Genomic DNA, 115,343 nt, shown 5'->3' with positions numbered 1-115,343 from the left:
GTCCGGAGCCGTACCGCCCTTGGAGTTACGCGACGGACGCACGGCCTTGTAGCCCACGTTCCGCACCGTTCCGATCAGCGACTCGTACTCGGTGCCGAGCTTGGCGCGGAGGCGTCGAACATGGACGTCGACGGTGCGAGTGCCACCGAAGAAGTCGTAGCCCCACACTTCCTGCAGCAACTGGGCGCGGGTGAAGACGCGGCCCGCATGTTGAGCCAGGTACTTCAGCAGCTCGAATTCCTTGTAGGTCAGATCGAGTGGGCGACCGCGCAACCGGGCGGTGTACGTGCCCTCGTCGATGACCAACTCACCGAGCGTGATCTTGCCCGACGTCTCGGGACTCGCAACCCCGCCGCTCCGCCCGACCAACAGACGTAGCCGAGCGTCCAGTTCCGCGGGACCCGTGCCGGGCAGCAGGATGTCGTCGAGCCCCCAGTCGGAATTGACTGCGACCAGGCCGCCTTCGGTCAGGACCGCGACCACGGGGATGGCCGAGCCGGTACTACCGAGCAGCCGACACAGACCGCGAGCAGCAGCCAGATCGGTACGTGCATCCACCAGCGCGATGTCGGCAGAACCTGCTTCGAGGAGAGAAGACACCTCGGTCGGTACCGGCCGGATGTGGTGAGCCAGCAACGCGAGAGACGGGAGTACGCCCTCCGGATTGGGATCGGAGGTCAGTAACAGGAGCTCCACTGCGTCTCCGTTCTTACCGCTGGCCGGTCCAGCCGACGCTGGAATCGAGTGATCGTCAAGGACACAGACTAGCTTGTCCGTACAACCGGTCGAAGCGGGCAGTACGCGATGCTTCGGTCACAATGGACCGGTGCGCACACTTCTCATCGGACTCGTCAGCCTGTTGGCCCTCGCGCTCGTCGTCGATTTCGGGGCCGCGGCCTACTCCGAATATCGCGTCTCGCGCGCCATCCGCGACGGCGGCGAACTCACCTCGGACCCCCAGGTGATCGTGCACGGTTTTCCGTTCCTCACCCAGGCCGCCGACGGCCGCTATCAGAACATCGAGATCCGAGCCCAGGACGTCCCGACCGAATACGTCGGCTCGACGACCATCGAAGCCAATCTGCGCGGCGTCCACATAGCCCTGTCCGACCTGATCGACAACAACGTCCGCGACATCCCGGTGGACGAGCTCGACGGCCGCGTCCGCATCGAGGCAACCGATCTCGGACGGTTCCTCGGCATCGTCGACCTGCAGGTTTCCGCACCTCCGGCCGACAAGTCCGACGGCACGGGCGGCTCCGGCGGGTCGGGCAAGACCACCGCCGGTGGCGTCGTACTGACGGGAACGGTTCCGGTGGGACCGCTGCAGACCACCGTCAGCGTGCAGGCCGACCTTCTGCTCGAAGGTGACAGTGTCGCCATCGTGGCATCGGACTTCTACTTCGGACCGGAGGGGCAGGCCGACTTCACGATTCCCGATTTCGCCAAGCCCACCGTTCTCGGTCTGTTCACCAAGACCATCGAACGCCAGAGCCTGCCGTTCGGACTGCTGCCGACGGACGTATACGCGGAGGGTTCGCAGATCGTCGTGGAAGGGTCGGGAGAGAACGTGAATATCGACCTCAACGAGATCGAAAAGCCGTGACAGGGATCATAGTTCTGGTTGTCGTGGCGGTCCTTGTCGTTGCTGTCGGTCTGATTCTGCGTCGTCGTTCCGGTGCCGTACGCACCATCGCGTCCACCGATTCCGACGACCTTCTCCCGCTGCTCGTCGATGCGGGCGTCACCTCGGGAACTCCGACGATTTTGCACTTCTCGGCGGACTGGTGTGGTCCGTGCGCTGCCGTGCGTCGTGTGGTGCATCAGGTTCTCGCCGACCGCACCGACGCACGCGAAGTCGAACTCGACATCGATGCTCAGCCTGTTCTCGCCCGTGAACTCGGAGTGCTCTCGCTGCCGACGACCTTCGTCCTCGACGGAGAACTGCGTCGGCGTTCGAGAATTGCCGGCGTGCCGTCGGCCGCAGCCCTGCGCGAGGCTCTCGACGCGCTGTAGGGCAAGAGCTACTCAGGTGGGCGGTACGACGCGCCCCTGGTAACGGGTAGGATGCACTTCGTGTTCTCCCGCCGCGAGCTCATGCTCACCAGTCGACGCACGGTTGATCTGTGCCGACTGGGCGGTTGTTGCTGTCGCTGCTGCTGATTTCCGTCTGCCGCCACGCCCATGCGTGATGCCGGCCCGATGATCGAAATCCACATCCGAGCACCGGCGACAAGCCGTGCCCCGGCCTCGCACAGGAGTACCTCTCGATGTCGACATCCGACACCCACACCACCACGATCGACCAGGTCGACGTCCGTGGTCCGCGCTTCGCCGCGTGGATCACCACCGCAGTTCTGGTCGTCGTCCTCCTCGCGAGCACGGTCTCGGTTCCCGCAGCGGCAATCCTGCTGGGGCTCCAGGCGATCGTGTTCGGAATCGGAGCCGTCCGCGGACCCAAGCACAGTCCGTACGGCACGATCTACGCGACATTCGTCGCGCCGCGGCGCTCACCGACCACAGAACGTGAGCCGGTGGCCCCGTTGAAGTTCGCCCAACTGGTGGGCTTCGTGTTCGCCGCCGTCGGAGTCCTCGGATTCGCTCTCGGCGCTCCCGTCGTCGGCACCGTAGCGACAGGCTTCGCGCTCTTCGCGGCGTTTCTCAACGCAGCGTTCGCAGTGTGCCTGGGCTGCATGATCTACCCCCTCGCAGCTCGATTGCGCGGCAACTCGCGCACCGCAGCGTGACAACTACCCCCTGATCCGACAAGAAAGACCGAAAGGAACACCATGGCTCGCTCCGACGTCCTGGTCTCTGCCGACTGGGCCGAGCAGAACCTGAACGCACCGAAGATCGTCTTCGTCGAGGTCGACGAAGACGCCAGCGCCTACGACGGCGGACACATCGAAGGTGCGGTCAAGCTCGACTGGCGCAAGGACCTGCAGGACCCGGTTCGCCGCGACTTCCTCGATCAGGAGCAGTTCTCCGGCTTGCTCTCGGCCAAGGGCATCAGCAACGACGACACCGTCGTGCTCTACGGCGGAAACAACAACTGGTTCGCCGCCTACGCCTACTGGTACTTCAAGCTGTACGGCCACAAGGACGTCAAGCTGATCGACGGCGGCCGCAAGAAGTGGGAACTCGACGGCCGCCCGCTGTCGAAGGACGTCGTCAGCCGGGAGAACACCCAGTACCGCGCCGAGGCACCGGATCTGTCGATCCGCGCGTTCCGCGACGAGGTCATCGACGCCATCGGCAACAAGAACCTGATCGACGTGCGCTCCCCCGACGAGTTCTCCGGCAAGATCCTTGCGCCGGCACACCTCCCGCAGGAGCAGGCTCAGCAGCGTGGCCACGTCCCGTCCGCGATCAACATCCCGTGGAGCACCACCGCCAACGAGGACGGCACGTTCAAGTCCGACGAGGCACTCGAAGAGCTGTACAAGACCAAGGGCTACGACGACAGCAAGGCCACCATCGCCTACTGCCGCATCGGTGAGCGCTCGAGCCACACCTGGTTCGTGCTGAAGGAGCTCCTCGGCAAGGAAGACGTCAAGAACTACGACGGCAGCTGGGTCGAATACGGCTCCCTCGTCGGAGCACCCATCGAATTGGAGGTTCACTGATATGTGTGGAGCACCCGTGCAGGGTCAGACCATCCCCGCAGGCGTCGACGTCGAGAAGGAAACGGTCATCACCGGCCGTGTCCTCGCCGGCGACGGTGAGCCGGTAGCGGGCGCATTCGTCCGTCTCCTCGACGGCACCGGCGAATTCACCGCCGAGGTCGTCGCGTCGGGAACCGGCGATTTCCGCTTCTTCGCTGCCCCCGGACAGTGGACGCTGCGGGCGTTGTCCGCATCGGGCAACGGCGACACCGTCATCACGCCCGAGGGCGCGGGCGTGCACTCGGCCGACGTCACCGTCGGAGTCTGAGTCACCGAACCGATCACATAGAAGAACCCCGCACCTGGCAACCAGGTGCGGGGTTCTTTTCGTTGCTCTAGCCGACCGCTCGCGCCGGCTCGGGGACCGTGGAGTACTGCGGCGGGAACATGCCGGGAGGTACCGGGATGCCCTGGGATTCGAGGAAGGCTCCGAGGTCGCTGACGCGAGTCTGCGTCCCCGGCTCCGGCAGCACCCGGGATTCCTGGGCGGGCGTCTCGGGTGCCTGGGTCTGGGGTGCCTGGGTCTGGGGTGCCTGGGTCTCGGGGGTGGCCGGGTCGACCGCGGGAGGCGCGTTCTTCTTCTCACGTTCGGTTCGCGCGAGATCGGTCACCCACGCGACCATCTTTTCGCTTTCCCACTCGACCCCGTCGTTGGGGTCGTTGTACCAGTAGGACAGGTGCTGCAGAAAGCCGATCGCCAGGTAGGGGCCGAGCACGACGTCGACGATGCCCTTGTTGTTCTCCACCAGGCCCTCGCCCTCGGCGCGCAACTTCGCCTTCACCGTTTCGGCACCCGGACCGAGAGCCCAGTTGAGATCGGCGAGTAGTCGGTCGGGCGACAGCGCTGCTGCAGCCTTCGCGTCGTCCACCTGATACTGCCGGTCGGAGACTTTGACGAGAACCTGCAGGAGCGTCTCGTCCGACTCGAGCCACGACTTGTTCGTGGCGATATCGATGATCGCGCGGGTGGCAATGGAGGCAACCGTCCGACCGAAGTCGGAGACGGTCTGCACCGGGTTGAGCAGCGTCAACCGCATCTGGCCGAGCACACCGAGCGCCAGCTGCAGCAGTTCGATCTTGTCCGGCGAGTCGCAGGCGAGATCGTAGGGACGACACGACCAGGTGACCTTGTCCGTCATCGACCCGTAGTCCCGCGGAGACTGGTCCATGAAGCCGCCGAGCGACTGGCCCACCTCGTCACCGAAATTAGGCACTCCGGCCGGGCGGTAGGGCGACCCCACCATGACGACACCGACGACGTCGTCGGACGTGACGAGAGCGTTGGGGTCGCGGTGGCCGAGTTCCATCGTCACGCGATCGAGAATTTCGCCGCCGACGCTGTACCCGAGCAGCGCGAACTTGGTCTTCTCACCGCACTTGGTCTTGTACTCGTCCATCAACCGATTGGTCGACGCGATGCCGTCGGCGATCGACTCCTGGTAGGTCGGCACGTTGTCGAGTACGTCGAAGCCGTAGGTGGAGGAATACGGGACGTAGAGCCAGCCGACGGTGCCGGGGCTGTCCGCGTTCGCCTCACCGACCGGAACGGTGACGTTGCCGACCCAGTTCGACGCGATCGTCTGCGCTTCTTCGTTGAGCGGATTGCGATCGGAGTCCGAGTCGGTGGCTCCGGACACCGCCAACAGCAGTACGTCCGGGCAGTCCTGCGCGTAGTTGTTCGGATCGATATTCGGGCCCTGAGACGAACCGAAGTCGGCCGAACCCGACTCTGCCGAACCCGAATCGGACGATCCCGAGTCGGGCGATCCCGAGTCGGGCGCGGCCAGCGCAGCAGCGGGAGCTGCAAGGGCCAACGCCACTGTGACAACCGCCGATCGAACCAATACGGAACCGAACGACGATGTCAGAACACGCTTACGACGCAGCATTTCTGCAGAGACCTCCCCAGCCTTACAAGACAACAGCCTTGACGACACACATAGTGAATTCGTCGGCGCTCTCGAAGTCGAGAGCCCGACGCCCCCGGGAAGAAGGTACCTGCTCGCGTCGGTTTCGCCATCACTACGAGTGATCCAGGGCACTGTAGTCCGCAAAAATGATGGTGTGTCACCAATGCCACAGCGCGGAAACGGACCGTTGTCATCGACCGGTCTCGCCGCGGGTTAAACTCGGTTCCGTGGTCATCTTCTTCGAGGTATTGCTGGCGCTTGCGGCAGTAGCCATCATCGCGTTCTCGCTCTATGTCGTCTACCGACTGGTCAACGACGAGTCGTGACGGAACCGGGCGCGGGCAACCCCGACAGCATCGACGACGGACTGGGCACCCCTATCACCAGCGGTGACCAAGCCATTTCGGCTGCCGAGCAGAAGTTCGCCGAGGCGTCGGCGCGCAACATCCCGGTGCTGCCCGACATCCCTCACCCGGACGACACCGCAAACCTGCGGCTCGGCCCCGATCTGCACCCGTCGATGCTGGCGCTGCTGCCACTCGTCGGCGTGTGGCGCGGTCAGGGCGAGGGGCACGATCCCGAAACGGACACCGACTATCCCTTCGGTCAGCAGATCGTCGTCTCCCATGACGGCGGCAGCTACCTCAGCTGGGAATCGCGCTCCTGGAGACTCGATTCCGACGGCAATTACGCGCACCCCGACCTTCGGGAGACCGGGTTCTGGCGCATCAGCGGCGGCGACGGAGTCAAGGGGTCCAAGGACGAAGAAGTCGTCGAGCTGCTGCTGACGCACAGCACCGGCGTCGTCGAACTGTATTACGGTCACGCCCTGACCCAGTCGTCCTGGGAACTTGCCACCGACGTCGTCATCCGCAGCACGTCGGGTGCACTGGTGGGCGGAGCTCGCCGCCTGTACGGAATCGTCGAGGGCGGGGATCTGGCATACGTCGAGGAACGTGTCGTCGCCGACGGCCCGCTCGCACCGCGTCTGTCGGCCCGCCTCACCCGCTACATCGGCTGACGCAGAATCTTTTTCGGATCTCGGGGGCCGTTCGCATGCGAACGGCCCCCGAGCCATACCTGGTGTCAGGTCCCGACCGGACAGGTCGGGGGCTCGGGGGCCGGGTAGCTGCCTGGGATTCGCCTGCCGCTCGCGCGGTCTTCGCAGTGAATCCGTCAGCGATTGCGGCTAGCTGACAGCCACCTCACGCGTCCTAGAGTTCATCAACTTCAGACCACCTCCTCTCTCGTGTACTCCCAACGTACGCCCGCGATCGGGAGTCGGCAAAGGGTTTTTTCGCAGTCCGGTCTCCGAGGTCGATCACCTGGTCGGCGTCGGTGTTCTCGGGCAATTGGTGAGTGACGACGACCACCGTTCGCTCGGCACCGAACAGCCCGTCGTCGGTGGTGAGCAGCTCGCGCAGAATCCGTTCGCCGGAGATTCTGTCGAGATGTTCGGTCGGCTCGTCCAACAGCACGACGGGCGCGGTGCTCAGCAGGGCGCGTGCGAGAAGGAGTCGACGACGCTCACCACCCGAGACCGCCTGCGCCCCACCGATCAGTGTCGTGTGAACGCCCTGGGGCAACGCGTCGAGCCACGGTCCGAGACCCACTCGTCGCAATGCCTGAGTTGCCTGGTCTTCGTCCACGTCGCCGCGCACCACTCGCAGGTTCTCCAGAATCGAGGTGTCGAACAGGTGCGCGTTTTCGGCGAACAGCGCTGCATCCGAGCCGAATTCGACGGCGAGTGCCCGAAGCATCGTCGTCTTTCCCGATCCACTGGGCCCGATGATTGCGCTCCGCGCATGTGCGCGGAAGTTCGTAGCAGGGGTCGGGCAGGAGTGGAGCCCGCGGAACGACGCGTTCAGGCTGCCACTCACATGGGTCGGAGCCGCATCGAGCATAGTCATGATTCGGGTGGCCGCGATTCGGCCGCGCATCAGTGCGATTGCCGCTGCGGGCAGAGCTGCGGTCGCCTCGAATGCGGCCAGTGGAACCAACACGATGATCGCCAACGCCATCGGCGTCATGCCGCCCGCCGTGCCTCCGTCCGGGCCGTACAGCCCGATGCCGATCAGCAACGACCCGATCACCGACGCTCCGATCGCCAGTGGCTGTGCGGCATCGGCGAGTGCCGACGGACGCGCCGCGCGATCTCGCGCAACCACCGAGTCGTGTGCTGCGACCTCGGCTTCGGCGAGTGTCGCGTCCAGACGACGGGCGACTCGCAGTTCCGCCGCATGGTCGAGTGCGCGGACGGCTGTCTCGGCGAAGCGCACGTCGGCTTCGACACCGGCTTCCTCGGCGATCCTCGCCGACCGGGCCGCGAGTATCGGTGCACCCACGCCGGCGATCAGCAATGCCACCGCCAGAATCGATGCGGCGGCAGGTGCGATTCCCGCGAGCAGGCCCACGGCCGCGAGCATCATCAGCACGCTCACACAGATGGGAACGACGGCCCGGATGACGACGTCACCGAGAACGTCCACGTCCGCACCGGTGCGCGCCAGAACGTCACCCCGTCGCAGTGCGACCGCGCCGTTCCCGTTCGCCAATCTCTCGTAGATCCTCGTGCGGGCCGTCGTCGTTCCACGTAGCGCCACATCATGGGTGGTCAAGCGTTCGAGATACCGAAACACCCCGCGCGAGATACCCAGTGCCCGAACGGCTACGACGGCAACCGACAGGTCCAGCACCGGTGGCATCTGCCACGCCCGGGTGATCAACCACGCCGACAGTGCCGCCAGGGCGAGTGCACTGCCCAGCGTCGCTACTCCCGCCAACACGGGCAGTACGACTCTGCGCGGAGACAGCTCGAACAGCGCCAGCGCTCGTCGCAGATCAGACATGCTCGAACTCCCGCTTCGTGGTCGAGTCGCTGCGCACCTCGACGATGCGGTCGGCGGCATGCAGCACCGAACGCCGATGACCGACCATCACCACAGTGACGCCGCGGTCGGCGGCATCTCGAACCGCCTGCAGCACAGTCGCTTCACTCACCGGATCCAGGTGTGCCGTCGGCTCGTCCAACAGCATCACCGGAGCATCGGACACGAAGGTACGCGTCAGTGCGAGGCGCTGTAGCTCGCCGAGCGAGAGCCCCACCCCACCCTGCCCGACGCGGGTGTCCCAGCCCTCGGGGTGTTCTCGAAGCACCTCGTCGAATCCGGCTGCGCGGCAGGCGAGTTCCAGTGCAGCCGAGTCGGGGATTCCGTGCAGGGTCACGTTGTCGTAGAGCGTGCCCGGCACCAACACCGGCCGCTGCGGGAGCCAGGCCACCTGCGCCCACCACTGTTCGAGATCGAGTTCGGCGATCGGCACTCCCCCGACGCTCACCGCGCCGGTCGACGGCGGAGTCAGGCCCAGGATCGCGTGCAGCGCAGTCGTTTTACCTGCGCCGTTCGGTCCGGTCAGGACCGTGACGGTGCCTGCCCGGCACAGCGCACTCAGCTCCGCTGGTGCCGCTCCGTCCCGACTCGCAACGCCGAGCCCGTCCAGCTCGATGTCGACCGCTGTCGCGTCGACGGTGCGGCCACCGGTCGGCCGCGCTGTTCGCCGGTCCAACACCCGGAATGCACGATCGGCTGCCTCGACGCCGTCCTCGGCCGCATGAAATTGGGTGCCGACCGCGCGCAGTGGAAAGTACACCTCGGGCGCGAGGACGAGCGCGATGATGCCGGCTTCGAGTGTCATCTCGCCGAACACCAGACGCAGCCCGATGCCGACGGCAACCAGCGCTACACACAGCGTCGCGAGCAACTCGAGCACCATCGACGACAGGAACGCAATCTTCAGTGCGCGCATGGTCGTTCGACGGTGGGCGTCGCCCAGTGCACGAACGCGAGCGGCCGGTCCGTGCTCGCGCCCGAGCGCGCGCAGAGTCGGCAAGCCTGCCAACAGATCGAGCAGTTGCGCAGACAACCTGGTCATCGTGGTGAGCGTGGCGGCCGCCCGGCCCTTGGTCAGCAAGCCGATCAAGATCATGAAGACGGGGATGAGCGGCAGGGTCACGGCGATGATGGCGGCCGACGTCAGATCCTGTGTGAGGATGACGATCAGGACCAACGGGGTGACGATGACGGCCAGCACCAGCGCCGGCAGATAGCCGGTGAGGTACGCCCGTAGTCCGCCGATGGCGCGGGTCACGACGACGGCCAGTTCTTCGCGCTCGGCGTCGAGCTCGCGAGGCTCGAAACGCGTTGCCGTCGTGAGTACTTCGATCTCCAGCTCGGCGACGACCCGCGACGCCGACCGGTGTGCGTAACGAGACTGGGCTCCGGTCGCGAGCACCCGAACCACTGTTGCACCGGCCAGGACGACCAGTTCCGTCGTCCATGCGGACAACGATCTGGCCGTCGGGTCGGTGATGACGCCGGCCAGCACGCGTCCGATCGCCAGTGCACTCACGATGATGCACAGGGTGACCACGGTCGACAGCGCGACCGTGACGAGCACGTAGCCACGGGCGGAGCGTGAGTACTTCCACAGTCGCGGATCGACCGGTCCCTTCGGCCGTGTCCGCGAAGTGGTGGGTGCGGTCACGACTTCACCGACAGCCCGATCGAGTCGGGGATCTGGGCGCTCGAAATACGTTGCCGGAAAACCCAGTACGTCCACGCCTGGTAGCCGAGGACGACGGGTGCCGCGAAGGCTGCAGCCCACGTCATCACCGTCAACGTGTACGGGCTGGACGACGCGTTGGCGATAGTGAGATCGAAGCCGGCGTCGGTGCTGGACGGCATCACGTTGGGGAACAGGGACGCGAACAGCAGCACGACGACGGCGACGATGGCAATGCAGGTGAAGACGAAGGCCCAGCCTTCACGTACTTTCGCCGTCAGCGCGACGACGAGTAGCAGGGCCACTGCTGCCACCGCGACCAGTACCCACGTCCAGGTTTTCCCGTACGCGAGTTGGGTCCACAGCGCGAAGGCACCACCGACGAGCACTGCCGGAACCGACAGCCACGCTGCCATTTTCACCGAGTCCTCGTGGACGTCGCCGGAGGTCTTGAGCGCGATGAACACGGCACCGTGCAGGGCGAACACCACGGCCATCGTTACTCCGCCGAGTAGTGCGTACGGGTTGAGGAGGTCGAAGAACCCTGCGGTGACCTTCTTGTTCTCGTCGATCGCGACTCCGCGGACGATGTTGGCGAACGCGACGCCCCACAGCACCGCCGGAACCCACGAGCCGATGCCGATGCCGATGTCGCAGCGTCGGCGCCACACCGGGTCGTCGATCTTGCCGCGCCATTCGATGGCGCAGATGCGCAGGATGAGCGCCACCAGGATCAACAGCAACGGTAGGTAGAAGCCCGAGAACAATGTGGCGTACCACTCGGGAAACGCCGCGAAGAGGGCACCGCCTGCCGTGATGAGCCAGACTTCGTTGCCGTCCCAGACCGGGCCGATGGTGTTGAGAACTGCGCGACGACGCTTCTCTCCCGTCACGGAGTCGGGGTGCCTACCCAGAATGGGCATGAGCATGCCGACGCCGAAGTCGAAGCCTTCGAGCACGAAGTAGCCGACGAAGAAGAAAGCGATGATGAGAAACCAGAATTCGGGCAGTGACATTGCTATCCCCTAGTACGCGAACGAGAGCTGCTTGGGCTCATCGTCTTCCGATTCCGGTGGGTCGACGTGCGGGTGCGCGTCGTGGTCGAGAGGTCCTTCGATGACGTAGCGCCGAAGCAGGTAGAACCAGACACCTCCGAGAGCGGCGTACAGCAGTGTGAACGTCACCAGCGAGGCGACGACGAGGCCGACGGGATGGTCGGAGACGCCCTGGTCGACGGTGAGCCGGATCTGATCGACTCCCGAGAGGTTGGGCGCGACAACCCATGGCTGACGCCCCATTTCGGTGAAGATCCAGCCGGCACTGTTAGCCAGGAACGGCGTCGGAATGGCCAGCAGCGACAGCCACGAGAACCACTTCTGGTCGGGAATCCGGCCACCTCGGGTGACCCACAGTCCCGCGACAGCGAGCAGGGCGGAGCCTGCGGCCAGACCGATCATCATCCGGAACGCCCAGTAGGTGACGAACAGGTTGGGCTTGTAGTTGCCCGGTCCGAACTGCTGCTCGTACTGATCCTGTAGTTGGTTGACGCCCTGCACGGTGGCACCGAAGTCGTTCTCCGCCAGGAACGACGTGAGGCCGGGGATCGCGATGAGGTGCACCACGGATTCGCAGTTGTTGTGGGTACCCACGGTCAGGAGCGAGAAGCTGGCTCCGGTTTCGGTGTCGCACAACGATTCTGCGGAGGCCATCTTCATCGGCTGCTGCTCGAACATGAGCTTGCCCTGAATGTCTCCGGTGATGGCAAGCGCCCCACCCGCAACGATCATGACGATGAAGGACATGCGCGCTGCCGATCGGAACATCTGGCGCGAGTCGGTGGCTGGGACCGCAGCTATCTCGTTCTCGGCCTTTTTCTTGCGAGCCTCGCGGACCATCCACCATCCGGAGATGCCTGCGACGAATGTGGCGGCGGTGAGGAATGCGCCTGCGACCGCGTGTGGAAATGCTGCCAGCGCAGTGTTGTTGGTGAGCAGCGCCCAGATGTCGGTCAGCTCGGCGCGGCCGGTTTCTTCGTTGTAGATCGCGCCGACGGGATGCTGCATCCAGGAGTTGGCTGCGATGATGAAGAAGGCCGAGGCGTTGACGCCGATGGCGACGAGCCAAATGGTCGCCAGGTGAACGAGTTTGGGTAGTCTGCTCCATCCGAAGATCCACAGACCGAGGAACGTGGACTCGAGGAAGAACGCGACCAGCCCTTCGAGTGCGAGGGGTGCACCGAACACGTCACCGACGAATCGTGAGTATTCGCTCCAGTTCATTCCGAACTGGAACTCCTGCACGATTCCCGTTGCGACGCCGAGTGCGAAGTTGATGAGGAACAGCTTGCCGAAGAACTTGGTCAGTCGATACCAGGAATCCTTGCCGGTGATCACCCACATGGTCTGCATGGCCGCCACCATCGGCGCGAGGCCGATGGTGAGGGGTACGAGAATGAAGTGATAAACGGTGGTGATACCGAACTGCCACCGCGAGACATCCAACGCGTCCATCGATACTCCGAACTCTTCTACCCGAGCTGTGACGGGCAACACCGCAGGTCAGGGCATTGGCCCGCGACTGATTCGAATGTACTACTACGAGTAGTAGTAGGGAAGAGTCTTTCGACAGGGCCATTGGCCCTCAGAGCATCCGGACGGTCTCCACCGCGAGATCGACCATCTCGGGCACCTCGTCCGCGCGGCTGGGCCGCCCCAGAACGACGCCGTTCATCGATGTCACCCGCGCCGCGAGCGTGACGCTCGAAACGAGCCAAACACCGTCCGCTGCAATGAGATCCGCTGGATACAGATGCCCGTGCTCGCACGTCCAGCCGGCCGCCTCGGCCACCGAGAACAGGGCGGCAACAGTGGTGCCCGCCAGGATGCCCTGCTCGACCGACGGTGTGACGAGAGTCTTACCGCGCGCCACCACCACCGTCGACCGGGGTCCCTCGAGCACTCTGCCCTCGCTGCTGAGGTAGATCACGTCGTCCACGCCCTGGCGGGCAGCGTGGCGCAGCGCGGCCATGTTGGTCGCGTACGACAACGTCTTCGCGCCTGCCAGCTGCCACGGCGCACCGGCGGAGAAGTCGACCGAGTAGCCCCGATCGAGCGTCATCACCGACACCCCGTTCTCCCGGGCGTTGCGCACTCGACCCGGCAGTGGCCCCAGCGTCACGAACGCCGTCGGATCGCCGCCGCCCTCACGACCACGGCTCAGCACCAACCGCAGAACGCCCTCGTCCGTGGACTTCTCCGTCCACAGGCCGACCGACTGCTCGATCACTGCGCGCCAGGCATCCGGATCGGGGACGGGAAGATCCAGGGCCGCCGCCGACACGGCCAGACGCGCCAGGTGCAGCTCGACGCCGCAGGCCGAGCCGTCACGCACCAGCAGCGTCTCGAACGCGCCGTCACCACGCACGGCAGCCAGATCGTCGGCGAACAGCAACGGCCGATCCGCGTCGTGCACTCGGCCGTCCAACGTCACCACTACCGACTCCGACATGCCGCCACCCTAAAGGCTGTGGCCGGGTGCTCCTACTATGGAGTGGTGTCCGATCCTGTGACGATCACCCCGAGTCCTCTTCTCACTCTCCCCGGCGCAGTGCCCTCTCCCGACGACAGCGTCGATGCCGGCGTCGCCTGGCACTACGGCAATCCGTTCGGCGAACAACGCAGTGCCGTCAGCGCAGCCGCCGTCATCGATCGATCCCACCGATTCGTGCTTGCCATCAGCGGCGACGAGCGCTCGAGCTGGCTGAACACGATCTCGAGCCAACTCGTATCGGATCTGCCCGACGGCAGTTCGGCCGAAAACCTCAGCCTGGACGTCAACGGCCGGATCGAGCATCACTTCGTTCAGACCGATCTGGGCGGGGTCACCTACATCGACACCGAACATGCACGGGGACCGGATCTGCTGTCGTTCCTGAAGAAGATGGTCTTCTGGGCCAAGGCCGAACCCAGAGAGGCCGACGAACTCGTCGTTCTCTCCGTCCTCGGATCCGACGCGGCGTCGATCCTCGACAAGGCGGGCCTCCCGGTTCCGAGCGAGATCTACGGCGCGTCGGCAGTGGACGGCGGCGGCTTCGTCCGGCGGATGCCCTGGCCGGGTCCGAACTCGTACGACGTCGTCGTCCCCCGAGCAGGCCTGAGCGACTGGTTCCTTCGCCTCCGCGACGCCGGTGCTGCCCCGGCCGGAACGTGGGCGTACGAGGCGTTGCGGGTGGAATCGGTGCGACCGCGGGTGGGCGTGGACACCGACGAGAAGACCATTCCGCACGAGGTCCGATGGATCGGCAGCGCAGCCGAGTTCGGCGCGGTTCATCTGGAGAAGGGCTGCTATCGCGGGCAGGAGACCGTCTCGCGGGTGCACAACCTCGGTCGACCGCCGCGTCACCTGGTACTCCTGCATCTCGACGGTTCCGCCGACGGACGGCCCGTGACCGGCGACCCCGTCACCGCCGGTGGCCGCGCGGTGGGGCGTCTGGGGACCGTTGTCGACCACTTCGAGCTCGGGCCCGTTGCCCTCGCGCTGGTCAAGAGAACGATTCCGGTGGACACCGCCCTGGAGGCGGGTCCGTGCGCAGCGTCGATCGACCCCGATTCCATCCCCTCGTACGACGACGTTCAGGCCGGCCGCGCGGCCGTCGATCGCCTTCGCGGCCGGTGACCGGGACAGTCTCGGCGGTCTGCGTGGTGCATGCCGACGTCCCGTTCGGGCGGCGCGGCGTCGTCGACAGCGGCATCGACAAGCGCCCCGTGCACGGCCCGGTGGATGTGCACGAGCTCGGCATCGGCGGGGACCACTGTTCCGACACCAAGTTCCACGGTGGTCTCGATCAAGCCGTGTACGCCTACGACGAGGCAGAAGCCCGGTACTGGGCCGATCAGCTGGGTGCGCCCGTCGAGCCAGGACGGTTCGGCGAGAATCTGCGGACCAGCGGCGTCCCGGTGACCGACGTGGTGATCGGCACGCGGTGGCGCATCGGCACGGTGACGCTGGAGGCAACCATCGCACGCAAGCCCTGCGGCACGTTCGCGCGGTGGATGGGCGAGCCGGGGTGGGTTCGCCGATTCACGGCCCAGGGAGATGTGGGTGCTTACTTCCGAGTGCTCGAGCCCGGGGTCTTCGCCGCCGGTGATTCGGTGACGGTCGAATCGGTTCCTCGGCACGCGGTGACGGTGCGGATGCTCTTCGAGGGGCGGGACGCCGCGGCGATGCAGACTCTTCTGGACGAGCCCGGATTGGCACCGAAGGTGTACCGCGACGCGGCGGCGGCGCTGAAATCGTCGCGGAGGCCATGACGCGCAGCACTACTGTTTTCGTGTCGTAGCGCGAAGATAGTTCGCCTGAGCACGGATATGCGCAGGTACAGGCAGCGCGGACCCCTGCCCCGGGCGTGTCGCGCCGCGGGGCCCGGCATCGACACGTGGTGCCGTATGCGCATCGCGGCGATTCGCGCGCTAGAGTGTGTGCCAGGAAGAAATACCAACTCTAACGGGGCCGCCAAATTTCCCCAGGCCGCCCCGCAAGTCCGCGAGGGGGCACCGCCATGGGCCGAGGCAGGGCTAAGGCAAAGCAGACAAAGGTCGCTCGTGAGCTCAAGTACAGCTCGCCGACAACGGACTTGGAGAGTCTGCAAAGAGAGCTCTCCGGTGGTTCGTCCAACTCCCATCGTGGCGGCATCCACTCTGACTCGGATGTGCATTCCCGAGTCGAGGAAGACGAGTACGAGGACTGGCGACGCTAGAAACTGTGCACTGAACGACTGAGGGGGAGCCGCACCGCGGCTCCCCCTCACTTGTTCGTCGTGTGACCGGTCGGTCAGAACCTCGGGTGGTTACCCAGCAGCAGCGCTCGCTCGTCGGCGACGTCCTTGCCCGCAGCCTTCTTGACCGTGCCGAGAGTCCAGCAGTCGATGTGGCGTGCGGTCAGTACCGCCAGAGCACGATCGACGTCCTCGGGGGCGACGATCGCGACCATGCCGACACCCATGTTGAACGTCTGCTCCATCTCTGCGCGCTCGACGCGTCCGCGTTGCGCGATGAGGGAGAAGATCGGGGCCGGGCTCCACGTGGTCCGATCGAGTTCGGCCACGAGGCCCTCGGGCATGACGCGCGAGAGGTTGTTGGCGAGTCCGCCGCCCGTCACGTGGCAGAACGTGCGCACGTCGGTCTCGGCCGCGAGTGCGAGGCAGTCCTTGGCGTAGATCTTCGTCGGCTCGAGCAGTTCTTCGCCGAGTGTGCGGCCGAACTCCTCGACGTGTCCGCCGAGATCCATGTGGTTGATCTCGAGCAGCACCTTGCGAGCGAGCGAGTAGCCGTTGGAATGCAGACCGGACGATCCCATGCCGATGACGACGTCGCCGGGACGCACGCGCTCGGGTCCGAGGATCGAGTCCGCCTCCACGACGCCGATGCCGGTGGCAGAAAGATCGTAGTCACCGTCGGCCATCAGCCCCGGGTGTTCGGCCGTCTCGCCGCCGAGCAGCGCACAACCGGCGATGATGCAGCCTTCGGCGATGCCCTTGACCAGTTCCGCGACCTGCTCGGGTACGACACGGCCGACGGCGATGTAGTCCTGCAGGAACAGCGGCTCGGCTCCGCACACGACCAGATCGTCGACGACCATGGCCACGAGGTCGAGACCCAGGGTGTCGTGCTTGCCGAGGGCCTGGGCGACGGCGACCTTGGTGCCGACTCCGTCGGTCGAGGCAGCCAGGACCGGCTCGCGGTAGTCGCCCTTGAGCGCGAACAGACCGGCGAAACCACCGAGACCGCCCATGACCTCGGGCCTGCTGGCCTTCTTGGCGAGTGGCGCGAACAGTTGAACTGCTCGGTCTCCTGCGGCGATATCGACCCCGGCCGCCGCGTAGGAGGCACCGCCCGAGTGAGTTGCGCTCGTGGGTTGGGATTCCTCGGTCATTCGGCTCCAGCCTGTGTACTCGTTCATGTCAGCGCCCCCAAGCACGCGAACCGTGCGTAGCGGCGCAGATAGCGCCCTAACGGTACCGGAGTGCCCGCTGGCGGGAAGAATTCACGTGTGCAGCCGCTTGCCCGGGATGGCGGCCAACAGCTTCTTCGTGTACTCCTCCTCCGGCGAGCGCAGAATCTTCCACGGCGTGCCCTGCTCGACGACCTGGCCGCCCCGCAGCACCACCACTCGATGTGCGACGCGATCGACCACTGCCAGATCGTGGCTGATGAACAGGCAGGCGAACCCGAACTCCTGCTGCAGCGCCTCGAACAGGTCGAGCACGGCCGCCTGGACCGAGACGTCGAGTGCACTGGTCGGCTCGTCCGCGACCACCAGATCCGGTCCCAGCACCAGTGCCCGCGCCAGGCTGACGCGTTGCCGTTGCCCACCGGACAGCTCGTGCGGGTAACGCTTGTCGGTGCCGGACGGTAGCTGCACGGCGTCGAGCAGCTCGGTGGTCCTGGCCGCGATCGCATCCTTGGAGCCGTACTTGTGCACGATCATCGGCTCGGCGATGCACTGTCCGACGGTGAGCCGCGGGTTCAGCGACGCCGACGGGTCCTGGAAGACGAAGCCGAATCGCTTGCGCAAGGGCTTGAGCTTGCGCTCGCTCACGCCGGCGATGTTCTGTCCCATCACCGTCACGCTGCCGCTGGTCGGCTTCTGGAGCGCTGCAACGCACCTGCCGATCGTCGACTTACCGGAGCCCGATTCGCCCACCAGACCGAGGGTTTCGCCGCGGTGGATGGTCAGCGAGACGTCGTCGACCGCTCGGAATGCCGAGGAGCCGACCCCACCGGAGAACTGCACCACCAGCTGCGAGACCTCGAGTACCGGCTCGCCCGACGTGTCGATGGTCTTGTCCGACTCCACTGCAGCAAGGGTCGGCACCGCGGCCAGCAGCTTTTTGGTGTACTCGTCTTCGGGGGCGTCGAACAGCTGTGCCACCGGCGCTTCCTCGACGACTCGGCCGTTCTGCATGACGACGACGCGGTCCGCCAGATCGGACACGACGCCCATGCTGTGGGTGATCAGCACGATGGCGCACCCGAGCCGGTCTTTCAGATCGCGCAGCAGCTCGAGGATCTCGGCCTGCACCGTGACGTCGAGGGCGGTGGTCGGCTCGTCGGCGATGATGACTTTCGCCTCACACGAGATGGCGATCGCGATCATGACGCGTTGCTTCTGGCCACCGGAGAGCTCGTGTGGGTAGTACGAGAAGCGCTGCTCGGGGTTCGGCAACCCCACCATCGTCAACAACTCGATGGCCCGCGCCTTGGCATCCTTACTGCCCATCCGTTTACCGTCTGCGCGGGTGTGCGCGCGCAACGCCTCGACGATCTGATACCCGATGGTGAACAGCGGATCGAGAGCACTGCCCGGCTCCTGGAACACCATCGAGATCTTGTTGCCCCGCAGCCTCGCCCACGCCTTGTCGTTCAGCGTGGTGACGTCCTGCCCGCCGAGAACCACGTGCCCGTCGACCCGCGCGGTGTCGGGCAGCAGCCCGATGGCGGAGCGGACACTGACGGACTTACCCGACCCCGACTCCCCCACCACAGCGAGAACTTCACCGGGATAGACCTCGAACGAGACCTCGGTGACGGCATCGACTTCGCCGGCATCGGTGACGAACGAAACGGACAACGACTGCACCGACAATGCGGACTCGCGTGGAGTCACGACACTCGATGTCATACCTTCACCGCCTTCTTGAACTTCTTGCGGGTGCGCAGCAGCGGATTGAGTGTCTCGCTTGCACTTTCACCGACCATGGTCAGACCGAGGACCACCAGCACGATGCCCAGGCCCGGGAACACCGACGTCCACCAGATGCCGTTGGAGATGTCCGGTAGGGCCTTGTTGATGTCGTATCCCCACTCCGAGGCGGAGGTGGGCTCGATCCCGAACCCGAGGAAGCCGAGCCCGGCGAGGGTGAGGATGGCCTCGGCTCCGTTGAGCGTGATGATGACCGGCAGTGTCTGCACCACGTTGGCGAGTATGTGCCGGAACAGAATTCGCGGCGTGCCGGCTCCGGTCACCCGCGCGGCGTCGACGTACGGTTCGGTCTTGACGGCGACCGTCGCGTTGCGGACCACCCGGAAGTACTGAGGCACGAAGATCGCCGTGATGGCGATGGCCGCGGAGGCGATACCGCCGAAACTCGACGACTGACCGCCTGCCACGACGATCGAGATGACCACCGCGAGAAGCAGAGACGGGAATGCGTACATCGCGTCCATGAACAGCACGAGCACCCGGTCGAACCAGCGGCCGATGTAACCCGAGGCCAGACCGAGGGGAACGCCGATGATCAGGGACAGCACCAGCGACGAGGCGATGACCATCAATGCGGTTCTGGCACCGTAGATCACCCGCGAGAACACGTCCTCACCGCGAACCGAGGTACCGAACCAGTGATCCGCGGACGGCGCGGCTTGGCGGGCGAAATCCGCACCGGCGTCACTGGTCTGCGAGAAACCGTACGGCGCGAGAATCGGCGCGAACAGCGCCGCGATCACGAACCCCACCATCAGCGCCAACCCGACGATGAGCGTGACCCGCTGCAATCCCGAGGTGGACTTCACGAACGCGACGCCGGGGAACCCTCTGCGGTGCGGACGGGTGGGAGGAACGTCGGACAGCACGACTTCGGTGCTCATCAGAACCTCACTCTCGGGTCGATGAGGGCGACGATCGCGTCGGTGACGAAGCTGACGACGGCGACCACCACGGCCAGGAACGTCACGATGCCTTGCACGGCAACGAAATCGCGGGCCTGCAGATAACGGGCGAGTTCGTAGCCCAGTCCTTGCCACTCGAAGGTCGTCTCGGTGAGTACGGCACCGCCGAGGAGGACGGCGATCTGCAGTCCGATGACGGTGACGATGGGAATCATGGCGTTGCGGAACGCATGTCGCCTCGTCACCGTGCCCTCGCTCAACCCGCGCGCGCGGGCGGCGTCGACGAACGGCGCCTGCAACGTCTGAATCAGGTTGACTCGCACCAATCGCAGGAACACACCGGCCGTCAGCAGGCCGAGCGCAAGAGCGGGCAGAACCGCGTGCTCGAGCACGTCGACGGTGTAACCGGTGTCGCCGTACAGGAACGAGTCGATGATCAGAATGTTCGTCTTCGGGGAGACGTTCTGCAGTGCCAGTTCCACATTGGTACTGGCCCGCCCGGCGACCGGCAGCCAGCCGAGCTTGACGGCGAACAGCAGCTTGAGCAGCATGCCGACGAAGAATACCGGGGCCGCGTACGCCAGGATCGCGAAGATTCGCAGCGACGCGTCACCGAACCGGTCGCGATGGGTGGCGGCGTAGAACCCGAGCGGGATGCCGACCGCGAACGCGACGAGCAGCGCCCAGAACGCCAATTCCAGTGTGGCAGCACCGTTGACGAGCAGGACGTCACTGATCGCGCGATTGTCGGTGGCGGAGCGGCCGAAGTCGCCGCGCAACAATCCGGTCAGGTACTCCCAGTACTGCGTCAGGATCGGCCGGTCGTATCCGGCCTCGGCCTTGCGCTGGGCGATCTGTTCGGCGGGTAGTCGACCGCCGAGGGCGGCGGTGATCGGGTCACCGATCACACGCATGAGAAAGAAGACGACGGTGACGAGAATCCAGGCAGTCGGGATGATCAGCAGAAACCTGATCCCGAGATAGCGGGCGAGCGCGCCGTATCGTGACGGCGCGCTCGCCTGCTGCGCTTTCTTCTCCCCTACCGGCGTCTGGGCGGTAGCGGGCACCGGTCAGCTCTTGGCGAGAGTGACGAAGCGGAACTTGAACGAGGCGTCGAGGGTCTCGTCCACACCGCTGATCTCGTCGGTGGCGACGGCGATCTGCTTGCCCTCCAACAGCGGAAGGGTCGGCAGGTAGTTGGTCGCGAGCTCGGTCTGAATCTGTCCGATGATCTGCATCCGTGCGTTCTCGTCGGCCGTCGTGCGCTCGAGGTCGAGCAGTGACGTGATCTCCGGGTTCTCGAAATGCGACTGGAGGAAGTTGTCCGGCCCGAAGAACGGCGTCAGGTAGTTGTCTGCATCGGGGTAGTCCGGGAACCAGCCGAGCTGGTACACCGGGTACGCGTCGGCGACGCGTTCCTTGGTGTACGTGCTCCACTCGGTGGACTGCAGGTTCACATTGAACAAGCCCGTCGCGTCGAGCTGACTCTTGATCGCGGCGTACTCCTCGCTCGAGCTCGAGCCGTAGTGATCCGGGTTGTACTGCAGGTTGAGTTGGATCGGAGTGGCGACGCCTGCAGCGGAAAGGAATCCGGCAGCCTCGTCTTTGTTCGGTGTCTCACCGTAGACGTCGGAGAAGGCCTTGTTGGAACCTTCCAGACCGGTCGGCACCACGGAGTATAGCGGGGTGTAGGTGCCCTTGTAGACGCCGTCGGAGAGCGCCTGGCGATCGACCGAGGCAGCAATCGCCTTGCGCACGGCCAACTTCTGCTCGGGGGTGTTGCCGGGCATCGTGTTCATGTTGAAGACCATGTAGCGGGACTCGCCGCCGGGGCCCTCGTGCACCGTCAGGCCGTCGACGGCTCCCAGCGATTCGACGTCGGTCGGGGTGAGGGAACGCCATGCCACATCGATGGCCTTGTTCTGCACATCGAGCTTGAGGTTGTCGGAGCTGGTGTAGTACTTCACGTTGACCGACGACGTCTTCGGGGTGCCGAGAATGCCGTTGTAGTCCCCGTTGGCCACGAAGCTGACGAGTGAGTTCTTGCCATAGCTGGAGATGGAGTACGGGCCGGCGAACGGCTTTCCCGCAACCACTGCGTCGTCGTCGAGCACCTTGTCGGCCGGGAACACCGTCTGGTCGACGATCGGGCCCGCGGGTGTCGCGAGGATCTGCGGGAACGTCTGATCGTTGGCCGCTTTGAGGGTGAACTCGACGGTCTTCTCGTCCGGTGTCGCGATGCTGTCGAGATTGGTCAGCAGCGACGCCGGCCCGTTCGGATCGTTGATCGCGACGATGCGGTCGAACGAGAACTTGACGCTCTCGCTCGTCAGCGGATTGCCGTTGGCGAACTTCAGGTCGTCCTTGAGCGTGCACTTGTAGACGGTCGGCTCCGCGAAATCGCAGCTCTCGGCCGCATCGGGCTCGAGCTCGGAGCTACCGGGAGCGAAGTTCATCAAGAAGGGATACGTCTGGTTCATCACCATGAACGATCCGTTGTCGTACGAGCCGGCCGGGTCGAGCGAGGTGACCTGGTCCGTGGTGCCGACCGTGATGGTCTCACCGCCGCCGCCGCCGCCGGATCCTCCGGCGTCGGTGCGTCCCGAGCCGCACGCTGCGGCGGTCAGTGCGAGTACCGACAGTGCGGCCACTGCGGCGGTCTTCTTGCCATGCTTACGCACAGCCGTTCGTGATGCGGCGCTGTAGCGCTGCATGCGTCCGTCGTCGGGCGACAGGGTCATCTGAGCCTCTATCCAATCGGTGTGTCCTATGTAACTCGGGACAGTACCGATGGACTGTTTCCAATATGTGGCATTGAGAAAACCCTGCTGTTCCCTAACGGAAAAGACCAGGTCAAGGACGGCTGAGAGCGCTCACATTCGCGTCGTTGTCCACCGGTTGCCCAGCGGCCGACGCCAACAGACCCTCGAGCACGTGCTTGCCTAGTGCATTGTCCGCGGGCAGATCGATGGGGTACTTCCCGGTGAAACATGCTGCACACAAGCGCGATTCGGGCTGCTCCGACGCCGCGATCATGCCGTCGATGGAGATGTAGCCCAGCGAGTCGGCACCGATGGCCTGCCGGACGCCTTCGAGGATTCCGTCCTCGGAATCGACGCCGTTGGCGATCAGCTCTGCGGGAGAAGCGAAGTCGATGCCGTAGAAGCAGGGCCACCGCACCGGCGGGGACGCGATACGGACGTGGATCTCGAGGGCACCGGCCTCGCGCAGCATCCTGATCAGCGCCCGCTGCGTGTTGCCGCGAACGATCGAATCATCCACCACCACGAGCCTTTTGCCGCGAATGACCTCTTTGAGAGGGTTGAGCTTGAGCCGGATACCGAGCTGCCGAATGGTCTGCGACGGTTGAATGAACGTGCGGCCCACGTACGCGTTCTTCATGAGCCCCTGGCCGTACGGGATTCCAGAGCCCTGGGCGAAGCCCACGGCTGCCGGAGTTCCGCTCTCGGGCACCGGGATGACCAGATCACCCTCGGCCGGGTGCTCCTTGGCGAGACGACGTCCGATTTCCACCCGAGTCGAGTGCACCGAGCGACCGCCGATGACGCTGTCGGGCCGTGCGAGATAGACGTACTCGAACACGCAGCCCTTGGGCTCGGGGGCAGCGAAACGCGAGGACCGAACGCCGTCGGCGTCGATCGCCAACAGTTCGCCGGGCTCGATGTCGCGGACGAACGCCGCACCGACGATGTCGAGTGCTGCGGTCTCGCTGGCGACGACCCAGCCGCGATCGAGGCGTCCGAGGCACAGCGGCCGAACGCCGTGCGGATCACGCGCGGCGTAGAGGGTGTGCTCGTCCATGAAGGTCAGGCAGAACGCGCCTTTGAGCAGCGGCAGCAATTCCATGGCCGCCTGCTCGATGGTGCAGTCGGCCGCCTTGTGCGCCAGCAGTGCCGTCACGACATCGGAATCCGACGTCCCGTTGCCCTGCAATCGATCGCTGATCAGGCCCGCATCGCGAGCCTTGGTGGCGAGTTCGGCGAAGTTCACCAGATTGCCGTTGTGCCCGAGTGCGATACCGGTACCGGCAGTGGTGGTTCGGAAGATCGGCTGCGCGTTCTCCCACGTCACCGACCCACTGGTGGAGTACCGGCAATGGCCGATGGCGACGTGCCCGGGCATCGCGCCGAGCGTCTGCTCGTCGAACACCTGACTGACCAGGCCGAGATCCTTGAACACGAGCACCTGGGAGCCGTCGGACACCGCGATGCCTGCGGCTTCCTGACCACGGTGCTGCAGTGCGTAGAGGCCGTAGTACGAGAGCTTGGCCACGTCCTCGCCCGGTGCCCACACACCGAACACTCCACACTCTTCGCGCGGCTCGTTCTCCGGCTCGTCGATGGGTTTGCCTACCAGAAGATTCGGACTGTCGACCGACAAATCGGCGTTCGTCACGGGCATTGCTCCCTAGGGGGTCCGGGGCGGGGGGCCGTGCCCAGTCTACGGGCACACGGGCTGACTCAACGCATCGTGTGTCCAGGAGATTCCCGCCGATCGAACGGCCACTGAATTCCGGCGGTCAGGTGATGGTCAGCAACGGCAACCACCGACCCACCTCGACGGCCCGGCTGCCGGACGCGTCGATCGAGCCGTCGCCAAGCGCCTCGGCGAAATCCCGGGTCCCGGTAGCCACCTGAAGCCATGTCAGAGCATCGGTTTCGACGACGTTCGGCGGGGTTCCTCTGGTGTGCCGGGGCCCGACGATGCACTGCACCGCGACGAACGGCGGCACCCGCACCTCCACCGACGACCCCGGCGCGTTCTGACCGAGAGTTCTGGCGGTGGTGCGCACGGCGGCGGCGATCTGTGCCCGCGGCGGCTTCTCGGCCTCGCCTCTGATCCAGCCCGCGACGGCCAGAACGGCCTCGCGCACCTCGGCGGGACCGACCTCCTTGTGCGGTGGCATCTCCGGTCAGCTCCTCTCACGTTCGGTAGCCGCGAGATGCGCCAACACGGCACCGCTCGCGTTGAGTGCGTAGTGCAGCGCAGCAGGGGCGAGCACACTGCCGCTGCGCGCCCGCAGCCACGAGAACACCACCCCGGCGACGGTCGTCGCGGCAACGGTCCCGGCCACCGAATCCCCGGCGGCGCGGGCGGGACGAATGTGCCACAGTCCGAAGAAGACCGGCGACAGGGCAGGCGATGCCGCATCGAGCACACCGCGGAAGAGCAACTCCTCGGTCAGCACCGTCCCCACCGGAATCCGAAACAGCACCCACTCCGCGAGATCGTCCTCGGACGGACGGACGCGTCGACGCAGTGCGGGTACGGCGGCCACCACCGCAGACCCCAGGACGGGTATCGCTGCCGCAGCCGCACCCCATTTCAGCCCGGATGCGGCGTTACGCAGGCCCAGCCGTTCGGCATTCGATCCCGACACCGCAGCCACAGCGACGGCGAACGACGCGTTGGCCACTGCCCGCCCGCGGGCTCCGAGCCCGGCCGCAGGCAGCACGTACGTGCTCCACGCCGTTGTCACGAGTCCGGTCAGAATGGGTCGTTCCGCAGGCTCCACTCCGGTTGCCAGAGCGGTTCTCACTTCTCGGGACCGTCACGTCCGGCGAATTGCTCCATGACGCCGCGCACTCGTTCGGTGTCGCGGTCGGTCCAGCCTTCGGGGGCGGCGACGGCCACCCAGCCGTCGAGCACGAGGGTTCCGTAGTTGTGACCGTGGCCGTCGGGGACGCCCGCGGCATTGGTCAGGTCCGCTGCCACCTGCCAGAACGTCACCACCGGGAACCAACGCATGCTCGGCAGTCGGTCCGGCCCCGGCGGCTCGGACAGCCAGTCCGGACGCTCGAACAGCAGGTCCGGTGACCACCAGACCACCGGATCCGACGCATGCTGGACGTACAGGATGCGCGGGGCGTACCAGGGCTGATCCTCCGGCGGGATGCCCGACGAATTGTCGGCGAAGCGAACCGTCAGGCCCTCGGAGTACACCGGCCGAACCTCGGGGCTGCCCGGATCACGCCTGCTGACGAACTGACTCCAGATGCGGTTGTCGTTCGGCGGACCCACCCACAGGACGCCGTCGGTGGTGGCGCGGATGTCCGCCAACCCGTCGAACGCGCCTTCACCGGACTTCGTCCCCAGACTTTCGCCGTAGACGTAGAACTTGGGGCGGGTGGCCTCGGGCTCCTGCAGCCAGCGGTCGTGCACTTTGTCGATCAGCGCCTTGCCTGCCTGGGCGGCTTTGTCGCCCTCGGCGATGAACGAGATCCAACTCGGCAGATACGAGTACTGAGAGGCGACGGTGGCGACATCGCCGTCGAACATCAGCTCCTCGGCCTCGACGGCGGTGGGGTTGACCCAGCCGGTGCCGGTGGTCGGCACGACGATGAGCGCTTTGCGCTGGAACGCGCCGGTGCGTTCGAGTTCGGCGACGACGATGTCGAGTCGTTCGTCCTGAGTCTCCGCGGTTTCCAGTCCGGCGTAGGCCCGAATGGGTTCGAGGCTCGGACGTCCGGTGGCCCGTTCCATCTCGTCGGCTCGCAGGCCGCTGGAGACGAAGTTGCGGCCCTCGAATCCGAGTGTGTCCCACGGTGCCAACGAGTTCGGGCTACCCGACCTCTCGTCGGCGACGGGTTGTTCTGTGCCCTCTCGCGTTTCGTTGTTCTGCAGACTGAACACCGAGTTGGTCACCTCGGAGACCGCACGCAGCAGCACACCCTGAACCAGGGCGACGACCAGAACCACCAGGACGATCACGCCGAGTGCGTTGGCCACTTCGCGTGGCATCTTGACGATGCGATTGATCTGACGGGCGAGCAATCGGACGACGTCGCGTAGCACCCGCGAGATCGAGATGAGCAGTGCGGCAATGGCAATGCTCAACGCTCCGGTGCGGAGGTACCCCGTCGTGGTGGTCCCCTCCGCGTCCATGAGCGCGGCGAGTTCACGCTGCCACTGCGCCGAGACCGCCAGCATGATCATCGACGCAGCGACGGCGACGACGAGTACGACCACCTTGACTGCGAGTTCGACCTTGCGCGGCAACGGCCACCACGAGCGCGAGGACAGCCACCATCGCGTCACCGCCCATCCCACGGCCACCCCGAAGGCGTACCCGATAGCCGAGTTGATGCCGCCGATGATGCCTTGGAACAGCCATCCACGAGGCAGCAGCGACGGCGTCAGTGACCAGCAGAAGAACAACGCGCTGAACGCGATTCCGGTGAAGTCCAGACGCAGCAGGCCCCACGACCACATGACGAACGGATGCTTCTCCGGCGACGGAGCCGAGAACTCCACCGTCGGAAAGTGATACCGATGATGCTGATCCTGCTCGAGTGTGGGCTCGGTCCCCCTTCGACGCTCCGATACCTGTCCCCCCACCTCGGTCAGCCGAAGAGTCTGGGAAGAGTGCTCTCGAACGTCTCCCGCAGTTCCGTCATCGGCACGGAGAACTGCCCTTGGACCTCGATCGAATCCGAGCCCTCGTCGACGACGCCGACGCGCGCCCACGGAAGTCCGCGTGCGGTGCACATGCCGGTGAACCGGGTCTCCTCGGTGCGCGGCACGGCGACCAGCACCCGGCCGGAGGATTCGGAGAACAAGGTCACGAACGGGTCTGCGCCTTCGGGAACGATGATGCGGCAACCGGTTTCGCCGGCCAAGGCTGCCTCGACGACGGCCTGAGCGAGACCACCCTCGGACAGGTCGTGTGCAGCCGAGACCAGGCCGTCGCGGGAGGATGCGAGCAGGATGTCTGCCAACAACTGCTCCCGAGCGAGATCGACCTTCGGCGGAACGCCGCCGAGGTGATCGTGCTCGACCTGCGCCCAGATGGACCCGTCGAACTCGTCGTGGGTCTCCCCCAGCAGGATGAGTGTCTCGCCGGGCTCGAGGCCGAGCCCGGTCGGGATGCGGCGATGGACGTCGTCGATGACGCCCAGCACTCCGACCACGGGGGTCGGCAGGATCGGCTCCGCGCCGGTCTGGTTGTAGAAGCTGACGTTGCCGCCGGTGACCGGGATGCCGAGGGTGACACACCCGTCCGCCAAACCGCGTACGGCCTGCTGGAACTGCCACATGACACCCGGGTCCTCCGGAGAACCGAAGTTCAGGCAGTTGGTGACGGCCTTGGGAGTGGCGCCGGTGACCGCGACGTTGCGGAACGCCTCGGCCAGAGCCAGCTGCGCGCCCTGGTACGGGTCGAGTGCGGTGTAGCGGCCCGACGCGTCGGTGGCCAAAGCGATTCCGCGACCGGTCTTCTCGTCGATGCGGATGACGCCTGCATCGGCGTTCTCGGCCAGCACGGTGTTGCCGCGAACGTAGCGGTCGTACTGCTCGGTGATGAATCGGCGGCTGCACAGCTGCGGCGAGCCGATCATCTTCAGCAGAGTTGCCTTCAGCTCGTCCGCGGTTTCCGGACGCTTCAGCGACGCCGTGCTGTTCGCGATCAACGCGTCCTGGGTATCCGGACGCTGCACCGGACGGTTGTACACCGGGCCTTCGTGCGCAACGGTTTTCGGCGGTACATCGACGACGGTATCGCCGTGCCAGGTGATCTGGAGGTGCTCGCCGTCGGTGACCTCACCGATGACCGTGGCCAGGACGTCCCACTTCTTGCAGACGGCCATGAATGCGTCGACGTTCTCGGGGGTCACCACGGCGCACATGCGCTCCTGGGATTCGCTCGAGAGCACCTCGGCCGGAGTCATGCCGGTGGCGCGCATCGGCACCTTGTCGAGCTCGATGTGCATGCCACCACTGCCGGCGGACGCGAGTTCCGATGTGGCGCAGGACAACCCGGCACCACCGAGGTCCTGGATGCCGACGACGAGCTTGTTCGAGTACAGCTCGAGGCAGGCTTCGATGAGCACCTTCTCGGTGAACGGATCGCCCACCTGAACCGCGGGAAGCTTCTTGCGGCCCCCACCGGTCTCGTCACCGTCGAAGGTCTCCGACGCGAGCACGGACACGCCACCGATGCCGTCGAGACCCGTTCGTGCACCGAACAGAATGATCTTGTTACCCAGGCCCGACGCGAACGCCAGGTGCATGTCCTCGACCCGCATGACGCCGGCACACAGGGCGTTGAGCAGAGGGTTACCGGCGTAGGAGGCGTCGAACACCGTCTCGCCGCCGATGTTCGGTAGGCCGAGGGAGTTTCCGTACCCACCGACGCCTGCGACGATGCCGCTCAGGACACGGCGCGTATCGGGTGCATCGGCAGCACCGAATCGCAGCTGGTCCATGACGGCGATCGGGCGAGCGCCCATGGCCATGATGTCGCGGACGATACCGCCGACGCCCGTCGCCGCACCCTGGTAGGGCTCGACGTACGACGGGTGATTGTGACTCTCGACCTTGAACGTGACGGCCCAGCCGTCGCCGACGTCGACGACGCCCGCGTTCTCGCCGATACCGGCGAGCATCGGCTTGCGCATCTCGTCGGTGGTGGTCTCGCCGAAGTACTTCAGGTGCACCTTCGAGGACTTGTACGAGCAGTGCTCGCTCCACATGACGGAGTACATCGCCAATTCGGCGTCCGTGGGCCGGCGGCCGAGGATTTCCTTGATGCGGACGTATTCGTCGTCCTTGAGTCCGAGTTCCTTGTACGGCTGCGCAACGTCGGGGGTGGCGACGGCGTTCGAGACAGTGTCTGTGGGTACAGAGCTAGCGGACACGAGGAATAGGTCCCTTCGATGGAGCGAAATGCCAGGGAGAGTCTATAAGGTGCCGCCGACATGTACGGCATCGGACGTATCGGCCTCGTGCGAACATCACCTGATGGACATTGCACTGACCGAGGACGATCTGGACGAAACGGGCGTCATCGACCCGTCGATGGTGGCCAAGGGAGTCGACGTACCGCCGAAAGCCGTCGTCTGTTTCTTCGCCGAGGTGATCGAGAGCATCTGCGCGAAAGGCGACGCCCGAGTGGTGTCGATCATGCGCTCCGAGCACGGCGAACACCCCGTCTACGAGATCGAACGAGGCGGACAGAAACTTGCCGTCTTCCATCCCGGCGTCGGCGCGCCACTGGCCGCACTGTTCCTCGAAGAAGCCATCGCCATGGGCTGCACACAGTTCGTTGCTGTCGGCGGTGCCGGCGCGCTGTCCGACGACCTGGGCATGGGACACGTCATGGTGGTCGACAGCGCCCTGCGCGACGAGGGCACCTCGTTCCACTACCTGCCACCCGGTCGAGTGGTCGACGCCGATCCCGCAGGCGTCGCCGTACTCCAGTCGGTACTCACCGACGCCGGAATCGACTTCGTCACCGGCCGCTCCTGGACCACCGATGCGCTCTACCGCGAAACCCGCGGCCGAGTCTCGCGCCGCGTCGAGGAAGGCTGCCGAACGGTCGACATGGAAGCGTCGGCCTTCTGCGCAGTCGCCCGATTCCGTGGAGTCCGATTCGCGCAACTGCTGTACGCGGGAGACTCCCTGGCCGCCGACTGGGATCACCGCGGCTGGACCAAGGCAACAACGGTGCGCGAACAGTTGTTCTGGCTCGCTGCCGACGCCTGCCTGCAACTCGATCCGATCTAGGTCTTCGGCCCACCCCCCCCTGATCTCGCAAACGCGCTCGCGTTTGCCAGACGCGAGCCGAATTGCCCCGGAATCGGGCACGAAACTCCGCGCACCTGACGAATGCGCGCGCGTTTGCGACGCCGATCTGGCTCAGGCAGGGGCGAGGAAAGCCGCCAACGCGTCGGCGTATGCCTTCACGTCGCCGGCTCCCATCAACTCTCGGGACGAGTGCATGGCGAGTTGCGCTGCGCCGACGTCGACCGTCGACAACCCGGTGCGCGACGCGGTGATCGGTCCGATGGTCGATCCGCACGGTAGATCCGCGCGATGAACGTAGCGCTGCAACGGTACGTCGGCTTGCTCGCAGGCCAGTGCGAATGCACCGGCACCGGCGGAATCGGTTGCGTAGCGCAGGTTTTGGTTGACCTTGAGTACCGGTCCGCCGCCGAGTTCGATGCGATGTGCAGGCTCGTGACGATCCGGGTAGTTCGGATGCGTCGCGTGCGCCATATCGCCCGAGGCACAGATGGATCCGGCCATCGTGCGCAAAAATTCCTCACGACCGCCGCCGCGCCCGAGCACGATGCGTTCGAGCACGGTGTTGAGCAGGTCCGAGAACGCGCCACGGTCGGACATACTGCCGACTTCCTCGTGGTCGAACAAAGCCAACACGGGAGTGACGTCGGTCGGATTCTCCACTGCCGCAAGCAAAGCCTGCGTTCCGGCGTAACAGGTGCCCTGATTGTCCAGACGCGGCGCACTGACCAACTCGGATTCGACTCCTACCACCGCGCTGGGTGCCAGGTCGTGTGTCATCAGTTCCCAGCCCAGTACCGAACCGGGATCGACGCCTTCTCGCTCGGCGACGTAGGAGACGAAGGACCGTGGCGAATTACCCACTCCCCAAATGGCATTGACGTGTCGCTGCGGATCGAGCGTGACACCTTTGCGGTCCTCGGACAGGTGAATCGCGAGCTGCGGAACTCGGAGGATCGGCTCGTCCACCTTGACGAGTACCTCGCGGGCGGTGTTGCCGTCACGCACGCTGAGCCGGCCGGAGATACCCAGGTCGCGATCGAGCCAGGAGTTGAGCCAGGCACCGCCGTACGGCTCCAGCCCGACCATCTGCCAACCCGCCGACTCCAGATCAGGATGCTGTTTCACCCGGAGATTGGGGCTGTCGGTGTGTCCGCCGACGATGCGGAAGGGGCCCTCACGCTCGGTGCTCCAGGCAACGAGTGAGCCGCCGCGGATCAGGTAGTAGCGGCCCGCTTCCGTCGGCCAGGCATCGGTCTCGTCCAGACGCACGAATCCGGCGTCCTCGAGCTGCACCGACACCGTCCGACACACATGGAACGGGGACGGCGAGACGTCGACGAAGTTGCAGAGACCGGCAGCAGAGGCAGAGGACGACATGGGAACCATTGTGTCAGCCGCCGCGTCGAACACCCCGAGAGCACACACCGACCGGGGGAGAAACATGAAGATCGAGCCGACACCGAACCAACACGTCGCTCACGCAACCACACTCGCCATCGTTCGAATGAAAACGATCGAAGCATTTCGTACCCGCGGAATGGTGGTGCACCGTGAGGATGCGACCACGCTCGGCGCGGAGTCGGGTGCACGCTTCCCGCTCGACAACGTGTTCGCCCGCTGCTCGGGTGCGCCCCGGTCGGCGTGGGACAGCATCATCGGCGGCCATGTCCAGGTCATGATCGAGGCGATGCGCGAGTCCGCTCCGGCGTTCATCGCAGGCCTGTCCGACGACGAGTTCCATTCGAAACTCCGTGAACGCGTCGTCGCGCCGTGCGTGTTGGAATCGATGGGTTCGTACAGTTATTCGGTTCCCCTGCTCGCGGCACCCGATGCGCCGAGGCGGGTGTTGAATCTGTCGTCTCCGAATCGAGCTCTGACGTTGTCCGACAGTCACTTCGAGGGGCGCGACATCGACGCTGCGTGGGCTGCGGGTCGCAAGAACACTGCGGCGATCGAGTTCGAGGGAGCGCAGTTGCTCGAACGCGAGGGGGTCTGCATCGAGGTGCTCGACGGCGATTCGATCTATCTCGCGTCGAAGATCGCCGATATGACCACGTTGATTTCGTCGCATCTGGGCGAATGCCTGTACGGCGTACTCTTCGCCGTCCCCAACGCGTACGAATTCGCCTTTCATCGGCCCCGCGACGCCGACGACGCAGTCGCGGCAGCCACCGCACTCGCCGAGCTGGCCGACGTGTTCTCTCGCGATACACCGAGCCCACTGTCGCGCTCGGTGTTCTTCTGGCGAGACGGCGAGTATTGCGACGTGACGCACGGGCCTACGGGTATCTTCACCTCAGCGTTGACCGAACTACGCGCACGCGCGGCCTGACTGCGAACACGTGCCGACAGACCCGCTATTCAGGCGGCGGAGTGGTCGGTCGTCCCGCTGCAGCGTCGCGAATCCAGTCGGGTACGGGTTGATAATCGCGTTCGGCCATGGTGATGTACGCGCGGGCAGCGGCAGCGGCGACCGTTGGCCGTGGTGCTTTGATGTTGCGTTCGTCGGTGGTGGTCATCGCGGGTCCTCTTGCTCGCTCTCGCCGTGAGTGTCCTCGGTTTCGCGCGGTTGCGCCAGTGCGCGACGTGCAGACCGGCCCGAAACGGCCAGCAGCACCTTGCGTTCGGTGCTGGCGATGAGAGCGACCCCGACGACGGCCAGAACGCCGACGACGAGGGTGACCCACGATTGGGCGGGCATCTGCAGCTCAGTGCGCCCCGGATACGCAGAACACGTTGCCGTCGGGATCGCTCAGCGTCACCCAGCGAAAGTCACCCATGGTGTGCTGCTCGACCTCGCTCGCACCCGACTCGACCAGCCGAGAGACCTCGTCGTCGAGGTTCTCGGTCGTCACGTCGAGGTGGACGCGATTTTTACCCGGCGACGGGTCGTCGACCTTCTGGAAGGCCAGTCGATACGGGGCCGAAGCGAGGGCGACGACGTAGAACCAGCCGTCGTTCTCCTCGACGATCGATCCGTCGACCTGTGAGGCCCACCAGCGAGCGAGCGGGCCCGGGTCGGTGGAATCGAACGTGATCATGCCCAGGGTCAGTGTCATGGCGGAAGATTAGACCCACCCACCGACACGAAAATCAGGCGTTGACGATCGCGTCCAGTGCCGAGTAGAAGATGCCGAGCCCGTCGTCGCTCGGGCCGGTCAACGGCTCGGTGGCGTGCTCGGGGTGGGGCATCAGGCCGACGATCCGACCGTTTGCCGACGAGATTCCGGCAATACCGCGCTGCGAGCCGTTGGGGTTGCTCCCGCTGTAGCGGAACACGACCCGCCCTTCACCTTCGAGCTCGTCGAGCACGCTCTGCGATGCCTGGAATCGGCCCTCGGCGTTCTTGACCGGAATCAGGATCTCGGCATCCTGCTCGTATCGCGACGACCATGCCGTGCCGGCATTCTCGACCTTCAACCACTGGTCGCGGCACACGAAATGCAGGCCCTCGTTGCGCGTCAACGCTCCGGGAAGCAGTCCGACCTCGCACAACACCTGAAAACCGTTGCAGATACCCAGGATCGGCATCCCGCCCTCTGCCGCCTTGACGACGGACTCCATCACGGGAGCGAAGCGGGCGATCGCACCGGCTCGCAGATAGTCGCCGTACGAGAATCCGCCGGGGACGACGATGGCGTCGACGTTCTTCAGATCGGCGTCGGCGTGCCACAGGCTGACGGCTTCGCCGCCGGCGAGAGTCACGGCGCGGGATGCGTCGACGTCGTCGAGAGTTCCGGGGAACGTGATGACTCCTACGCGGGCGCTCATGAGATGCGGGTCACTTTCCAGTCCTCGATCACCGTGTTGGCGAGCAGCGATTCGGCAATCTTCTCGAGTTCGGCGTCGTCGACGGAATCGTCGATCTCCAGCTCGAAGCGCTTGCCCTGACGCACATCGGACACACCGGAGATTCCCAGCCGGCCCAGCGCACCTGCGATGGCCTGACCCTGCGGATCGAGAATCTCGGCCTTGGGCATGACATCGACTACGACTCGGGCCACGAAAGCGCTCCTTGAAATACGTACAGCAAGACAGTTACCGGCAGGTGGGAGTCTACGCAGCCCTGGCCAGCGGAGTGAAACCGCGCTTACTGTGGGGTGCATGCGGCTGACACACTTCGGACATTCCTGCGTTCTGGTCGAACTCAACGGCACCACGGTGCTGTTCGATCCCGGCACGTTCTCTCACGGATTCGAGGGCATCACCGGGCTCGACGCCATCCTGGTCACTCACCAGCACCCGGATCATGTTGATCTGCAGCGACTTCCCGCGCTTCTCGACGCCAATCCCCGCGCCGAGCTGCACGCCGATCCCATGACGGCAGGCCAGCTCGGAGGGAAATGGATCGCGGCCCCGGCGGGCAAGGACTTCTCCGTGGGCGGCATCACCGTCACCGGAGTCGGCGGCACGCACGCCGTCATCCATCCGGAATTGCCGGAGATCGACAACACCGGTTATCTGCTCGGTACTCCGGAGAACCCGGGGCAACTGTTCCATCCGGGTGACTCGTTGTTCGTTCCCGAGCAACAGGTCGAGGTACTGGCATTGCCCGCGGCAGCGCCGTGGTCGAAGCTGTCCGAGACGGTCGAATTCCTCCGTGCGGTGGCACCGAGGATGGCGTTCCCCATTCACCAGGCCGTCGTCGCGGAACAGGCGAGGGGCATCTACTACGGACGCTTCAAGGAGATGTCCGACGCCGAAATCCGCGAACTCCCCGAGGAATCGTCCGTCTCGATCTAGCCGGTGACCTCGGGCGGGAGGGTGCCGATCATGGTCACTTGCGTTCCGTCCCACTGGTAGTCGATCGTCGCCGGTCCGCCGGTCGGGTTCGCATTGGCGTCATCGGCGAGTGGCCAGCGGTAGTTCACTGTGATCGTGTCGGCGGACTGTGCCGCCACCGACGTGAACCCGTACGGCTCCAGCGTCGCGGTGCCGAGGTACTCGGCGTCGTGGAAGAAGAGCAGATGCGTCGGCGAGCTGACCGTCGCGCCGTACGGGAGGGCTTCGACCCAGGTGAACGACGCACAGGGATCGCCCATGTCGGTGGCGACCCACGGTGAATCTGCGAACACGAGCGGCAGCGAGTCCACCGCCTGCGGTACCGGCCCCCACGTCAGATCCAGGCACAGCGGCTCGGCTTCCGACGGACCCATGGGAACCAGGTCGCTGGCCTCCTCGGGTGGCGTTCGCTGCGGCTGCGCTCCCTCGGTCACGGTGGCCGGGTCGGGTGTCACCGTCACCGAGCTCGTCGCCGTGGTCGTCGGAACGGCCGAGGACGGTGCTGCCGACGGCGTTCCTTGCTCCGATCCGCTGCACGCGACGAGAGCTGTTGCACCTACTGCGAGGAGCAGAAGTCGTTTCATGAAGACCGCCTGGTTCGATTTGCCCGACGCCAGGTATGTCCCCTCGCAAACATGTTCCGTTACATCTCATTTCGATCAAGGGGCCTGAACCCTGCCAGCGCAGGCGATTCTTGCTCCACTCCCCGCCCGGTCCGCGGTATTTCAGGCGGAAGCTGCCACAGAGTGGAGCGCCAGTTGCACTCGTCAGTCGAGCCGAACCAATTCCTGCAGTGCCGACTCGTCCACCGCGTCGAGTCCGTCCAAGAATGCAGCAGCGAAGGTACCCGGACGCGACGTCGAGCGAGCCGCAATCTCCGACGCGACCGCCACGTGCGCGTGCGCGGCGACGGCACCGATCAACGCAGACGGAGAAACGGAACAGTACGCAGCCGTCAGCGCACCCAACGCGCATCCGGTGGCCGTAACTCGTTGCAGCAGTGCGCTTCCGCCGCCGATCTTCACCGTCGAGCCTTGCGCGAAGATGTGGTCGACCTCGCCCGAGGCCGCTACGACCTCGGCGCGGTCGAGGAGAGAACGCGCCGCGTCGACGGAATCCGCCACGTGCGCAGACGAATCCACGCCCCGCGATCCACCCTCAGCGCCCGCGAGTCCCATCACCTCGGAAGCATTCGCGCGAATCACGCTGGGCCGATTGGCAAGTAGCTCGACGGCCACCTGAGTCCGCCAGGGAAGACCGCCCGCGCCCACCGGATCGAGTACCCACGGCTTCCCCGCTGCTCGCGCGGCAGCGGACGCCAGACGAGAACTTTCCACCTGCGCGGCCGTCGGAGTTCCGAGATTGACCAGCACCGCGTCGGCGATCTCGGCGAAGCCGGCCGCTTCCTCCGGATTGTCGACCATCGCCGGAGCCGCACCTGCCGCGAGCAGGGCATTTGCGACGAATTGCACCGACACCGTATTGGTCAGACACTGCACCAGCGGATTGCGATCACGCAGCAGTCGATGCGCGGCAACGATGTCGTCCAGGGTCACACTCAAGGCATTCATCGCTGTCGAGTCTACGACCGCTCCCACCCCGTTCGCGTCAATGGACCACCCCACCCCTTCGGATCAATGCGCCTTTCTTGCAATCTGAGTGACTGAAAGCCACATTGATCCCAATTGGAGGTACAGAGCAAGCCGGGGGCGGGGCGGGGGTTGGGGCGGGGCGGGGTGAGGCAGCGAGGAGTCAGGCCACGCGAGTTTTGGTGCGCGGGATCCATTCGTAGACTCCGGCTGCGGCGTTGTGGTGCAGGGAGAGGTCGATGGCATCGAGGATTGCCTGTCGGGGCGCGGGGCGTCCGAGTTGTTTGGCGCTGATGGCCAGGCGCACCACTCCCCCGCGTCGGGCGGTGCGGCCGGCCCCAAGTACGAGTGCTTTGAACCACCAGGGTTCGGCTTTGAAGCCTTCGCCGATTCCCCAGACCCGGGCGCGGATGGTGCCGTCGCGGTCGAGGTCGTGAATACCGTTGAGCGAGGCGATCATTCGGAATCCTGCATCCGGGAGCGCCTCGATGGCTCCGGGTGAGGCGATCCAGCGCGGAGCGGCGAACACTCGGGTACGCAGGCCGGTCTGTTCCATGACGCGGTCGGCGGCCATCAAGCGCAGTCGAGCTTCGTGACGCGGCAGTGCAGAGAATTCGGAGCGTCGACGCTTCGTCGCGGCCTGGTCGTAGCCGTGCAGAACGATGGCGTCGCCGCCGTCGCGTCGGGCCCGCAACCACTCCTGGGTGGGCACGTCGGCTGCGAGACGGTATTTGTCTTTCAGGCGCGGTGCGACGAGCAGCGACAGCGGGACGCCCCGTCCGTCGAGTTCTCGCGCGAACTCGGCGGCATGCTCGTAGGTGTCGTTCTTGATTCCGCTCACCGACACGATCAGGCGTCCAGACATGACTCGAGCCTCGCACACCAGCGTGAACGAGGCTCGACGTCGATGCAGACAGAAGCTAAACGGCGATCGTTTCCTTCGGCAGGATCTTGTCGATCGCGGCGAGGACCTCGGGTGCGTCCGGCTCGGTGCGCGGGCGGAACCGGTTGGTGACGACGCCATCCGGGGAGATCAGGAACTTCTCGAAGTTCCACTGAACGTCTCCGGCGGTGCCGTCGGCGTCCTCGGTCTTGGTCAGTTCGGCGTAGAGGGGGTGCCGGTTGTCACCGTTGACGTCGACCTTCTCGGTCATCGCGAACGTGACGCCGTACGTGGTGGAGCAGAAAGTTTCGATTTCTTCGGCGGTGCCGGGCTCTTGGCCACCGAACTGGTTACACGGCACCCCGACGACCGACAGGCCACTGGCGGAGTACTCGTTGGCGAGCTTCTCCAGCTTTTCGTACTGCGGGGTCAGTCCGCACTTGGATGCGACATTGACCACGAGGACGGCCCGTCCGGCGTACTCGTCGAGCGAGGTGGGCGCACCACCCAGCGTGTTGATGCCGATGTTCTGAACTTCAGTCATCATCCGAACTTACCTGTGAGTACCGACAGAATGGAACCGACGCACAAAAGCAAGTACGACCCCGCTGGTGGCAGGGCCGTACTTGCGTTCTTCCGAACCGGGCGACGGGGGGATGCGCGTCGCCCGGCAGGTTCTTATGCCTTGGCGGCGTTCTTCTCGATGATGACCTGCTTGTCGGCAGGCCGGTCGTCCTCGGGGAGGTGGTCGTCGACCATGGTCTCCTCGTCGAACGGGTGCTTGCCGTCGAGCACCTCGGTGACTCGGGCTGCGTCGATCGTCTTGGTCCACGTACCGACCAACAGAGTGGCAACGGCGTTACCGGAGAAGTTGGTGACGGCGCGAGCCTCGGACATGAACCGGTCGATTCCGACGATGAGCTGAACACCGTCGAGCAGTTCCGGGCGGTGGCTCGACAGGCCGCCGGCGAGAGTCGCCAGGCCTGCTCCGGACACTCCGGCTGCGCCCTTGGAGGCGATGATCATGAACAGCAGCAGCGAGAACTGCTCCCCGATGGAGAGCGGCATGTTCATGGCGTCGGCGATGAAGATCGAGGCCATGGTCAGGTAGATCGCGGTGCCGTCGAGGTTGAACGAGTAACCGGTGGGGACGACGATGCCGACGGTGGTGCGCTCGACTCCGACGTGCTCCATCTTGGCGATCAGACGCGGCAGGGCCGATTCGGAGGACGACGTGGCAACGATGAGCAGGTACTCCCGGGCCAGGTACTTGACCAGCTTGAAGATCGAGAAGCCGGAGACGAACTTGAGAATCAGGCCGAGGAAGAAGAATACGAAGATGAAGCAGGTGATGTAGAAGGCCAGCATCAGAGTGCCGAGCTGAATCACTGCGTCGAAGCCGGTCTTGCCGACGACACCGGCGATGGCACCGAAGGCACCGATCGGGGCGAGCCACAGGATCATCGTCAGGATGCGGAAGACGAGCTTCTGTACTGCGCCGATGCCCTTGAGGATGCCTTCACCCTGCTTGCCCATGGCCTGCAGTGCGAAACCGACGAGGATGGCGACGAACAGCGTCTGCAGAACAGAACCGGCCGTCAGCGACGAAAGCAGCGATGTCGGAATGATCCCGGCGATGAAGTCCATCGTCCCGCCCGCCTCGTGGGCGGTGTCGGCGAGCTTGAGTCCGGCGTCGTTCGGCGTGATGTTCAGGCCGTCACCGGGCTTGATGAGGTTGCCGACAACCATGCCGATACCGAGGGCGATGGTCGACATGCCGATGAAGTAAGCGAGCGCCAGGCCGCCGACTCGGCCGACGCTGGCTGCGGCGCGTACCGATCCGATGCCGAGGACGATGGTGCAGAAGATGACCGGGCTGATCATCATCTTGATCAGGCTGACGAAGAGCGTGCCGAGGATCGACAGGTCGGACGCGAAATCCTTGGCCACCAGCCCGACGATGATGCCGGCGATGACGGCGATGATCACCGCGATGTAGAGCCAGTGCGTTCTGTCGCGCTTCTTCTTCGGCTCGGACGACGGATTGTCGTTCCGCTCAGCGTCGGTGCTGATAGTCATGGACGTTCCTTAGTGTTCCGGTGGTGCGTGAATGTGGCTGGTGGCTTCGTGATCGCCGGAGTGGAGTGAGGTGGGTCACCCCTGCTGAGAGATGATGTTGCTGCACCCAGTGACTGGAGTCACCTATACGTTCATTCTGTTCACATCGATGTTTCTTGTCCGAAAGGAATGTGTTGTCCTCGAAGCGGCCGCTGAGTGTGGCGGGCCAGGTATTGGTCCTGCAACTGGTCGTCATGGCCGTCGTCGTTCTCGCCGGCGGGATCCTGACGATCCTCAACGAGAGGTCCAACAGCGACGACGCCACCCGACGTGAGGTGACGGCGATCGCGGTGAGTATCGCCAACGAACCGTCGACGCCGCTGGCCATCGAATCCGAAGACCCGACGTCTCGTCTGCAGCCGGAAACGGAGAAGATCAGGCAGGTCACCGGGGTCGATTTCATCGTCGTCATGGCTCCCGATCGCACCCGCTTCACGCACACCACCGTCGACCTGATCGGTAAACCGTTCAGCGGCAACATCGATCGCGCACTGCTCGGCGAGACGTTCACCGAGACGTACGTGGGCTCTCTCGGCCCGTCGATCAGAGCGGTCACACCCGTCACCGATACCGACGGCGAGATCGTCGGTCTCGTGTCCGCTGGAGTCACTCGACAGAAGATCAGCGATCAGTTCCTGCAAGGCCTGCCGTTGATCCTCGCAGTCGTGCTCGCGGCCTTCGTCGTGGCCGCGGCCGGTTCGACGCTGCTCAGCCGCCGGCTACGGCGTCAGACATTGGGAATGGCTCCGGCCGAATTGCGGACGATGTACGAGCATCACGACGCCGTTCTGCATTCCATCGGCGAGGGCCTGTTGGTGTTCGGACGCAGCGACGAGGCGGAGTTGGTCAACGACGAGGCCCGACGCCTTCTCGACCTACCGGACGGGCCGGTATCGCTGACGTCGTTGCCGGAGTCGATGCAACAGATGGACACCGGGATCGTCCGCGGTGAGCTGCATCTGACGAAAGATCGTGTACTCGTCGTCAACCAGGATCCGGTCATGTGGGAGGGCAAACGCCTGGGTAACGTCCTGACGATTCGCGATCAGACCGAGTTGCGTTCGTTGATGGGCGAATTGGATTCGGTGCGCAGTTTCGCGGAGTCACTGCGCTCGCAGGCGCACGAGGCGGCGAATCGGTTGCACACGGTCATCACGATGGTCGAACTCGGTCGGCCCGAAGAAGCCGTCGAATTCGCGACGGCCGACCTCGAACTCTCGCAGACGCTCATCGACCGGTTGATGAACGCGGTCGGCGAGCCTGCGCTCGCGGCGCTGTTGCTCGGCAAGGTCAGCCAGGCTGCCGAACAGGGCGTCGAGCTGACGATCACCGACGACACGGCGATGGAACACGAAGGGGTTCTGACTGCTCGCGAATTGGTGACGCTGGTAGGCAATCTGATAGACAATGCGATCGATGCCTCGAAAGAATCCGACCAGCCGTGGGTCGAAGTGACGGTCCGCGACGCCGACGGCGAACTCGTCGTCCGGGTGGCCGACAGCGGTCCCGGCATGCCACCGGAAACCCTGAAAGCTGCTCTCCGGCGCGGATATTCGACCAAATCCGGATCTCGCGGACTCGGCCTCGCGCTCGTGACGCAGGTGATCACGCGGCACGGTGGCACGTTGACCTCGGAAGTGACGTACGGGTCGGTGTTGGTTGCGACCATCCCGGGAGCGACGTCGTGATCCGCGTACTGATCGTCGACGACGAACCGCTCATCGCCGAGGCACACAAGACGTACGTCGAGCGGACGCCCGGTTTCGACGTTGCCGGCGTCGCACACACCGGCGCTGCGGCCATGCGATTCGCCAGCACCGAACCCGTCGATCTGGTGTTGCTGGACATCGGCCTGCCCGACGCCAGTGGCATCGACGTCGCTGCGGCGCTCGGCGGTCTACGTCCGAGCCCCGACGTCATTGCGATCACCTCCGAACGTGATCTGTCGGTAGTTCGTTCCGCAGTGGCGCACGGCATCGTGCTGTATCTGCTCAAACCGTTCACGTTCGCTGCGTTCCGCGACAAGCTCGAGCGCTATCGCGAATTCCACGATGCATTACCCGCCGGCGAGAACGCGTCGAGTCAACGAGACATCGACCGTGCGATGGCGCATCTACGCACGGCCGACGAACGCGTCTCCACCCCCAAAGGCATTGCCCCACAGACGATGGACGGCATCACCGCCAGCGTCAAGCAATCCGTCGACGGCCTCAACGCCTCCGAGGCGGCCAAGGTTGTCGGCGTATCCCGGGTGACGGCCTGGCGCTACCTCGAACGACTGGCCGACGACGGCCTGGTCACCCGGCACACCGAATACGGCAAAGCCGGGCGACCGCAGGTCCGCTATGTGTGGCGCTGACGCGCCAGTGGTGTGGTTGAGTGCCCCCTGGGGCGCTTGATCACTCCACTGCGGCGCCAGCCGCACTCACGATCCACGCGTACTCGAAAGCCGCTTCTTTCCATTTCTCGTAGCGTCCGCTGACTCCGCCGTGTCCGGCGCTCATTTCGGTCTTGAGGAGCAGGTCCGAGTCACCCGTCTTCGTGGCACGCAGGGCCGCAACCCATTTGGCCGGTTCGACGTACAGGACGCGGGTGTCGTTGATGGACGTGATCGCGAGGATCGACGGGTAGTCCTTGGCCTCGACGTTCTCGTAGGGGCTGTACGACTTCATGTAGTCGTACACCTCCTTGTCCGCCAACGGGTTACCCCACTCGTCCCATTCGATCACCGTCAACGGCAGCGACGGGTCGAGGATGGAGGTGAGTGGGTCGACGAACGGAACGTTGGCCAGGATGCCGTTGAACAGCTCGGGTGCGAGGTTGGCCACCGCGCCCATCAGCAGACCACCTGCGCTTCCGCCGTCGGCGACCAGATGCTTCGGTGAGGTACGGCCGGTGTCGATCAGATGCTGTGCGGCAGCGATGAAGTCGGTGAAGGTGTTCTTCTTCTGCAGCGTCTTGCCCTGGTCGTACCAGTGCCTACCCATCTCACCGCCGCCGCGCACGTGTGCGACGACGAAGACGATGCCGCGGTCGAGCAGAGACAGACGCGCCACCGAGAACGACGGGTCCATCGATGCCTCGTACGATCCGTAGCCGTACAGCAGCGTGGGAGCAGGCCCCTCGGGGACGTCCTTGCGAGCGATGACCGACAGCGGAATCTGTGTTCCGTCCGGCGCGGTCGCCCACTCTCGGTGCTGCACATAGTCGCCGGCATCGAACTCACCGAGAACCGGCTGCGATTTGCGGAGCAGCAGTTCGCCACTGGCGATGTCGAGGTCGTACACCTGACCGGGCGTGATGAAGGAGGTGTAGACCATCCGCAGCAGCGGCTGATCCCACTCCGGGTTCGAACCCGCACCGACGGAGTAGAGCTCCTCGTCGAATTCGAGCTCGCGATACTCACCGTATCCCTCGTCGGTCAGCGGCCAGATCGCCATGCGGGTCAACGCTTCTCGGCGGTAGGTGAAGATCAGGTGGCTGGCGAAGGCGTCGATGTCCTCGACTCGGACGTCGCTCTGATGCGGAACCAGAATGCGCTGATCGAGTGGATCGCTGACCGGGGCCTCGGCGAGCAGGAAGTTCTCGGCCTTCTCCCCCTCGGTGCCCCAGCCGTTGACCGAGCCGTTGTGGGTGATCAGGAAGCGATCCTCACCGGCCACGACGGCGTGTTCGATGCTGTACTCGATGCCGTCCGTGCGCGGCAGCACGACGCGGAATTCGCCCTCGGGATCGGTGGATTCGAGGACGAGGCACTCGGAGGTGATCTTCGAGCCGACCCAGATCATCAGGTACTTCTCGCTACGGGTGGAACCGAATCCGACCCAGTAGCTCTCGTCGGGCTCGTGGAAGACCTTGACGTCCTCGGCCTTACCGAGGGTGTGCCGCCAGACGGTGTCGGGACGCCAGGACTCGTCGACCGTCAGGTAGAAGACATGCGTGGCGTCGGCGGTCCAGGTGGCACCCGGCGCGACGTTCTCGATGGTGTCGGCGAGCAGTTCACCGGTCTCGAGGTTCTTGAAACGCAGCGTGTACCGCTCGTCGCCCTCGGTGTCGGTGGAATACGCCAGCAACGTGCCGTCGAGGCTGATCGAGAATGCCCCGAGCGAGAAGAAGTCGTGACCCTCCGCCTCGACGTTGGCGTCGAGCAGGATCTGCTCCCCCGGCACGTCCACGTCGGAAGACAGCGTCGGCGGTGTCCAGTCGTCGGGAGAGTCGACGGGGCAACGGCATTGGAGGCCGTACGACTTACCCTCGACGGTGCGCGAGTAATACCACCACTGGCCCATGCGCGTCGGCACGGACAGGTCGGTCTCCTGGGTGCGCGATTTGATCTCGTCGAAGATCTTGCCGCGGAGTGCTTCCAGTCCGGCCGTCTGCTGCTCGGTGTACGCGTTCTCGGCTTCGAGGTAGGCGATCACCTCGGGGTCTTCCTTGGCGCGCAACCACTCGTAGTTGTCGATGAACGTGTCGCCGTGATGGGTGCGCCCCTGCGGCACCTTCTTGGCAATGGGAGGGGTGATCGTCATGGCGTGACCCAATCGTCGAAGTTCAGGCCCGAGATGCGCTCGTAGGCCTCGATGTAGCGGCTGCGCGTTGCGGCGACGACGTCGTCGGGCAACGGTGGCGGTGGGGTGTCGGACGCTCGGTCCCAGCCGGATTCGCCGGTCAGCCAGTCGCGAACGAACTGCTTGTCGAAACTGGGCTGAACGCGACCCTCTTCGTACGAATCGGCAGGCCAGTAGCGCGAGGAATCGGGGGTGAGCACCTCGTCGGCGAGAACGAGGTTGCCGTCGGCATCGGTCCCGAACTCGAACTTGGTGTCCGCGAGAATGATTCTGCGTTCCAGAGCGAAGTTGGCTGCACGCGAATAGATCTCGATGGTGTCTTCGCGGAGTTTGAAGGCCAGCTCGGCACCAACCAGTTCGACGGCCTGGTCGAACGTGATGTTCTCGTCGTGCTCGCCCAGTTCGGCCTTGGCGGCAGGAGTGAAGATGACCTCGTCGAGTTTGCTCGATTCGATCAGGCCGGGCGGCAGTTCGACGCCGCACACGGCACCGGTCGCGTTGTAATCCGCCAACCCGGATCCGGTGAGATAGCCGCGAGCAACGCACTCGATCGGCACCATGTTCAGCTTCTTCACCACCAGGGCGCGGCCGATCAGTTCGGCGGGGATGCGTTCGTCGAGCGGATCACCGGCCAGGTGATTGACGCCGCCGAGCTCCTCGAAGAAGAACACGCTCATCGCCGTCAACACACGTCCCTTGTCCGGGATCGGGGTGTCGAGGATGTGGTCGTAGGCCGAGATTCGATCGCTCGCGACGAGCAGCAGATGCGCGTCGTCGATCGTGTACAGATCGCGGACCTTGCCGCCGGCCAGATGCTCGTAGCTACTCAGTGATGGTCGCACGAGGCTCAACACTATCTGGGCCGGTGCCGCCACGTCGGCGGGCAGGGATCACAATGAGTAGCAATGGCAACGACCGAATCGACCCCGGACATCGGATTCCGCTCCGAACGCGGTCCCATCCTGATCGCGCTGATGCTCAGCTCGTCGCTGGTTGCGCTGGACGCGACGATCATCGCCACTGCGGTGCTCACCATCGTCGGCGACCTCGGCGGGTTTGCGCAGTTCCCGTGGTTGTTCTCGATCTACCTGCTGGCACAGGCTGTCTCGGTGCCGCTCTACGGCAAATTGTCCGATCTGTTCGGGCGCAAGAAGATCATGGTGTTCGGCATCGCGGTGTTCTGCCTGGGCTCGATTCTGTGCGGCCTGGCGTGGAGCATGCCTGCTCTGATTGCTTTCCGCGCGATTCAGGGACTCGGCGCGGGTGCCGTCCAGCCGATGTCCATCACCATCGCGGGCGACATCTACACGCTGCCCGAGCGCGCCAAGGTGCAGGGCTACCTGGCCAGCGTGTGGGCGATCTCTTCGGTGCTCGGCCCCGCCCTCGGTGGCGTCTTCTCCGAGTACCTGTCGTGGCGGTGGATCTTTTTCATCAACATTCCGCTGTGCGCGGTGGCGGCGTTCATGTTGCTGCGCAAGTTCGAGGAAGGCGCTGTCGAACGCGCCAAGCCGAAGATCGATTACCTCGGTGCCGCTCTGCTCACCGTCGGCGCGACGATGGTGCTCCTCGGCCTGCTCGAAGGCGGCCAGTCCTGGGCCTGGGGTTCGCCGATCAGCATCGCGATCTTCGTCGTGGGCTTCCTACTGCTGGCGGTGTTCGCATGGGTCGAGTCCCGCGCCGAGGAGCCGATCCTGCCGCTGTGGGTGTTCACCCGGCGGGTGCTTGTGGTCAGCAGCTTCATCTCGTTGCTCGTCGGCGCATTGATCCTGGGACTGACGTCCTACGTCCCGACCTTCGTACAGGGCGTGTTCGGCACCGGAGCCATCATCGCCGGCTTCTCGCTGTCCACGCTGACCCTCGGCTGGCCGATCGCGGCATCCCAGTCCGGGCGGGTGTACCTGCGCTTCGGCTTCCGCACGACGGCAGTGGTCGGCGGTTCGATCGGGATCGTGGGTACGGCACTGACGACTCTGCTCGACGCCGATTCGCAGATCTGGCACGTCGCGGCGATGTGCTTCGTCATCGGCCTCGGCATGGGGTTGATCGCGAGCCCCACCTTGATCGCCGCACAGTCGAGCGTCGAGTGGGCCGAACGCGGCGTCGTCACCTCCACCAACATGTTCGCCCGTTCACTCGGTAGCGCCGTCGGCGTCGCGGTGTTCGGTGCCATCGTCAACGCCCGTGTGTCCGGAGATCCAGAACCCGAACAACTGTCCGACGCCATCCATCTGGTCTTCATCGGAGTGCTGGTCGCCGCCGTCCTGATGACTGTCGCTGCGGTGTTCATGCCCAGGCGCACGGCCCGATAACTCGCCCACTGGTCCCGCCGCGTACCGCGACCGGAACCCTGCGTCACGGCATCAACGCACCGAACGCGGAAACCAGTGCACCGGTGAGGTCACCGAGACCTTCACGGCTGTACCGGGAGCGAATCGGTCGCAGGCCCGAGCGACGACGCGCAGCCGGAGCCCGGTATCGCGGTGTCGCACAGTGACCGAGCATTCGGGGCCGGTGAACACTTCGTGTTCGACGAGAAATTCGCCGTCCTCGCGCTCCGAGACCACCAACTGTTCGGGCCGGAGCAAGACCTGCCCCATACCCGTTGCCCTGGTGGTGGATTCGAGACGACCGAGAACGGTGTCGACCCAACCGTCGCGCGCGGCAGCGTCGACGTAATAGGCGTCGCCGACGAAGCTCGCCACAGCCGGCGTGGTGGGCCGCTCGTACAGTGCACGCGGCGTATCGACCTGCGCACAGCGCCCGCCCAGCAGAACCGCAACCCGATCCGCGGTGCCCAGAGCCTCGGCCCGATCGTGGGTGACGAGAATCGACGCGGTCTTGCTGGTGAGCAACAACTCTCGCACGTCCTGCCGAATCGAGGTCCGCAGACCTGCATCGAGAGCAGCGAACGGCTCGTCCATCAACACCACCGACGGAGCCGGGGCCAACGCGCGCGCCAACGCGATCCGCTGCTGCTGCCCGCCCGAGAGTTCGCTGGGTCGAACCGCACCGGCGTCGGGCAGTCCGACGAGCTCGAGCATCTCGTCGACGCGTCGGGCCCGTTCGGCTCGGCCGGACAGGTACGGCCGCACGAACCCTGTGCGCAAACCGAATTCGATGTTTCGGCGCACCGTCAGATGTGGAAACAGTCCACCTTCCTGCGGCATCAGGCCTACTCCCCGCTTCTCCGGTGGCACCTGAACACGCCCGGCGACGGAGAGGTCGCGCCCGTCGGCGGTGATGCGGCCCGCGTCGATACGGTGCAGGCCTGCGATCGATCGCAGCAGAGTCGTCTTGCCGCAGCCTGAGGGTCCGAGAACGGCGAGCATCTCACCGTCGCCGAGGTCGAGATCGATTCCGTGCAGCACCGTCGTACTGCCGTACGAGGCAACGAGATCGGACATCACCATGCTCATGACAGTGTCACTCGCTTTCGCGTCGTACGCCGCAGCGCCCGAGTCAGGACGATCGTCGGGACCACAGAGATCAGGATCAACGCGAGGGCGTAAGGGGCTGCCTCGCCGTAGCGGAATGCCTCGGTGGTGGACCACAGCGTGGTCGCGAGCGTGTCCACACCGCGGGGACGCAGCATCAACGTCGCCGGTAATTCCTTGGCGACGGTCAGGAACACCAGGGCGGCTCCGGCCGCGATGCCGGGCGCGGCGACAGGAATCGTCACCCGCAGGTCGGTGCGCACTCGCCCGGCACCGAGGGTCCGTGAAACATCCTCGAGCACAACCGGAGTGGCGTCGACGACCGATCGGGTGCTGCCGACGGCCAACGGCAGGAACAGCACCACGTACGCCAGCACCAGCAGCACCGCGGTCTGATAGAACGACGGCAGAAATCTGATTCCGAGAAACACCGTCGCCAGTCCCACGGTGATACCCGGGAGACCGTGCGCAATGTACGTGGACAACTCGGCGGTGCGCGCACTGCGGGACGTGGACCGGGCCGCGAACAACGCCACCGGCAACGCAAGCACGGCTACCACCAGAGCAGCAGTCGCCGAGTACTGAACTGTCTTGGCGCTGACAGCCAGCACGTCCGCCCAGTCGACGGTGAAGCGCAGCGATCGACTGAGCCATCGCGCCAGGGCCAGAATCGGTACCAGCACCGAAACACCGAGGGCTGCAACGATAACGGCCAGAGCAGGCACGCGCCACCGGCCAAGAACCACAGGCTCGGCCATCCGGTCGGTACCCGATCCCACGCGCGCCGTGGCCCCGCGTCGAGCACGCCGTTCGAGGAGGGTCAACACCAACGCGCCCACCACGAGGACCAACCCGAGAACAGCGGCCGCGGTGCGATCGAGCCCGCCGCGGTAGGCGCTGTAGATGCCCAGAGTGAAGGCGTCGTACCGCATCAGTGCCACCGCCCCGAAGTCACTGATAGTGTACAGCGCCACCAGCAGCGCGCCTGCTGCCGCAGCCGGAACGACGCGACGGCACTCGACGGTCAGTGCGGTGCGTACCGCCCCGCGGCCGAGGGTGCGGGACACTTCGGCCAACGACGGGTCCGCGGTGGCGAACGCCGCGGACACCGGCAACATCACCAGCGGGAAGCACGACAACGTGAGCACCAGCGCAGCACCGGAAAATCCTGCAAGGGAGGGAAATTCAGCGATCCACAGATAACCGGACACGTACGACGGGATGGCCAGCGGTGCCGCGAGGATCATCGAGAAGATGCGTCGACCCGGTAGATCGGTTCGGACGGTCAACCAGGCGAGCAGCGTGCCCACCACGACGGAGGCGACCACCACGGTGAGCGCGAGCGTGGCCGTCCGGACAACGAGGTCGAGGGTGCGTTGCCGCAGGAGCAGCCGCAGTACCTTCTCGGTTCCGCCGTCGAACGCTCGAACGAACAGGTACACCAAGGGTGTCAGCGTCAGCGCTCCCACGCACAACGCGGTCGTCCCGAGAACGGGACGACCGCCGAAGTGGCGCCGCAGAAGCGGCTGGAGTGCGGACACGAACACCGACTAGATGATGCCGACGTCGGTGAGCAGGGTCTGGGTCTCCTCGAGGGACGAGAGTCGGCCCAGGTCGAGGTCGGTCGAACCCAGGTCCGACAGCGGCGGCAGGTCGTAGTCGGACGTGACGCCGTCGATGACGGGGTATTCGGCGGTCTCGTTGGCGAAGTACGTCTGCGATTCGGTCGAGAGCAGCTCGCGCACGAAATCGAATGCCGCTTCCTGGTTGTCCGACGCCGCCAGCACACCGGCACCGGCGACGTTGATCAATGCGCCGGGGTCGCCGGGCTCGAAGTAGTGCAGCTCGACGGGAGCGTCGGCACCGTTCTCGTCCTTGAACGGGTACCAGTAGTAGTGGTTGAGCAGTCCCGTGGAGACCTGCCCGTCGTTGACGGCGGTCAGCAGCGGACCGTTGCCCTCGAACGCGACCGGCTCGTTGGCGACGAATCCTTCGAGCCAGGTGCGCGCACCCTCCTCGCCGCGCTGCACGCGCAATGCGGTGACGAACGCCTGGAACGACGCGTTGGTGGGTGCGTAGCCGATCTGTCCGCGCCAGCGTGGGTCGAGCAGTCCGTCGATACCGGTGGGCAGGTCTGCTGCCTGCACCGAATCGGAGTTGTAGGCCAGCACGCGGGCCCGTGCGGACGTGGCGACCCAGGTGCCGTCGGTGCCGCGGTACTGCTCGGGGACGAGCGCGAGGATGTCCTCGGGCAGCGGGGCGAGCGCCCCTGCTTCGTCGAGGGCCCCCAGTGCACCTGCATCCTGGCCGTAGAAGACGTCGGCCGGCGTCGCGTCGCCCTCTTCGAGGATCTTGGCGGCCTGGGCGTTGGTGTTGCCCGAGTAGTCGACCTCGACGCCGCCGCCGATGCGTTCGATCAGGGGGTCGACGAGTTCTTCGCCGCGGCCGGAGTACACCACCAGGGCGGACTCTGCGGTGGCGGACTCGGAGGTGGAGGTGGAGGTGGTGTCACCGGAGTCCGAAGAGCTGCAGGCGACCAAACCGAGGGCAAGGGTTGCACTGCACGAGAGCAGCGCCAGACGGCGAACGGTGAACACGGTTCTCCTGACGAAAACGGGTCAAACGGACAATTCGAGAAAGTACACCACCAAGGTGAGGCTCAGCTACTTTCCCCCCCGGATTGAACGACCGGCCGCCCGGGCATTCCCGCCCGATGACCGAACGTGTGCTCGTCACCGGTGCCAGCATCGCAGGCCCCACCGTCGCCTACTGGCTCGACAGAGCGGGATACGACGTCGTCGTCGTCGAGCGCAGTCCGCAGTTGCGTCTGGGCGGCCAGAACATCGACGTCCGCGGTAGTGGACGCGAGGTGCTGCGACGCATGGGCCTGGAGCAGACCCTGCTGGCCAACGGCACCACCGAGAAGGGCACCAGATTCGTCGACGATTCCGACGCCACCATCGCGGCCTTTCCGGCCGGAGACGGATCACACGACGGACCGACGGCGGAGATGGAGATTCTGCGCGGCGAGTTCGCGCGGATTCTCGTCGAATCAGCCGGTCCGCGAACCGAGTACCGGTACGGCGATCGCGTCGTCGACGTGGCTCAGGATGCCGACGGCGTCGATGTCACGTTCGCGTCGAACGCAGCGGAGAGGTTCGACCTCGTCCTGTTCGCCGACGGGATCCGTTCCAGTAGCAGAGAACTGGCGTTTCCTGCCGAGGCGGAGACCACGCCCATCGGCCTGTACACCGCCTACGGGGTCTTGCCGAAGGGACCGAGTGACGACGGCTGGTGGCGGTGGTACAACGCCCCCGGATCCAGGGTCGCCAATCTGCGCCCGGACAACCTCGGCACGACGCGTTTCAGCCTGTCCTGGATGTCCGACGACGGCGGGTACGAAACCGCGTCCACCGAAGAAGTCGTTGCCGCCCTGCGTGCGACGTTCGCCGACGTCGGCTGGGAAGTGCCCAGAATCTTGAATTCGCTCGGACCGGATTCGGAGCTCTACGTCGACTATCTGGCCCAGGTGCAGGCCCCACGTTGGTCGAACGGCAGAATCGGCATGCTGGGCGACGCTGCTTGGTGCGCAACACCATTGAGCGGGATGGGCACCACGTTGTCGGTCACCGGGGCCTACGTGCTCGCCGGGGAACTCGCCCGAGCGCGCGATCATCGCGCCGGGTTCGAGGCCTTCGAGGCGCGCATGCGGCCGTTCGTGAATCAGGCTCAGAAGCTGCCGCCCGGCGTGCCTCGCGTCGCGCATCCGAAAACGACTGTGGGAGTAGCTGCTTTTCGCACCGTGCTGCGTCTGGCCGGATCGAAGCCGGTCCAGGCGGTCACGAGCAAATTCCTCGGTCCCGACGCGGCGACGCTGGAATTGCCCGACTACGAATTTCGGCGTTAGAGCCCGACCCGCTCGAGCAGCGCGTCGAACGCCTCGCTGGCTTCCTGCTCGGTGCGGCCGGATTCGATGACGCCGTTGTACACGGCCAGCGCCTCCTCCTGGTACTGCTTGTACTTTTCGAGCCACTTCTCCGAGTCAGCGCGCCAGTAGCCGATGATGTCGAAATACTTGTTGTCGTAGCCCAAGTCCTTGCGGAAGTACTTGCGTACCCGACGCGAGGACGACGCCTCTGCGGCGAACCACACGTAGCCGCGCCCCTCGGGTAGCGGGTAGGCGAGCACCGCGTCGTCGAGCACGCTGGCGCTGTCTCCGTTTCCGGATCCGATACGCCAATCGAACGTCACGTCGGCGGCTGTCTCGAACGTCTGGATGTCACCGCGTTCGAGTACCTCGACAATCGCGTGTGCGCGGGTGCCTGCGGGCAACTGTTCGACCAGTCGACCCAGTGCTGGAACTCCGGTCATATCGGCCACCAGCAGCAGCCAATCGACGTCGGCGGGCGGTGAGTACCACGACCGCGGACGGGTGAAGAGCACCGTCTGACCGGGGGCGGCCTGCTGGGCCCAGGTGGCCGCGACGCCACCCTCGTGTGCGAAGAAGTCGATGGTCAACTGGCCGCGGTCGGGATCGACGCGTCGGATCGTGTAGTTCCGGCCCTCCGGCGCGTTCTCGAGGCCGTGGAACCACCACAGGCCGTCGACCTCGGTCATCGGCGGCGGTGCCGACTCGCCTTCACGCGGAAAGTAGACCCCGACGCACTCGTCGGGTGCCCCGAGCGTGCGGTAACCGGCGACGTGCTCGCCGCCGAAGGTGACGCGCACCATGTGCACGGTGAGCTGCTCCACCGCAACGACGTCGGCGTAGTGGAAACCACGCTGCTGATCGGTCATCTTCGTCCTCGATACATCTCTCGTCCGACTGTGCGAGAACCCTCAGGCTAACTCGGCGGCAATTCTGTTCGATTCTAAACTAAGCCTTGCCTAGCCTGCCAGCGGCCACCTTGGGTATCACCAACGGAGTGTGCGATTCGGGATCGTCGATGATGCGGCACTGCAGTCCGAACACCGCCTCCACCAAGTCGGCGGTGACGATCTCCGCCGGTGGGCCCTCGGTGACCACCGCGCCGTCCTTCATCGCGATGATGTGGTCGGCGTATCGACATGCGTGGTTGAGATCGTGCAACACCGCGACGAGGGTGTTGCCGTTGTCCCGATTCAACGTGGCCAGCAGGTCGAGAAGTTCGATCTGGTGCGCGATGTCGAGAAAGGTCGTCGGCTCGTCCAAGAGCAACAGCGGTGTCTGTTGCGCGAGAACCATTGCCACCCACACTCTTTGCCGCTGTCCACCGGACAGCTCGTCGACCGGACGGGCCGACAGCGACGTCACTCCGGTCGCAGTCATGGCCTCCACCACCGCGGCCTCGTCCGCGACGGACCATTGCCGAATCAACTTCTGATGCGGATAGCGGCCTCGCGCAACCAGATCGGCCACCGAGATGCCGTCCGGCGCGATGGAGGTTTGCGGCAGGAGCCCGAGTCGGCGGGCGACCTCCTTCGCCGGGTACGACGAGATGGACTTGCCGTCGAGCAATACCGTGCCGCCGGTCGGCTTCAGCAGCCGCGACAACGCGCGCAACAGTGTCGATTTACCGCAGGCGTTCGGCCCGACGATCACGGTGAACTTGCCGTCGGGAATGTCGACGGTCAACTTCTCGCTGATGATTCGTTTGTCGTATCCGACGGTGATGCCGTCCGCGTACAGGCGTGGCCTCGTCGTCATTGCTTCCGCCCTTCTCGTGCCAACAACCAGACGAAGTACGCGCCGCCCACACAGACCGTCACCACGCCGACCGGAAGTTGAGTGGGCGCGAACACTCGTTGCGCTGCAACGTCACTGACGATCAGGAGCAGAGCACCCATGCATGCTGCCGGCACCATCGCCACCGACGAGGTACCGGTGAGCCGCCGAGCCAACTGCGGCGCGGCGAGCGCAACGAACGAAATGGGCCCCGCTGCGGCCGTGACCAGTGCCGTGAGGGCGACCCCGAGAATCACCAGCATCAGACGCGTCGGCTCGACGCGGATTCCGAGCGCTCTCGCCGCGTCGTCACCCATCTCGAGTACCGGTAGCCGTGTCGACAGCGCCGCCGCCACGGGGGTGACGACAGCCAGGGCCACGAGAACGGGAACCACCTGCGGCCACCCCAACCCGTTGAGTGTGCCCGCGCCCCAGACGGCGGCTGCGATTGCCTCGGAGACATCGGCTTTCACCACGAGCCAGGTATTGACGGACGCCAGGACGGCACTGACCGCGATACCGACGATGATCAATCGAAAGCCCTGCACGCCGCGCTTGTAGGCGAGCACGTACACCACGGCGGCGGCCACCAGTCCGCCGACGAGCGCGCCCGCTCCGGTCCGGTAGTAACCGCCGCCGAGCGTCAGGATAACGACGAGAGCGCCGGTGTACGCGCCGGTCGAGAAGCCGATGATGTCCGGGCTGCCCAACGGATTTCGCGTCAACGACTGAAAGATCGCACCCGACACCCCCAGGGCAGCTCCGAACAGGAATGCCAGCGCAACCCGGGGGAACCGCGACTGCATCACGACGATCTCGGTGATGCGCGGGGCGTCGCCGAACACCGCTGCGAGCACCTGGCCCGGTGGAACGTGGTAATCGCCGGTGCCGATCGCGAGGACGGCGACAACCGCTGTCAGCAACAGCAGGGCCGCGCAGACGAGGACCGTACGAACGTCGATTCGTGCGCCCAGCACTGTGCGAACGATCCACACCCTTCTGCCGAAGTCGATGTTCCCGGCGCGCGGTGCCCGGATCACAGCCCGCTCGCCTTCTTTCGGCGGACCAACAGGATCAGAACGGGAGCCCCGACGAAGGCGGTGACGATACCGACCTGCAACTCCCCCGGCTCGATGACGATTCGGCCGACGACGTCGGCGAACAACAGCAGTGCCGGTGCCGCGAACACGGTGTGGATCAGAATCCAACGCTGGTCCGGCCCGACGAACCAGCGCACCATGTGCGGCACCATCAGCCCCACGAACCCGACCGGTCCCGCCGCCGCAGTCGCTGCTCCGGCCAACAGGGTCACCGCAACGACCCCGACGGTCCGCGTCCGAAGCGCATTGGCTCCCAACGACCGGGCCAGCTCGTCGCCCAGTGCGATCGCATTGAGCGGACGCGCGACGAGCGCCGCAAGACACAGTCCGAGTACGACGAACGGGCCGGTCGCCGCCGCGATGTCGAGGCCTCGACCCGCCAACGAGCCTGCGCCCCAGAACCGCATCCTGGCGAAGGCGTCCGGGTCCAGCAGCAGCATCCCGGAGGTGACGCCGCCGAGCACCGCACCGAGGGCAATACCGGAGAGCGTCAAGCGAATCGGAGTGGCACCCGCTCGTCCCACCGAACCCAGCGCGTACACCGCGACGGTGGCGAGAACGGCACCGACGAACGCGAACCACACATAGAACCGAACGTCGGTCACGCCCAACACCCCGACTGCGAAGGCGACGAAGAGTGCCGCTCCGGCATTGACGCCCAGAATGCCCGGGTCGGCCAACGGGTTGCGCGTCATCGCCTGGATCAGCGCGCCCGCGACGCCGAGCGCGGTACCGACGAGCACACCGAGCACGGTCCGTGGAACTCGGAGCTCGCGGACGATCACCGCGTCGGTGGAACCGTTCGAAGACCACAGTGCGTGCCACACGTCACCGACAGCGATGTTCTCGGCTCCCACAGCGATACTCACCAGGCACAGAATCGCGAGGACGACGACGACGAGAATCAGACCGGCGGTCCTGCCGGCATCGGTTCGGGCCAGACCACCGACGAGAGCCGGAACATCGCTCTGTTCCGGCTCGTCGCCCGCAGTGATACCCCGCCGTTTCACACCACCGAACGCACCCTCGCACCCACCGCGGACTTGACGATCTCACCGCTGCGCACAGCGATGTTGGACAGCAGAGAGGACGTCAGACCGTGGGTGTGCTCGGTGCCGCCCTGCAGGTAGATCGAACCCGCTGTCGATCCACGCGTGACGAGCCGGTAGTCCCGCGTCACGCGAGGACCGTGCGCATCGAATTCGACGGCGTCGAACAACGGCCCGAGGATGTCGGGCAGATCGAGGGACGTGAAGCCGGTGGCATAGACGACAGCGTCGCACAGCACGTCCTCGGCCAGTCCTGTCGGCCCGTGTTCCACCGATGCCCGCACGCCCGACGCCTCCTCCGTGACATCGGCCAGTCGGGAGGCTCCGTGCACGAACAACCGGCGCTGTCCGCTGACCCGCTCGGCATACTCGCGCGCGTACAGCTCCTCGATCAGGGGCAAGTCGACGGCGGAGTAGTTGGTTCCGCGGTGATAGTGCAGCAGCTGATCGCGCAGAGAATGCGAGGACGAGTAGAAGTCGTCGACGGCGGTCGGATCGAAGATGCGGTTGGCGTAGGGGCTGTCGTCGGCCGGACTGTACCCGTACTTGCGCAGTACCGCATGCACGGACGCGTCCGGATAGGTCGAATGCAGGTAGTCGACCACTTCGGCTGCGCTCTGCCCGGCACCGACGACGACGAACGTGCGGTGAGTGCGCGACGGCAGCCGGTCGAGGTGGCCGAGCAGGTCGTGATTGTGGAATTGCCGCGCCGACGCGCTGACTCCGTCCGGCAGGGCCGCGGTCAGGCCGCCTGCGAGCACGATGTTGCGGCCGCGGACGGTCCCGGTGCGTCGCCCCTCGGTGCGGACGCCGTAACCGTCACCGGTGTCGACGACCGCGGACGCCCGCGTGCCGTAGTGCACCGCGGCGTCGACTTTGCCTGCGGCCCAGGACAGGTAGTCGTGGAACTCGAGCCGGCTGGGGAAGAACGTCTGCAGATTGATGAAGTGGTTGAGCCGGCCCCGCTCGGCGAGATACGACAGAAACGTGTACTCGCTGCTCGCATTGCGCTGGGTGGCAAGGTCTTTGAGGAAGGAGATCTGCATCGTGGTTCCCGGCAGCAACATTCCGGGGTGCCAGGCGAACTCGTCCTTCGACTCGACGAAGCACGAGGTCAGGCGCTCGGCCGGAGCGCACTGTCGATTGTGTTCCTCGATCGCGATGGCCAAGCCGAGGTTGGAGGGCCCGAAGCCGACCCCGACGATGTCGTATTCGCCGTCGAGTTCGCTGCTGTAGTCGTCGCTCGGGCTCATCGGATGCTCGCCCCCGACATCTGATCGAGCGCACCGGGGACCGGTTCGGCAGGGTCCACTCCGAGGGCAACGATGCTGTTGTCCGAGTCGACGTGCACCACGGAGGGACTGTGTGTGGGCAGCTCGGCGTTCTCGACCTGACGGAACGACATGATGATCACCAGATCACCCGGAGACACCAGATGGGCCGCAGCACCGTTGATTCCGATCACGCCGGATCCCGGATGGCCTTCGATCACGTAGGTGACCAAGCGAGCGCCGTTGGTGATGTCGACGACGTGGACCTGTTCGCCCTCGATCAGATCGGCCGCCTGCATCAGAGTCGAATCGATCGTGATGGACCCGACGTAGTGCAGATCGGCGTGAGTGACAGTGGCACGGTGGATCTTTCCACCCAGCATGGTGCGGTGCATCAGGCGTCGTTCTCCTTCTTACGGACGAGATATGGGGCAACGCTGGCGAGCTTCTCGCAGGTCTCGTCGAATTCACGTTCGGGCTTGGACTGGCCGACGATGCCGGCTCCGGCACGCAGCCATGCGGAACCCTGCTGCTCGTAGACGGCGCGCAGCACGAGTGCTGCTTCGAATTCTCCCGTCGATGATGCCTTCACGACGGCACCGGAGTACAGGCCGCGCGGTGAGTCGTCGAGCCGACCGATGGCGTCGATGGCCTCCTTCTTCGGGATCCCCGACGCCGTGACGGCCGGAAACAGGGCACCGAAGGCATCCCAGCAGGACAGGTCCTCGCGCAGGCGTGCGCGCACGGTGGACGCGAGATGTTGGACACTTCCCCGTTCGCGCACGCTCATGAAGTCCGAGACGGCCGTCGACCCCGGGCTGGCGATCGATTCGAGTTCCTCGAACGAGGTACGCACGGACACAGCGTGTTCGGTGATCTCTTTCGGATCCTGTTCGAGATCGGACTTCGCTGCCGAGTCGGCATCGGAACCGAGTCCGAACGCCCTCGTTCCCGCGAGCGGCTCGGTGGTGACGATCCCGTGTGCGTCGACGGAGGCGACCAATTCCGGGCTGAAGCCTGCGGCACGCAGATCGCCGAGATGCAGCAGAAAAGAGCGGGCCGGAGTGTTCGCCGTACGCCCGGCGCGGTAGGTGCCCGGCATGTCGAGATCGAATGGGATACGCACGCTCCGGGACAGAATGACCTTGGCGTAGTCGCCCCGTCGGATTTCCGTTACGGCCTGTTCGACGCGGCCGCGGTAGTCGTCGAGATCTCCGCCGACGTCGAGAGCGTGCACGGTCGGCAGCTCGTCGCCGACGATCGCGTCGAGCGCGGCCAGTACCGAGGCGCGGTCCTCGTCGCTGCCGGTCACCTCGACGGCATCGTGTTCGCGGCCGAAGCGGACCTCGACGCGGGGCACCACCAGGTGCGCGAGGATGTCGTCGGCGTCGCGCCCGGCGGCAGTGGACCGATCGACGTCGTGCAGGTGCTCTGCGAACCCGAAACCGACGAATCCGTAAGCGTTCCACTGTTCTCGGGTCAGGCCCGTGCACGCCTCGCTCAGGGCCGCTGCCGGGTTACCGGACCAGCTCCGCTCGGTCGGTTCTCCGGCCCCCCAGGTGGTGGTCACGAGGTGGGGCCGAAGCACGATGCGAGCGACCACGCCGCCCGCGAACACCCAGCGTCCCCGGTCCTCGTACACGACATACTCGTCGAACAATCCGGACTCCGCCAACGCGACGACCGTACGCAGTCCCCGCTGCAGTTCGGTCCCCTCGGCCGTGTCCATCGTCGTTTCTTCGACAACGGTCATTGTGTGTGCACTCCTGACGGTGAATCGGTCCGTGACCGCGCATTGCGCGCAACGTCTGCGGTCGGCATCGGCGCGCGCCTTCGATAGGGAACGCTAACCTAACCGACTCGGCAGCACAACGGCTTCCTCGGTGTCAGCGAACACGGCGTAGATCGAGCACCGAGATACCCCAGCCGACCAGCGTCGACGCCGCGACCTCGAGGCCGGCATCGGCTGCTACGCAGGCAAATTCGGCTTTCGTTCGTACACCGCTGCCGTGCATGCAGAGCATCAGCAGATCGAATTCCGACTGGTCCTCGTTGAACGACCCGTCGTTGGACAGTCGCTCGACGACCACCAATTTTCCGTTGTCGGCCAATCCTGTTGCCGCGTTGCGCAACAGCAGTGCGAGATCGTCGTCTCGATAGTGTCCGGTGACCTCGAGCAACAGATACGCGTCGAATCCGTTCCCGTGCTCCACATGCGGCTCGGACATCACGCTCTGCGGGTGATTCACCACTCGCCCTTCGAGTTCGGGCCATTTCCCGAGGTCGCGTCGAATCAGGTCGAGTTCGCTGGGCAACCCGAGCACACCCGCCGATACTCCGTCGTACCGGGAGAGAACGGAACCGAGCACCACTCCGGATCCTGCCCCCGCCACCAACAGGGTCGAGACCCCGTCGAACGAATAGTCTTGCACCAGAGCAGGACCCAGGAACGCGGCCTCGTCGGCGATGTGGTTGTGATGCAGTTCGGCGAGCCGCGGGGACGCCTCGAGGTCTTCGGTCAACGTGTTGCCGGTCAGCAGGCTCGCGCTGGCGGTACCGGTCCGCAGGCTGTCCACCAGACCTGTGATCGACAGTTCCACCCGTGCCTCGATCCCGTCCAGGTCCAGCCAGTGCGAGATCCAGTCGTCGCCGAGCATCGCCTCACCGATATCGCCGAGAATCAGATCACCGGTGGAGTTCTCGGCGAGGACGTCGACGGCACGCAGATAGCGCACGAATTTCGCGAGGGCGCGCGCGTCCGTCTCGGTGGCTTCCGCCAGCGATTCGACGGAGCACGCCCCTCGGGACACGTGCAACGGGATACGTAACGTGTTGGCCGCCCTGAAAGCGAAGGGCGACAGTATTTCCGCACGTTCGGCGAGCCTGTCGAACGGCTCGGACTCACCGCCGCTGAGGTCGGGCACCTCGGGATCGTCGGCGCGGGTCAGAACCTCGGCGCGACGCCAGTACCCGGTGACGTCGACCATCTCCGGCGGCAGGCCGCGGTCCTCGCGCAGATACCGACGGATTCCCTTGAGAGCGGTCGCTTCCCCTGCCACCCAGGCGAACACCGTTCCGTCCCACCAGGGTGCCGCCCGCACCGCACTGTCGAGCAAGTCGCCGGTGCCGGCGGTGACGCCGTCACGATGGACCCACGTGATCTCGGCGTCGGCGGCCGTCGGCAACGGCAACTCTCGCTCGACGTCGGCGACCTCGACGAACACCCGAATTCGCCGGCCCGGCAATGCCTCTTCGAGATACCGAGCGATGGCAGGTAACGCGGTCTCGTCGCCGACGAGCAACACCCAGTCGACATCGGCCGGAGCATGGCCCGACCGCACCGGTCCGAGCAGGGTGATGGAATCGCCGACGCGGCAACGCCGACCCCACGTCGACGCGATGCCGGTGTCGTGGGTGACGAAGTCGAGAGTCACCTGCGCGGTCTCGGGATCGACGCTGCGCACGGTGTAGTTGCGGGTCACCGGACGCGGATCACGCGGCCATTCGACGGTGCGCTCGTGCTGGGTCGGAAGCACCACCGTGCCGTCGGTCTCCGCCGGGAAGAACAACCGAACGAAGTCGTCGAATCCTTCGCTGCGCAACGCCGGGAACCGGTAGTCGCCGCGCGAGAACTCGCGCAGCTGCGGCCCACCCAACACGATTCGGCGCATACCCGAACCCAGCTGACGTGTTTCGATCACCGTTGCCGTGCGCAGGACTTCGGGAAAGACGACCTGAAGTCGATGGGACCTTGCCACGGTGGAACACGCTCCTGTCGTCGAAAGTGAATACGCCTGTGCTCGCGTCGAGTGGGCCGCCCGAGTGTTGTCAGCCCTGAACGTTCTCGGCGGCAGTGTTCAGCGCCGAGGCCACGTCGTCGAGGATGTACGGGATCGTCAGCACCGTCAGGCCACCGAACGCGAAGTTCTTGTCGGCGCTGAGGGCCTCGGTGGAGGCGGTACGCCCCTGCGAAAGTACGGGCTGCGAGGCCACGGCGGGTTCGGCAAGGAACCCGGCGAGAGATTCCTTGTCGTACGCCACGACGAACAGCACGTCGGACTTCAGCAACGACGCCTGTTCGAGGCTGAGCTCGAAGTACACGGCGTCGGGGTCCTTGGCCGGGTCGGCCTGTTGGATGGTGGGCTCGTTGACGAGACCGAGCTGCTCGAGGAACTCGACTCGTACGTCGTTGTCCTTGCTGACGGCGAAAGTGCCGGGTGCGTTGGGCAGCGCGACGGTGACCGTCTTGCCTTGCAGCGCAGAGTACTTCGTCGCCGCATCGGCAATCGAGCCCTCGACTCCGGAAACCAGGTCGGCGGCCTCCTTCTCCTTGCCCAGCGCCTTGCCCGCGATGGTCAGCTGGTCCTCCCACGACGTGGTCCACTGCTTGTCCGGGTACGCGACGACGGGCGCGATGTCGGAGAGCTTGTCGAACTCCTCCTGGCTCAACCCCGAGTACGGCGCGAAGATCAGATCCGGTGCGGCGGCAGCGAACTGCTCGACCGGAACCGCTCCGGTGCCGTCACCGGAGAGCAGTGTCGGCGCGTCGCCGCCCAGGTCGGCGAGAGCCTTCGCATCCCACGGCAGAACGCCGCGTTCGTCCGCACCGTACTGGGCACCGTCGAATGTAGGCATCGCAACGGGTACGACTCCGAGGGCGAGAATCGCGTCCTGGTTCGACCATCCCCAGGTCGCGATCCGCTTCGGTGCCTCGGGGATCGTCGCGGATCCGAGTGCCGAGTCGATCGTGACCGGAAATGCGGACTCCTGCGCAGACGTCGTGGAGTCGGCGGCAGGCGTCTCCTCGGTGTCGCTGCTGCATCCGGCGGCGAGGGCGATGGTCAGCCCTCCGGCGAGCGCGATCGACGCGGCGCTCCTCATCCACTTCGTACGAACCTTCATCGTTCCTCGGAACCTCTCGACTCGACCACGCACTGACTGCGTCCACACCCGACCGGGCGAGGCGACTGACAAGGTAGCACTAATGAGGTTACCCTTGCCTCATTAGGCCGTCCTCGGACTCCCTGTCCTCCACAATTCGACACGCGGCCGACAGGGCCTCCCGCCAGAGCCCGGCCAGTTCCTCCACACCGTCGAGCACTCCTGCCGGCCACGTGTACGTCACACCGAGTACCGACGACCCGTCCTGTTCGTGCACGTAGCTGTCGACGACCAACGCATAGCCGCAGGGCGTCTCGGTGCCGGGCGTGGTGTCGAGACTGCTACGCAATCGGCTGGCCCCGAACGGACCGCCTGTCGCGGTGTCGAAACGGCCCAGATAATTGAATTCGATGTCGGCCGTGGGCATGTGCCGCAGCACCGCACCCGCCTCACCGCTGCACCACCGCAGCATGCCGTACGTCGACCCGTCTCCCGGCACCGAATCCCTCGACCGAGCCGCGTCCGTCGCGATCGTACGCAGAACCGATTCTGCGGCAACAGGATCGGACCGGTGCGACATCAGGGCGCGATGGTCGGTCGCGTCAGCGGTCAGGCGGAGCGGGAACACAGCCGTGAGCCATCCGACCACGGAAGAGCCGTCCACCCGATCGGACGCGATTCCCGACCGCCCGTGCCCCTCCACGTCGACGACGAACGACTGCGGACCCGCCGCACCGCTGTCCATCCACTCGACTGTCGCGGCCGCGAACGTTCCCAACAACAGATGTTCGACGGACACCCCGAGCCGCGGGCGGGCTGCGGCGAGAATCCGCGCGCTTTCCTGAGGGGAGAGCGCGAACGTGGTGGTGCGTACGCCTGCACCGGTATCGATCGACGGATCGACCGGACGCACCATCGGAACCCGTTCCGCCCCGTCGCCGACGCGTGTCCAGTACTCCAGATCAGCGAGCACCTCGGCAGAGCCGGCGAGGCGGTGGATCTCGTGCGCCCACTGCCGCATGGAGGGCCCGATCGGGCCGCGATCCGCCGACAACCGCTGCTGCCACGCAGTCGTGATGTCCGGCAGCAGTATTCGCCAGCTGACCCCGTCGACCACGAGGTGATGCAGCGTGATCAGGAGCTCACCCGAGGAGTCGGTGTCACCGTGGTGGCGCAGCCACACCACATCGACCATCCGGCCGATCCGGGGATCGAGCCGACCACGTGCCGCGCGTGACTGGGCGGCAACACGTTCTGCGAGCAGCGATTCGGTGAGCCCGTCCACATACTCGGTACGGACCCACTCGGCCACGTCGGCAGTACCGTCCGGCAACACGGTGAACACGGGCTCGGAGCCGGGACGACGCTCGAAACTCGAATGCAGGATGGGGTGCCTGGCCACCACGAGATCGAGAAGCTCGATCAGCGAGTTCTCGGTCAGATCGGCGGGAGCCTCCAGCAACACCGCCTGCGAGATCTCGTCGACGGACCCATCGAGACTGTCCATCCAGCGGAGGATCGGTGTCAACGGGACTTCTCCGTACGGCGACAGTTCCTCGACGCCGGAGGCCATCGGTTGCGCCGACTCCGCTTGCTGAGCAAGTGCTTCCGGCGTGCGCCGAGCGACGATGTGACGGGGCGAGACCGCCATGCCCACCGTCCGCAGCCGCGCCGACAACTCCATGGCCATGATGCTGTCGCCCCCGAGATCGAAGAAGTCGTCGTCCGCGGAGACCTCCGGCACATGCAGCACAGCGGCTACTGCGCGGCATATCTCCCGCTCGACGTCGGTGCGCGGCGCGCGCCCGGAACCGAGGGTCGGGACGGGGTCGGGTAACGCGGCCGCATCGAGCTTTCCGTTCGGCAGCACAGGGAACGCATCGAGCACGGTCACCGACGATGGAACCATGTACGACGGAAGGAGTTCGCCCAGACCCGCGCGCACGGCGCTCACGTCGATCGTCCGTCCCGGCGCAGCAACGACGTACCCAGCGAGGGTCGCCTGCCCGGTAGCGATACCCGACGTATGCACCAGCACCCGCGCGTCTGCGACGGCATCGATCTCTCGCAATCGACTTTCGACTTCCCCCACTTCGACGCGGTGCCCGCGGATCTTGACCTGGTCGTCCGCGCGACCGGCATACCTCAATGTGCCGGATTCGGTCCACGACACGAGATCCCCGGTCCGATAGAGCCGAGTACCGTCCGCGGCGAAGGGATCGGCAACGAAGCGGTGCGCGGTGCGCCCCGGCGCGTTGCGATACCCGCGCACCACGCCCGGCCCGGCCAAATAGAGCTCGCCGAGCGCCCCGGGAGGCGCAAGCCGAAGACAGGCGTCCAACACGTATGCCTTCAGGTTGGTCACCGGCCTACCGATCACGGGCTCGGGCAACAGATCCGTCGATGTGAACACCGCATCGACGGTGGCCTCGGTGGGTCCGTAGAAGTTGTACGCGACAACAAACTCATTCGCGCGCAACCTGTTCCACAACTCGACCGATACCGCCTCGCCGCCGACCCCGACTGACGTCAGTGTGTCGATCGATCCCGACCGCATCATCTGTTCGAGCAACGACGGCACGACCTCGATGAAATGCACCGACAGCGTTCGCAGTCGCTCGGTGAGTTCTCTCGGATCGAGAACGACCTCGGGATCGATGAGATGTACTGTGTGCCCGCCGAACATCCACAACTGCGGTTGCCAGGATGCGTCGAAGGCCATCGACCAGGCATGCGCCACGTTCAGAGTGTCCGTGCCCGCGCGCGCCGCCGTCGGCAGATGCACGCTCTCGCGATGGGAGTGATAGAGATTCGCCAGTCCTCGGTGCGGTACCGAGACCCCCTTGGGCACACCGGTCGTACCGGAGGTGTAGATGAAGTACACCGGGTGGTCGGGATGCAATGCGGACCGACGCTCGGAATCGGTGACGGCAATCCTGTCCGTCGACGACGGCGTCAGGGCCTCGACCGCCGATGCCTTCACCGTGATCACCGGCTGCGCATCGTCGAGAATCTGCCGCGCGCGTTCGGTGGGCCAGTTCGGGTCGATCGGTAGGTAGGCGGCCCCGGACTTCATGACCCCGAGGATCGTCGCCATCGTCGTCACGGTTCGTGGGGCCTCGACGGCCACGATATCTTCCGCGCCGACACCGAAACCGAGGAGCCATCGCGCAATTCGATTGGAGACGCGATCGAGCTCGGCGAACGTCAGAGCCGTGGCGGCGTCTGCAACAGCAACGGTGTCCGGTTGCAACGCGACGCGGTCGGCGAACAGGTCCACCATCGTCCCGTCCGGATACCGACGCTGCGAGCCGGCGTACTCGGTGCGGAGAATCCGAGTCGTCGTCTCGTCGACGAGAGACAGTGCGGCGATCGGCGGGTCGCCTTCGTCGGCGAACGCACCCAACACCGAGGTCAGTGCGGACGCCACTGCGCGGGCGCGAGCCACGGGCACCGAGTCGCTGCGGTATTCGACCACCAGCCGCATCCGTTCGCCCGGATGGACCGTCAACACGAGCGGGTAGTGCGTCACTGTGTGGAATCCGGCGACCGACACCGAGAAGTTCTCGGCATCGACACCCGAAGTGTCTGCAGCAGCGAAGTTCTCGAACACCACGAGTGTGTCGAACAGCGTTCCCCGTCCGACGGCCTTCTGAATGTCTGCCAGGCCCACGTGATGATGCGGAGCCACGGCGATCGAGAAGTCCCGCAGACCAGCGAGCACGGTCGACAGACGTGCATCGGGTCCGACGTCGACACGGACGGGAACGGTGTTGATGAACAGTCCGACCATGTCTGCGACACGATCGAGGTCGGTGGGACGCCCCGAAACCGTCGAGCCGAACACGACCGACGGAGAATCCGTGAATGCCGAGAGCACCACGGCCCATGCTGCATCGACCAGTTCGCTCAGCGTCGACGATCGACGACGCGCCGACTCGATGAGCCGAGCGGTGTCCTGCGCACTCCACTCGAGGTCGATCTCGTGCGCCTCGGAACGTACCGACGACGATGCCGATGCCGACGCTGCCACCATCGTCGGTGCCACGTCCGCGCCGAGCGCGCGACGCCACGCGTCGACGGACGAGTCGTCGCGGCCCGCGAGCCACCGCAGGTAGTCGTCGAACCGCGCAGGTTCCGGCAGTGCCAGGCCTCGGTAGAGCTTGAACAGCTCGGTACCCACAGTGCCCATGGACCACCCGTCCACGAGAAGATGGTGGACGGTCAGCACCACCCGGTGACGATCGTTCCCGCAGTCCAGCAGCAGAATTCGGACGAGCGAGTCCTGCTCTATGTCGAACGCACGCCTGTCCTGGTCGATCAGGTCACGGGCGGTAGGCGATGTCGGATCGTCGACGACATGACGGCGGAGTACGACTCGACCCGTATCGCGGATCGCGACGGTCGTCCCGGTGCTCAACGTCAGAAAGCGCGAGCGCAGCGCTGGATGACGGTCGAGGAGCGCGTCGAGTGCGCCCCCGAGACGTCGCGGATCCAGCAGCCCGTGCACCTCGAATTCGGTGGCGATGACGTAGATTTCCTCCACTCCGTCGCCCGAGGCTACGGACTGGAATGCCAAGCCCCGCTGCAGCGGAGTGGCCGGGCGAGCTGCCTCTGGATCGATTCCATGAGAGCGCAATTCGGCTACATCGGCATCGGTCAGCAGCGCTGCCGAACTGTCGGGCCGGTCGACGATCGCAACGGCCCGGGCGCTTCGGCCCCGCTCCACCAGCCCTGCGACCGTTCGACACTCGAAGACGTCTGCGGTGGTGATCGGAAGTCCGGCGGTGCGCGCGTGATGGACGAGGGTGATGGCGGTGATGCTGTCGCCGCCGAGCGAGAAGAAGTCGTCGTCGACGCCGATGGACTGGGCGCTCTCCGCACGGGTGGTGTCTGCGAACAGCGCCGCGAGTGCTCGCTCGTCCTCGGATGCAGCCGGTCGCGATCGGCTGGGACCACCGTCGGGTATTCCGCGCTCCTGCAGAACTTTTCGATCGGCCTTGCCATTGGGGGTTCTGGGAATACTGTCGACGGCCACCCAGAATGCGGGCACCAGATAGTCGGGAACCCGGCGACGAAGCGCCTCCCGCACCGACGCGGTGTCGACCGAGTCGGGAGTCACGTAGGCCACCAGCACACCGACGCCGTCACCGTCGGACACAGCGACCACGGCGCACTCGTCGACCGAAGGGTCACTGGCCGTCCAACTTTCGACCTCCCCCAGTTCGACGCGATGGCCTCTGATCTTGACCTGACGATCGTCTCGACCCAGAAATACCAGGACGCCGTCGACGAGACGGGCACGGTCCCCGGTGCGGTACATTCGCGCGCCATCGCCGCCGGGATCTGCGACGAAGCGAGTCGCGGTCTCGGCCGGTTTCCCGGAGTATCCGCGGGCGAGCTGCACGCCCGACACGTACAGGTCGCCAGGAACGGCGTTCCGAACCGGGCGTAGCCGAGAGTCGAGCAGCCGCAGTGTGGTGTTGTCCACCGAGGTTCCGATGACCGCAGGGTCGCCGTCGACCCGCTGGACGGCGACGTCGCCTGCGACTTCGGAGGATCCGTAGGAATTGTCGATCGTGGCGTCCGGCGTCACCGCTCGGATCACGTCGATCATGTGGTCGGTCAACGGTTCTCCGCTGAGTATCCAACCGGTCACCGAAGCGCAGTCCGACGGTGCCGTAGCGGCCAACGCGGCAGCCAGAGAACCGATGGCGGTGACCTGTTCGGCACCGGACCGTCCGATGAGCGAGGCCACGGCACCCGAATCGCCGTACTGGTGATCCTGTGCGAGTACCACACGTTGGCCCGCGAGAATGCCGGTGAGCAACTCCGTCGCGCCGTCGATGAACGCCAGCGAACTCTTGGCAACTCGGCTGCCCGGTCTGCCCCACCGCGTCACCGCCCACTGCAGCCGGTTGGCCAACGCGTTCCTGGTGCCGACCACACCCTTGGGCGTTCCGGTCGAACCCGACGTGTACACGAGATAGGCCGCGCACTCACCCGGGACGCTGCGACCGAACGGCGGCGTCCAGTCCTGTTGTCGTACAGCGGTATCGACACGGACCGCAGTCTCCATATCCGTCAGTGCCGCGGGGGTCGCATCGTCGATCAACAGCAGGTCGTGCCCGGAATCGGACAGGATCAGTTCGATCCGCTCACGCGGGTAGCGAATGTCGACGGGTACGAACGCTGCGCCGACGTCGATGGTCGCCAACAGCGCCGCCACCATGTCGAGACCTCTGCTCACCGCAACAGCGACGCGGCTTTCGACACCGATGTGGTGCACACGCAGCAGCGCGGACACCTGTCCGACCCGCGTGGACAACTGCCCGAACGTGATGTGCTCGCCGCCGATCAGCAGTGCCACGTCGTCGCGGGACTGCTCGAAGCGCGCTGCCAGAGCGGTCTCGATCGGCACCACGGTTCGGTCCGGTCCGACGCTGCGCCCCTGGCCATGTGGGGCGGCCACCAGTCGAGTGACGTCGATGTCCGACACTGTCGTCATCCGATCGAGCATCTCGACGAACGTCTCGGCGTACATGGCGGCCTGCCGCCGGCCGACAGCGGCCTCGTCGTGCAGTACGAACGCCCACAGAGCAGGATCGGGGCCCACGATCAACGCCATCGGGAAGCTCATGTGCGCACCCAGCACCGTGATCTCGTCGACGGTCCCGCTCGTCTCGGGTATCGGTGCGGGATAGTTCTGGTACACGACTATGGTGTCGAACAGCTCTCCGCCGCCGACTGTTCCGGCGATGTCGGACAGCCCGAGGAACCGATACTCGTCCAGGTCGAGGTGGTCTGCCTGCACGCGTGCGAGCATCTCGGTCGCCGTTGCAGCCGAGTTCCACCGCAGGCGGACCGGCACGGTGTTGAGCAGCAAACCCACCATCGCCTCGGCACCATCGAGATCGAACGGCCGCAGCGACGTCGCCATCCCGAAGGCCACATCGTCGGAACCGGTTCTCGCCGAAAGCATCGCCGCCCAGGCTGTCTGCACGACGACGTTCGTGGTCACGCCGGTACGACGCGCGTATTCGGACACCCGCTGGGCCAACGCATCGTCGATATCGACGTCCAGGCGCGAGCGCGTGCCCGCGCTGGACCCATTCGCTCGGTCCCCGGCAACGAGAGTCGCGGACTCGAACCCGTCGAGGTAGTCGGCCCACCGCTGACGCGCAGTGACGTTGTCCTGCAACGCTGTCCACGCGAGATAATCGCCGAAGTCGGGTGCAGGCGGCAACCGCGCCCCCTCGCCCGATTCGTAGAGAGCGATCAGCTCCCTGACGAAGATGGCCTCGGACCACCCGTCCATCAGCGCGTGATGGTAGGTGATCAGAACTCGCGGGGCGCGCGCAGAAGTGGAGTAGGAGAAGCGAATCAGCGGCTGCTCGAAGAACGCGAACCCGGCCGAGCGGTCTCGTCGGAGATGATCATCCCACTCGTCGTCGACGGCCGTCACGACCGGCGTCGACGCGCGCGGTACCACCCAGACCAGATCACCGTTACGGCGTTGCCGCAGCAGCGCTCTGATGTTCGGGTAGCGATCCAACAGCAGTTCGAGGGCACGATCGAGCCGGCCGCGATCCACCGCGGCGGACAGGTCGAGCACCGTCTGTGACAGGTACGGATCCTGCGCTCGCTCGGCGAGCGTCGATTGCAGGTACATCCCGACCTGCAGTGCGGTGAGTGGGAGTACGGCGGCGATCTTGGACTGCGACGTGGCCGCGGTATCGGTCGTCATGTCTGCTCACATACTGCTTTCGAATTCGTCGAGCTCGTCCTGGGACAGTTCCACCGTGGCGGCGGCGTGGACAGCGGGGCGTGCGTCGGCGTCCGGTGTGAGCTCCGCCCCGAACATTCGCACCGTCCGCTTGCGCATCACCTCACGCGGTGCCAGCGGAATCGAGGCCTTTCGCGCCCGCGATGCCACGGCCAGGCAGGTGATGCTGTCGCCGCCGAGCGCGAAGAAGTCGTCGTCGATCCCCACGCGTCCGACACCCAGAACCGCCGCGACGATCTCGCACAACATCGTTTCCACCGGCGTTCGGGCCGGTACGAACGTGCCTCCGCCCACGGCGTCGACGGTCGGAAGAGCCCGCACATCGAGCTTGCCGTTGATCGTCATCGGAATGCGTTCCAGGGCAGCGAACAACGTCGGCACCATGTACTCGGGCAACGTCGCTGCCAGCCGGTCTCGAATGGAACCGAACAGCACGGACGTGTCGGTCGTACCGCCGTCGCGAGGAACGATGTATGCGGCCAGGGCGCGAGTACCACTCCCGATCTGCACCGTACGCACCACCGCGCCCACCACACCCTCGCATGCGGCCACGGCGCGTTCGACCTCTGCGGTCTCCACTCGATAGCCGCGAATCTTCACCTGGTCGTCCGCGCGACCGAGGTAGTCGAACAGACCGTCGGCTCGAATGCGAACCAGATCACCGGTGCGGTACATCCGTGCGCCCGGAGTCAAGGGGTCGGCCACGAATCTCGTTGCCGTGTCGCCGAATCGGTTCACATAGCCCCGCGCAAGACCGACACCGGAGAGGTACAACTCCCCCACCGAACCGATCGGGACCGGCCGTAGCCACTGGTCCAGGACGGACGCACGTGTGCCCAGGATCGGCGAACCGATGGACGGCCCGACGCTGTCCCTTGTTCCGGTACCGAGCGCGTTGATCGTGTACTCGGTAGGCCCGTACAGGTTGTAGCCGATGCCGTCGAGCCGACTCCACAGTGCATCCGGTACCGCCTCACCACCCAGCAAGACCAGGGGAATTCGATGTCCGTCGCGTTCGTCCAACAGTCCGAGATCGAGCAGATGTCCGGCATACGTGGGCGTCACGTTGACCACGTCGATTCTGTTCTGCTCGCAGTAGTGAGCCAATGCCTCACCGTCGCGGCGTAATTCCTCGTCGCAGATGTGTACCTCGTGACCTTCGACGAGCCACAGCAACTCCTCCCACGACATGTCGAAGGAGAACGACACCGTGTGTGCGATCCGCAGGGTGCGGTCTCCTGCCACGGCGACGGTGGGAGCGAAGATCTCGTTCCGGTGATTGATCTGCATGTTCGTCAGACCGCGATACGGAGTGACGACGCCCTTCGGTGTTCCGGTCGAGCCGGAGGTGTAGATGACGTAGGCGGGGTGCTCGAGTCGGCCGACGGTGCCGGACGCAAAACCGACCGACGCTGTGGCCGCCTCGACTTCCGACGCGTCGATGTCGTACGCCAACTCTGTTACGACCTCAGGGGAGTCGACGACCATCCGTGTGGCGGTGGTGGCCAATCCCCGGCTCTCCGTGTCCACCGTCGTCACCAGAACGGCCGGTTGCGCGTCGGCCAACATGACGTCGAGACGCTCTGTCGGATAGTCGAGTTCGAGGGGCAGGTACGCGGCACCGGTACGCAGCACCGCGAACAGGGCCACCACCATCTCCACCGATCTCGGCAGAGCGAGGGCCACGATGCGTTCGGGAGCGGCACCCCGGCGAAGCAGCGCCAGTGCGCAGGCGTTCACCCGCCGGTCGAGGTCGCCGAAGGTCAGCCGCCGGTCTCCGAACACCAACGCGATGTCGTCGGGAACGGCCGCGGCGCGTGCGGCGAGCAATTCGGCGATCGTGTTGTCCTGCAGTCGTTCCGATCGGCCGTCGAACTCGTTCTCGACGACACTCGGCATGTCGCCCGGGGCAGACGGCCAGCGCGAGATCGGCAGATCGGGCTGCGCTGCAACGGTATCGAGTGCCGATGCGAACGAGTCGAGCAGCGATCGGGCACGCTCGTCGTCCACAGAATCGGGTAGATACGTCACCGACAGGTTCAGTTCATCGCCGGGATCCACTGCGATGGACACCGGGAACTCGGACCCATCGACGGTCGAGATGTGTCGCACGCGGCGCTCGTTCCCCGCCGACGTCGATTCTTGTCGTCCCGCAGGCCCGGCAGCGTTACGCAGGACGAGCAGGGTGTCGAACAGAGCCCCCGCACCGATGGCCTGCTGAATTCCACCGAGACCGAGGGTGTCGTGCGGCATCAGGTCGAGACGCTGATCCTGCACGCGCGCAGCCACATCGGTGACCGAATCGAATCCACCTGCCGTCACCCGGATCGGCACCGTGCTGATGAACGCGCCGATCGCGGTGTCGGAACCGGCCACATCCATGGGCCGACCGGCGACGGCGGTACCGAACACCACATCGGACCGCCCCACCACACGCATCAACACACTCGCCCAGGCCGCTGCGAGAACCGTGAACAGAGTCGAACCGGATCGACGTGCGTGCAGATCCAGCGCGCCGGACACCGCTGCCGTCACTCTGCGTTCGATCCTGCGGGGTGAACCGTCCCCACGGGTGGCCTCCGCGGCCACCGAGGTCGGGCTGTCGATATCGCCGAAGTACCGCTGCCACGCCTGCTCGGACTCGGCACGGTCGCGAGAAGCCAGCCAACGCAGATACTCACGGTAGCCGTGGTCCGGCGGAACGGGCGTGCCGTTCTCGTCGTGCTGCTCCAGGACTCGAGCCACGAGCAGTGCCGAGGATCCGCCGTCGAAGCACCCGAACCAGTAGGTGGTCAACAGTCGGTCGACCCCTCCGGGAAGGTGCACCAGGGTGACCCGAAACAGTGGCGGCGCAGCGATGTCGAACGAGAGCGCCCGGTCGTCCGCGAGAATCCGGCTCCATCGATCGTCCACCTCGCTCGCCGGGCACGCACGGAGATCCACCACCGTCAACGGTGCCTGCACCGCAGAGAGCACGACCTGGGCCGGCGCGGTGTCGTCCGGCGTCACGAAGGCCGTCCGCATCGCCGCGGTGGTATCGACGACCGATTGCAGAGCTCGCCTGATCCTGTCGTCGTCGAGGACGCGGTCGACCTCGACGACGGTGCGGACGGTGTACAGCTCGGTGGCATCGGCGTCGACACCTACCTGGAAGACGAGCCCGAGCTGCAGTGGTGACAGTGGCCAGACGTCGTCGATGGATCCGAATTGCTCCCTCAACGAATCGAATTCGGTGGACTCGACGTCTGCGAGTGGGCCGCGGCTCGCCTCGGGTGCGGCCTCGTCGCCTCGGGCACGCCGCAACCGCTCCTGCACCAACCTACGTCTGACGTCGTCGAGATCCATGGGTTCCTTCATCGAGTCGGCTGCTGTTGCGTGCACTGTGTGACGAGCAAGGACTTGTCCACTTTGCCGATGGCGGTGACGGGCAGCGATGTTCGTGTCACCACGCGATCGGGCAGTTTGAATCCGGCGCAGCCGGCCGCCGTCAGGAAGGCCCGCACGTCGGCGACGGTCAGACCACTTCCGTTCGGCACCACGACTGCGCAGACACTTTCGCCCACAGCGGCATCGGGCACCCCGATCACCGCGACCCGCGCTACTGCAGGATGGGTGAGCAGCAGGTCTTCGAGCTCGTCGGCCGCGACGTTCTCGCCGTTTCGGGTGATCACGTCCTTGATGCGACCGGTGACGACGAGATGGCCGGACTCGAGCTCGCGCACCTGATCCCCACTGCGATAGAACCCATCAGGGGCGATGGCAGTCGTATTATGTTCTGCCGCAGAATAATAGCCATTGATGGTGTAGGGGCCCCGCGTCAGCAATTCACCGACTTCCCCGGGCGATACATCGTTTCCGTCCGCACCGACGACGCGCACCTCGTCCAGATGGGACAACGGCCTGCCTTGCGTTCCGATCACCAGTTCCGCGCTGTCCTCGGCTCGGGTGTAGTTCAGTAGCCCTTCGGCCATGCCGAACACCTGCTGCAGCCGGCATCCGAGCGCGGGCTCGACCAGCTTGGCGACCTCAGGTGCCAGCTTCGCTCCCCCGACCTGCAGCAACCGCAAGCTGGACAGGTCTGCATCCTCCCATTCCGTTGCCTCGCACCACAGATGAGTCAACGTCGGAACCAGCGCCGTGATCGTCACGCGATACCTCTCGATCAGCGCGAACGCGTGGTCTGGGCTGGCACTGCCGGAGAACACCACCGTTGCCCCTACCCCGAGGGCACCGAGCAGCCCGGGGCATGCGAGCGGAAAGTTGTGTGCGGCAGGGAGAACGGCGAGATACACGTCCTCGGGCCCGAGATCGCAGACCTCCGCACTGGCCCTGGCGTTGTATTCGTAATCGTTGTGCGTACGGGCAATCAGCTTGGGCAATCCCGTCGTGCCACCGGAGACCAGCAGTAAGGCAGGATCGGTCGGCCGGGCGCGCGGAAACTGTCGGGGCACCCCGGCCACCGCGGACAGAGAGGTATGGGACCCGCCGCCGTTCGATTCGGGTCCGGAACTGTCGACGAAGACGTGCCGAACACTCGTCACCGACGCGAGAACCTCATCGGCGAGTTCGCAATAGTCGAAGTCGCCGTCCCGATCGGAGATCACGTACGCCACCGCCGATGCGGTGGCGGCGAGATGGGTGATCTCACGTCGGCGATGTGCAGGCAGCGTCAGCACCGGGATCGCTCCGCATTCGAGCAAAGCGAACAGCACGACCGCAAAGTTCACGGAGTTCGGCAATTGCACGACCACCCGGTCGCCCGGTTCGATGCCGCGATCGGCGAATCCGGCTGCGACGCTCCGCACTCGTCGAAGCAGCTCGTCGTACCTCAGCTCCGTGCGATCGTCGACGACCGCCCTCGAAGGGCCGAACTGCGTCGCCCACGTTGCGAACACCTCCGGAAGGGTTTCACCTCGCCACAACCCGGCGTCGAGGTACCTGCGGGCACGCTCGTCGCCGAACGGTACGAAAGCGTCGACGTCGGCGTCCGGCTCGGCAAGTTCGGTCATGTTCTGCACCATGGATTCTCGTCCTCCGGGAATGCGAAGCGGGTCAGGAATGGTGTTCGAGCGCGGCCGACAGTTCGTCCTCCGACATCGCTTCGACCGACAGGAAGATCTCGGCGGTGGCCTCGAGGAATTCTGCGTCACCTTCTGCGCCGATCATCCGGTCCGCGAGCCCGGCCACGGTGGGTGCCGCGAACATCATGCGCACGGTGACCGACGTGATGTCGAAGGACTCGCGAATGCGGGCGACGATGGTCGTCGCCAGGACGGAATCGCCGCCGAGCGCGAAGAGCGTGTCCGTCACACCGATGCCGTCGACGCCGAGTACCTTCTGCCAGATCAGGGCGAGGGCGCTTTCGAGGTGAGTTCTGGGCGCAATCCGGGCATCGACCCGTTCGCTTTCTCCCGCTGCGCGACACAGCCGGACGACGGCAGCGGAGTCGATCTTGCCGTTGACGGTCAGCGGCAGCGCGGAGACCGTCACGATCTGCTCCGGCACCATGTGCGCTGGGAGACGCTCGGCGGCCCTGGCCCTCACGGCCGCTACCGTCTCACGGGGATCCGCGTCTCGATCGGTCGGCACCACGGCGGCCAGCAGGATCGGAGCTGCGGTGCGGTCGACAACGGCTGCGGCACTGGCCACCTCGTGATCCGCGGTGAGTGCCGCTTCGATCTCTCCGAGTTCGATCCGAAATCCGTTGATCTTGATCTGGTTGTCCACACGGCCCACGAATTCGACCATGGAGCCGGTCTCGGCCATCGAGCCGGGGCAGTACCGAACCAGGTCTCCGGTGCGGTACCAGCGGTAGCGGTCGGCCTCGACGAAGCGCTCGTTCGTACGCTCGGGATCGCCCAGATAGCCGTCGGCGAGACCGACGCCCGCGACCCACAACTCACCGGGCACCCAGTCCGGCACCTGGTTCCCACGCGCATCGACCACCCGAAGCGCCATCGACGCGAGCGGCACCCCGAACGGGACCGTGCGCCAGTTCGGATCGACGTCCACGACCTCACAGATGCTGTTGTGGATCGCGGTTTCCGTAGCGCCACCGAGTCCGGCGAACCGACATCCGGGAACCGCCGCCGTCAGCCGCCGGTAAAGGTCGATACTCACCTTGTCGCCGCCGAGCATGACGACCTCGAGCGAACCGCCCACATCGTCACCGGTGGACAGGATCATGTCCAGCAGCGGGGGCACGCAGCTGATCACCGTGACGCGATGCGCACGAATCAGCGCGGCCCAGCGCTGCGGATCCTTGCGCTCGTGTTCCTCGATGAGCACGGCCGTACCGCCGGCCGCGAACACCGAGAACAGGTCGAACGTGCACAGGTCGAAGTCCAACTCGGACAGGCACAATGGACGGTAGCCCTCGTTCAGGTCGAAACGTTCGACCAGATCCATGATCGTGTTCATCGCGGCTCGATGCGAGACCACAACACCTTTCGGTTCACCCGTGGAGCCGGAGGTGAAGATCATGTACGCGGGCGCGGTGTCGGGGCCGAGGTGCGGGGCGGGCCGAGGCTCACTCAGGATCGCGTGGGACACCGCGAGACCGTCGTCGCCCGACCCGCCGATCGTCACCGTGAACCCCGCTTTTCGGGCGATCAGCGCAGCACGGCTCGACGGTTGGTCGACGCCGATCGGTACGTACACCCCGCCCGCGGCGAGCACACCGAGAACTGCGACCACTTGATCGGGCCCCTTCGGCAGCGTCACCCCCACCGTGTCGCCCACCCCCACGCCGCGATCGGTCAGCGCAGCAGCTACTTTCAGAGCACGATCTCGTAGGTCTCCGTACGTCATCGACCCGTTCTCGCCCCACTCGAGCGCCAGCGCGTCGGGATGCTGCGACGCGCGATCGAAGAAGGCGCGGTGCAGAGTCTCGTTCCCGGCCGACTGCGATGCGTCCGTTCGGGGTACATCGGCTGCCGGAGTTCGCGACATCAGCTGACGCGGTGGAACCAGCTGACCCACAGGCTCCGCCCACACGGAGTCACCGTCGACCACGAGTGCGCGAACCAGCGTCTCGAACGCGTCGAACATCGCGTCGGGAACTCCTGGGAGGAACTCGTTCTCGCGTATGTCCCAGTTGACCAACACGCCACCGTCGAGTTCGGTGATCTGCGCGTCGAGAACCACCTGCGGCCCCTGCGACATGATCCACACCGGATCACCGAAGACCTGCCGCGCGCGAGCGTCGAACAACTCGCCCAAACCGAGCGCGCTCGTGAAGACGACGGGAGCCAGCACCGGCTCTCCTCGACGGCGGCCGAGGTCGCGCAGCACCTCGACCCCGGAATAGTCGGCGTGCGAGGCGTCTTCGTGCAGTCGGGACCGGATCCGACGGGAACGTTCGACGAACGAGAGCGGCTCGCTCAGATCGACTTCCAGCATGACCGACGACGAGAAGTCACCGATGAGATTCTCGACGTCGGGATGCGTCGGAGCGCGATCGAACATGGGCACGTTGAGCAGAAACCGTTGTTCGCGGGACCAGGCACCGATTACCTCGGCGAACGCCGTGGCCACTGCCACCGCCGGGGTGACTCCGTGGGCTCTGGCGTGCGTCTGGAGATCGCCGTATGCCGCGGAGTCGAGATGAAATGCCCGACGCAACGCTACCGGAGCACCCGAATCATGTTCCAGCAACGGAAGAGTCGGCGCACCGGGCAGTGAGTCGACGCGCTCGGACCAGTAGCGTTCGGCCTGAGCACGGGCGCTGCGTCGATCGAGCGGCCGATCGGCGAGGTACCGCGAATAGCTGTACTCGATTGCCCGGAGGGGATCGCCGTCGTAGGCCCGCGCCAGGTCTGCAACCAGAATACGGAAACTCACTGCGTCGCCGGCGATCATGTCGATGTCCAGGTGCAGACGCGTGCGACCGTTCGGCAGGAGCGACAGATCGGCCGAGAACATCTCGCCCGCTTCGATATCGAGCATCTGGTGGGTCAGACGGAGCCGCGTTTCTTCGAGGCGGTCGGTCGGGTCGGACTCGGATCGTAGGTCGTGGACCGTCAACCCGCGCCACCCCGAGGTCGGTTCGATGCGCTGCTGTCCGTTGTCCGAAATCCGGGCCCGCAACATCTCGTGCCGTTGCGCGACGGCATCGAGCGCCGCACGTAGTCGATCGGGATCCACTGCCTCGCCGTCGAATTCGGTGTAGAGATGCGGTGCGACCCCGCCGAACCGCTGCTCGGCACTGCGCCCGATCCAGTAGGCGTGCTGCAACAGTGCGAGATCGAACTCCGACGTGTCCGGTTCGACCAGAGTCGATTGCCGCTCGGGGTTTCGGGAACTCGATTCGGCCGAACCACCGATCAGTTCGGACCAGGCAGAAATGTTCGGCTGCGCAGCGAGCTCGGCAAACGTCACCGTCGACCCCTGCTTGCGGAATCTCCCGACCAACCGCATCAGAACGATCGATTCGAGACCGAGCTCGAACAGATCCGCGTCCATCGACACAGCCCCGGGTTCCGCACCGATCAGTTCTGCAACCACCGCCCGCAGTTCGTCCCGTCCGATTCCCCGCTGATCCATCCGGTGAGTCCCCTTCGATCGACTGTGTTGCGTATGCGCGCGACCAGGCGATATCCAGAGCCCGTCCATAAGGAAAGGCTACCCTCGCTTAGTCGACCCTGAGGAGGCTAGCATCTGTGGGCCACCGCGAGGAGGGTGCCCTCGGCCCCTACCTCGACACCAGGAAGAACGGCGCTCCACTCGACATCGGCCATCTCGGCCTCGACGAAAGCAGACACGTGACACCGACTTCGGGCAGATTCGGCTCCGCACCCCGCGCCCTCACCGGAGGCATCGCGGTTCTCGTGCTTCTCGCCGCTGCCGCGTGCAGCAGTGACACCACCGGCAGCGACGACGCCGGCACCCAGGCCGTCGACCTGAACGCGAACCCCGCCGCGTGCAGTGCGAACGACCGCGTCGATTCGGTCGACCGAGCGTCCGGACCGTTCACATATACCGACGGCCGCGGACGGACCGTGTCCCTCGATGCACAACCGACCAGAATCATCGCCGACGAGGAATCCGCCGCTGCGCTGATGTCGTACGGAATCAAGCCGATCGCCATCTGGTCGACGACGCCGATGGGGACCAGCCCGATTCTGAGTTGCTCCGATCTGACGGGCATCGAATCGGTCGGCGAGACCTGGGGCACCTTCGATTTCGAGAAAGCCGCCAGCCTGGACCCGGATCTCGTCATCGGTGAGTTCAACCCGAGATTCGGCCAGTTCGGCAAGTTGACCACGACGGCCGATTCGTCCAAGGCCGACACGATCGATCGGATCGCTCCCACCCTGGGGGTCACCTTGGACACGACGTCGACCGCGAAGACCATCGAGAACTACGCCGGGTTGGCGTCGTCGCTCGGCGTCGACCTCGACACCCCACAGCTGGCAGACATCAAGTCCGACTACGACGCTGCTGTCACCAACTTCAAGAAGGTTGCGTCCGAACGTCAGGACCTCACCGGAGTCGGAGTCTGGCCCCTCGACGTCGCCTACGTACTCGACCCGTCGGCGGATCCCGACTTCAGCGACTACGAAAGCTGGGGCCTGAAGATGTACACCTCCGACGGCACCGACGACGGTTACTGGAAGAAGGTGTCCTGGGAGAACGTGTCGAGTGTCGATGCCGATGTCGCGTTCGTCTACCACGACGTTGCCAACGCATCCGACGTGAAGCTTGCCGACATCCCGAGCCGTTACCCCGGCTTCGACACCATCTCCGCCGTCGAGAAGCAACAGATGGTGCTGTGGGACTACGGCGCCAACAAGAGCTACAGCCGCTACACCAACACCATCAACGTCTACGCCGATGCACTGTCCAAGGCGCAGAAGGTCACTGCCGAGTAAGCGCGGCCGCGATCTCCGCCGCCAGTCGGTCGAGTTCGGATCGATGCGGCGACGACGGCCGAGCCCGCAGGCCGAATCCGTCGCCGATCATGCGCGGGATGACGTGCAGATGCACGTGGAAGATCTCCTGACCTGCCACCGTGCCGTCGGCGAGGAACAGGTTCACCCCGGCGACGCGCGGATTGCTCGCTCGCACAGCGGCAGCCACCTTCTGCCCGATAACGAACAGATGCGCACCGATCTCGGGCGGCAACTCGGCCAGCGTCCGATACTGCTGCTTGGGCACCACGAGCACGTGCCCGGTGGTGAGAGGCCTGATGTCCATGAACGCGATCGCGGTGTCGTCCTCGTGGACGCGCGACGCCTCGGCGGTCCCAGCAATGATCTCGGAGAAAATCGTGTAGGGGTTCACGGCATCGAGCCTAGGCGTGAGCGCAGACTGCACGAACGACACCGCGACTGCTGAAACTGCACGACTGACTCGACCCGACTACTGTTTGCCGATGAGCATCGGCGGGGTTCTCTTCGACATCGACGGCGTACTCGTCACGTCGTGGCAGGCGGTACCCGGAGCAGCCGCGACGCTGAAGTACCTGGACAACAACGACATTGCACGCGCGTTCCTGACCAACACGACCTCGAAGACGCGCGAGCAGATAGCGGCGGCATTGCGCGACGTCGGACTCGACGTCCATTCCGACGAGATCGTCACCGCCGCGTCGCTCACCGCGGATCATCTACGCGAGAACTACCCGGATGCTCGGGTGGTCATGATCAACAACGGCGAGATCGCGGCCGATATGCCGGGCATCGAATTCGTCGACGAGTCGTCCGGGGATCCGGATGTCGTGGTCGTCGGCGGTGCCGGCCCGGAATTCACGCACGAGCGTCTCAGTCGCGTCTACGACTGGCTGTGTCGCGGCATTCCCGTCGTCGCGATGCATCGATCGTTGATGTGGAGTACCGGTGGCGGGTTGCGCATCGACACCGGCATGTACCTCGCCGGGATGGAGCAAGCGTCCGGACACGCCGCGAAAGCCATCGGCAAGCCCGCTCCCCTGGGCTTCCGCACGGCGTCCGAGCGGATGGGCGTCGACCCGGACGACGTCGTCATGGTCGGCGACGACCTCGACAACGACGTCCTCGCCGCCCAGGTCGTCGGCATGACCGGTGTCCTGGTGCGCACCGGAAAGTTCCGTCAGGACGTGCTCGATCGACGCATCACCGACGAATTCGCGATGGAACCCGATCACGTGATCGATTCCGTCGCAGACCTGCCGGACGTCCTGATGTGACTGGAAACTCGCAGCCCACTACGAGTTTCCACTCACAACAGAGAACTCAGAGAATCGGCGACGGGCTGTAGGCCGCACCGGCCGGGAACTTCGCGATCAGCCGCTCCACGGCCGAGACGACCGCACTGACCTGAGCGTCCGCAGCGCCGACAAAGGCCGTCTTGTCGGCCAGTGCCGCATCGAGTGCAGCGCGGTCGAGCGGCAGGCGGTCGTCGGCTGCCAGCCGATCCAACAGGTCGGGCTCGAGTCCCTGCTCACGCATGGCCAACGCGACGGCGACGGCGTGTTCCTTGATCGCCTCGTGTGCGGTCTCGCGGCCGACGCCTGCACGTACGGCCGCCATCAGCACCTTCGTCGTCGCGAGGAACGGCAGGTAGCGATCCAGTTCCTTGGCGATGACGGCGGGGTACGCGCCGAACTCGTCGAGCACGGTCAGGAAGGTCTCGATGAGACCGTCGATGGCGAAGAACGCGTCGGGCAGCGCGACGCGACGCACGACGGAACAGAAGACGTCGCCCTCGTTCCACTGAGCTCCGGCGAGCTCGGCGGCCATCGATCCGTAGCCGCGAAGCACCACCTGCAGGCCGTTGACGCGTTCACACGAGCGCGTGTTCATCTTGTGCGGCATCGCCGACGACCCGACCTGGCCGGGCTGGAAGCCCTCGGTGACCAGCTCGTGGCCCGCCATCAGACGGACGGTGTGCGCGAACGACGACGGCCCGGCACCCACCTGGACCAGCGCGGACACGACCTCGTGATCGAGCGAGCGGGGATACACCTGGCCGACGCTCGTGAGCGTGTGCCGGAAGCCGAGATGATCGGCGACGATGCGTTCGAGTGCGACGAGCTTCGCGGAGTCTCCGCCGAACAGATCGAGCATGTCCTGCGAGGTGCCCATCGGGCCCTTGATTCCGCGCAGTGGGTAACGCGCGATCAGTTCCTGCAGCCGGGACAGCGCCAGCAGAAGCTCGTCGGCGGCCGATGCGAAACGCTTGCCCAGCGTGGTGGCCTGGGCGGCGACGTTGTGGCTTCGACCGGCCATGACGAGGGCAGAGTATTCGGCGGCGCGTTCGGCCAACCGCTTCGCCACGGCGACACCGTGCGTGTGGACGTGTTCGAGCGAACGCAGAATCTGCAGCTGCTCGACGTTCTCGGTCAGGTCGCGGCTGGTGAGTCCCTTGTGGATGTGCTCGTGACCGGCGAGGGCGTTGAACTCCTCGATGCGAGCCTTCACGTCGTGCCTGGTGACGCGTTCCCGCTCGGCGATCGATGCCAGGTCGACCTGGTCAGCGACAGCTTCGTAATCGGCGACCGCCGCGTTGGGCACGTCGACTCCGAGCGAGGACTGTGCGCGCAGCACGGCAATCCACAGTTGCCGTTCGAGCGTGATCTTGTATTCCGGAGACCACAGCTCCACCAGTTCGGGGCTTGCGTAACGGGTGGCCAGGACATTCGGGATGCTCACGAGCGTCCAGCTTACGTGGCGCAGTTGTCGGTCTCGGAAGACGACTGCACTGTTTCGAAAGTGGACTGCCGCCACCGACCTCCCGCGATCATCGCCGCATGGAATAACCGCACCGCATTCCGATGTTGCAGCCGCCGTGAGCCGAACAGTGAAGGTCGACATCTGGTCCGACATCGCGTGCCCGTGGTGCTTCGTCGGTAAGCGCCGTTTCGAGGCAGGTGCTGCGGAGTTCATCGCCGATGGCGGGACGCTCGAGGTGGAGTTCCACTCGTTCGAGCTGGCACCCGACACACCGGTCGACTTCGACGGCACCGAAGTCGACTTCCTCGTCTCCCACAAAGGCATGCCGGCCGCCCAGGTCACGCAGATGTTGGGGCAGATGACCGAGCTGGCCGCAGGCGAGGGGCTCGCGTACGACTTCGACGCCGTGCAGCACACCAACACCGTCAAGGCGCACGAGCTCCTGCACTTCGCCAAGTCGAAGGGCAAGCAGGTCGAGATGAAGGAACGGCTGCTGGCGGCCTACTTCGAGGAGGGCCGCCACGTCGGACGCGTCGACGACCTCGCCGACCTGGCCGCGGAGATCGGTCTCGATCGTGACGAGGTGGTCGAGGCGCTGAAGTCCGAGGAGTTCCTGCCCGCCGTGCGCGCGGACAAGGAGCAGGCCATCGCCTACGGAATCAGTGGTGTGCCGTTCTTCGTGATCGACGGTCGCCTCGGTGTGTCGGGCGCGCAGGAACCGTCGGTGTTCGCCGACATCCTGCAGAAGGCCGCGGCCGGCGCATGAGTGGCCCTTTGGAGATGGTCGGCGACTTGGAGATGGTCGGCGACGACCACGGCCCCGTCTGCGAGGACGGTGTGTGCGAGGTGCCGCCGATCCGAGACGCAGACTCGGGCGAGAACGACTTCGGGCTGAACACGCCCGCCTGAGGGGGCCTGAGTCAATCGGCAGACACCTGTTCCGCCGGTGCCACGATGTCGATGACGGCCAAGAGCATGCTGCGCGCCATTTCGCGCGGATCAGGATCCACCTCGCTGAGCGCGCCCACCACTGCACCGTCGACCACTGCCACGAGTCGTCGTAGCTGCTCTTCCTGCACCGTGCGCCCCGATCGACGCAGCACATCGGTCAGCAGGTCGTCGATCTGGGCACGCAGCCTCAGCTGCACCTCGCGCAGTTCCGGATGCCGAGCCGACGCGATGAACCGCTCGTATCTCGCGACCAGTTGCTCATGGCCGCCCTGCGGCCCGATCAGCAGGTCGACGATGAGGTCGACGGTCGACTCCATCTTCTGCGAGCACTTGCCCTCGTCGTCGATACGTCCGCGCATGACGTCGATCTCGCGGGTCCCGACGACGTCGACCGCGGCGGCCACCAAGTCGCCGAGCGACTCGAAATAGTAGGTGGTCGACGCCAACGGCAGTCCGGCGCGAGCGGCCACCGACCGGTGCCGAACCGCGTCGAATCCACCCTCGACCAGCAGGTCTGCAGCCGCCGACGCCAGAGCGTGGCGGCGGCGCACTCCCTTCGGAGTCGCACCCGACACCTTGTGCTGCGACTCGGTCGGACCTGCGGACATTCCAGTCATCGTGCCAGCTCGCAGCCGTTCGTCGGACTGCTTTCGCGCTATGGAATTGTCAGTGTTCGTGGCTCATCGACCTATCGACCTTCGCTCCGACACCATCACCCGACCAGATTCGATCATGCGACAAGCAATGGCCGACGCCGAAGTGGGTGACGACGTCCTCGACCACGATCCGACGATGGCGGCGCTCGAGGAAAGAGTGGCGGATCTGCTCGGCTTCGAGGCGGCGCTGTGGGTGCCGTCCGGTTCGATGGGCAACATCATCGCGCTGATGCTCCATCTGCAGCGCGGCGATCGATTCCTGGCCCCGGAGCACGCGCACGTCCTGGGCTCCGAGCTCGGCACCGCAGCCTGGTTGGCGGGCGGAATGCCCGAGGCACTTCCCCACGACGGTGGCCCCGGACGCCCCCTTGCGTCGACGGTGCGTGCGGCAGCCGGCGGCGTCGGGCCGTACTTCGCCCTGCGGACCACATTGCTCTCGCTCGAGAACACACATAATTTCGCCGGCGGTGCCGTGCTAGGACCGGACGAGTGGGCGGAACTCGTTGCTGCCGGACGTGACTCGGGGTTGAGAATTCACCTCGACGGGGCTCGGCTGTGGAATGCCGCTGTGGCACTGTATGTTCCGATCGCGTCGTTGACCGCCGGCGCAGACACGGTGCAGGTCTGCCTGAGCAAGGGGCTCGGCGCACCCGTCGGCTCGATGCTCGTCTCCGATGCGGCGCGGATCCACGAGGCCCGGCGTGTGCGAAAGATGTTGGGCGGCGGCGTGCGTCAGGGTGGCGTGCTCGCTGCGGCAGGGCTCGTCGCCCTGGATCGAATCGGCGATCTCGCCGAGGATCACGCAAATGCCTCGACGCTGGCACGCGGCCTTCGTGAACGGGGCTGGGAGGTCGCGGAACCCCAGACGAATATCGTGCTCGCCGCCGTCGCCGATCCTGTTCGGACGGTGACCGAGCTGACAGATCTGGGCATCGCCGCCGTCACCGTCGCCGGCAAGGTGCGCTTCGTGACGCATCGCGACGTGTCCGCCGCCGACATCGACGAGGTGCTGGAGCGGCTGCGCCGCATGTGAGCGCAGCGCTTTCCTGTCGTTCCGCAGGCTCCACTCCTGCCTCGTAGCCTGCTACGAGTTTCCATTCACATGCGACGTAGTCGCTCCAACGCTTCTTCGACGTCGGACGTGGTGCCCGCGAACGAGAATCGCACCGTGTGGTTCCCGCGGACGGTGTCGAAGTCGACGCCGGGTGCCAACGCGACACCGGTCTCGGCCAGCACGCGGGCGCACCAACTACGAGAGTCGTCGGTGAGATGCGCGATATCGGCGTAGACGTAGAAGGCACCGTCGGCCGGAGCCAGATCGGTGATACCCAACGCAGGCAAACCGTCGAGCAGGATCCTGCGGTTGACGGCGTACCGCTCGACATGCGAATCCAGCTCGCGGCGCGACTCTTCGGTGAACGCCGCAATGGCTGCCACCTGCGAGATCGCCGGCGGGCAGACCGTCATGTTCGACGCCAAACGTTCGACGGCCCTGCGCAATCGGGCCGGCAGCAGCATCCAGCCCATGCGCCACCCCGTCATCGAGAAGTACTTGGACACCGATCCGATGGCCACGGATTCCTTCGACGTCTCCCAGGCGCTGGACGTGCGCGAGTCGCCGTAGGAGATGCCGTGATAGATCTCGTCGGAGATCAACAGCGTTCCATGCTCGTCGCACCAGCGTGCGATGGCGGCCAGCTCGTCGGGGTCGATGATCGTGCCGGTGGGATTGGCCGGACTGGCGACGATGAGCCCGGCAGGCGGCTCCGGTAGTTCGTCGAGCATCGCGACGGTGGGCTGGAACCGTGTCTCCTCCACACAATCCAGTTCGACGACGCGACAGCCAAACGCCGCCAACGTGTTTCGATACGCCGGGTACCCGGGCCTGGCCATGACGACGGTATCCCCCGCGTCGAACGCAGCGAGGAACAGCAACGTGAATGCACCCGACGACCCAGTGGTGATCACCACGTCGTCGGCCTCGACGGTGATGCCGTACCGCGTGCTGTGATACTCCGCGATCGCTTGCCGTAGCGGCAGAATACCCAGCGTTTCGGTGTACCCGAGCAGATGCGAATCCAAAGCGTCTCGGGTGGCGCGCAACACCGGCTCGGGTGCCCTGGTCGACGGCTGACCTGCGGCAAGCGACAGCACATCACCGTGAGTACGCGCCCGCTCGGCTGCCGCGGCGAACACATCCATCACGTGGAACGGCTCGACCTTCGATCGCTGCGATTCACTGTGCATTCCATCGACACTACTGACTAGAGTGTCCACAATTTCGCGGCAGGCATAGGATTGCGCGGGCCGAACAGGCGAGCTCACTGTCCACAATTCCGCGGCAAGCACGGGATCGCGCCTCCAGCGACAAATAGTGGACACTCAGCACAGTGGAGCCGAACAGGCGAGCTCACTGTCCACAATTTCGCGGCAGGCACGGGATCCCGCCTCCGGCCACACATAGTGGACACTCAGCTCAGCGCCTTCCGGCGACGTCGAACGGTCTCGATGATCTGGCGCACCACGGCGTCGAGGTCGGTCATCACCAGCGCGGCCGAGTATCGCAGCACGAGCCACCCGTCGAGTTGCAGTGCGTTCTGGCGCACTCGGTCGTTGGTGAACACCCCCGGCGCGCTGTGGAATTCACGGCCGTCGATCTCGATGATCACCCGGGCTCGACGGTCCAACAGATCGGCGAAGTACTGCCCCACCGCCGCGTTGATCTCGAGAAAGTAGCCTGCCGCGGTGAGTGCGCGGGCCACCAGTCGTTCCGGTTCGGAGAGCGTGCGTGGGCAGCACTGTCGCAGCTGCTTCTTCGCTTCGGTGACTCCTGCCATTCCGGCCGACTTCGCGCATTGCGCCGCCAATCCGCGTTTGCTGACGGACCCGCTGAGCGCTGCGTCGACGAACGGTTCCAGGGCTGCCCCACCGAGTGACGCCGACACGTCGACGATGCACTGCTCGATCGTCACGACAGGGAGGGTGTCGACGAAACTCGTCTCCCGAATGGTTCGACGATACGCGCGCAGCCACGAAGGGCACCGCGCTCGCGTGCTGCGGGGCACGGTGATGTGCACCTGTTCGGGTTCGTCATCGATCAGGTTCCACCACCACGCCGCAGTCAGGTGGCTGAGCACTGCATCCGGTTGCCATAACGTCGCGGCGACGCATCGGTCGCGGAACGACGGCTCTCCTGTGCAGTAGACGCCCGGCAACAGCCGGGTCAGCGTGCCGACCCTGGCCCGATAGTCGATTGCCCCTGCGCTGACGCCACTGTCGAGTAGTTGCTGCCTCGTGAATACCCCCATGGTCGAACAGCTTTGTGCTCGAGAACTGTTCGCGGGAGCCCGATCCGAGAAATGTGGACAACGCGAATGCCTGTGGACAACTGGGCTCAGCGTCCACTCTCAGCCCCGGCGATCGGGATCCCGTGTGCTATGCCAAATAGTGGACACTCAGCATACCTAGCCCCAGCAACTGGGCTCAGCGTCCACTTTCAGCCCCGACGATTGGGATCCCGTGCACGACGGCAAATAGTGGACACTCAGCACACCTGCTTTGCGTGCATCGACCTACAGCGAGATGCGCCCTTCCACGGCAGCGAGGCCGATGTCGGTGCGGAAGTGACTGCCCGGTAAACGGATTCCCGCGATCCGGGAGTAGGCGTCATCACGTGCCGCGGTGAGGTCGAACCCGGTGCCGACGACGCTCAGCACGCGTCCGCCCGCGGAGACGACCGCGCCGTCCTTCACAGCGGTGCCGGCATGCAGGACGCCTTCGCCTTCGGAGCCGAGGATCTCGTCACCGGTGCGGGGGCGACCGGGGTAGTTCTCGGCGGCGATGACGACGGTGACCGCCGCGCCGTCCTTCCAGCGCAGAGGTGCCAGTGACGCCAGCGTGCCGGTGGCCGTGGCGTTCAGCGCCTCACCCAGAGGTGAGTCGAGCAGTGCGAGTACGGCTTGTGTCTCGGGATCACCGAAGCGACAGTTGAATTCGACGACGGCCGGGCCGTCGGCACCCATCGCGAGGCCGGCGTACAGCAGACCCGAGAACGGCACACCACGCTTCACCATCTCGGCCGCAACGGGTTTCACCACATCACGGACGATCTCGTCGACCGCGCCCTCGGGCAACCATGGGAGTGGGGTGTACGCGCCCATGCCCCCGGTGTTGGGGCCGGTATCTCCGTCGCCGACGCGTTTGTGGTCCTGCGCGGGCAGCAGCGGCACCACGGTCTCGCCGTCGACGAGGCAGAACAGAGACACCTCGGGGCCGTCGAGGAACGACTCGAGCAGTACCGGGTGACCGTTTTCGAGGAGTTCGGCGGCGTGGTCGCGAGCGACGAGGCGGTCGGTGGTGACGACGACGCCTTTGCCTGCTGCGAGTCCGTCGTCCTTGACGACCCAGTTGGGGCCGAATCGGTCGAGGGCGGCATCGAGCAGTGCGGGCGAGTCGACTATTTCGCTGTGTGCGGTCCGCACGCCTGCCTGTGCCATGACGTCTTTGGCGAAGGCCTTGGATCCTTCGATGCGTGCGGCGTCGGCCGACGGGCCGAACGTGGCGATGCCGGCCTCGCGCAGAGAATCGGCCACTCCGAGAACCAGGGGCACCTCGGGCCCGATGACGACGAGATCCACCTCGAGCTTCGTGGCCAGTGCTGTCACCGCCTCACCGGATGCCACGTCGACGGCGTGCTGTTCGGCGAGCGTGGCTGTGCCTGCATTGCCGGGAGCGACGAACAGTTTGTCGACCGACGGGTCGGCCTTCAACGCAAGTAGAAGGGCGTGCTCACGAGCACCGGAACCTATGACGAGTACGCGCACAGTGCATCAGACTATCTGCTCGACGCCGTCGGGCCCCGCACCTGTCGTGATGCGGGGCCCGTCGGGGATGGCGAGATTACTGTGTCAGGTCGTACAGCGTGACGTTGTCGACGGTGGTCGCGGTGAAGTTCTCGGTCACCCATGCCGAGATTTCGGCCGAGGAACCCGACTCCCTGCCACCCATACCGCCGCCTCCGATGAAGTAGTGGATTCGGCCGTCGGCTACGTATTGCTGGAACTCGGCGAGGGTCGGCGACGGGTCGGTTCCGTTGAAGCCGCCCACGGGCATGACGGGATCCTCGGTGGCCAGTTGATAGCCCGCCGCGGTGTTGGCACCGATGGCCGCCGCAACCCAGGTGTACGAGGCGGCGTCCTGTTCGAGCATCGCGGTGACCTCGGCGGTCGGGGTGCTGCCCTCGAGCAGTCCACCCATACCGCCGCCCATGCCCATCTCGGCGCCGCCCGGCAGCTGGCCGGCCTGACCCGGGAGTCCCGCCGGTGGCTGCATTCCGGCCGGCATCTGTGCACCGGGAGGCAGCTGCATTCCACCCGGCAGACCACCCTGCCCGCGCCGGCCCTCACCCATGCCGCCGAATCCGCGCATACCGGTGTTCGGCCCGGCTGACACGATCGATCCGGTGTGCGGGGTGCCGATCGTGTCCACCGCGTACGCCGTCGGCCCGGCCAGTCCGGCAAACATCACCGCGAGAATCGCGACCGCGGCGAGCCTGCCGCGAGTGAGCGCCGGAATCAGCAGAGCCACCACCGCCACCACACCGACGACCAGGATCGCCCACTTCAGCCACGGCACGAAGCTCGCGCTACGGCCGAGCAGCACCCACGCCAGTGCGACGGTCGACGCCACCGCGAGCGCCATCGCGATCCGGACCCACAACCGCTGTCGTTCGCGCCACAGCATCACACTGCCGATACCCACGAGCGCAGCGACGGCAGGCGAGAGTGCGACCGTGTAATACGAGTGGAAGATGCCGGCCATGAAGCTGAACGTCAGACCGGTGACGAGCAGCCATGCGCCCCATACGATCAACGACGCGCGTGGCGCATCGGTGCGAGGGGCTTTGCCTCGCAACACCAGCCCCGTCACCAGCAACAACAATGCGGCGGGAATGAGCCAGGCGATCTGGCCGCCCTGGGAAGCGTCGAACATGCGGAGGATGCCGGTCTCGCCCCACATCGACCCGCCGCCGCCACCGACACCGCCCGGGGTGACGCTGCCGGTCTCGTTGCCACTGAGTCGGCCCAACCCGTTGTAGCCGAGAGTCAGTTCCAGAATCGAATTGTTCTGCGAGCCACCGACCCACGGCCGCGAGGATGCCGGCCAGAATTCGACGATCAGTAACCACCAACCGGCCGAGACGATCATGGCTCCGAGCGCGGCGAACAGTTGCAGCACTCGAGTGCCGAGTTTGGGCGGCCCGGCGATCAGGTACGTCAAGGCCAGCGGCGGTACGACGAGCATCACCTGAAGCTGCTTGGTGAGAAAGCCGAATCCGACGAACATACCGGTGATCAACAGCCACTTGGTCTTTCCCGATTCGACGCCTCGCAGCATGGCCCAGACGGCGGCGATCATCAGCAGCACCAGCAACGCGTCGGGATTGTTGAACCGAAACATCAGTGCGGCAACGGGAGTCAGCGCCAGCACCAGTCCCGCGAGCAGCCCGGCGGCCGCACCGAATCGGCGCACGACGACGGCTCGCAGCAGCGCAACGGAGGCGACTCCGAGGAGCGCCTGAGGCACCAGCATCGCCCAGGTGTTCAGCCCGAACACCCGCACCGACAACGACATCAGCCACAGTGACATCGGCGGCTTGTCGACGGTGATGGAGTTGGCCGCGTCGGAGGACCCGAAGAAGAAGGCCTTCCACGACACCGAACCTGCTTGTATCGCTGCGGAATAGAACGAGTTGGCCCAACCCGAAGCACCGAGTCCCCAGATGTATGCAACGCCGGTGCCGATCAACAGAGTGATCAACCCGAGAAGTTCCCACCGCCGGGAGGTCGCCGGCTCGGTCGGCGCGGCCGCGGACGGCCGTTCGATCGTCGTGGTCATCGGTTCTCCCCCGAAGGATCGGACACCGAAAGATCGGACACCGAAAGATCGGGCTCCGGATTACGGAAGACCCACCGCAGTGCGACGAATCGGCACACGGTGGCAACGAGATTGGCGACGATGAGTACGGCCAGCTCGACGTGCCGTGACACATCGGGCACCCAGGCGTGCAGTACCGCGAGCGATCCACTGGTGACGAGCAGGGCGAAGCCGAAGATCGCCAGGCCCTGCAGTTGGTGCTTGCCTGCACCATCCGATCCGCGTACGCCGAAGGTGAAGGCGCGGTTGGCCGCGGTGTTGAGGACGGCGGTGATCAGTAGCCCGAAGAAGTTCGCCGCCTGTGCCCCGATCATGGGATGCAGCACCAGATACAGCAGTGCGTAGGCCACGGTGCTCGCGACACCGATGATGCCGAATCGCACCAGCTGGCCGATCATTCCGTGCGGTACACCGGCCACGAGCGGCTCCCGTCCCAGGCTTCGACGCAGTTCGGCGACGGGGAGCATTCCGGTCGCAAGAGCCCGACCGACGCGCCAGCATCCCTGCAGATCCTTGACGGCGGTATCGAGGAGGTGGACGCTGCTGTCGGGGTCGTCGACCCAATCGACCGGCACCTCGTGAATCCGTAGGCCGACCTTCTCGGCGATGACCAGCAGTTCGGTGTCGAAGAACCATCCGGTGTCTTCGACGAGTGGAAGCAACTGGCGAGCAACATCGGTGCGCATCGCCTTGAACCCGCACTGAGCGTCGGAGAAGCGGGCGCGCAGCGAGGTGCGCAGGATGAGATTGTAACTGCGCGAGATCAATTCACGTTTCACTCCGCGAACGACCCGGGACGACCGGTTCAGCCGAGAGCCGATGGCGAGGTCCGAGTGACCCGACAGCAGTGGGGCGACGAGCGGCATGAGGGCGTTGAGGTCGGTGGACAGATCGACATCCATGTAGGCAACGACGTCGGCGTCGGACGCGAGCCACACCGCTTTGAGTGCCCGCCCGCGTCCCTTCTCGTCGAGGTGATGAACCCGAACTCCGTCGATCTCGTCGGCGAGCCGATGCGCCACCGCAAGGGTGCCGTCGGTACTTGCGTTGTCGGCGATGGTGATCCGCGACCGAAACGGGATCCTTTCCTCGAGATGCTCGTGCAGTCGACGAATGCACTGCTCGAGATCCTCCTCTTCGTTGTACACCGGGATGACCACCTCGAGCGTGGCCGTTGCGTTCGAGCCGGGCCGGTGGCCTGCTGCTCGGGCGAGGTAGTTCGTTGTCATGAGGCAACACTCGTGTGTGCAGCTGGACCCACGCTGCGACGAACCTGGCAATCACCTGGGAGGACAGGAGCGCAGCCTGCGGAGTGACCAAGAGGCACAGCTCATAAGGCATTCTGTCCCCATGGCTTCTATTTTCAGCAAGATCATCGCAGGTGAGATTCCCGGACGGTTCGTCTGGCAAGACGACGACGTCGTGGCGTTTCTGACGATTGCCCCCGTCACTCAGGGACACACGTTGGTGGTTCCGCGTGCGGAGATCGATCAGTGGCAGGACGTCGACGGTGCCGTGTTCGCCAAGATCACTGTCGTCGCGCAGATCATCGGTCAGGCTGTCAGGACGGCGTTCGACGCGCCCAGGGCCGGGCTGTTGATCGCCGGTCTCGAGGTGCCGCACCTGCATCTGCACGTGTTTCCGGCGTACGACATGGGCAATTTCGATATCTCCGGTGCGGATCCGAACCCGTCCGCGGAGTCACAGGACGAGGCTGCCGACAAGCTTCGAGCAGCGCTACGCCACCTCGGGCACGAGGCTCACGTCCCTAACTGATGCGCCTCGCTCAGCGCAGAGGTGCCAGTAGCCGTCGGCGCGTTCGAAGCTGCGTCGATACCGCGTCGGATCGGTTGTCCGGGTCGTAACCCGGTCCGATGTCGGTATCGATGTCGCGTGGGCCGGGCGCGACGCCACACTCGGGGCACAGTCCGAGCGGTCCCAGATCTGTCCCGCAGGTCGCATGCAGAAACCGGCGACGTGTGCCCGTGGGCTTCGGGTTCTGTTTCTCGCCCCAGTAGCTCAGAGCGTAGACGGCCGGCCACAGTCCTTCGAGGGCGTGCGTCGGGACGTAGTCGTCGTGGCCGCCGCCGTGGGCTCGGGCTTGCCGGTCGAGCAATCCGGCATCGACCAGGGTGCCGAGCCGTTGAGCCAGGACTGCCTTGGAAATGTCGAGGTGGACCTGGAAGTCGCCGAAGCGTCGGACCCCGAAGAAGCTGTCGCGCACGATGAGCATGGTCCAGCGCTCGCCGACGAGTTCGAGCGCGCGGGCCAAGGGGCAGTCCTGGCGGGCGTAGTCGGTTCCGAGTGCCATGCGCCGATCGTACAGTCTGTTGACCGAACCAAGTTGGCCGTTTACAGTTCGATCACCAGACCAGAGAGACGACGATGACCGACACTGCACCCACGCCCGCCGGCACCACGAACGGGACCCGCGCACTGGCCGTCGCCGCATCGGGCACCTTGTTGACGCTGATGGCGTTCACCGCTCCGCTCGCGACGATCAACAGCACCGCGCTGGACTTGATGTCGGACGCAGCGGGTCGGACCTGGATTCTGAGCTCGATGAGCATCGGCCTCGCCGCCGCGTTGCTCACCACCGGGACCGTCGCAGACGACTTCGGTCGTCGCCGCACGTTCGTACTCGGAGCAGTCGTTCTGGCCGTCGGCGCCATCGTTTGTGCCGTCTCTCCCAACACCCTCATCTTCGTACTGGCCCGCATCCTGCAGGGCCTCGGCGGCGCGGCGGTCGTCGCATCGAGCCTCGGCATCATCGCGCACACGCACCCCGCCGGGCCGGTGCGCGCCAAGGCCAGCGGAGTTTGGGGTGCCAGCGTGGGGGCCGGTATCGCGCTCGGCCCGCTGCTCGCCGCGCTCCTCGACCGGTGGGCCAGCTGGCGTGAGGCGTACGTGGTCCTCGCGATCGCCACTCTCGTGCTCGCCGTCGTCGCGCAGCTGCGCGTCGAAGAATCCATGTCCGACGCCCCGCGCGGCCTCGATCCGGTCGGCGCGGTGCTGTTGGCCACGGGCATCGGCGCACTGCTGGCCGCGTTGGTCGAGGGACGGCAGGGGTGGACCGCCGTGACTCCCATCGTGCTGTTCGTTCTCGCCGCCCTCCTGCTGCTGGCCTTCGTCGCGCTCGAATTGCGCAGTGCGAGCCCGATGCTCGACCTCATGTTGTTTCGGCATCCACCGTTTCTCGCCGCCACGGTCGCCGCCCTGGCCACGGGCGGCGGAATCATCGCACTCATGTCGTACATGGCCGGGTTCGTAGGTACCGCGCTCGGCATCGATGCCCTCGGGGCAGCGGTTCTGCTGTTCGCGTGGTCTGCGACCTCGGTCGTCACCGCCCTACTGGCTCGGCGAATTCCGGCTGCCGTCAGCGGCCGCACCCAGCTCGCCGCGGGCCTGATCGGAGTGGCAGTGGGCATGGTGATGTTGACGGGCCTCGCCGCGGACGCCTCCTGGCCACGGCTGCTGCCGGGGCTGCTCGTGGCAGGCGTCGCCAGTGGCGTCCTCAACGCCGCGCTGGGACGCGAGGCCGTGGCCAGCGTCCCGCCCGGACGCGGCGGAATGGGCAGCGGGGCCAACAACACCGCGCGCTACGTCGGGTCTGCGATCGGGGTCACCGTGGTTGCTGTGGTCGCCGTGCCTGCCGGCGATCATCCCGCGGCCGCTCTGGTCACGGGCTGGAACACTGCAGCCCTGATCACCGCGGCCATTTCGCTCGTCGGAGCTGCGGTCGTGGCGATGTCACGCACCCGGCGGTAGCGAGTACTCCTGCTCGGGACGCCCGGTCGATCCGTACCGCAGTTGCATTCGCAACCGCCCCTTGGACACCAGGGTGGCCAGATACCGCTGGGCCGTCGCTCGCGAAATGCCGATGGCCGCAGCAACTTCTCCGGCCGACATCGGCTCCGCCGTTCCGCGCACCGCGTCGAGCACCAGGTCTCGGGTGACCGACTGCGAGGCCGGTAACGGAGCCGCAGCGCGCGGGCGGAGGGCGTCGAGCCCACCGTCGATGTCCGCCTGAGTCAGTTCGTCCGTGCGGTCGAGCGCGCCGCGGTATGCGAGGTACCCGGTGAGGCGATCGACCAGCGCCGAGCGTGGAAACGGCTTGATCAGATACGTCCATGCGCCCGCGGTCATCGCCGAGCGCACCGTGTGCTGATCCGCAGCAGCGGAGAGCACCACGGCGTCACACGGCAGCTCTCGCACCAGGTCGATACCGGACCCGTCCGGTAGATAGACGTCCACCAGTGCCAGGTCGAACGACTGTGTCGTCAGCAGCTCGCGTGCCTGGGCGATACTCGTCGCCACTGCGGCAACTTCGTACTGGTCGAGCGAATTCACCAGTGCCGCATGCAGATCTGCGACCCGGAAGTCGTCGTCGACGACGAGAACTCTCATTGCGTCACCTCTTCGATCAATAGTGCGTCGGGAATCGAGGCGATGAACACTGCGCCTCCGCGATCGTTGTCGGCCGTGATCTGCCCGCCGGCATCGGCCAACGTCACTTCGCCGCCTCGGGTTCGCGCGATCTGTCGGCTCAGTGCCAGTCCCACACCTCGGCCACCCGGCGTGTCCGCCGTCGACTTGGTCGAGACTCCCTCGACGAACACCTGCTCGGGTGCCAACGCAACGCCGTCACCCGAATCGACGACGACGATATGCAAGGTCGAATCCTCCTGCACCAGTTCCACTTCCACTTCGGCAGGTCGACGTGCACCGAGCCGTGCTGCGTCGATGGCGTTGTCGATCAGGTTGCCCAGCACGGTGGTGACGTCCACCGGTCCGACCAGTTCTCCACCGACCCAGGTGTTCTCCCCCAACACCAGTCGCACGCCACTCTCGCGCGCGTGTGCCGCCTTGGCCGTGAGGAAGGAACGTAGGTAGGCGTCGGAGACCGCATCGATGCCCTCGACCGCCTCCGATCTCGGTCCGACACCGAGAATCTCGTCGATGTACTCCGACGCCCGATCGGGGTGGCCCTCGTGCAGCAGCCCACTGACCAGATGCATCCGGTTGGCGAACTCGTGTCGCTGGGCGCGCAGCACCGCGGACATCGACTGCACCGCGTCGAGTTGACGCGTCAGTGCCTCCACGTCCGTTCGATCTCGCACGGTGAGTACCGTCCCCAGATCTCGATTGTCACGCAGCACCTTTCGCGCCGCCGCGATGACGACGACCTCGTCGACGGCCGCGAGTACCGGCTCGCCCGTCGGCAGCTCGATGACCTCGAGCAATCTTGGCGTCAGACCGATGTCCTCCACGCGCATTCCCGGCTTCCCCTCGATCGAGAGCAAGGTGCGCGCCTCGTCGTTGACGACGGTGACGATGCCGTCCGGGTCGATGGCCACCACGCCTTCGCCGATGCCGTGCAGCACCGCCTCCTGCTCGCGCACGAGCTCGGCGAGTTCCTCGGGTTCGAGGCCCAGGGTCAGCCGCTTCCACCTGCGCGCCAGCAGGATCGAGCCCAGCACACCCAACAGCAGGACTGCGCCCGTGACCAGTGCGCCGTTGATCAGATCCTTCACCAGCTCGGTTCGCACTGCCGTCGTGGAGATTCCGACGCTCACTTCGCCGATCACGACGTCTGCCGAGCCCGGAGCCAGGATGGGCACTTTGGCACGGACGGAGTCGCCCAGCGTGCCGCGTTGGGATTCGACGACCTCGTTGCCCGCCAATGCGCCGGACGGATCGGTACTCACCCGTTGCCCCAGGACGGTCGGATCCGGATGTGCCAGGCGCAGTCCCCGGTCGTCGGTGATGACGACGAACAGAGCATCGGTGCGCTCCCGGGCGCTTTCGCCCGTCCGTTGCAGTGCACCGCCTGCCAGCACTCCCGCCGGCGCAGCATCGGTGCCCGCGGTGTCCGCGGCCGAGAACTGCCCCACGAGCGAACGCACCTCGGGGTCGGAGGCCACGGTCCGCGCGACCGCGAGTGCCCGCTCGCCGTACTCCTCGCTGGCCTGTTCGCCGCTACTGATCGCGAATACTCCGAACGCCACTGCCAGCGCCACCGCAACCAACGCGGCCTGCAGCAGCAGCACTTGAGTCCTCAATCGCACCAGCCAAGGCTAGAGCGAGAGCTGCTCGAGCACAATGCGCAAAAGGCTCTTTACGTTGCTTGCGCGGGTAGTGCGCACAACGGCGAACATGTGATGCCGGTTACGTAACTTCAGTCACAACACGTAGTCCAACCGGACCCACCTCACACATTTCGAGAAGGAGTGCACGATGTTGGTGATACTCGGCTTCCTCATGGTAGCCGCCTTCATGTTCTTGATCTTGACCAAGAGAGCCACGCCCGTCGTCGCACTCACCCTCGTCCCTGTCATCTTCGGTCTGCTGGCCGGCGCGGGACTCGGCATCGGTGACATGATCACCGACGGCATCAAGTCCCTGGCCCCCACCGCGGCCCTGCTGTTCTTCGCCATCATCTTCTTCGGAATCATGATCGACGTCGGACTGTTCGACCCACTGGTGCGCGGCATCCTGCGTGTCGTACGCAACGACCCGATGAAACTCGTTGTCGGAACTGCCATTCTGGCCATGGTCGTCTCGCTCGACGGCGACGGCTCGACCACCTTCATCATCGTCACGTCCGCACTGCTGCCGCTCTACCTGAAACTCGGTGTCAGCCCGGTCATTCTGACGGTCGTCGCCGGACTCGCCAACGGCACGATGAACATCATCCCGTGGGGCGGCCCGACGGTTCGCGCTGCATCCGCTCTCGGCATCTCCCCGTCCGACGTCTTCGTGCCCATGGTTCCGTCGATGATCGTCGGCCTGATCATCGTGCTGCTCTTCGCCGTTCACCTGGGGATCATGGAACGCCGACGCATCGGCAAACTGATCTACGAACCCGAACTGGTGGCCTCCGGTGGCGGCGGAAGTATCCGTAAGGGCGGCAACGCAACCGGCGGAACCGGCACCGGCGGATCGAACGACGGCGAATCGGGCCAGTTCTTCGACGGTCTGGACCCCAATCGCGACACGCTGCGCCCGAAGTTGCTCTGGTTCAACGCTGCTCTGACGGTCGTTCTCCTCGTCATCCTGGTCATGGACATTCTTCCCATCCCGGTGCTGTTCATGATCGCTGCCTCGATCGCACTGACGGTCAACTTCCCGAAGGTCAAGGAGCAGGGCGACGCGATCGCTCGGCACTCGTCCTCCATCGTCTCCGTCGTCGCCATGGTGCTCGCCGCAGCAATCCTGACGGGCGTCTTCCAGGGCACCGGCATGGTCGAGGCCATGGCCGAGTGGCTGCTCAACGTCATCCCGCCGGGAATGGGCCCGTACCTGGCCGTCATCACCGGCATCCTGAGCATCCCGCTGACGTTCTTCATGACCAACGACGCGTTCTACTTCGGCATCCTGCCGGTGCTCACCGAGACCGCCGAGAAGTACGGCATCGACCCAGTCGAGATGGCCCGTGCCTCGATCACCGGTCAGCCCGTCCACCTGCAGAGCCCGCTGGTTCCGGCCATCCTGCTCCTGGTGACCCTGGCCGGAGTCTCGCTGGCCGATCACCACAAGAAGGTGTTGTGGCGAGCGGTGGTCGTCTCCCTCGCAATGCTGGCGGTCGGCATCGTCCTCGGTCAGATTCCGTTCGGCTGATCCCTCACCCCCACCTTCCTGAAAGAGACACCGTCATGACTGTTGGCGTACTGCACAACAACTCACCCGAGGGCCGCGCAGCACTCGCGGCCGCCGTTCGAGAAGCTCGGATCAGAGAGACCGATCTGGTCGTCCTGCACGCACTGTCGGGATCGGCCGAGCCGTCCGCCGAGGCAGGCGAAACCGCTGCGGTCTCCACCTCAGTAGAGACCGCCTTGGCCGACATCGACAACGCCGAGGCCGTGGCCTGGACCGTGGCGGTGGGTCGCCCCGATCCCGACGCCGTGAACACTCTGCTGACTCTGGTGGAGGAGCAGAAGTCCGAGATCCTCGTCGTCGGCTCCCGGCACCGCTCGGCAGTCGGCAAGTTCCTGATGGGACAGACGATTCAGCGCCTGCTGCTCGAAATTCCGGTTCCGGTTCTACTGGTCAAGTCCGGAGCGTGATCGTTGCCGACAAGGTGACGACCGTAGTGCGGCACAGCCTCCGATGGATCGGCCTCGCGGCCGTATCCGTCGGGGGCTGGGCCCTTTTCGCGAGTCTGGGCCTCACCGCGCCGTCGCTGTTCGCCGCACTCGTCGTCGCCGTGGTGTTCGCATTGACCGGGTTGGGTCCGGCCGCGGTCCCCCGTCCCGCGTCCATGGCAGCGCAGGGCACGCTGGCGGTGACGATCGGACTCATGCTCGACACCGACACTCTCGCTGCGCTGGGAGAGAACTGGCTTCCCGCGGTCACCGTCGGGTTGGCGACCCTGATCGTCAGTGCCGGCTGCGGCGCCCTGCTGGCACTGCACCGCGACGTCGATCCGGTGACCGGAGCACTGTCTCTGATTGCCGGTGGCGCAACAGGTCTGGTGTCGGTCGCCCGCGAGCTCGGCGGCGACGAGCGCATCGTCGCCGTGGTCCAGTATCTACGCGTGGCGTTGGTGGTCGTCACGATGCCGTTGATCGTCACCTTCGCTTTTCACACCGACACCGGTGGCACGTCCGGTACCGACGAGGCGTCGACGACACCGTGGTACATCGGCACGGCCTTTCTGATCGGTGCCGTCGTCGTCGGAATCCTGCTCGCGAAGACGATCCGACTCCCCGCCCCCGCCACGCTCGGACCGCTGATCGTCGCCGGAGCCTGCGAGCTACTCGGCTGGCCCGTAGACATCTCCGTCCCGGAAGTACTGCTGCCGCTGGCGTTCATCGTCATCGGATGGCAAGCAGGACTTGCCTTCACCGTCGCCAGCCTGCGGGCCATCGGACGCATCTTCCCGTGGGCCGCGCTGCTCGTACTCACGATCGGTCTGATCTGCGCACTCCTGGGCTGGGCACTGTCCGCCGTCACCGGAGTCAGCATGTTGACCGGTTATCTCGCGACGACGCCCGGCGGACTGGCCGCAGTGCTCGCCGTGTCCGCGACGACGGGATCTGACGTCACGTTCGTCGCCTGCGTTCAGGTGATCCGGCTGGTGTCGATGCTCGTGGCCGCGCCCCTCGCTGCTGCCGCGTACACCAAGATCGCCGAACGCAAGAAGGATCGGTCCATGGCCGGGTGAGCGGATCAGTCTGCAGCCCTGGGTAGTTCGACCCGGAACGTGGCACCCGCGCCTGGAGTACTTCGCACGTCCACGGTCCCGTTGTGGGCGGCGACCAGGGCTGCGACTATGGACAGGCCGAGCCCACTGCCCCCGCTCTCACGGGTCCGGGACGAGTCGGTGCGATAGAAGCGCTCGAAGACGTGAGCTGCTTCCTCCTCACCCAGCCCAGGGCCGGTGTCTTGCACCTCGAGCACCACCGACTCCTCGGTGGTGCCCACGCACACCGTGATCGACGCGGACTCGGGCGTGTGCCGCACTGCGTTCCCCACGAGGTTGGCCAACACCTGACGCAGCCGGGCATCGTCGCCGGCGACCTCCGGAATACCTGGTCCTGCCGATACCTTCAACGAGATGTCGCGTGCGGGCGAGACGGCCTTCGCATCGTGCACGGCATCGGCGGCGATGGTGAGCACGTCGACTCGACGTACCTCGAGGGGACGCTGGGCATCGAGTCGCGCGAGCATGAGCAGATCCTCGACGAGCAGTCCCATGCGCGCCGATTCGCCCTCGATCCGCGTCATCAACAATGCGATGTCGCTCATCGCCCCCTGCCGGTACAGCTCGGCGAATCCCCGGATGGTCGTCAGCGGAGTCCGCAGTTCGTGGCTGGCGTCGGCGACGAACCGACGCATCCGATCCTCGGACGCCCGCGCCGCTTCTTCCGAGGCGGCGGTCGCTGCGAACGCCCGCTGTATCTGCGAGAGCATTCCGTTCAACGCCGCCGACAGTCGACCGACTTCCGTTCTCTCACTGCGGTGGGGCACCCGCCGGTGCAGATCGCCTGCGGCAATCGCAGCTGCCGTCGTCTCCACCTCGCGCAACGGCCGCAGACTGCGCCGCACCACGAAGTACGCCACCACACCCAACACCACCAATACCGCTGCTCCGATGTACAACTGGAGCACCATCAGTCGGCTGACGGTCTGCTGATTGGGACCCAGCGGAATTCCCACAGTGGTGGATCCGTCACTGTTGGTCACCGTCAACACGCGCCACTGTTTCCCTGGGTCGCTCTCGGAGCCGACCGTCGTCGGGCGATCGGCGGTGACACCGGACAGATCCGGAACACTTTCTGCCACATCGTTGATGGGTCCCCGTACGGTGCCGTCGTTCGCCACGGACCGGACGTAGAAATTCGACGGCGGGCGACCAGGATTGGGCTCGCCGATGGGTGGAAGTGGGCGGGAGTCCGGTTGCGCCCAACCCCGAGACGCCTCGACCAACTGCTGATCGAGGCGACGCATCAACGACGTCTCCAACGAGGACGTCACCGCGACACCCGATGCCAGCAGTCCGAGCCCGACCAACAGCAGCAGGGCCGCAACCAGAGTGAAGCGCAGCGGGATGTCCCCCAGCCGTGAGCGGAGGCCGGTCACCGCGACTGCCGCATGACGTAGCCGACGCCCCGCAACGTGTGGATCAATCGGGTATCGCCCGTGTCGACCTTACGACGCAGATACGACACGTACGACTCCACCACTCCCACCTCACCGCCGAAGTCGTAGTGCCACACGTGATCCAGAATGCGCGGCTTGCTCAGCACCGTTCCGGCATTGACCATGAAGTACCGCAGCAGCGTGAACTCGGTCGGCGAGAGCGAGACCGGCTCGCCTGCCTTCCACACCTCGTGGGTGTCGTCATCGAGTTCGATGTCCGCGAACGCGACTCGGGACGATTCGGTCTCCTCGGTCCGACCGGACCGGCGCAGAATCACTCGGAGCCGAGCCACCACTTCCTCGAGGCTGAACGGCTTGGTGACGTAGTCGTCCGCGCCGAGCGTCAGACCGGTCACCTTGTCTTCCACGGAATCTCGCGCCGTCAGGAACAACGCCGGAGCATCCACTCCGTCTGCGCGCAGCCTGCGCAGCAGACCGAAGCCGTCCATGCCCGGCATCATGACGTCGAGGATCAGTGCCTCGGGCCGAAAGGTACGCGACTTGTCCAGGGCCTCGGGGCCGGAGGACGCCGTCGCGACCTCGAATCCCTGGAACTTGAGACTGACCGCCAACAGCTCGACGATGGTCGGTTCGTCGTCGACGATCAGTACACGCGCTTCGGGGGTTTCGCTCACGGTGTCCATCATCGCGCGCGTTGCTGCTCGTCCGCTGGACTCTCGCTGTGAGGTTGCTGTGAGCCCCGACAGAGAGGTGCCCCAAGAGAGGGCATGATGGAGCGCGATGCTCCCTGCGAACACCGATCGCCGCACGAGGCGCAGGCCGACGGTCACTTCCATGCACGTATTCGCAACTGTGCTCGTGTTGGGCATCGCGACAGGTCCGTACCTCGCCGAGTGGGTCGCCGCCTCCCCTGCCCTGCGAACCGGAGCCACCGTCTTCACCGGGATCTTCGTGCAGGCGACGCCGTTCCTGGTGCTGGGCGTGCTCGTCAGCGGCGGCATCGCCGCGTTCGTCTCCCCGGCCGTGCTTCGACGTGTGGTCCCGAAGAACGAGCCCGCGGCCGTCGGTGTGAGCGGACTCGCCGGAATGGCATTGCCCGGGTGCGAATGCGGAGCTGTTCCCGTCTCCCGGCGGTTGATGAACCAGGGAATGCCGACGTCGGCGGCTCTGGCATTTCTGCTGTCGGCACCGGCGATCAACCCCGTCGTTCTCGTGTCGACTGCGGTGGCCTTTCCGGGTGAGCCGGCAATGGTTCTCGCCCGGTTCCTCGCCTCGCTCGCCACGGCCGTGGTGATGGGCTGGCTGTGGACGCGGTTCGGCAAGGCCGAGTGGATCACCGCGCGGCTGGCGGATCGTGGTCACGATCACGAAGGCTCGAAGTGGGAGACGTTCCGCGAGTCGGCTCGCGCAGACCTGCTGCAGGCCGGGGCGTTTCTGGTGTTCGGTGCCGCGGCAGCCGCGGCCCTGCACCTGGTGATTCCCGATCGGGTGTACGAGCACCTGGCCGGTCAGCTGCTGCTGGCCATCGTGGTGATGGCCGTTCTGGCGGTTCTGTTGGCGCTGTGTTCGGAGGCCGACGCGTTCGTCGCGGCCAGTATGTCGATGCTGCCGCTGCTCCCGCGCCTGGTCTTCCTGGTGGTCGGCCCGGCCGTCGATCTGAAGTTGATGGCGATGCAGGCAGGCAGCTTCGGGCGCGGTTTCGTCGTCCGCTTCGCACCACTGACCTTCGTCGTGGCGATCGTGTGCGCCTCGGTCGTCGGCGGATTCCTGATCGGCGCGCGATGAAACGCGAGGTGCAGAACGTCCTGCTGTTCCTCTTCGGCGGAGCGATCGTGAAGATCTCGCTCGACGGCAGCTTCGTCCGGTACGTCAAACCGTCACTGCATCCGTATCTGCTGATCGCGGGCGTGCTGATCGTCGTCCTCGCGGCAGCCTCGATCGTCGCCGACATCCGGCGCGGTGGGCCGACGGACGGTCACGATCACGACGCGCGCCCATACTGGCTGTTGCTCGTGCCGATTGCGGTGATCCTCCTCGTCGCCCCACCCGCGCTCGGTGTCTCGGCGGTCGGCGACCGATCCGTGGACGCCGTCTCGACCCACGAGAAGACACCCTTCCCGCCGTTACCCGACGGGCAGGCCCCCGACGTCCCGTTGCTCGACGTCGTGCAGCGGGCCGTCCGAGATTCGGAGGACAGCCTCGACGGCCGGGAGATCAGTGTCACCGGATTCGCCGTGGCGACCGCGAACGGTGGGTCGCCGCGCGTCGACGGCACAACCGACGGCCTCGACCTCGCCCGTGTCCTGATCATCTGCTGCGCGGCCGACGCACGATCCATCCGAATTCATCTGGACTCCAATTCGACTGTGCTCGAAGATGTTCCGGACGGATCCTGGCTGCAGCTCACCGGCACCGTCGACGCATCGACCGCGACCGAAGCCACCGCCTTCACCCCCACGATGACGGTCTCGACGGCCCGGCGCATCGACCCGCCGACGAACACGTACGCGTACTGACACCGGAAAATTCGCGTCCCCGCCGAAGAAAAATTGGTACCGTCGTACAGGTCACTTCCGACAATCGGACGAGGCGCGCCGTACCCGAACAGCGACAAGACGGTGCCGAGAGGTGATTTCTCATGGCATGGCTGATTCTCGTCGTTTCCGGCGTTCTCGAAGCGATCTGGGCGACTGCGCTCGGTAAGTCCGAGGGCTTCTCCAAGCTCGGACCATCGGTAGTTTTCGGTGTCGCGGTGGTGCTCAGCATGATCGGTCTCGCGGTCGCGATGCGGTCGTTGCCCACCGGAACCGCGTATGCGGTGTGGGTGGGAATCGGTGCCACCTTGACCGTGGCGTACGCGATGATCACCGGTGCCGAAGCAGCGTCGTTCCTCAAAGTCGTACTTCTGGTCGGCATCGTCGGCTGCGTTGTGGGACTGAAGGTTCTTCACTGATTTTCCCGGCTACAAGCAGTTACAGTAAAACGATGAACTGGGTGTCAGCGATCACACTGCCCGCACGGGCCGGCTTGGCCATCGCCGAGCAGGCGATCGGCGTCGCAGAGGTCGCATTGGCGACCACCAGGATGGCGTTGGCCACCGGCGCGTCCGGCACGGCCGGTGTGGCGTCGCTCGCCAATCCGCGCGGCGGCACGATGCAGCTGCTCACCCAGCTCGGCCAGCTGACCTCCGACGACCGCGCGTTGGGCAACGCCCTGAAAGAGGGCGGGCCACTCGACCGCCTGCTCGCCCAGGGCGGCGTCGTCGATCGACTCACGTCCGAGGACGGCACGCTCGAGCGTCTGCTGTCTCCGGGTGGGCCGGTCGAACGCATTCTCGCTCCCGGCGGACCGCTGGACCGACTGCTCGCCGAGGACGGACCGCTCGAGCGGTTGCTCGCCGAAGGCGGTCTTCTGGACAGGATCACCGCCACCAACGGCCCCCTCGAGCGCCTGACGGCGAAGGACGGTCCGCTCGAGGTGTTGACGCGTCAGGACGGTCTGATCGAACGGGCCATCGCGGAGAACGGCATCCTCGAGACGATGCTGGCCGAGGACGGTGCCGTCGAGCGTCTGACGGCCAAGGGCGGGCCGCTGGACCAGTTGGTCAAACTCTCCGAGACGCTGACGTCCGTAGCTCCGAACATCGAGCGCATGAGTATCTCGATCGACATCCTGCAGGATTCCGTGGAGATCCTCTCGGCGGCGGTGCATCCGCTCGGCGAGCTGGTCGGCCGGCTGCCGAGCCGCTGGCTCAAGAGCGGTAAGCAGTCGGTGCACGAGCTGCACTGACGGGCCGCAACTTCGGCGCTTTGCCGAGAGTCGTAGGCGACAAATGTTAGCGCTCACACTGCTCACGCGGGGTGCAAAAAGAAATCTTTGACAATGCCGATGTTATCGCTCACACTTTCGTTTTGATGTGATGCGAACCACACGGGACCACCCGACGGCCTCCGCTTCACGGTCTACCTCACAACACAGGGAGAAACGATGAAGTTTCGAAAGCTATCCATGGCTACGGCCGCGGTGGCCCTCACCCTCACGCTCGGTGCGTGCGGATCGAGTACCAAGACCGCAGACGAGGCTCCGGCCGAGGGCGGCAGCACCGCAGGTGCGTTGATCGGCGTCACCATGCCGACGAAGTCCTCCGCCCGTTGGATCGCCGACGGCGACAACCTCAAGAGCGCGTTGGAGGGCCAGGGATACAAGGTCGACCTGCAGTACGCGGAGAACGACATTCCCACCCAGGTCAACCAGATCGAGAATCAGATCACCCAGGGCGCGAAGCTGCTGATCGTGGCCTCGGTGGACGGCACCGCCATCACCACCCAGCTGCAGGAAGCCAAGGACAACGGCATCGGTGTCATCGCCTACGACCGGCTCATCCGCAACTCCCCGGACGTCGACTACTACGCGACGTTCGACAACTACAAGGTCGGCGTCGACCAGGCCACCTCACTGTTGGTCGGCCTCGGGCTGAAGAACGAGGACGGCACCGACAAGGCCGACGCGCCCGCCGGCCCGCTCAACATCGAGGTTTTCGCCGGTTCGCCCGACGACAACAACGCCACCTTCTTCTTCGACGGTGCCATGGAGACCCTGAAGCCGTACCTGGACAAGGGAACTCTGAAGATCGGTAGTGGCGAGTCCGACTTCGGAACCGCTGCCACCCTGCGCTGGGATCCGGCGACGGCACAGAAGCGCATGGAAGACCTGCTGACCAAGACGTACTCCTCGGGCCAGAAGGTTCAGGGCGTGCTCTCCCCGTACGACGGTCTGTCGATCGGAATTCTGTCCGCGCTCAAGAGCAACGGCTACGGAACCGCCGGTCAGCCCTACCCGGTCGTCACCGGACAGGACGCCGAGGTGCCGTCGGTCAAGTCGATCATCGCCGGTGAGCAGTACTCCACGATCTACAAGGACACGCGTCAGCTGGCCGAGGTCACGATCCAGATGGCTCAGGCCATGCTCAACGGTCAGACTCCCGAGACCAACAACACCACCGATTACGACAACGGCGAGAAGGTCGTTCCGGCGTACCTGCTGCAGCCCGAGATCGTCTACAAGGACAACTACGAGAAGCTGCTCGTCGAGGGTGGCTACTACACCGAGGATCAGTTGAAGTGAGTTCGGCGATGACGAGCCCGATTCTGGAGATGCGCGGCATCACCAAAACATTTCCCGGCGTCAAGGCGCTACAGGATGTCACTCTCTCGGTGAATCGCGGCGAGATCCACGCGATCTGCGGCGAGAACGGAGCAGGCAAGTCGACGCTCATGAAGGTGTTGTCGGGTGTGTACGCGCACGACACATTCGACGGCGACATCGTGTTCGACGGTCGAGAGTGCTCGTTCTCCGACATCCGGAGTAGCGAGGCCGAGGGCATCGTCATCATCCATCAGGAACTCGCGTTGAGTCCGCATCTCTCCATTGCCGAGAACATCTTTCTCGGCAACGAGCGGTCCAAGCGCGGGTTCATCGACTGGAACCGAACGAATTCCGAGGCCGCAGCCCTACTGAACCGGGTAGGGCTGCGGGAGAATCCCGTCAACGTCGTGAGCGATCTCGGCGTCGGCAAGCAGCAACTCGTCGAGATCGCCAAGGCACTGTCCAAGGACGTGACCCTGCTCATTCTCGACGAACCCACTGCGGCACTCAACGATTCCGACTCCGCACATCTGCTGGATCTGTTGCGCGGTCTACGGGACGAGGGCATCACGTGCGTGATCATCTCGCACAAGCTCAACGAGATCGCGGCCATTGCCGACCGGACCACGATCATTCGGGACGGCAAGACCATCAAGACGCTGGACATGCGAGACCCGGACGTCACCGAGGATCGCATCATCTCACTGATGGTCGGCCGCGATCTCGAGCACCGGTTTCCGCCCCACGAATCGACTGTGGGAGAGGAAGTTCTGCGCATCGAGGACTGGACCGTGCACAGTCCGACCCAGCAGGGCCGAACCGTCGTCGACAAGGCGAACCTCACGCTGCGGCGCGGTGAGATCGTCGGCCTCGCCGGATTGATGGGTGCCGGCCGTACCGAGTTGGCCATGAGCGTCTTCGGCCGAAGCTACGGGATCGACATCTCGGGACGGCTCTACAAGTACGGCAAGGAAATTCACGTCAAGTCCGTCAACGATGCCATCCATCACGGCATCGCGTACGCCACCGAGGACCGGAAACGGTACGGGCTGAACCTGATCGACGACATCAAGCGCAACATCTCCACCGCGGCGCTGGACAAGTTGGTGACGGGAGGCTTCGTCGACGCCAACCAGGAATACAAGGTCGCCGAGGGCTTCCGCAAGAGCATGAACATCAAGGCACCGAACGTCTCCGCCGTGGTCGGCAAACTCTCCGGCGGCAATCAGCAGAAAGTCGTGCTGAGCAAATGGATTTTCAGCGATCCCGATGTGCTCATCCTCGACGAACCGACGCGAGGAATCGACGTCGGCGCGAAATTCGAAATCTATTCGATCATCAACCAACTCGCCGACGCCGGAAAGGCAGTGCTGGTGATCTCGTCCGAACTTCCGGAACTTCTCGGTCTGTGCGACCGGATCTACGCGCTGTCCGCCGGCCGGATCACCGGTGAGGTCGACCGCGAGGACGCAACCCAGGAATCTCTCATGCATCTCATGACCCGTGGAACAGGAGTACTTCGATGAACCAGCTGTCGACCGTTCGGGGGCTGCTCACGCGAAACCTCCGACAGAGCGGAATCTTCATCGCGTTCGCGCTGATCATCGTGCTCTTCACCGTGCTGACCGGAGGTCAGCTGTTGGTGCCGCAGAACATCAGCAACATGGTGGTGCAGAACTCGTACATTCTCATTCTGGCCATCGGCATGGTCGTCATCATCATCGCCGGCCATATCGACCTGTCCGTCGGATCGGTGGTGGCGGCCACCGGAGCCATCGCCGGTGTCCTCATGGTCCAACAGAACGTGCCGTGGCCACTGGCGGTGCTGATCACGTTGATCGTCGGCGGCCTGATCGGTGCCTGGCAGGGTTATTGGGTCGCGTACTTCGGCATTCCCGCGTTCATCGTCACCCTCGCCGGAATGCTCGTCTTCCGCGCGGTGACTCTCATCGTCCTCGGCAACCAGGGCATCGGGCCGTTCCCCGGACCGGTACGCACACTGTCCAACGGCTTCCTGCCCGGCTTCATGGGCAATGTGGGACTCGGGCCATTGGGTGGGGCGGACATCTTCACGTTGCTCGTCGCGATTCTCGCGGTCGCTGGAATCGTGTTCAGCCAGTGGCGTTCTCGAACGGGCCGGCAGAAGTACGGCCAGACCGTGGACGCGATGCCGCTGTTCCTGATCAAGATGGCGTTCGCCGCCGCTCTCGTGCTTGCGATCGCCGTCCAGTTGGCTCGTTTCAAGAACCTGCCGTACGTGCTGATCCTGCTCGCCGTGTTGGTCATGGGTTACTCGACGTTGGCCGGCAAGACCGTATTCGGTCGGCACGTGTACGCCATCGGCGGCAACATTCACGCCGCGTCCCTGTCCGGTATCAAGGTCAAGCCGGTCACGTTCTGGATCTTCGTCAACATGGGTGTCCTCTCGGCTCTGGCCGGAATCATCTTCGCCGGACGCCTCAACCAGGCCGGTCCTACTGCGGGCAACGGCTTCGAGCTCGACGCCATCGCGGCGGCGTTCATCGGTGGCGCAGCCGTACAGGGCGGCGTCGGCCGCATCGTCGGCGCGCTGACCGGTGGACTCATCATCGCCGTGATCAACAGCGGCATGTCGCTGATCGGATCACCCAGCGAGAGAGTGCAATTGGTGAAGGGTCTGGTGCTGCTCGCCGCCGTGGCGTTCGACATCTGGACCAAGCGTCGTGCGGCGAGCGGTAAGGGCGGCAAGGGAGACAAAGCCGCGTCTCCCACCAGTTACCTGGGCGTACCAGTACCCGCTGAGATGTTCTCCCCCGGCGAGCCCGGAAAGCCGGCACCGCCGACCTCTGCATCGATGACGAAAACGACGTGATCCGGGCGGTGACGCGCCGATCCGGTCCGGGCATGCTGAGATGGTGTTCGACCAGCGAAGGAGGATGCGTGCGATGACGCCGACCCGCGGACCGGCCATGACCGACGTCGCTCGGCTCGCGGGTGTGTCCCACCAGACCGTCTCTCGGGTCATCAACGGCCATCCCAACGTCACCGAGGCGACCAGAACGAGGGTCGAGCAGGCGATCGCGGAGCTCGGCTACCGGCCGAACACCGCAGCTCGCGCTCTGGTCACCGGCCGCAGCAGCACCATCGGGATCGTCGGCACCGGCAACGCTCTGTACGGGCCGGTGTCGACGCTCTACAGCGTCGAACAGGCTGCACGACAGGCCGGATACTCCGTCGTCGTCGGCGTCCCCACCTCGTTCGACGAGGTGGCGATCAGCACCTGCGTGCGCAGGTTGCAGAAGCAGGGCGTCGACGGCGTCGTCGTCATCGCGCCGTTGAGCACCGACGGCGGCGACATCGCCGAGTTGGCCGCCGAACTGCCACTGGTGGCCGTCGAAGGATCGCCGGAAGGCGATCTGGCGGTTGTCTCGGTCGATCAGGTCGCCGGCGCGCAATCCGCCACCACACATCTGCTCTCACTCGGTCACCGCGCCGTCTGGCACGTCGCAGGCCCCTCGGGGTGGTACGAGGCGGCCGATCGCGTCATCGGGTGGCGCTCGGCCCACGAGCAGGCCGGTGTCGAACCGCCACTCGTTCTCGCCGGCGACTGGACCGCGAAGTCCGGCTTCGAGGCCGGCTGCCGATTGGCCGAGAACCCGGATGTCACAGCGGTGTTCGCCGGAAACGATGCGATGGCTCTCGGGGTGTTGCGCGCCCTCGAAGTGCACGGCCGAAAAGTTCCGACGGACGTCAGCGTGGTCGGTTTCGACGACGTTCCCGACGCGGAGTTCTTCTCCCCTCCCCTGACGACGATCCGTCAGGAATTCAGCGAGGTCGGCATCCGCAGTGTCGAAATACTGTTGGCCCAAATCGATTCCGGCAACCGCAGCACCCGGCGCTCGCGCATCGAGCCGAGCCTGGTGATCCGGTCCAGCACTGCCGAGGCCCGTGACGCTCACATCCGTAGCTGAATCTCCACCAACAACCGCGCGTCCGGATCCGACAGATCCAACTCCAGAATCTGCTCGACGCGTCGGATGCGGTAACGCACCGTGTTCGGGTGGATGTGCAGCCTCTCCGCTGCGGCACGCACGTCACCGAAGCAGGCCAGGTACGTCTCGAGACTCTCTCGCATCGCGCCGTCGTGGGTGGCGTCGTACCGATCCAGCGCCGCGATCCGCGGGTCCCGTAACTGCTCGTGATTCGAGATGATGTCGACGATCTCGCCCAGCAGCACAGACGTTCTCGACTCTGCGAGTGTGGTGACCCGAACGTCGCCGGTGGTCGCGTCCAATACTCGGTCGACCTCGAACCGGGCTGCGGCCACCCCGTCGAGATCGGCGATCGGCGCGGCCACCGCAGCGCGCAAGCACAGTCCGGTTCGAGTCTCGATGCGCGACACGGCATCTGCGGTCCACACCGGAATCGCCGTCCCCGACGCAGCTCCGGAGAACAGTACGTAGATTCTCTCGCCGATGACGGTCACCAGCGAGTCTCGCCTGAATGCGCTGGCGTGCAACCGGATCGACGGAGCCAGACCAGTGATGTCGAATTCACCACAGGCGGCGAATCCGACGACCGCGGCCGTTCCCGTGGTCGGAATCGACAGCGCCGCGGCCAGCGACGGAATGTCCACGCCGCCACCCCGCGCGCCGAGCAGTCGCTGAATCTGCAGCGCCTCGTTGGTCGGGGCGTTCGCGATGCGGGTGATCAGCCGGGCGGCGACCGCCGACGCTCCGCGCAACACCGCATCGGCGTCCACCGACAGCGGACGCGCGCCCTCCTGAACCCAGATCGTTCCCAGAGTCGTTGCTGCGCCACTGATTCGACGTATCCCGACGGCAAGGCGTCGACGAATACCGAGTTCGGCATCGGCTGGCACGTCGATGACGTCGTCGGTACGGCGGAGTCGATCGAACACCCCACGCTCGTGCAGACGACGAAGGTAGTCGGCCGGTCCCTCTCGCCCCAGGATCGACAGGGTCCGCAACTCGTCGGCCGAGTCGTCCGATGCCGAGTACGCCAATACGTGCGAGCGCTCGTCCTCGATGCTCACCATGCCCTTGGTCAAGGACGCAACCGTCTGCGCCAATTCGTACAGATCGGTGTCCGCTCCGAACAGCCCGTCGTCCGAGGCCGGTGAGCGGGACTGATCGAGGACCCCGCGCATCGTCGACAGCAGCAGTTCCCAGCGGGTCTGGTGGTGTACCGCGACCAAGGCGATTCCGGTCTCTCGGGCGGCGTGGGCCAACGCGGTCGAGTCGGCCACCTTGGTCAGCACCGCAAGGGGCCTGTCGACCACCGGACGCAACGCCAGATCGTCGAACCACCGCAGCGCATCGGTCTCGGTGACGCCGACCAGCAGGGTCAGATCGGCAGCCGTTCCCGGTGGTCGACGAAGGTCGTCGCCGTCGAGCAGGGCCACGGACTCGACGGCGATCCCGGTTCCCGCCGGCGCGACCACGAGCTCGACCACGGCGCTGTGCAGCGACGTCAGCAGAGACCGCAGCGTCACAGTATTGGCCATGCGGACAAGTACACCACGAATTCTTTGGCCGATGAGCTGATTGAACGGGACGTCGAGGCGACTTCAATGAGCAGCACACACCCGAGTGCGAGGAGTCACCATGGACGCGGTCACATCAGTTCCCACCCCGGTCAACGAGCCGGTCAACACCTATGCCCCAGGAAGCGCCGAGCGCGCCAGGCTGCGCATCCGCTTGGACGAACTACGTGCGAACCCCGTCCGCATCCATCAGGTGATCGGCGGTGTCCACCGCGACGCCGCCGGCACCGATACCGATGTGGTCGAACCCCATAGGCACGCCTCGGTCATCGGTAGCTTCGCCGAGGCAACGCACCGGGACGTGCAGGACGCGATCTCCGCAGCGACCGCAGCTGCACCGGCCTGGCGCGATCTTCCGTTCGACGAGCGAGCTGCAGTGTTCCTGCGCGCGGCCGATCTGCTGTCGGGTCCGTGGCGCGAAAGGATTGCTGCCGCAACGATGCTCGGGCAGTCCAAGTCGGCCTACCAGGCCGAGATCGACGCACCGTGCGAGCTGATCGATTTCTGGCGGTTCAATGTCGCGTTCGCACGACAGATCCTCGCCGATCAGCCGGTGTCGGCCCCGGGCGTGTGGAATCGCGTCGAGTACCGCCCGCTCGAGGGTTTCGTCTACGCGATCACACCGTTCAACTTCACCGCCATCGCCGGTAACCTCCCCACAGCGCCCGCACTGATGGGCAACACGGTGTTGTGGAAGCCGTCGCCTACCCAGGCAGTCGCCGCGTACCTGACGCTGCAGTTGCTCGAGGCGGCAGGTCTGCCGCCGGGAGTGATCAACCTCGTCCTCGGCGACGGTCCGATGGTCTCCGAAGTAGCCCTGGCCGATCCACGCCTGGCGGGCATCCACTTCACCGGATCCACTGCGACCTTCCAGACGCTGTGGCGCGAGGTCGGCAACAACATCTCGAACTACCACTCCTACCCGCGGCTCGTCGGCGAGACCGGCGGCAAGGATTTCGTCGTCGCGCACAGCTCGGCCGATCCGGACGTGTTGACCACGGCCATGATTCGCGGTGCCTTCGACTTCCAGGGTCAGAAGTGCTCGGCCGCTTCGCGGGCATTCGTGCCGAAGTCGCTGTGGGCTCGCATGGGTGAGACCTTCATCGAGCAGGTGTCGGCCCTGAAGTACGGCGATGTGACCGACCTGTCGAACTACGGCGGTGCCGTCATCGACCGAAAGGCGTTCGACCGCAACGCAGCTGCGCTCGACCGCGCGAAATCCGTGACCGGTCTGACCATCGCCGCCGGTGGAACGTGCGACGACACGGAAGGGTACTTCGTCTCTCCCACAGTTCTTCTCGGCGACGACCCCACCGACGAAGCGTTCACCACCGAGTACTTCGGCCCCATTCTGGCCGTGCACGTCTACGACGACAACCGGCCCGACGCCTATGCCGACGTACTGCGCACCGTCGACACCGGATCGAAGTACGCACTGACCGGTGCCGTCATCGCCACCGATCGCACGGCCGTCGAGCAGGCCCATTCGGCACTGCGATTCGCCGCCGGAAACTTCTACGTCAACGACAAGCCCACCGGCGCGGTCGTCGGTCAGCAACCGTTCGGCGGAGCGCGTGCGTCGGGTACCAACGACAAGGCCGGCTCACCGCAGAACCTGTTGCGCTGGGCATCGGCACGCACGGTCAAGGAAACGTTCGTCCCGCCGACCGCACACGGCTACCCCCATCAGGAAGGCGAGGGCACACGATGACCACAGTGCTGAGCAACCCACTGCGGCCGGCTCTGCTGGCGGCCGCACGCTCACCGAAATTGCAGGCCACCGTGACGCGGCTGCGTGCCACCCGATCGCTCGTCGACCGCTTCGTCGCCGGTGAATCGGAGCCCGCCGTGGTCACCGCCGTCGATGCCCTGCTGGCGTCGGGACGATTCGTCTCGGTGGACTATCTGGGCGAGGACACCACCGACCGCGCGCAGGCGACAGCCACCGTTCAGTCGTACCTGTCACTGATACAACGCTTTTCGACGCGTAGTACCGCCGAGACCGCGCTCGAGGTATCGCTCAAACTCTCGGCCCTCGGTCAGGGAATCGACCGGACGCTGGCGCTCGAGAACGCGCGCGAAATCTGTACCGCGGCAACAGCGGCGGGAGTGTGGGTGACCGTCGACGCCGAGGACCACACCACCACCGACTCGACCCTGTCCATCGTGCGCGAACTGCGGCAGGACTTTCCCGATCTCGGCACGGTGCTGCAGGCGTACCTGAAACGAACCGAGGCCGACTGCCGAGAACTGTCCGGACCGAGATCTCGCATCCGACTGTGCAAGGGCGCGTACAACGAGCCCGCGTCGGTGGCGTTCCAGAGTGCACGGGACGTTTCGGACTCCTACCTACGGTGCCTGGAAGTGCTGATGAACGGCAGCGGCTACCCCATGGTCGCCTCCCACGATCCCGAGATGATCGAGGCGGCGGAGCGGCTCGCCGCGAACGCCGGACGGTCCGCAGCCGACTTCGAGTTCCAGATGTTGTTCGGAATCCGCGACCAGGAACAACGACGACTGGTCGACGCCGGCCAGCACGTGCGTGTCTACGTGCCCTACGGAGAGCAGTGGTACGGCTACTTCATGCGCAGACTCGCAGAGCGGCCGGCCAACCTCATGTTCTTCGCGCGGTCGCTGCTCTCTCGCAACTGACTTCACTCGGATCGACGAACGTGTGTTCGAAAGTGTGTCGGTGGGTCGCGGTAGATTCTGTTCATGCTTTCGGGGGACGGCGGATCAGGGGTGGACGGCATCGAAACGGTGCCGCCTGCCCCCGTCGTGTCCGACCCTGTCTTGGCGGGGTTGGTCGAGGCGGTGGAGTCGGCGGTCGCCGAGTTGGCGGGGCAAGGGTCGGTGGCGTGGTCGAATGCCGACCGGCGTGCGGTGATCCAACGCATGGAAACTGTGTCGCGGTCTGTGACGGCGTACTCGCACACCTGGCTCAACGAACTGATCGCACAACACGGCCTCGACGTCTATCCGGGGTCGGTGCCGTGCGCGGTGGCATGGATGCTGCGAATCACCCCACGAACAGCCGGTGCGCGAGTACGTCTGGCCGCCGAATTGGGTGACCGCACCGCACTGTCCGGCGAACCGCTACCGCCTTTGCTGCCGCACACCGCTGCAGCGGTGCGGGCAGGGTTGCTCGATGCCCAGCACGTGCAGATGATCCGCGAATTCTTCCGACACCTACCGGCGAGTGTGGATCCGCAGACCCGCGATCGCGCCGAACAGCAGTTGGTGGGTCTCGCCTCGACGAGGCGGCCCGACGACTTCGCGCCACTGGTGGCGCACCTGGACTCGATCCTCGACCCCGACGGCGACTTCGACGAGAACGAAGAC

The 115,343-nt window shown here is 65.5% G+C and carries 96 protein-coding genes, 2 pseudogenes and 1 riboswitch (1 of these 99 running past the window's edge); of the genes and pseudogenes, 37 read left to right on the top strand and 61 right to left on the bottom strand.

From position 1 onward, the window contains the following. Positions 1–696, bottom strand: partial view of a winged helix-turn-helix transcriptional regulator gene (locus tag CH281_RS07005; RefSeq protein WP_027495866.1) — the 5' portion only. The gene continues 63 nt to the left of window position 1, outside the view; only the first 696 of its 759 coding nucleotides appear in the window; its start codon is at positions 694–696; its stop codon lies off the left edge, out of view. A 130-nt stretch (positions 697–826) separates the two neighbouring features. Here CH281_RS07005 and CH281_RS07000 point away from each other — a divergent pair, with 130 nt between their 5' ends. From CH281_RS07000 to CH281_RS06980, 5 genes are all read left to right on the top strand, one after another. Continuing rightward, entirely contained in the window at positions 827–1,606 is a 780-nt protein-coding gene (locus CH281_RS07000) for an LmeA family phospholipid-binding protein (RefSeq protein WP_027495865.1), read from the top strand. After that, complete coding sequence (locus CH281_RS06995; RefSeq protein WP_094693561.1) at positions 1,603–2,016, top strand: thioredoxin family protein; 414 nt, start codon at positions 1,603–1,605, stop codon at positions 2,014–2,016. The genes CH281_RS07000 and CH281_RS06995 overlap by 4 nt, the downstream gene beginning before the upstream one ends. A gap of 254 nt (positions 2,017–2,270) precedes the next feature. Beyond that, complete coding sequence (locus CH281_RS06990) at positions 2,271–2,747, top strand: DUF4395 domain-containing protein (RefSeq protein WP_027495863.1); 477 nt, start codon at positions 2,271–2,273, stop codon at positions 2,745–2,747. A gap of 42 nt (positions 2,748–2,789) precedes the next feature. Further along, positions 2,790–3,626: a sulfurtransferase gene (locus CH281_RS06985; RefSeq protein WP_027495862.1), complete on the top strand. Its 837-nt coding sequence runs from the start codon at positions 2,790–2,792 to the stop codon at positions 3,624–3,626. Between the two features lies 1 nt (position 3,627). Next, a complete protein-coding gene (locus tag CH281_RS06980; protein WP_008719402.1) occupies positions 3,628–3,933 on the top strand; it encodes a DUF1416 domain-containing protein in 306 nt (101 codons plus the stop codon). A 67-nt stretch (positions 3,934–4,000) separates the two neighbouring features. Here the strand turns inward: CH281_RS06980 and CH281_RS06975 are convergent, their stop codons facing one another. After that, positions 4,001–5,554, bottom strand: a complete 1,554-nt coding sequence (locus CH281_RS06975) for a cutinase family protein (protein ID WP_094693559.1) — start codon at positions 5,552–5,554, stop codon at positions 4,001–4,003. 376 nt (positions 5,555–5,930) lie between these two features. Between CH281_RS06975 and CH281_RS06970 the strand changes: the two genes are divergently transcribed. Beyond that, a complete protein-coding gene (locus tag CH281_RS06970) occupies positions 5,931–6,596 on the top strand; it encodes an FABP family protein (RefSeq protein WP_027495859.1) in 666 nt (221 codons plus the stop codon). Positions 6,597–6,789: 193 nt separating this feature from the next. Here CH281_RS06970 and cydC read toward each other — a convergent pair whose 3' ends face one another. The 5 genes from cydC to CH281_RS06945 all read right to left on the bottom strand — a co-directional run bounded on the left by cydC (position 6,790) and on the right by CH281_RS06945 (position 13,642). After that, positions 6,790–8,424 carry a thiol reductant ABC exporter subunit CydC gene (gene cydC, locus CH281_RS06965; RefSeq protein WP_094693557.1) on the bottom strand — a complete coding sequence of 545 codons (1,635 nt, stop codon included), beginning with the start codon at positions 8,422–8,424 and terminating at the stop codon, positions 6,790–6,792. Beyond that, positions 8,417–10,117 carry a thiol reductant ABC exporter subunit CydD gene (gene cydD / locus CH281_RS06960; RefSeq protein ID WP_032371332.1) on the bottom strand — a complete coding sequence of 567 codons (1,701 nt, stop codon included), beginning with the start codon at positions 10,115–10,117 and terminating at the stop codon, positions 8,417–8,419. Before cydD ends, cydC begins: the two co-directional genes overlap by 8 nt. After that, a complete protein-coding gene (gene cydB / locus CH281_RS06955; protein ID WP_032371333.1) occupies positions 10,114–11,151 on the bottom strand; it encodes a cytochrome d ubiquinol oxidase subunit II in 1,038 nt (345 codons plus the stop codon). Before cydB ends, cydD begins: the two co-directional genes overlap by 4 nt. A 9-nt stretch (positions 11,152–11,160) precedes the next feature. Beyond that, positions 11,161–12,645 (bottom strand): cytochrome ubiquinol oxidase subunit I, encoded by a 1,485-nt coding sequence (locus CH281_RS06950; protein ID WP_032371576.1) that lies wholly within the window; start codon positions 12,643–12,645, stop codon positions 11,161–11,163. Positions 12,646–12,775: 130 nt separating this feature from the next. Beyond that, positions 12,776–13,642 carry an aminodeoxychorismate lyase gene (locus CH281_RS06945; protein WP_027495854.1) on the bottom strand — a complete coding sequence of 289 codons (867 nt, stop codon included), beginning with the start codon at positions 13,640–13,642 and terminating at the stop codon, positions 12,776–12,778. Positions 13,643–13,687: 45 nt separating this feature from the next. On the opposite strand from CH281_RS06945, the gene ygfZ reads away from it, so the two are divergent. From ygfZ to CH281_RS06930, 3 genes are all read left to right on the top strand, one after another. Next, a complete protein-coding gene (gene ygfZ, locus CH281_RS06940) occupies positions 13,688–14,809 on the top strand; it encodes a CAF17-like 4Fe-4S cluster assembly/insertion protein YgfZ (RefSeq protein WP_027495853.1) in 1,122 nt (373 codons plus the stop codon). Continuing rightward, the gene (locus CH281_RS06935; protein WP_032386367.1) at positions 14,806–15,444 is read left to right on the top strand and encodes an MOSC domain-containing protein; all 639 of its coding nucleotides are present in this window, start codon (positions 14,806–14,808) and stop codon (positions 15,442–15,444) included. Before ygfZ ends, CH281_RS06935 begins: the two co-directional genes overlap by 4 nt. A gap of 248 nt (positions 15,445–15,692) precedes the next feature. Beyond that, the gene (locus tag CH281_RS06930; protein WP_072692062.1) at positions 15,693–15,890 is read left to right on the top strand and encodes a DUF3073 domain-containing protein; all 198 of its coding nucleotides are present in this window, start codon (positions 15,693–15,695) and stop codon (positions 15,888–15,890) included. Between the two features lie 74 nt (positions 15,891–15,964). Here the strand turns inward: CH281_RS06930 and purM are convergent, their stop codons facing one another. From purM to purL, 10 genes are all read right to left on the bottom strand, one after another. After that, entirely contained in the window at positions 15,965–17,065 is a 1,101-nt protein-coding gene (gene purM / locus CH281_RS06925; RefSeq protein WP_027495851.1) for a phosphoribosylformylglycinamidine cyclo-ligase, read from the bottom strand. A gap of 111 nt (positions 17,066–17,176) precedes the next feature. Continuing rightward, the gene (locus CH281_RS27475) at positions 17,177–18,814 is read right to left on the bottom strand and encodes an ABC transporter ATP-binding protein (protein WP_032386368.1); all 1,638 of its coding nucleotides are present in this window, start codon (positions 18,812–18,814) and stop codon (positions 17,177–17,179) included. Further along, positions 18,811–19,779: an ABC transporter permease gene (locus CH281_RS06915; protein WP_032367489.1), complete on the bottom strand. Its 969-nt coding sequence runs from the start codon at positions 19,777–19,779 to the stop codon at positions 18,811–18,813. The genes CH281_RS27475 and CH281_RS06915 overlap by 4 nt, the downstream gene beginning before the upstream one ends. Continuing rightward, a complete protein-coding gene (locus CH281_RS06910; protein WP_032367512.1) occupies positions 19,779–20,774 on the bottom strand; it encodes an ABC transporter permease in 996 nt (331 codons plus the stop codon). Before CH281_RS06910 ends, CH281_RS06915 begins: the two co-directional genes overlap by 1 nt. A 96-nt stretch (positions 20,775–20,870) precedes the next feature. Then, positions 20,871–22,514 carry an ABC transporter substrate-binding protein gene (locus tag CH281_RS06905; RefSeq protein ID WP_094693575.1) on the bottom strand — a complete coding sequence of 548 codons (1,644 nt, stop codon included), beginning with the start codon at positions 22,512–22,514 and terminating at the stop codon, positions 20,871–20,873. Positions 22,515–22,653: 139 nt separating this feature from the next. After that, positions 22,654–24,216 carry an amidophosphoribosyltransferase gene (purF, locus tag CH281_RS06900; protein WP_032367510.1) on the bottom strand — a complete coding sequence of 521 codons (1,563 nt, stop codon included), beginning with the start codon at positions 24,214–24,216 and terminating at the stop codon, positions 22,654–22,656. Positions 24,217–24,340: 124 nt separating this feature from the next. Further along, positions 24,341–24,727, bottom strand: a complete 387-nt coding sequence (locus CH281_RS06895; protein WP_032367488.1) for a sterol carrier family protein — start codon at positions 24,725–24,727, stop codon at positions 24,341–24,343. Positions 24,728–24,733: 6 nt separating this feature from the next. Continuing rightward, the gene (locus CH281_RS06890; protein WP_230591140.1) at positions 24,734–25,360 is read right to left on the bottom strand and encodes a CPBP family intramembrane glutamic endopeptidase; all 627 of its coding nucleotides are present in this window, start codon (positions 25,358–25,360) and stop codon (positions 24,734–24,736) included. Then, positions 25,357–27,033, bottom strand: coding sequence for an alpha/beta hydrolase (locus tag CH281_RS06885; RefSeq protein WP_230073742.1), 1,677 nt, complete (start codon positions 27,031–27,033; stop codon positions 25,357–25,359). Before CH281_RS06885 ends, CH281_RS06890 begins: the two co-directional genes overlap by 4 nt. A gap of 131 nt (positions 27,034–27,164) precedes the next feature. After that, positions 27,165–29,456 (bottom strand): phosphoribosylformylglycinamidine synthase subunit PurL, encoded by a 2,292-nt coding sequence (purL, locus tag CH281_RS06880; RefSeq protein WP_032367486.1) that lies wholly within the window; start codon positions 29,454–29,456, stop codon positions 27,165–27,167. A gap of 103 nt (positions 29,457–29,559) precedes the next feature. Between purL and CH281_RS06875 the strand changes: the two genes are divergently transcribed. Beyond that, complete coding sequence (locus CH281_RS06875; protein WP_256983391.1) at positions 29,560–30,324, top strand: nucleoside phosphorylase; 765 nt, start codon at positions 29,560–29,562, stop codon at positions 30,322–30,324. A gap of 132 nt (positions 30,325–30,456) precedes the next feature. Here the strand turns inward: CH281_RS06875 and CH281_RS06870 are convergent, their stop codons facing one another. Further along, a complete protein-coding gene (locus CH281_RS06870; protein WP_032367507.1) occupies positions 30,457–31,731 on the bottom strand; it encodes a M18 family aminopeptidase in 1,275 nt (424 codons plus the stop codon). 55 nt (positions 31,732–31,786) lie between these two features. On the opposite strand from CH281_RS06870, the gene CH281_RS06865 reads away from it, so the two are divergent. Then, positions 31,787–32,677 (top strand): hypothetical protein, encoded by an 891-nt coding sequence (locus CH281_RS06865; protein WP_072692061.1) that lies wholly within the window; start codon positions 31,787–31,789, stop codon positions 32,675–32,677. A 25-nt stretch (positions 32,678–32,702) separates the two neighbouring features. Here the strand turns inward: CH281_RS06865 and CH281_RS26770 are convergent, their stop codons facing one another. The 5 genes from CH281_RS26770 to purS are packed head-to-tail and all read right to left on the bottom strand — an operon-like array spanning position 32,703 to position 34,349. Continuing rightward, complete coding sequence (locus CH281_RS26770; protein WP_155289028.1) at positions 32,703–32,864, bottom strand: hypothetical protein; 162 nt, start codon at positions 32,862–32,864, stop codon at positions 32,703–32,705. After that, positions 32,861–33,046 (bottom strand): hypothetical protein, encoded by a 186-nt coding sequence (locus CH281_RS06860; RefSeq protein ID WP_032381632.1) that lies wholly within the window; start codon positions 33,044–33,046, stop codon positions 32,861–32,863. Before CH281_RS06860 ends, CH281_RS26770 begins: the two co-directional genes overlap by 4 nt. Before the next feature lie 7 nt (positions 33,047–33,053). After that, entirely contained in the window at positions 33,054–33,404 is a 351-nt protein-coding gene (locus CH281_RS06855; RefSeq protein ID WP_032381631.1) for a VOC family protein, read from the bottom strand. Positions 33,405–33,438: 34 nt separating this feature from the next. Beyond that, complete coding sequence (gene purQ, locus CH281_RS06850; protein ID WP_027495839.1) at positions 33,439–34,116, bottom strand: phosphoribosylformylglycinamidine synthase subunit PurQ; 678 nt, start codon at positions 34,114–34,116, stop codon at positions 33,439–33,441. Beyond that, positions 34,113–34,349: a phosphoribosylformylglycinamidine synthase subunit PurS gene (purS, locus tag CH281_RS06845; protein ID WP_032371340.1), complete on the bottom strand. Its 237-nt coding sequence runs from the start codon at positions 34,347–34,349 to the stop codon at positions 34,113–34,115. The genes purQ and purS overlap by 4 nt, the downstream gene beginning before the upstream one ends. Before the next feature lie 100 nt (positions 34,350–34,449). Here purS and CH281_RS06840 point away from each other — a divergent pair, with 100 nt between their 5' ends. Continuing rightward, entirely contained in the window at positions 34,450–35,088 is a 639-nt protein-coding gene (locus CH281_RS06840; RefSeq protein ID WP_032367483.1) for an MBL fold metallo-hydrolase, read from the top strand. On the opposite strand, the gene CH281_RS06835 is transcribed toward CH281_RS06840, so the two are convergent. The 5 genes from CH281_RS06835 to CH281_RS06815 form a co-directional block, all read right to left on the bottom strand. Further along, a complete protein-coding gene (locus CH281_RS06835; RefSeq protein ID WP_094693555.1) occupies positions 35,085–35,711 on the bottom strand; it encodes an LppP/LprE family lipoprotein in 627 nt (208 codons plus the stop codon). The two genes, CH281_RS06840 and CH281_RS06835, sit on opposite strands and share 4 nt — an antisense overlap. Before the next feature lie 183 nt (positions 35,712–35,894). Continuing rightward, positions 35,895–36,698 carry a hydroxyethylthiazole kinase gene (gene thiM, locus CH281_RS06830; RefSeq protein WP_094693571.1) on the bottom strand — a complete coding sequence of 268 codons (804 nt, stop codon included), beginning with the start codon at positions 36,696–36,698 and terminating at the stop codon, positions 35,895–35,897. Positions 36,699–36,879: 181 nt separating this feature from the next. Continuing rightward, positions 36,880–37,581: a DUF2334 domain-containing protein gene (locus CH281_RS06825; protein ID WP_094693569.1), complete on the bottom strand. Its 702-nt coding sequence runs from the start codon at positions 37,579–37,581 to the stop codon at positions 36,880–36,882. A gap of 55 nt (positions 37,582–37,636) precedes the next feature. Further along, positions 37,637–38,146 carry a glutathione peroxidase gene (locus CH281_RS06820; protein WP_027495833.1) on the bottom strand — a complete coding sequence of 170 codons (510 nt, stop codon included), beginning with the start codon at positions 38,144–38,146 and terminating at the stop codon, positions 37,637–37,639. Positions 38,147–38,277: 131 nt separating this feature from the next. Beyond that, positions 38,278–39,678 (bottom strand): cation:dicarboxylate symporter family transporter, encoded by a 1,401-nt coding sequence (locus CH281_RS06815; protein WP_032371343.1) that lies wholly within the window; start codon positions 39,676–39,678, stop codon positions 38,278–38,280. 233 nt (positions 39,679–39,911) lie between these two features. On the opposite strand from CH281_RS06815, the gene CH281_RS06810 reads away from it, so the two are divergent. Beyond that, complete coding sequence (locus tag CH281_RS06810) at positions 39,912–41,405, top strand: sensor histidine kinase (RefSeq protein ID WP_230073743.1); 1,494 nt, start codon at positions 39,912–39,914, stop codon at positions 41,403–41,405. Continuing rightward, positions 41,402–42,076, top strand: a complete 675-nt coding sequence (locus tag CH281_RS06805; protein WP_027495830.1) for a response regulator — start codon at positions 41,402–41,404, stop codon at positions 42,074–42,076. The genes CH281_RS06810 and CH281_RS06805 overlap by 4 nt, the downstream gene beginning before the upstream one ends. A gap of 40 nt (positions 42,077–42,116) precedes the next feature. Here the strand turns inward: CH281_RS06805 and CH281_RS06800 are convergent, their stop codons facing one another. Together CH281_RS06800 and CH281_RS06795 are read right to left on the bottom strand one after the other, a co-directional pair. Beyond that, positions 42,117–44,246 carry a S9 family peptidase gene (locus tag CH281_RS06800; protein ID WP_094693553.1) on the bottom strand — a complete coding sequence of 710 codons (2,130 nt, stop codon included), beginning with the start codon at positions 44,244–44,246 and terminating at the stop codon, positions 42,117–42,119. Continuing rightward, a complete protein-coding gene (locus CH281_RS06795; protein WP_094693567.1) occupies positions 44,243–45,127 on the bottom strand; it encodes a phosphoribosylaminoimidazolesuccinocarboxamide synthase in 885 nt (294 codons plus the stop codon). Before CH281_RS06795 ends, CH281_RS06800 begins: the two co-directional genes overlap by 4 nt. 63 nt (positions 45,128–45,190) lie before the next feature. Between CH281_RS06795 and CH281_RS06790 the strand changes: the two genes are divergently transcribed. Next, complete coding sequence (locus CH281_RS06790) at positions 45,191–46,594, top strand: MDR family MFS transporter (protein ID WP_027495827.1); 1,404 nt, start codon at positions 45,191–45,193, stop codon at positions 46,592–46,594. Positions 46,595–46,645: 51 nt separating this feature from the next. Here CH281_RS06790 and CH281_RS06785 read toward each other — a convergent pair whose 3' ends face one another. The 3 genes from CH281_RS06785 to CH281_RS06775 are packed head-to-tail and all read right to left on the bottom strand — an operon-like array spanning position 46,646 to position 50,316. Further along, positions 46,646–47,695: an ABC transporter ATP-binding protein gene (locus CH281_RS06785; protein ID WP_256983390.1), complete on the bottom strand. Its 1,050-nt coding sequence runs from the start codon at positions 47,693–47,695 to the stop codon at positions 46,646–46,648. A 2-nt stretch (positions 47,696–47,697) separates the two neighbouring features. Further along, on the bottom strand, positions 47,698–49,260 hold the full coding sequence (locus tag CH281_RS06780) for an ABC transporter permease (RefSeq protein ID WP_256983389.1): 1,563 nt from the start codon (positions 49,258–49,260) through the stop codon (positions 47,698–47,700). 9 nt (positions 49,261–49,269) lie between these two features. Next, positions 49,270–50,316 (bottom strand): iron ABC transporter substrate-binding protein, encoded by a 1,047-nt coding sequence (locus CH281_RS06775; RefSeq protein WP_094693551.1) that lies wholly within the window; start codon positions 50,314–50,316, stop codon positions 49,270–49,272. A gap of 116 nt (positions 50,317–50,432) precedes the next feature. On the opposite strand from CH281_RS06775, the gene CH281_RS06770 reads away from it, so the two are divergent. Continuing rightward, positions 50,433–51,626, top strand: coding sequence for an FAD-dependent monooxygenase (locus CH281_RS06770; RefSeq protein WP_094693549.1), 1,194 nt, complete (start codon positions 50,433–50,435; stop codon positions 51,624–51,626). Here the strand turns inward: CH281_RS06770 and CH281_RS06765 are convergent. From CH281_RS06765 to CH281_RS06705, 14 genes and pseudogenes are all read right to left on the bottom strand, one after another. Continuing rightward, complete coding sequence (locus tag CH281_RS06765; protein WP_032367547.1) at positions 51,623–52,516, bottom strand: siderophore-interacting protein; 894 nt, start codon at positions 52,514–52,516, stop codon at positions 51,623–51,625. The genes CH281_RS06770 and CH281_RS06765 overlap by 4 nt on opposite strands. A gap of 79 nt (positions 52,517–52,595) precedes the next feature. Then, positions 52,596–53,405: an ABC transporter ATP-binding protein gene (locus CH281_RS06760; protein ID WP_027495821.1), complete on the bottom strand. Its 810-nt coding sequence runs from the start codon at positions 53,403–53,405 to the stop codon at positions 52,596–52,598. Then, positions 53,402–54,463, bottom strand: coding sequence for a FecCD family ABC transporter permease (locus tag CH281_RS06755; RefSeq protein WP_371829095.1), 1,062 nt, complete (start codon positions 54,461–54,463; stop codon positions 53,402–53,404). The genes CH281_RS06760 and CH281_RS06755 overlap by 4 nt, the downstream gene beginning before the upstream one ends. Then, the gene (locus CH281_RS06750; protein ID WP_032367936.1) at positions 54,460–55,518 is read right to left on the bottom strand and encodes a FecCD family ABC transporter permease; all 1,059 of its coding nucleotides are present in this window, start codon (positions 55,516–55,518) and stop codon (positions 54,460–54,462) included. Before CH281_RS06750 ends, CH281_RS06755 begins: the two co-directional genes overlap by 4 nt. 11 nt (positions 55,519–55,529) lie before the next feature. Next, positions 55,530–56,825, bottom strand: coding sequence for a lysine N(6)-hydroxylase/L-ornithine N(5)-oxygenase family protein (locus CH281_RS06745; RefSeq protein ID WP_032367545.1), 1,296 nt, complete (start codon positions 56,823–56,825; stop codon positions 55,530–55,532). Next, positions 56,822–57,238 carry an aspartate 1-decarboxylase gene (gene panD, locus CH281_RS06740; protein ID WP_027495817.1) on the bottom strand — a complete coding sequence of 139 codons (417 nt, stop codon included), beginning with the start codon at positions 57,236–57,238 and terminating at the stop codon, positions 56,822–56,824. The genes CH281_RS06745 and panD overlap by 4 nt, the downstream gene beginning before the upstream one ends. Beyond that, a complete protein-coding gene (locus CH281_RS06735; protein ID WP_032367544.1) occupies positions 57,238–58,596 on the bottom strand; it encodes a salicylate synthase in 1,359 nt (452 codons plus the stop codon). The genes panD and CH281_RS06735 overlap by 1 nt, the downstream gene beginning before the upstream one ends. Positions 58,597–58,729: 133 nt before the next feature. After that, positions 58,730–60,601 carry a siderophore-interacting protein gene (locus CH281_RS06730; RefSeq protein WP_052068938.1) on the bottom strand — a complete coding sequence of 624 codons (1,872 nt, stop codon included), beginning with the start codon at positions 60,599–60,601 and terminating at the stop codon, positions 58,730–58,732. A gap of 70 nt (positions 60,602–60,671) precedes the next feature. After that, positions 60,672–61,745: an ABC transporter substrate-binding protein gene (locus tag CH281_RS06725; RefSeq protein WP_027495815.1), complete on the bottom strand. Its 1,074-nt coding sequence runs from the start codon at positions 61,743–61,745 to the stop codon at positions 60,672–60,674. Positions 61,746–61,833: 88 nt separating this feature from the next. Beyond that, positions 61,834–69,471 (bottom strand): non-ribosomal peptide synthetase, encoded by a 7,638-nt coding sequence (locus tag CH281_RS06720; protein WP_094693547.1) that lies wholly within the window; start codon positions 69,469–69,471, stop codon positions 61,834–61,836. A gap of 105 nt (positions 69,472–69,576) precedes the next feature. Next, a pseudogene (locus CH281_RS27600) lies at positions 69,577–71,364 on the bottom strand (amino acid adenylation domain-containing protein); the annotation flags it as partial. Positions 71,365–71,442: 78 nt separating this feature from the next. Next, positions 71,443–72,855: pseudogene (locus CH281_RS27595) on the bottom strand (condensation domain-containing protein); the annotation flags it as partial. Between the two features lie 8 nt (positions 72,856–72,863). After that, positions 72,864–74,519: a (2,3-dihydroxybenzoyl)adenylate synthase gene (locus CH281_RS06710; RefSeq protein WP_094693563.1), complete on the bottom strand. Its 1,656-nt coding sequence runs from the start codon at positions 74,517–74,519 to the stop codon at positions 72,864–72,866. Between the two features lie 43 nt (positions 74,520–74,562). After that, positions 74,563–78,054 (bottom strand): non-ribosomal peptide synthetase, encoded by a 3,492-nt coding sequence (locus CH281_RS06705; protein WP_094693543.1) that lies wholly within the window; start codon positions 78,052–78,054, stop codon positions 74,563–74,565. A gap of 116 nt (positions 78,055–78,170) precedes the next feature. Between CH281_RS06705 and CH281_RS06700 the strand changes: the two genes are divergently transcribed. Then, complete coding sequence (locus tag CH281_RS06700; RefSeq protein ID WP_094693541.1) at positions 78,171–79,382, top strand: ABC transporter substrate-binding protein; 1,212 nt, start codon at positions 78,171–78,173, stop codon at positions 79,380–79,382. Here the strand turns inward: CH281_RS06700 and CH281_RS06695 are convergent. Next, entirely contained in the window at positions 79,369–79,794 is a 426-nt protein-coding gene (locus CH281_RS06695; protein WP_094621587.1) for an HIT family protein, read from the bottom strand. The two genes, CH281_RS06700 and CH281_RS06695, sit on opposite strands and share 14 nt — an antisense overlap. A gap of 91 nt (positions 79,795–79,885) precedes the next feature. Between CH281_RS06695 and CH281_RS06690 the strand changes: the two genes are divergently transcribed. Next, on the top strand, positions 79,886–80,677 hold the full coding sequence (locus CH281_RS06690) for an HAD-IIA family hydrolase (protein WP_032381794.1): 792 nt from the start codon (positions 79,886–79,888) through the stop codon (positions 80,675–80,677). 46 nt (positions 80,678–80,723) lie between these two features. Here the strand turns inward: CH281_RS06690 and purB are convergent, their stop codons facing one another. Continuing rightward, on the bottom strand, positions 80,724–82,142 hold the full coding sequence (purB, locus tag CH281_RS06685; RefSeq protein ID WP_094693539.1) for an adenylosuccinate lyase: 1,419 nt from the start codon (positions 82,140–82,142) through the stop codon (positions 80,724–80,726). A gap of 136 nt (positions 82,143–82,278) precedes the next feature. On the opposite strand from purB, the gene CH281_RS06680 reads away from it, so the two are divergent. Next, on the top strand, positions 82,279–82,929 hold the full coding sequence (locus tag CH281_RS06680) for a DsbA family oxidoreductase (protein ID WP_218829774.1): 651 nt from the start codon (positions 82,279–82,281) through the stop codon (positions 82,927–82,929). After that, positions 82,926–83,072: a hypothetical protein gene (locus tag CH281_RS26765; protein WP_179274136.1), complete on the top strand. Its 147-nt coding sequence runs from the start codon at positions 82,926–82,928 to the stop codon at positions 83,070–83,072. Before CH281_RS06680 ends, CH281_RS26765 begins: the two co-directional genes overlap by 4 nt. 11 nt (positions 83,073–83,083) lie before the next feature. On the opposite strand, the gene CH281_RS06675 is transcribed toward CH281_RS26765, so the two are convergent. Then, a complete protein-coding gene (locus CH281_RS06675) occupies positions 83,084–83,731 on the bottom strand; it encodes a TetR/AcrR family transcriptional regulator (protein ID WP_032367536.1) in 648 nt (215 codons plus the stop codon). Between the two features lie 58 nt (positions 83,732–83,789). On the opposite strand from CH281_RS06675, the gene CH281_RS06670 reads away from it, so the two are divergent. Further along, positions 83,790–84,803 (top strand): GntG family PLP-dependent aldolase, encoded by a 1,014-nt coding sequence (locus CH281_RS06670; RefSeq protein WP_256983387.1) that lies wholly within the window; start codon positions 83,790–83,792, stop codon positions 84,801–84,803. A 65-nt stretch (positions 84,804–84,868) separates the two neighbouring features. Here CH281_RS06670 and CH281_RS06665 read toward each other — a convergent pair whose 3' ends face one another. From CH281_RS06665 to CH281_RS06645, 5 genes are all read right to left on the bottom strand, one after another. After that, positions 84,869–86,017 (bottom strand): pyridoxal phosphate-dependent aminotransferase, encoded by a 1,149-nt coding sequence (locus CH281_RS06665; RefSeq protein ID WP_094693533.1) that lies wholly within the window; start codon positions 86,015–86,017, stop codon positions 84,869–84,871. Between the two features lie 224 nt (positions 86,018–86,241). Then, positions 86,242–87,078 carry a DUF559 domain-containing protein gene (locus CH281_RS06660; protein WP_094693531.1) on the bottom strand — a complete coding sequence of 279 codons (837 nt, stop codon included), beginning with the start codon at positions 87,076–87,078 and terminating at the stop codon, positions 86,242–86,244. Positions 87,079–87,342: 264 nt separating this feature from the next. Next, positions 87,343–88,593, bottom strand: a complete 1,251-nt coding sequence (gene purD, locus CH281_RS06655; protein ID WP_094693529.1) for a phosphoribosylamine--glycine ligase — start codon at positions 88,591–88,593, stop codon at positions 87,343–87,345. A 76-nt stretch (positions 88,594–88,669) separates the two neighbouring features. After that, positions 88,670–90,667 (bottom strand): glycosyltransferase family 39 protein, encoded by a 1,998-nt coding sequence (locus tag CH281_RS06650; RefSeq protein ID WP_094693527.1) that lies wholly within the window; start codon positions 90,665–90,667, stop codon positions 88,670–88,672. Beyond that, positions 90,664–91,935 carry a bifunctional glycosyltransferase family 2/GtrA family protein gene (locus tag CH281_RS06645; RefSeq protein WP_094693525.1) on the bottom strand — a complete coding sequence of 424 codons (1,272 nt, stop codon included), beginning with the start codon at positions 91,933–91,935 and terminating at the stop codon, positions 90,664–90,666. The genes CH281_RS06650 and CH281_RS06645 overlap by 4 nt, the downstream gene beginning before the upstream one ends. Before the next feature lie 121 nt (positions 91,936–92,056). Between CH281_RS06645 and CH281_RS06640 the strand changes: the two genes are divergently transcribed. After that, positions 92,057–92,482, top strand: a complete 426-nt coding sequence (locus CH281_RS06640) for an HIT family protein (protein ID WP_045842073.1) — start codon at positions 92,057–92,059, stop codon at positions 92,480–92,482. A gap of 10 nt (positions 92,483–92,492) precedes the next feature. Here CH281_RS06640 and CH281_RS06635 read toward each other — a convergent pair whose 3' ends face one another. Beyond that, positions 92,493–93,017 carry a winged helix-turn-helix transcriptional regulator gene (locus CH281_RS06635; protein ID WP_032386391.1) on the bottom strand — a complete coding sequence of 175 codons (525 nt, stop codon included), beginning with the start codon at positions 93,015–93,017 and terminating at the stop codon, positions 92,493–92,495. Positions 93,018–93,091: 74 nt separating this feature from the next. On the opposite strand from CH281_RS06635, the gene CH281_RS06630 reads away from it, so the two are divergent. Continuing rightward, positions 93,092–94,474, top strand: coding sequence for an MFS transporter (locus tag CH281_RS06630; RefSeq protein ID WP_094621578.1), 1,383 nt, complete (start codon positions 93,092–93,094; stop codon positions 94,472–94,474). Here CH281_RS06630 and CH281_RS06625 read toward each other — a convergent pair. Beyond that, positions 94,457–95,113: a response regulator gene (locus CH281_RS06625; RefSeq protein WP_032367526.1), complete on the bottom strand. Its 657-nt coding sequence runs from the start codon at positions 95,111–95,113 to the stop codon at positions 94,457–94,459. The genes CH281_RS06630 and CH281_RS06625 overlap by 18 nt on opposite strands. Further along, a complete protein-coding gene (locus CH281_RS06620) occupies positions 95,110–96,774 on the bottom strand; it encodes a sensor histidine kinase (RefSeq protein ID WP_094621577.1) in 1,665 nt (554 codons plus the stop codon). The genes CH281_RS06625 and CH281_RS06620 overlap by 4 nt, the downstream gene beginning before the upstream one ends. 169 nt (positions 96,775–96,943) lie before the next feature. Between CH281_RS06620 and CH281_RS06615 the strand changes: the two genes are divergently transcribed. Genes CH281_RS06615 through CH281_RS06605 form a run of 3 tightly spaced genes read left to right on the top strand, consistent with a single transcriptional unit; the run spans position 96,944 to position 99,872 of the window. Then, positions 96,944–98,326: a CitMHS family transporter gene (locus CH281_RS06615; RefSeq protein WP_094693523.1), complete on the top strand. Its 1,383-nt coding sequence runs from the start codon at positions 96,944–96,946 to the stop codon at positions 98,324–98,326. Between the two features lie 35 nt (positions 98,327–98,361). Next, entirely contained in the window at positions 98,362–98,772 is a 411-nt protein-coding gene (locus CH281_RS06610) for a universal stress protein (protein ID WP_027495792.1), read from the top strand. Further along, positions 98,769–99,872 carry an AbrB family transcriptional regulator gene (locus CH281_RS06605; RefSeq protein ID WP_094693521.1) on the top strand — a complete coding sequence of 368 codons (1,104 nt, stop codon included), beginning with the start codon at positions 98,769–98,771 and terminating at the stop codon, positions 99,870–99,872. Before CH281_RS06610 ends, CH281_RS06605 begins: the two co-directional genes overlap by 4 nt. A 5-nt stretch (positions 99,873–99,877) precedes the next feature. Here CH281_RS06605 and CH281_RS06600 read toward each other — a convergent pair whose 3' ends face one another. Together CH281_RS06600 and CH281_RS06595 are read right to left on the bottom strand one after the other, a co-directional pair. Then, on the bottom strand, positions 99,878–101,260 hold the full coding sequence (locus CH281_RS06600) for a HAMP domain-containing sensor histidine kinase (protein ID WP_027495790.1): 1,383 nt from the start codon (positions 101,258–101,260) through the stop codon (positions 99,878–99,880). Positions 101,261–101,286: 26 nt separating this feature from the next. Next, positions 101,287–101,994 (bottom strand): response regulator transcription factor, encoded by a 708-nt coding sequence (locus tag CH281_RS06595; protein WP_256983393.1) that lies wholly within the window; start codon positions 101,992–101,994, stop codon positions 101,287–101,289. Positions 101,995–102,091: 97 nt separating this feature from the next. Between CH281_RS06595 and CH281_RS06590 the strand changes: the two genes are divergently transcribed. The 8 genes from CH281_RS06590 (at position 102,092) to CH281_RS06555 (ending at position 110,406) form a co-directional block, all read left to right on the top strand. Further along, positions 102,092–103,096 (top strand): permease, encoded by a 1,005-nt coding sequence (locus CH281_RS06590; protein WP_094693517.1) that lies wholly within the window; start codon positions 102,092–102,094, stop codon positions 103,094–103,096. Next, complete coding sequence (locus tag CH281_RS06585; protein WP_032367519.1) at positions 103,093–103,827, top strand: TIGR03943 family putative permease subunit; 735 nt, start codon at positions 103,093–103,095, stop codon at positions 103,825–103,827. The genes CH281_RS06590 and CH281_RS06585 overlap by 4 nt, the downstream gene beginning before the upstream one ends. A gap of 45 nt (positions 103,828–103,872) precedes the next feature. Continuing rightward, positions 103,873–103,936: riboswitch (guanidine-III (ykkC-III) riboswitch) on the top strand. Between the two features lie 13 nt (positions 103,937–103,949). Next, a complete protein-coding gene (locus tag CH281_RS06580; RefSeq protein ID WP_027495786.1) occupies positions 103,950–104,264 on the top strand; it encodes a DMT family transporter in 315 nt (104 codons plus the stop codon). Positions 104,265–104,296: 32 nt separating this feature from the next. Then, positions 104,297–105,100 carry a hypothetical protein gene (locus tag CH281_RS06575; RefSeq protein WP_027495785.1) on the top strand — a complete coding sequence of 268 codons (804 nt, stop codon included), beginning with the start codon at positions 104,297–104,299 and terminating at the stop codon, positions 105,098–105,100. A gap of 198 nt (positions 105,101–105,298) precedes the next feature. Beyond that, complete coding sequence (gene chvE / locus CH281_RS06570; protein ID WP_027495784.1) at positions 105,299–106,435, top strand: multiple monosaccharide ABC transporter substrate-binding protein; 1,137 nt, start codon at positions 105,299–105,301, stop codon at positions 106,433–106,435. A gap of 8 nt (positions 106,436–106,443) precedes the next feature. Then, entirely contained in the window at positions 106,444–107,982 is a 1,539-nt protein-coding gene (gene mmsA, locus CH281_RS06565; protein ID WP_032367932.1) for a multiple monosaccharide ABC transporter ATP-binding protein, read from the top strand. Further along, complete coding sequence (mmsB, locus tag CH281_RS06560) at positions 107,979–109,307, top strand: multiple monosaccharide ABC transporter permease (protein WP_027495782.1); 1,329 nt, start codon at positions 107,979–107,981, stop codon at positions 109,305–109,307. Before mmsA ends, mmsB begins: the two co-directional genes overlap by 4 nt. A 73-nt stretch (positions 109,308–109,380) precedes the next feature. Beyond that, on the top strand, positions 109,381–110,406 hold the full coding sequence (locus tag CH281_RS06555; protein WP_032367931.1) for a LacI family DNA-binding transcriptional regulator: 1,026 nt from the start codon (positions 109,381–109,383) through the stop codon (positions 110,404–110,406). Here CH281_RS06555 and CH281_RS06550 read toward each other — a convergent pair. Further along, positions 110,391–111,962, bottom strand: a complete 1,572-nt coding sequence (locus tag CH281_RS06550) for a PucR family transcriptional regulator (RefSeq protein WP_094693515.1) — start codon at positions 111,960–111,962, stop codon at positions 110,391–110,393. The two genes, CH281_RS06555 and CH281_RS06550, sit on opposite strands and share 16 nt — an antisense overlap. Positions 111,963–112,062: 100 nt before the next feature. Here CH281_RS06550 and pruA point away from each other — a divergent pair, with 100 nt between their 5' ends. The 3 genes from pruA to CH281_RS06535 form a co-directional block, all read left to right on the top strand. Continuing rightward, positions 112,063–113,712, top strand: coding sequence for an L-glutamate gamma-semialdehyde dehydrogenase (pruA, locus tag CH281_RS06545; protein ID WP_027495779.1), 1,650 nt, complete (start codon positions 112,063–112,065; stop codon positions 113,710–113,712). Continuing rightward, the gene (locus CH281_RS06540) at positions 113,709–114,653 is read left to right on the top strand and encodes a proline dehydrogenase family protein (protein WP_032367516.1); all 945 of its coding nucleotides are present in this window, start codon (positions 113,709–113,711) and stop codon (positions 114,651–114,653) included. The genes pruA and CH281_RS06540 overlap by 4 nt, the downstream gene beginning before the upstream one ends. Positions 114,654–114,716: 63 nt before the next feature. Beyond that, positions 114,717–115,343: DUF222 domain-containing protein (locus tag CH281_RS06535; RefSeq protein WP_143544769.1), on the top strand; the 627-nt coding region annotated here is incomplete at its 3' end.

This window comes from Rhodococcus sp. 06-221-2 (assembly GCF_002258365.1).
Lineage (GTDB): Bacteria > Actinomycetota > Actinomycetes > Mycobacteriales > Mycobacteriaceae > Rhodococcoides > Rhodococcoides fascians.
The sequence above is the reverse complement of the archived record's forward strand: the minus strand, read 5'-3'. Positions and strand labels throughout refer to the sequence as shown.

What these genes read in the sequence shown, in the direction of transcription:
- CH281_RS06990 (WP_027495863.1), top strand. Translation starts at nt 2,271, where the DNA reads ATGTCGACATCCGACACCCACACCACCACGATCGACCAGGTCGACGTC.
- CH281_RS06985 (WP_027495862.1), top strand. Translation starts at nt 2,790, where the DNA reads ATGGCTCGCTCCGACGTCCTGGTCTCTGCCGACTGGGCCGAGCAGAAC.
- CH281_RS06980 (WP_008719402.1), top strand. Translation starts at nt 3,628, where the DNA reads ATGTGTGGAGCACCCGTGCAGGGTCAGACCATCCCCGCAGGCGTCGAC.
- CH281_RS06975 (WP_094693559.1), bottom strand. Translation starts at nt 5,554, where the DNA reads ATGCTGCGTCGTAAGCGTGTTCTGACATCGTCGTTCGGTTCCGTATTG.
- cydC (WP_094693557.1), bottom strand. Translation starts at nt 8,424, where the DNA reads ATGTCTGATCTGCGACGAGCGCTGGCGCTGTTCGAGCTGTCTCCGCGC.
- cydB (WP_032371333.1), bottom strand. Translation starts at nt 11,151, where the DNA reads ATGTCACTGCCCGAATTCTGGTTTCTCATCATCGCTTTCTTCTTCGTC.
- CH281_RS06950 (WP_032371576.1), bottom strand. Translation starts at nt 12,645, where the DNA reads ATGGACGCGTTGGATGTCTCGCGGTGGCAGTTCGGTATCACCACCGTT.
- CH281_RS06945 (WP_027495854.1), bottom strand. Translation starts at nt 13,642, where the DNA reads ATGTCGGAGTCGGTAGTGGTGACGTTGGACGGCCGAGTGCACGACGCG.
- CH281_RS06930 (WP_072692062.1), top strand. Translation starts at nt 15,693, where the DNA reads ATGGGCCGAGGCAGGGCTAAGGCAAAGCAGACAAAGGTCGCTCGTGAG.
- purM (WP_027495851.1), bottom strand. Translation starts at nt 17,065, where the DNA reads ATGACCGAGGAATCCCAACCCACGAGCGCAACTCACTCGGGCGGTGCC.
- CH281_RS27475 (WP_032386368.1), bottom strand. Translation starts at nt 18,814, where the DNA reads ATGACATCGAGTGTCGTGACTCCACGCGAGTCCGCATTGTCGGTGCAG.
- CH281_RS06915 (WP_032367489.1), bottom strand. Translation starts at nt 19,779, where the DNA reads ATGAGCACCGAAGTCGTGCTGTCCGACGTTCCTCCCACCCGTCCGCAC.
- CH281_RS06905 (WP_094693575.1), bottom strand. Translation starts at nt 22,514, where the DNA reads ATGCAGCGCTACAGCGCCGCATCACGAACGGCTGTGCGTAAGCATGGC.
- CH281_RS06895 (WP_032367488.1), bottom strand. Translation starts at nt 24,727, where the DNA reads ATGCCACCGCACAAGGAGGTCGGTCCCGCCGAGGTGCGCGAGGCCGTT.
- CH281_RS06885 (WP_230073742.1), bottom strand. Translation starts at nt 27,033, where the DNA reads ATGTGGTCGTGGGGCCTGCTGCGTCTGGACTTCACCGGAATCGCGTTC.
- CH281_RS06875 (WP_256983391.1), top strand. Translation starts at nt 29,560, where the DNA reads ATGGACATTGCACTGACCGAGGACGATCTGGACGAAACGGGCGTCATC.
- CH281_RS06870 (WP_032367507.1), bottom strand. Translation starts at nt 31,731, where the DNA reads ATGGTTCCCATGTCGTCCTCTGCCTCTGCTGCCGGTCTCTGCAACTTC.
- CH281_RS06865 (WP_072692061.1), top strand. Translation starts at nt 31,787, where the DNA reads ATGAAGATCGAGCCGACACCGAACCAACACGTCGCTCACGCAACCACA.
- CH281_RS26770 (WP_155289028.1), bottom strand. Translation starts at nt 32,864, where the DNA reads ATGACCACCACCGACGAACGCAACATCAAAGCACCACGGCCAACGGTC.
- CH281_RS06860 (WP_032381632.1), bottom strand. Translation starts at nt 33,046, where the DNA reads ATGCCCGCCCAATCGTGGGTCACCCTCGTCGTCGGCGTTCTGGCCGTC.
- CH281_RS06855 (WP_032381631.1), bottom strand. Translation starts at nt 33,404, where the DNA reads ATGACACTGACCCTGGGCATGATCACGTTCGATTCCACCGACCCGGGC.
- purQ (WP_027495839.1), bottom strand. Translation starts at nt 34,116, where the DNA reads ATGAGCGCCCGCGTAGGAGTCATCACGTTCCCCGGAACTCTCGACGAC.
- CH281_RS06840 (WP_032367483.1), top strand. Translation starts at nt 34,450, where the DNA reads ATGCGGCTGACACACTTCGGACATTCCTGCGTTCTGGTCGAACTCAAC.
- CH281_RS06835 (WP_094693555.1), bottom strand. Translation starts at nt 35,711, where the DNA reads ATGAAACGACTTCTGCTCCTCGCAGTAGGTGCAACAGCTCTCGTCGCG.
- thiM (WP_094693571.1), bottom strand. Translation starts at nt 36,698, where the DNA reads ATGAATGCCTTGAGTGTGACCCTGGACGACATCGTTGCCGCGCATCGA.
- CH281_RS06825 (WP_094693569.1), bottom strand. Translation starts at nt 37,581, where the DNA reads ATGTCTGGACGCCTGATCGTGTCGGTGAGCGGAATCAAGAACGACACC.
- CH281_RS06820 (WP_027495833.1), bottom strand. Translation starts at nt 38,146, where the DNA reads ATGATGACTGAAGTTCAGAACATCGGCATCAACACGCTGGGTGGTGCG.
- CH281_RS06815 (WP_032371343.1), bottom strand. Translation starts at nt 39,678, where the DNA reads ATGACTATCAGCACCGACGCTGAGCGGAACGACAATCCGTCGTCCGAG.
- CH281_RS06810 (WP_230073743.1), top strand. Translation starts at nt 39,912, where the DNA reads ATGGCCGTCGTCGTTCTCGCCGGCGGGATCCTGACGATCCTCAACGAG.
- CH281_RS06800 (WP_094693553.1), bottom strand. Translation starts at nt 44,246, where the DNA reads ATGACGATCACCCCTCCCATTGCCAAGAAGGTGCCGCAGGGGCGCACC.
- CH281_RS06790 (WP_027495827.1), top strand. Translation starts at nt 45,191, where the DNA reads ATGGCAACGACCGAATCGACCCCGGACATCGGATTCCGCTCCGAACGC.
- CH281_RS06785 (WP_256983390.1), bottom strand. Translation starts at nt 47,695, where the DNA reads ATGGTGATGTCCGATCTCGTTGCCTCGTACGGCAGTACGACGGTGCTG.
- CH281_RS06770 (WP_094693549.1), top strand. Translation starts at nt 50,433, where the DNA reads ATGACCGAACGTGTGCTCGTCACCGGTGCCAGCATCGCAGGCCCCACC.
- CH281_RS06765 (WP_032367547.1), bottom strand. Translation starts at nt 52,516, where the DNA reads ATGACCGATCAGCAGCGTGGTTTCCACTACGCCGACGTCGTTGCGGTG.
- CH281_RS06760 (WP_027495821.1), bottom strand. Translation starts at nt 53,405, where the DNA reads ATGACGACGAGGCCACGCCTGTACGCGGACGGCATCACCGTCGGATAC.
- CH281_RS06745 (WP_032367545.1), bottom strand. Translation starts at nt 56,825, where the DNA reads ATGAGCCCGAGCGACGACTACAGCAGCGAACTCGACGGCGAATACGAC.
- panD (WP_027495817.1), bottom strand. Translation starts at nt 57,238, where the DNA reads ATGCACCGCACCATGCTGGGTGGAAAGATCCACCGTGCCACTGTCACT.
- CH281_RS06735 (WP_032367544.1), bottom strand. Translation starts at nt 58,596, where the DNA reads ATGACCGTTGTCGAAGAAACGACGATGGACACGGCCGAGGGGACCGAA.
- CH281_RS06725 (WP_027495815.1), bottom strand. Translation starts at nt 61,745, where the DNA reads ATGAAGGTTCGTACGAAGTGGATGAGGAGCGCCGCGTCGATCGCGCTC.
- CH281_RS06720 (WP_094693547.1), bottom strand. Translation starts at nt 69,471, where the DNA reads ATGACGACCGATACCGCGGCCACGTCGCAGTCCAAGATCGCCGCCGTA.
- CH281_RS06710 (WP_094693563.1), bottom strand. Translation starts at nt 74,519, where the DNA reads ATGACCGAACTTGCCGAGCCGGACGCCGACGTCGACGCTTTCGTACCG.
- CH281_RS06705 (WP_094693543.1), bottom strand. Translation starts at nt 78,054, where the DNA reads ATGGATCAGCGGGGAATCGGACGGGACGAACTGCGGGCGGTGGTTGCA.
- CH281_RS06690 (WP_032381794.1), top strand. Translation starts at nt 79,886, where the DNA reads ATGAGCATCGGCGGGGTTCTCTTCGACATCGACGGCGTACTCGTCACG.
- CH281_RS26765 (WP_179274136.1), top strand. Translation starts at nt 82,926, where the DNA reads ATGAGTGGCCCTTTGGAGATGGTCGGCGACTTGGAGATGGTCGGCGAC.
- CH281_RS06675 (WP_032367536.1), bottom strand. Translation starts at nt 83,731, where the DNA reads ATGACTGGAATGTCCGCAGGTCCGACCGAGTCGCAGCACAAGGTGTCG.
- CH281_RS06665 (WP_094693533.1), bottom strand. Translation starts at nt 86,017, where the DNA reads ATGCACAGTGAATCGCAGCGATCGAAGGTCGAGCCGTTCCACGTGATG.
- CH281_RS06660 (WP_094693531.1), bottom strand. Translation starts at nt 87,078, where the DNA reads ATGGGGGTATTCACGAGGCAGCAACTACTCGACAGTGGCGTCAGCGCA.
- CH281_RS06650 (WP_094693527.1), bottom strand. Translation starts at nt 90,667, where the DNA reads ATGACCACGACGATCGAACGGCCGTCCGCGGCCGCGCCGACCGAGCCG.
- CH281_RS06645 (WP_094693525.1), bottom strand. Translation starts at nt 91,935, where the DNA reads ATGACAACGAACTACCTCGCCCGAGCAGCAGGCCACCGGCCCGGCTCG.
- CH281_RS06640 (WP_045842073.1), top strand. Translation starts at nt 92,057, where the DNA reads ATGGCTTCTATTTTCAGCAAGATCATCGCAGGTGAGATTCCCGGACGG.
- CH281_RS06635 (WP_032386391.1), bottom strand. Translation starts at nt 93,017, where the DNA reads ATGGCACTCGGAACCGACTACGCCCGCCAGGACTGCCCCTTGGCCCGC.
- CH281_RS06630 (WP_094621578.1), top strand. Translation starts at nt 93,092, where the DNA reads ATGACCGACACTGCACCCACGCCCGCCGGCACCACGAACGGGACCCGC.
- CH281_RS06625 (WP_032367526.1), bottom strand. Translation starts at nt 95,113, where the DNA reads ATGAGAGTTCTCGTCGTCGACGACGACTTCCGGGTCGCAGATCTGCAT.
- CH281_RS06615 (WP_094693523.1), top strand. Translation starts at nt 96,944, where the DNA reads ATGTTGGTGATACTCGGCTTCCTCATGGTAGCCGCCTTCATGTTCTTG.
- CH281_RS06610 (WP_027495792.1), top strand. Translation starts at nt 98,362, where the DNA reads ATGACTGTTGGCGTACTGCACAACAACTCACCCGAGGGCCGCGCAGCA.
- CH281_RS06595 (WP_256983393.1), bottom strand. Translation starts at nt 101,994, where the DNA reads ATGGACACCGTGAGCGAAACCCCCGAAGCGCGTGTACTGATCGTCGAC.
- CH281_RS06590 (WP_094693517.1), top strand. Translation starts at nt 102,092, where the DNA reads ATGCTCCCTGCGAACACCGATCGCCGCACGAGGCGCAGGCCGACGGTC.
- CH281_RS06585 (WP_032367519.1), top strand. Translation starts at nt 103,093, where the DNA reads ATGAAACGCGAGGTGCAGAACGTCCTGCTGTTCCTCTTCGGCGGAGCG.
- CH281_RS06580 (WP_027495786.1), top strand. Translation starts at nt 103,950, where the DNA reads ATGGCATGGCTGATTCTCGTCGTTTCCGGCGTTCTCGAAGCGATCTGG.
- CH281_RS06575 (WP_027495785.1), top strand. Translation starts at nt 104,297, where the DNA reads ATGAACTGGGTGTCAGCGATCACACTGCCCGCACGGGCCGGCTTGGCC.
- chvE (WP_027495784.1), top strand. Translation starts at nt 105,299, where the DNA reads ATGAAGTTTCGAAAGCTATCCATGGCTACGGCCGCGGTGGCCCTCACC.
- mmsA (WP_032367932.1), top strand. Translation starts at nt 106,444, where the DNA reads ATGACGAGCCCGATTCTGGAGATGCGCGGCATCACCAAAACATTTCCC.
- mmsB (WP_027495782.1), top strand. Translation starts at nt 107,979, where the DNA reads ATGAACCAGCTGTCGACCGTTCGGGGGCTGCTCACGCGAAACCTCCGA.
- CH281_RS06555 (WP_032367931.1), top strand. Translation starts at nt 109,381, where the DNA reads ATGACGCCGACCCGCGGACCGGCCATGACCGACGTCGCTCGGCTCGCG.
- CH281_RS06550 (WP_094693515.1), bottom strand. Translation starts at nt 111,962, where the DNA reads ATGGCCAATACTGTGACGCTGCGGTCTCTGCTGACGTCGCTGCACAGC.
- pruA (WP_027495779.1), top strand. Translation starts at nt 112,063, where the DNA reads ATGGACGCGGTCACATCAGTTCCCACCCCGGTCAACGAGCCGGTCAAC.
- CH281_RS06540 (WP_032367516.1), top strand. Translation starts at nt 113,709, where the DNA reads ATGACCACAGTGCTGAGCAACCCACTGCGGCCGGCTCTGCTGGCGGCC.